At 59.8% G+C, this 115343-nt stretch carries 89 protein-coding genes (2 of these 89 cut by a window edge); 45 read left to right on the plus strand and 44 right to left on the minus strand.

Features of this window, described 5'->3' with window-relative positions; translation table 11 throughout:
- A protein-coding gene (gene recO, locus V6Z53_RS07550; RefSeq protein WP_338584915.1) for a DNA repair protein RecO crosses the window boundary here: on the plus strand, nt 1–205 show its end. Its footprint begins 479 nt before the window's first position; the window shows 205 of its 684 coding nt (coding positions 480–684); its start codon lies beyond the left edge, outside the window; the stop codon is at nt 203–205.
- Nucleotides 206–255: 50 nt separating this feature from the next.
- Nucleotides 256–1002 (plus strand): pyridoxine 5'-phosphate synthase, encoded by a 747-nt coding sequence (gene pdxJ / locus V6Z53_RS07555; RefSeq protein ID WP_338584916.1) that lies wholly within the window; start codon nt 256–258, stop codon nt 1000–1002.
- 126 nt (nt 1003–1128) lie between these two features.
- On the opposite strand, the gene mltF is transcribed toward pdxJ, so the two are convergent.
- Nucleotides 1129–2589 carry a membrane-bound lytic murein transglycosylase MltF gene (mltF, locus tag V6Z53_RS07560; RefSeq protein ID WP_338584917.1) on the minus strand — a complete coding sequence of 487 codons (1461 nt, stop codon included), beginning with the start codon at nt 2587–2589 and terminating at the stop codon, nt 1129–1131.
- Between the two features lie 285 nt (nt 2590–2874).
- Here mltF and purL point away from each other — a divergent pair, with 285 nt between their 5' ends.
- Complete coding sequence (purL, locus tag V6Z53_RS07565) at nt 2875–6771, plus strand: phosphoribosylformylglycinamidine synthase (protein WP_338584918.1); 3897 nt, start codon at nt 2875–2877, stop codon at nt 6769–6771.
- A gap of 5 nt (nt 6772–6776) precedes the next feature.
- On the plus strand, nt 6777–7088 hold the full coding sequence (locus tag V6Z53_RS07570; protein ID WP_102670205.1) for a YqfO family protein: 312 nt from the start codon (nt 6777–6779) through the stop codon (nt 7086–7088).
- Between the two features lie 201 nt (nt 7089–7289).
- Here the strand turns inward: V6Z53_RS07570 and nagE are convergent, their stop codons facing one another.
- The 7 genes from nagE to V6Z53_RS07605 form a co-directional block, all read right to left on the minus strand.
- Nucleotides 7290–9005, minus strand: a complete 1716-nt coding sequence (gene nagE, locus V6Z53_RS07575) for an N-acetylglucosamine-specific PTS transporter subunit IIBC (protein WP_338584919.1) — start codon at nt 9003–9005, stop codon at nt 7290–7292.
- Nucleotides 9006–9034: 29 nt separating this feature from the next.
- On the minus strand, nt 9035–11551 hold the full coding sequence (gene ptsP / locus V6Z53_RS07580) for a phosphoenolpyruvate--protein phosphotransferase (RefSeq protein WP_338584920.1): 2517 nt from the start codon (nt 11549–11551) through the stop codon (nt 9035–9037).
- A 154-nt stretch (nt 11552–11705) separates the two neighbouring features.
- Nucleotides 11706–12728 carry an SIS domain-containing protein gene (locus V6Z53_RS07585; RefSeq protein WP_338584921.1) on the minus strand — a complete coding sequence of 341 codons (1023 nt, stop codon included), beginning with the start codon at nt 12726–12728 and terminating at the stop codon, nt 11706–11708.
- On the minus strand, nt 12709–13815 hold the full coding sequence (nagA, locus tag V6Z53_RS07590) for an N-acetylglucosamine-6-phosphate deacetylase (RefSeq protein WP_338584922.1): 1107 nt from the start codon (nt 13813–13815) through the stop codon (nt 12709–12711). Before nagA ends, V6Z53_RS07585 begins: the two co-directional genes overlap by 20 nt.
- A gap of 21 nt (nt 13816–13836) precedes the next feature.
- Nucleotides 13837–14568, minus strand: a complete 732-nt coding sequence (locus V6Z53_RS07595) for a GntR family transcriptional regulator (RefSeq protein ID WP_338584923.1) — start codon at nt 14566–14568, stop codon at nt 13837–13839.
- A 291-nt stretch (nt 14569–14859) separates the two neighbouring features.
- Nucleotides 14860–15363 (minus strand): L,D-transpeptidase family protein, encoded by a 504-nt coding sequence (locus V6Z53_RS07600; RefSeq protein WP_338584924.1) that lies wholly within the window; start codon nt 15361–15363, stop codon nt 14860–14862.
- 52 nt (nt 15364–15415) lie between these two features.
- Complete coding sequence (locus tag V6Z53_RS07605; protein ID WP_338584925.1) at nt 15416–15964, minus strand: NUDIX hydrolase; 549 nt, start codon at nt 15962–15964, stop codon at nt 15416–15418.
- A gap of 147 nt (nt 15965–16111) precedes the next feature.
- Here V6Z53_RS07605 and V6Z53_RS07610 point away from each other — a divergent pair, with 147 nt between their 5' ends.
- The 8 genes from V6Z53_RS07610 to guaA all read left to right on the plus strand — a co-directional run bounded on the left by V6Z53_RS07610 (nt 16112) and on the right by guaA (nt 23489).
- Nucleotides 16112–16711, plus strand: a complete 600-nt coding sequence (locus V6Z53_RS07610; RefSeq protein WP_338584926.1) for a CoA pyrophosphatase — start codon at nt 16112–16114, stop codon at nt 16709–16711.
- A 55-nt stretch (nt 16712–16766) separates the two neighbouring features.
- The gene (locus V6Z53_RS07615; RefSeq protein ID WP_150701971.1) at nt 16767–17291 is read left to right on the plus strand and encodes a gamma carbonic anhydrase family protein; all 525 of its coding nucleotides are present in this window, start codon (nt 16767–16769) and stop codon (nt 17289–17291) included.
- Nucleotides 17288–17503, plus strand: a complete 216-nt coding sequence (locus V6Z53_RS07620) for a DUF1289 domain-containing protein (protein ID WP_338584927.1) — start codon at nt 17288–17290, stop codon at nt 17501–17503. The genes V6Z53_RS07615 and V6Z53_RS07620 overlap by 4 nt, the downstream gene beginning before the upstream one ends.
- A gap of 193 nt (nt 17504–17696) precedes the next feature.
- Nucleotides 17697–18164, plus strand: coding sequence for a preQ0 transporter (locus V6Z53_RS07625; protein WP_338584928.1), 468 nt, complete (start codon nt 17697–17699; stop codon nt 18162–18164).
- Nucleotides 18165–18241: 77 nt separating this feature from the next.
- The gene (purT, locus tag V6Z53_RS07630) at nt 18242–19423 is read left to right on the plus strand and encodes a formate-dependent phosphoribosylglycinamide formyltransferase (protein WP_338584929.1); all 1182 of its coding nucleotides are present in this window, start codon (nt 18242–18244) and stop codon (nt 19421–19423) included.
- Nucleotides 19424–19607: 184 nt separating this feature from the next.
- The gene (locus tag V6Z53_RS07635) at nt 19608–20156 is read left to right on the plus strand and encodes a sugar ABC transporter ATPase (protein ID WP_338584930.1); all 549 of its coding nucleotides are present in this window, start codon (nt 19608–19610) and stop codon (nt 20154–20156) included.
- 186 nt (nt 20157–20342) lie between these two features.
- Nucleotides 20343–21812: an IMP dehydrogenase gene (guaB, locus tag V6Z53_RS07640; RefSeq protein WP_056855201.1), complete on the plus strand. Its 1470-nt coding sequence runs from the start codon at nt 20343–20345 to the stop codon at nt 21810–21812.
- 99 nt (nt 21813–21911) lie between these two features.
- A complete protein-coding gene (guaA, locus tag V6Z53_RS07645; RefSeq protein WP_338584931.1) occupies nt 21912–23489 on the plus strand; it encodes a glutamine-hydrolyzing GMP synthase in 1578 nt (525 codons plus the stop codon).
- Nucleotides 23490–23573: 84 nt separating this feature from the next.
- Here the strand turns inward: guaA and V6Z53_RS07650 are convergent, their stop codons facing one another.
- Nucleotides 23574–28130 (minus strand): membrane-targeted effector domain-containing toxin, encoded by a 4557-nt coding sequence (locus tag V6Z53_RS07650; protein WP_338584932.1) that lies wholly within the window; start codon nt 28128–28130, stop codon nt 23574–23576.
- Nucleotides 28131–28352: 222 nt separating this feature from the next.
- Here V6Z53_RS07650 and V6Z53_RS07655 point away from each other — a divergent pair, with 222 nt between their 5' ends.
- Nucleotides 28353–29729, plus strand: a complete 1377-nt coding sequence (locus V6Z53_RS07655) for a multicopper oxidase family protein (protein ID WP_338584933.1) — start codon at nt 28353–28355, stop codon at nt 29727–29729.
- Nucleotides 29729–30226, plus strand: coding sequence for a tRNA adenosine(34) deaminase TadA (gene tadA / locus V6Z53_RS07660; RefSeq protein WP_338584934.1), 498 nt, complete (start codon nt 29729–29731; stop codon nt 30224–30226). Before V6Z53_RS07655 ends, tadA begins: the two co-directional genes overlap by 1 nt.
- A gap of 136 nt (nt 30227–30362) precedes the next feature.
- Here tadA and cmoB read toward each other — a convergent pair whose 3' ends face one another.
- From cmoB to V6Z53_RS07695, 7 genes are all read right to left on the minus strand, one after another.
- Complete coding sequence (cmoB, locus tag V6Z53_RS07665; RefSeq protein WP_338584935.1) at nt 30363–31319, minus strand: tRNA 5-methoxyuridine(34)/uridine 5-oxyacetic acid(34) synthase CmoB; 957 nt, start codon at nt 31317–31319, stop codon at nt 30363–30365.
- A complete protein-coding gene (gene cmoA, locus V6Z53_RS07670; protein ID WP_338584936.1) occupies nt 31316–32095 on the minus strand; it encodes a carboxy-S-adenosyl-L-methionine synthase CmoA in 780 nt (259 codons plus the stop codon). Before cmoA ends, cmoB begins: the two co-directional genes overlap by 4 nt.
- A 203-nt stretch (nt 32096–32298) precedes the next feature.
- The gene (locus V6Z53_RS07675; protein ID WP_338584937.1) at nt 32299–32934 is read right to left on the minus strand and encodes a lysoplasmalogenase; all 636 of its coding nucleotides are present in this window, start codon (nt 32932–32934) and stop codon (nt 32299–32301) included.
- A 2-nt stretch (nt 32935–32936) separates the two neighbouring features.
- A complete protein-coding gene (locus V6Z53_RS07680; protein WP_338584938.1) occupies nt 32937–33329 on the minus strand; it encodes a protease inhibitor I42 family protein in 393 nt (130 codons plus the stop codon).
- A gap of 207 nt (nt 33330–33536) precedes the next feature.
- Nucleotides 33537–35954 carry an endopeptidase La gene (gene lon, locus V6Z53_RS07685; protein ID WP_338584939.1) on the minus strand — a complete coding sequence of 806 codons (2418 nt, stop codon included), beginning with the start codon at nt 35952–35954 and terminating at the stop codon, nt 33537–33539.
- 280 nt (nt 35955–36234) lie between these two features.
- Nucleotides 36235–38643 (minus strand): glucose/quinate/shikimate family membrane-bound PQQ-dependent dehydrogenase, encoded by a 2409-nt coding sequence (locus tag V6Z53_RS07690; RefSeq protein WP_338584940.1) that lies wholly within the window; start codon nt 38641–38643, stop codon nt 36235–36237.
- Nucleotides 38644–38856: 213 nt separating this feature from the next.
- Nucleotides 38857–40239 carry a carbohydrate porin gene (locus V6Z53_RS07695; RefSeq protein WP_338584941.1) on the minus strand — a complete coding sequence of 461 codons (1383 nt, stop codon included), beginning with the start codon at nt 40237–40239 and terminating at the stop codon, nt 38857–38859.
- Between the two features lie 255 nt (nt 40240–40494).
- Here V6Z53_RS07695 and V6Z53_RS07700 point away from each other — a divergent pair, with 255 nt between their 5' ends.
- Together V6Z53_RS07700 and V6Z53_RS07705 are read left to right on the plus strand one after the other, a co-directional pair.
- Entirely contained in the window at nt 40495–40725 is a 231-nt protein-coding gene (locus V6Z53_RS07700) for a VF530 family protein (RefSeq protein ID WP_008016727.1), read from the plus strand.
- Entirely contained in the window at nt 40726–41367 is a 642-nt protein-coding gene (locus V6Z53_RS07705) for a Pr6Pr family membrane protein (RefSeq protein WP_338584942.1), read from the plus strand.
- A 178-nt stretch (nt 41368–41545) separates the two neighbouring features.
- Here the strand turns inward: V6Z53_RS07705 and V6Z53_RS07710 are convergent, their stop codons facing one another.
- Both V6Z53_RS07710 and V6Z53_RS07715 read right to left on the minus strand, forming a co-directional pair.
- Nucleotides 41546–42319: a siderophore-interacting protein gene (locus V6Z53_RS07710; protein ID WP_338584943.1), complete on the minus strand. Its 774-nt coding sequence runs from the start codon at nt 42317–42319 to the stop codon at nt 41546–41548.
- Nucleotides 42312–42890, minus strand: a complete 579-nt coding sequence (locus V6Z53_RS07715) for a PadR family transcriptional regulator (protein WP_338584944.1) — start codon at nt 42888–42890, stop codon at nt 42312–42314. The genes V6Z53_RS07710 and V6Z53_RS07715 overlap by 8 nt, the downstream gene beginning before the upstream one ends.
- A 517-nt stretch (nt 42891–43407) precedes the next feature.
- Between V6Z53_RS07715 and V6Z53_RS07720 the strand changes: the two genes are divergently transcribed.
- From V6Z53_RS07720 to V6Z53_RS07740, 5 genes are all read left to right on the plus strand, one after another.
- Nucleotides 43408–43896: a CS1 type fimbrial major subunit gene (locus V6Z53_RS07720; protein ID WP_338584945.1), complete on the plus strand. Its 489-nt coding sequence runs from the start codon at nt 43408–43410 to the stop codon at nt 43894–43896.
- 103 nt (nt 43897–43999) lie between these two features.
- Nucleotides 44000–46522: a CS1-pili formation C-terminal domain-containing protein gene (locus tag V6Z53_RS07725; protein WP_338584946.1), complete on the plus strand. Its 2523-nt coding sequence runs from the start codon at nt 44000–44002 to the stop codon at nt 46520–46522.
- On the plus strand, nt 46523–47773 hold the full coding sequence (locus tag V6Z53_RS07730; RefSeq protein ID WP_338584947.1) for a hypothetical protein: 1251 nt from the start codon (nt 46523–46525) through the stop codon (nt 47771–47773).
- A 46-nt stretch (nt 47774–47819) separates the two neighbouring features.
- On the plus strand, nt 47820–48563 hold the full coding sequence (locus V6Z53_RS07735; RefSeq protein WP_338586460.1) for a molecular chaperone: 744 nt from the start codon (nt 47820–47822) through the stop codon (nt 48561–48563).
- A 64-nt stretch (nt 48564–48627) separates the two neighbouring features.
- Nucleotides 48628–49122: a CS1 type fimbrial major subunit gene (locus V6Z53_RS07740; protein ID WP_338584948.1), complete on the plus strand. Its 495-nt coding sequence runs from the start codon at nt 48628–48630 to the stop codon at nt 49120–49122.
- A 63-nt stretch (nt 49123–49185) separates the two neighbouring features.
- On the opposite strand, the gene V6Z53_RS07745 is transcribed toward V6Z53_RS07740, so the two are convergent.
- The 3 genes from V6Z53_RS07745 to V6Z53_RS07755 all read right to left on the minus strand — a co-directional run bounded on the left by V6Z53_RS07745 (nt 49186) and on the right by V6Z53_RS07755 (nt 57767).
- Complete coding sequence (locus V6Z53_RS07745) at nt 49186–53859, minus strand: DUF6543 domain-containing protein (RefSeq protein WP_338584949.1); 4674 nt, start codon at nt 53857–53859, stop codon at nt 49186–49188.
- A gap of 170 nt (nt 53860–54029) precedes the next feature.
- Nucleotides 54030–57149: a transglycosylase domain-containing protein gene (locus V6Z53_RS07750; protein ID WP_338584950.1), complete on the minus strand. Its 3120-nt coding sequence runs from the start codon at nt 57147–57149 to the stop codon at nt 54030–54032.
- A gap of 159 nt (nt 57150–57308) precedes the next feature.
- Nucleotides 57309–57767, minus strand: a complete 459-nt coding sequence (locus V6Z53_RS07755) for a transposase (RefSeq protein WP_338584951.1) — start codon at nt 57765–57767, stop codon at nt 57309–57311.
- A 616-nt stretch (nt 57768–58383) separates the two neighbouring features.
- Between V6Z53_RS07755 and V6Z53_RS07760 the strand changes: the two genes are divergently transcribed.
- Nucleotides 58384–59805 (plus strand): amino acid permease, encoded by a 1422-nt coding sequence (locus V6Z53_RS07760; RefSeq protein ID WP_338584952.1) that lies wholly within the window; start codon nt 58384–58386, stop codon nt 59803–59805.
- 120 nt (nt 59806–59925) lie between these two features.
- Here the strand turns inward: V6Z53_RS07760 and V6Z53_RS07765 are convergent, their stop codons facing one another.
- Entirely contained in the window at nt 59926–61050 is a 1125-nt protein-coding gene (locus tag V6Z53_RS07765; protein WP_338584953.1) for an OpgC domain-containing protein, read from the minus strand.
- Between the two features lie 252 nt (nt 61051–61302).
- On the opposite strand from V6Z53_RS07765, the gene V6Z53_RS07770 reads away from it, so the two are divergent.
- From V6Z53_RS07770 to V6Z53_RS07780, 3 genes are read left to right on the plus strand one after another with little or no spacing between them, the layout of a single operon-like run.
- Nucleotides 61303–61677 (plus strand): GtrA family protein, encoded by a 375-nt coding sequence (locus tag V6Z53_RS07770; RefSeq protein ID WP_338584954.1) that lies wholly within the window; start codon nt 61303–61305, stop codon nt 61675–61677.
- Nucleotides 61674–62612: a glycosyltransferase family 2 protein gene (locus V6Z53_RS07775; RefSeq protein WP_338584955.1), complete on the plus strand. Its 939-nt coding sequence runs from the start codon at nt 61674–61676 to the stop codon at nt 62610–62612. Before V6Z53_RS07770 ends, V6Z53_RS07775 begins: the two co-directional genes overlap by 4 nt.
- Before the next feature lies 1 nt (nt 62613).
- Nucleotides 62614–64134 carry a glucosyltransferase domain-containing protein gene (locus V6Z53_RS07780; protein ID WP_338584956.1) on the plus strand — a complete coding sequence of 507 codons (1521 nt, stop codon included), beginning with the start codon at nt 62614–62616 and terminating at the stop codon, nt 64132–64134.
- 24 nt (nt 64135–64158) lie between these two features.
- Here the strand turns inward: V6Z53_RS07780 and V6Z53_RS07785 are convergent, their stop codons facing one another.
- Nucleotides 64159–65778 (minus strand): FMN-binding glutamate synthase family protein, encoded by a 1620-nt coding sequence (locus V6Z53_RS07785; RefSeq protein ID WP_338584957.1) that lies wholly within the window; start codon nt 65776–65778, stop codon nt 64159–64161.
- Nucleotides 65779–65930: 152 nt separating this feature from the next.
- Entirely contained in the window at nt 65931–66731 is an 801-nt protein-coding gene (locus tag V6Z53_RS07790; RefSeq protein ID WP_338584958.1) for a LuxR C-terminal-related transcriptional regulator, read from the minus strand.
- 126 nt (nt 66732–66857) lie between these two features.
- Between V6Z53_RS07790 and V6Z53_RS07795 the strand changes: the two genes are divergently transcribed.
- The 5 genes from V6Z53_RS07795 (at nt 66858) to V6Z53_RS07815 (ending at nt 70944) form a co-directional block, all read left to right on the plus strand.
- Complete coding sequence (locus tag V6Z53_RS07795) at nt 66858–67679, plus strand: carbon-nitrogen hydrolase family protein (RefSeq protein WP_338584959.1); 822 nt, start codon at nt 66858–66860, stop codon at nt 67677–67679.
- Between the two features lie 223 nt (nt 67680–67902).
- Nucleotides 67903–69228, plus strand: a complete 1326-nt coding sequence (locus V6Z53_RS07800; protein WP_338584960.1) for an APC family permease — start codon at nt 67903–67905, stop codon at nt 69226–69228.
- 141 nt (nt 69229–69369) lie between these two features.
- Nucleotides 69370–69783, plus strand: a complete 414-nt coding sequence (locus V6Z53_RS07805; RefSeq protein ID WP_338584961.1) for an NUDIX domain-containing protein — start codon at nt 69370–69372, stop codon at nt 69781–69783.
- A 22-nt stretch (nt 69784–69805) separates the two neighbouring features.
- Nucleotides 69806–70444 carry a LysE family translocator gene (locus tag V6Z53_RS07810; protein ID WP_338584962.1) on the plus strand — a complete coding sequence of 213 codons (639 nt, stop codon included), beginning with the start codon at nt 69806–69808 and terminating at the stop codon, nt 70442–70444.
- Nucleotides 70445–70446: 2 nt separating this feature from the next.
- Entirely contained in the window at nt 70447–70944 is a 498-nt protein-coding gene (locus V6Z53_RS07815; protein ID WP_338584963.1) for a GNAT family N-acetyltransferase, read from the plus strand.
- A 118-nt stretch (nt 70945–71062) separates the two neighbouring features.
- On the opposite strand, the gene metR is transcribed toward V6Z53_RS07815, so the two are convergent.
- Entirely contained in the window at nt 71063–71980 is a 918-nt protein-coding gene (gene metR, locus V6Z53_RS07820; protein ID WP_150702006.1) for a transcriptional regulator MetR, read from the minus strand.
- A gap of 110 nt (nt 71981–72090) precedes the next feature.
- Here metR and metE point away from each other — a divergent pair, with 110 nt between their 5' ends.
- Nucleotides 72091–74403: a 5-methyltetrahydropteroyltriglutamate--homocysteine S-methyltransferase gene (gene metE, locus V6Z53_RS07825; protein WP_338584964.1), complete on the plus strand. Its 2313-nt coding sequence runs from the start codon at nt 72091–72093 to the stop codon at nt 74401–74403.
- A 115-nt stretch (nt 74404–74518) separates the two neighbouring features.
- On the opposite strand, the gene V6Z53_RS07830 is transcribed toward metE, so the two are convergent.
- The gene (locus tag V6Z53_RS07830) at nt 74519–79705 is read right to left on the minus strand and encodes a DUF6543 domain-containing protein (protein ID WP_338584965.1); all 5187 of its coding nucleotides are present in this window, start codon (nt 79703–79705) and stop codon (nt 74519–74521) included.
- 203 nt (nt 79706–79908) lie between these two features.
- On the opposite strand from V6Z53_RS07830, the gene V6Z53_RS07835 reads away from it, so the two are divergent.
- The 4 genes from V6Z53_RS07835 (at nt 79909) to V6Z53_RS07850 (ending at nt 83384) form a co-directional block, all read left to right on the plus strand.
- A complete protein-coding gene (locus V6Z53_RS07835; RefSeq protein WP_338584966.1) occupies nt 79909–80940 on the plus strand; it encodes an alpha/beta hydrolase in 1032 nt (343 codons plus the stop codon).
- A gap of 82 nt (nt 80941–81022) precedes the next feature.
- Nucleotides 81023–81685, plus strand: a complete 663-nt coding sequence (locus V6Z53_RS07840; protein WP_338584967.1) for a DsbA family oxidoreductase — start codon at nt 81023–81025, stop codon at nt 81683–81685.
- A 98-nt stretch (nt 81686–81783) separates the two neighbouring features.
- Nucleotides 81784–82479 (plus strand): hypothetical protein, encoded by a 696-nt coding sequence (locus V6Z53_RS07845; RefSeq protein WP_338584968.1) that lies wholly within the window; start codon nt 81784–81786, stop codon nt 82477–82479.
- Nucleotides 82476–83384 (plus strand): hypothetical protein, encoded by a 909-nt coding sequence (locus tag V6Z53_RS07850; protein WP_338584969.1) that lies wholly within the window; start codon nt 82476–82478, stop codon nt 83382–83384. The genes V6Z53_RS07845 and V6Z53_RS07850 overlap by 4 nt, the downstream gene beginning before the upstream one ends.
- Nucleotides 83385–83511: 127 nt before the next feature.
- Here V6Z53_RS07850 and V6Z53_RS07855 read toward each other — a convergent pair whose 3' ends face one another.
- The 7 genes from V6Z53_RS07855 to V6Z53_RS07885 all read right to left on the minus strand — a co-directional run bounded on the left by V6Z53_RS07855 (nt 83512) and on the right by V6Z53_RS07885 (nt 92115).
- Nucleotides 83512–84792, minus strand: a complete 1281-nt coding sequence (locus V6Z53_RS07855) for a sigma-54 dependent transcriptional regulator (RefSeq protein ID WP_338586461.1) — start codon at nt 84790–84792, stop codon at nt 83512–83514.
- Between the two features lie 44 nt (nt 84793–84836).
- A complete protein-coding gene (locus V6Z53_RS07860) occupies nt 84837–86732 on the minus strand; it encodes a sensor histidine kinase (RefSeq protein WP_338584970.1) in 1896 nt (631 codons plus the stop codon).
- Nucleotides 86733–86955: 223 nt separating this feature from the next.
- Nucleotides 86956–87690 carry an amino acid ABC transporter ATP-binding protein gene (locus tag V6Z53_RS07865; protein ID WP_338584971.1) on the minus strand — a complete coding sequence of 245 codons (735 nt, stop codon included), beginning with the start codon at nt 87688–87690 and terminating at the stop codon, nt 86956–86958.
- A complete protein-coding gene (locus V6Z53_RS07870) occupies nt 87687–88358 on the minus strand; it encodes an ABC transporter permease subunit (RefSeq protein WP_338584972.1) in 672 nt (223 codons plus the stop codon). The genes V6Z53_RS07865 and V6Z53_RS07870 overlap by 4 nt, the downstream gene beginning before the upstream one ends.
- Nucleotides 88358–89104, minus strand: a complete 747-nt coding sequence (locus tag V6Z53_RS07875) for an amino acid ABC transporter permease (protein WP_338584973.1) — start codon at nt 89102–89104, stop codon at nt 88358–88360. Before V6Z53_RS07875 ends, V6Z53_RS07870 begins: the two co-directional genes overlap by 1 nt.
- Before the next feature lie 194 nt (nt 89105–89298).
- Nucleotides 89299–90213 (minus strand): glutamate/aspartate ABC transporter substrate-binding protein, encoded by a 915-nt coding sequence (locus tag V6Z53_RS07880; RefSeq protein ID WP_338584974.1) that lies wholly within the window; start codon nt 90211–90213, stop codon nt 89299–89301.
- Nucleotides 90214–90489: 276 nt separating this feature from the next.
- On the minus strand, nt 90490–92115 hold the full coding sequence (locus V6Z53_RS07885; protein WP_338584975.1) for a glucan biosynthesis protein D: 1626 nt from the start codon (nt 92113–92115) through the stop codon (nt 90490–90492).
- A 415-nt stretch (nt 92116–92530) separates the two neighbouring features.
- Here V6Z53_RS07885 and V6Z53_RS07890 point away from each other — a divergent pair, with 415 nt between their 5' ends.
- Nucleotides 92531–92716 (plus strand): hypothetical protein, encoded by a 186-nt coding sequence (locus V6Z53_RS07890; RefSeq protein WP_150702018.1) that lies wholly within the window; start codon nt 92531–92533, stop codon nt 92714–92716.
- A gap of 48 nt (nt 92717–92764) precedes the next feature.
- Here V6Z53_RS07890 and V6Z53_RS07895 read toward each other — a convergent pair whose 3' ends face one another.
- The 3 genes from V6Z53_RS07895 to V6Z53_RS07905 all read right to left on the minus strand — a co-directional run bounded on the left by V6Z53_RS07895 (nt 92765) and on the right by V6Z53_RS07905 (nt 94038).
- Nucleotides 92765–93055 (minus strand): type II toxin-antitoxin system RelE/ParE family toxin, encoded by a 291-nt coding sequence (locus V6Z53_RS07895; RefSeq protein WP_338584976.1) that lies wholly within the window; start codon nt 93053–93055, stop codon nt 92765–92767.
- Nucleotides 93033–93281: a ribbon-helix-helix protein, CopG family gene (locus V6Z53_RS07900; protein ID WP_150728218.1), complete on the minus strand. Its 249-nt coding sequence runs from the start codon at nt 93279–93281 to the stop codon at nt 93033–93035. The genes V6Z53_RS07895 and V6Z53_RS07900 overlap by 23 nt, the downstream gene beginning before the upstream one ends.
- 250 nt (nt 93282–93531) lie before the next feature.
- Nucleotides 93532–94038, minus strand: a complete 507-nt coding sequence (locus V6Z53_RS07905; RefSeq protein ID WP_338584977.1) for a Bro-N domain-containing protein — start codon at nt 94036–94038, stop codon at nt 93532–93534.
- A gap of 550 nt (nt 94039–94588) precedes the next feature.
- Here V6Z53_RS07905 and V6Z53_RS07910 point away from each other — a divergent pair.
- Nucleotides 94589–95626 (plus strand): hypothetical protein, encoded by a 1038-nt coding sequence (locus V6Z53_RS07910; RefSeq protein ID WP_338584978.1) that lies wholly within the window; start codon nt 94589–94591, stop codon nt 95624–95626.
- A gap of 226 nt (nt 95627–95852) precedes the next feature.
- Here V6Z53_RS07910 and V6Z53_RS07915 read toward each other — a convergent pair whose 3' ends face one another.
- From V6Z53_RS07915 to V6Z53_RS07950, 8 genes are all read right to left on the minus strand, one after another.
- The gene (locus tag V6Z53_RS07915; RefSeq protein WP_338584979.1) at nt 95853–97337 is read right to left on the minus strand and encodes an amino acid permease; all 1485 of its coding nucleotides are present in this window, start codon (nt 97335–97337) and stop codon (nt 95853–95855) included.
- A gap of 252 nt (nt 97338–97589) precedes the next feature.
- Nucleotides 97590–99014 carry a gamma-aminobutyraldehyde dehydrogenase gene (locus tag V6Z53_RS07920; RefSeq protein WP_338584980.1) on the minus strand — a complete coding sequence of 475 codons (1425 nt, stop codon included), beginning with the start codon at nt 99012–99014 and terminating at the stop codon, nt 97590–97592.
- A gap of 178 nt (nt 99015–99192) precedes the next feature.
- Nucleotides 99193–100002 (minus strand): ABC transporter permease, encoded by an 810-nt coding sequence (locus V6Z53_RS07925; protein ID WP_338584981.1) that lies wholly within the window; start codon nt 100000–100002, stop codon nt 99193–99195.
- Nucleotides 99992–100939: an ABC transporter permease gene (locus tag V6Z53_RS07930; RefSeq protein ID WP_338584982.1), complete on the minus strand. Its 948-nt coding sequence runs from the start codon at nt 100937–100939 to the stop codon at nt 99992–99994. The genes V6Z53_RS07925 and V6Z53_RS07930 overlap by 11 nt, the downstream gene beginning before the upstream one ends.
- 1 nt (nt 100940) lies before the next feature.
- Nucleotides 100941–101978 (minus strand): ABC transporter ATP-binding protein, encoded by a 1038-nt coding sequence (locus tag V6Z53_RS07935; RefSeq protein WP_338584983.1) that lies wholly within the window; start codon nt 101976–101978, stop codon nt 100941–100943.
- A 229-nt stretch (nt 101979–102207) separates the two neighbouring features.
- The gene (ydcS, locus tag V6Z53_RS07940) at nt 102208–103359 is read right to left on the minus strand and encodes a putative ABC transporter substrate-binding protein YdcS (RefSeq protein WP_338584984.1); all 1152 of its coding nucleotides are present in this window, start codon (nt 103357–103359) and stop codon (nt 102208–102210) included.
- Nucleotides 103360–103442: 83 nt separating this feature from the next.
- On the minus strand, nt 103443–104900 hold the full coding sequence (locus V6Z53_RS07945) for a gamma-aminobutyraldehyde dehydrogenase (protein ID WP_338586462.1): 1458 nt from the start codon (nt 104898–104900) through the stop codon (nt 103443–103445).
- Between the two features lie 133 nt (nt 104901–105033).
- Nucleotides 105034–105948, minus strand: a complete 915-nt coding sequence (locus tag V6Z53_RS07950) for a LysR family transcriptional regulator (RefSeq protein WP_338584985.1) — start codon at nt 105946–105948, stop codon at nt 105034–105036.
- A 176-nt stretch (nt 105949–106124) separates the two neighbouring features.
- On the opposite strand from V6Z53_RS07950, the gene V6Z53_RS07955 reads away from it, so the two are divergent.
- The 8 genes from V6Z53_RS07955 to V6Z53_RS07990 all read left to right on the plus strand — a co-directional run.
- Nucleotides 106125–106847, plus strand: coding sequence for a tellurite resistance TerB family protein (locus tag V6Z53_RS07955; RefSeq protein WP_338584986.1), 723 nt, complete (start codon nt 106125–106127; stop codon nt 106845–106847).
- A 301-nt stretch (nt 106848–107148) separates the two neighbouring features.
- A complete protein-coding gene (locus V6Z53_RS07960; protein WP_338584987.1) occupies nt 107149–108771 on the plus strand; it encodes a methyl-accepting chemotaxis protein in 1623 nt (540 codons plus the stop codon).
- Nucleotides 108771–109307, plus strand: a complete 537-nt coding sequence (locus V6Z53_RS07965) for a chemotaxis protein CheW (protein ID WP_338584988.1) — start codon at nt 108771–108773, stop codon at nt 109305–109307. Before V6Z53_RS07960 ends, V6Z53_RS07965 begins: the two co-directional genes overlap by 1 nt.
- A complete protein-coding gene (locus tag V6Z53_RS07970; protein WP_338584989.1) occupies nt 109304–110575 on the plus strand; it encodes a CheR family methyltransferase in 1272 nt (423 codons plus the stop codon). The genes V6Z53_RS07965 and V6Z53_RS07970 overlap by 4 nt, the downstream gene beginning before the upstream one ends.
- On the plus strand, nt 110572–111255 hold the full coding sequence (locus tag V6Z53_RS07975) for a chemotaxis protein CheW (protein ID WP_338584990.1): 684 nt from the start codon (nt 110572–110574) through the stop codon (nt 111253–111255). Before V6Z53_RS07970 ends, V6Z53_RS07975 begins: the two co-directional genes overlap by 4 nt.
- Nucleotides 111252–113537, plus strand: a complete 2286-nt coding sequence (locus V6Z53_RS07980; protein ID WP_338584991.1) for a hybrid sensor histidine kinase/response regulator — start codon at nt 111252–111254, stop codon at nt 113535–113537. The genes V6Z53_RS07975 and V6Z53_RS07980 overlap by 4 nt, the downstream gene beginning before the upstream one ends.
- Complete coding sequence (locus V6Z53_RS07985; RefSeq protein ID WP_338584992.1) at nt 113534–114544, plus strand: chemotaxis response regulator protein-glutamate methylesterase; 1011 nt, start codon at nt 113534–113536, stop codon at nt 114542–114544. Before V6Z53_RS07980 ends, V6Z53_RS07985 begins: the two co-directional genes overlap by 4 nt.
- Nucleotides 114545–114592: 48 nt before the next feature.
- Nucleotides 114593–115343, plus strand: partial view of a PleD family two-component system response regulator gene (locus V6Z53_RS07990; protein ID WP_338584993.1) — the 5' portion only. 251 nt of this gene lie beyond the right edge of the window; only the first 751 of its 1002 coding nucleotides appear in the window; its start codon is at nt 114593–114595; its stop codon lies off the right edge, out of view.

Raw genomic sequence — 115343 nt, forward strand, 5'->3', positions numbered from 1 at the left:
TCGCCTGCAAGTGGATGCAGGGCTGGAGCGGGTCTACTTGCTGCAACCGGGACTGTTCAACGGCACCGAGCTGCTGGCCATGGCTGAAGCCGACTGGTCCGCGCCGGGCGCGTTGTCTGCTGCCAAGCGCCTGATGCGTCAGGCGCTGGCCGTTCACTTGGGCGGTCGTCCCCTGGCCAGTCGCGAGTTGTTTCGCAAGCCGTAGTCTCCCCGTATGCTGTGCACCGAACTTTCTCTTCTTCTGGAGCGCTTTCCGTGACCACCAGCACCCGCATTCTTCTTGGCGTGAACATCGACCACGTTGCCACCCTGCGTCAGGCCCGGGGCACTCGTTACCCGGACCCGGTCAAGGCTGCACTGGATGCGGAAGAGGCGGGCGCCGATGGCATTACCGTGCACCTGCGCGAAGACCGTCGGCACATTCAGGAGCGTGATGTTCTGGTGCTCAAGGATGTGCTGCAAACCCGCATGAACTTCGAAATGGGCGTCACCGAAGAAATGATGCAGTTCGCTGAGCGCATCCGCCCGGCGCACATCTGCCTGGTGCCGGAAACCCGTCAGGAGCTGACCACCGAAGGCGGTCTGGACGTGGCGGGGCAGGAAGCGCGGATCAAGGCCGCAGTGGAACGCCTGTCGAAACTCGGCTCTGAAGTGTCGCTGTTCATCGATGCCGACGAGCGGCAGATTGAGGCCTCACGTCGTGTTGGCGCTCCGGCCATTGAACTGCACACCGGTCGTTACGCCGATGCAGAGACGCCGACTGAAGTCGCCGAAGAGCTCAAGCGCGTGGCGGATGGCGTGGCGTTTGGCTTGGCTCAGGGGCTGATCGTCAATGCCGGTCATGGCCTGCACTATCACAACGTTGAAGCCGTGGCGGCGATCAAGGGTATCAACGAACTGAACATCGGCCACGCGCTGGTGGCCCATGCGCTGTTCGTTGGCTTCAAGTCGGCGGTGTCGGAGATGAAGGCGCTGATTCTGGCGGCGGCTGTCAAGGCTTAAAGGTCAACCAAAAACCACTGTGGGAGCGGGCTTGCTCGCGAAGGCGGTTTATCATCCAACATCTCTGTTGGCTGACACTCCGCTTTCGCGAGCAAGCCCGCTCCCACATTTGATTGGTGGTGATTGTCAGAGCGGGGCTGGCTCTTGAGCCGGTTTGGACTTGTCGATCCCCGGAACCAGCAGTTTGCCCTCGGCCACTTGATCGCCTTCAAGCTGCGGCTGCGTGACCCAGGTCAGGATGTCGTAGTAGCGACGGATGTTCGCCACGAAATGCACCGGCTCGCCGCCACGGGCGTAGCCGTAACGGGTCTTGCTGTACCACTTCTTCTCGGACAGACGCGGCAGGATTTTCTTCACGTCCAGCCATTTGTCCGGGTTCAGCCCTTCCTTGGCCGCCAGTTTGCGCGCGTCATCCAGGTGACCACTGCCGACGTTGTAGGCGGCGAGTGCAAACCAGGTGCGATCCGGTTCCTGGATCGAATCGTCCAGTTGTTCCTTCATATAAGCCAGGTACTTCGCGCCGCCCATGATGCTCTGCTTGGGGTCGAGGCGGTTGGACACGCCCATCGCCTGCGCGGTGTTCTGGGTCAGCATCATCAGGCCGCGCACACCGGTCTTCGAGGTCACGGCCGGTTGCCACAGCGATTCCTGATAACCGACCGCGGCCAGCAGGCGCCAGTCGACTTTCTCTATCTTGGCGTAGGCCTTGAAGTGCTTCTCGTATTTGGGCAGGCGTTGCTGCAAATGCTGGGCGAAGGTAGTGGCGCCCATGTAGCCAAGGACGTCGACGTGGCCGTAGTAACGGTCCTTGAGGCGTTGCAGGGTGCCGTTCTTCTTGACCTTGTCGAGGTAGTCGTTGATTTCGTTGAGCAGGCTATTGTCGTCGCCTGCCGCCACTGCCCAGCTCTGGTTGTTGGCGTCACCGAGGTCGAAGGCGACCCGAATATTGGTGAAGTACACCTGGTTCATCGCCACTTCGTTGGAGTCGACCAGGGTCAGGTCGATCTGGCCTTCGTCGACCATGCGCAACAGGTCGACCACTTCAACCTGATCGGATTCTTCGTAGTCGATGCCAGGGAATTTCTTTTTCAGCTCCGCCAGTTGCTCGGCGTGGGTGCTGCCCTTGAGCACCATGATCTTCTTGCCGACCAGATCTTTCGCGTCGGTGGGGCGCGACTGGCCGTTGCGGTAGATGATCTGCGGGGTGACTTCCAGATAGGAGTGGGAGAAGCGCACCTGCTTCTTGCGGTCGTCACTGCTGACCAGGCCGGCAGCCGCCAGCACCGGGCCGTTCGGTTTACCAATCTGATTGAACAGGTCGTCGAGGTTATCGGCGGTCTCGATCTTCAGTTCGACCCCCAGATCGTCGGCGAAGCGCTTCACCAGCTCGTATTCGAAGCCGGTTTCACCGTTGCGATCCTGAAAGTAGGTGGCGGGGCTGTTTCGGGTGACCACCCGCAGCACACCATCCTCCTTTACGCGCTCCAGCGTGTTGGGTTTATCAACACAGCCACTGAGCATCAGGAAGAGTCCGGTTGCGATCAGCCATTTGGCGTACCGCGGACGCAAAGCCGTTGGGAAAAACATGTGCGCAGTATACGCAAAGGACCACGGGCGCCATATCTCGACAGTGAAGGGGTTGTCTGCTAGAGATCACAAAACCGAGCAAAACCCCGCAGGAATGGGCCTTGCCCGCATTTTGTTACAGTAAAAATAAGCTAAGGTCACACACCCAATTAACCTGACTTTCGAGGCAGAAACACAGAATGGCACCCGAGTGCAACCGTGCGTAGCGTTTCGGGTGATGTCGCTGGCTGTTTAGGCTAGAATGCACGGCCTCAAAGCACACCCCTTCCCGAGGCTGTCCCGAAGATGTTGATCCTGCGCGGCGCTCCTGCCCTTTCTGCCTTTCGCCACAGCAAGCTCCTTGAGCAACTGAGCCAGAAGGTCCCGGCTGTCAGTGGCCTGTATGCTGAATTCGCTCACTTCGCCGAAGTTACCGGCGTCCTGACCGGCGACGAACAGCAGGTGCTTGCGCGCCTTCTGAAGTACGGTCCAAGCGTTCCGGTCCAGGAGCCGACCGGTCGTCTGTTCCTGGTGTTGCCGCGTTTCGGCACCATCTCGCCATGGTCGAGCAAGGCCAGCGACATCGCTCGCAACTGCGGCCTGAGCAAGATCCAGCGACTGGAGCGCGGTATTGCGTTCTACGTGGCCGGCCAGTTCAGCGACGCTGAAGTGCAACTGATCGCCGACGTGCTGCACGACCGCATGACCCAGATCGTCCTGGGCAACCTCGAACAGGCCGCCGGCCTGTTCAGCCACGCCGAGCCAAAACCCCTGACCGCGATCGACGTGTTGGGTGGCGGCCGTGCCGCGCTGGAAAAAGCCAACACCGAGCTGGGCCTGGCCCTGGCCGAAGACGAGATCGATTACCTGGTCAACGCCTTCGTCGGCTTGAAGCGCAACCCGCACGACATCGAACTGATGATGTTCGCCCAGGCGAACTCCGAGCACTGCCGTCACAAGATCTTCAACGCCAGTTGGGACATCGACGGCGAGAGCCAGGAAAAAAGCCTGTTCGGCATGATCAAGAACACCTACGTGATGCACAGCGAAGGCGTTCTGTCGGCTTATAAGGACAACGCTTCGGTCATCGTCGGCTCCGTGGCCGGCCGTTTCTTCCCGGACCCTGAAACCCGCCAGTACGGCGCGGTGCAGGAGCCGGTGCACATCCTGATGAAAGTCGAGACCCACAACCACCCGACCGCGATTGCCCCGTTCCCGGGCGCATCCACCGGTTCCGGCGGCGAGATCCGCGACGAAGGCGCGACCGGCCGTGGCGCCAAGCCAAAGGCTGGCCTGACCGGTTTCACCGTATCCAACCTGCAAATCCCGGGCTTCGAACAGCCGTGGGAAGTGCCGTACGGCAAGCCTGAGCGCATCGTTACCGCGCTGGACATCATGATCGAAGGCCCGCTCGGCGGCGCTGCGTTCAACAACGAATTCGGTCGTCCGGCCCTGACTGGCTACTTCCGTACCTTCGAACAATCGATCACCACCCCGCACGGTGACGAAGTTCGCGGTTACCACAAGCCGATCATGCTGGCTGGCGGCATGGGTAACATCCGTGAAGAACACGTCAAGAAAGGCGAGATCCTGGTCGGCTCCAAGCTGATCGTACTCGGCGGCCCTGCGATGCTGATCGGTCTGGGCGGCGGCGCGGCTTCCTCCATGGCCACTGGCACCAGCTCGGCAGACCTGGACTTCGCTTCGGTACAACGCGAAAACCCTGAGATGGAGCGTCGCTGCCAGGAAGTCATCGACCGTTGCTGGCAACTGGGCGACAAGAACCCGATCAGCTTCATCCACGACGTGGGTGCCGGTGGTCTGTCCAACGCCTTCCCGGAACTGGTCAACGACGGCGAGCGTGGTGGCCGTTTCGAACTGCGCAACATTCCAAATGACGAGCCGGGCATGGCCCCGCACGAAATCTGGTCCAACGAATCCCAGGAACGTTACGTCCTGGCCGTCGGCCCGGCAGACTTCGAGCGCTTCAAGGCGATCTGCGAACGCGAGCGTTGCCCGTTTGCCGTCGTCGGCGAAGCCACTGCCGAGCCACAACTGACCGTGACCGACAGCCACTTCGGCAACAGCCCGGTGGACATGCCACTGGAAGTGTTGCTGGGCAAGGCTCCACGCATGCACCGTTCGGTGGTTCGTGAAAGCGAACTGGGCGACGACTTCGATCCGTCGACGCTCGACATCGGCAACTGCGTCGAGCGCGTCCTGCACCACCCGGCCGTGGCCAGCAAGAGCTTCCTGATCACCATCGGCGACCGCACCATCACCGGCCTCGTGGCCCGTGACCAGATGGTCGGCCCGTGGCAGGTTCCGGTGGCCGACGTTGCCGTCACCGCCACGAGCTTCGACGTCTACACCGGTGAAGCCATGGCCATGGGCGAGCGTACTCCGCTGGCATTGCTGGACGCTCCGGCGTCGGGCCGCATGGCCATCGGCGAAACCCTGACCAACATCGCCGCTTCGCGCATCGGCAAGATCTCCGACATCAAACTGTCGGCGAACTGGATGTCGGCGGCCGGTCACCCCGGTGAAGATGCACGCCTGTACGACACCGTGAAAGCGGTCGGCATGGAACTGTGCCCTGAGCTGGGCATCACCATTCCGGTGGGCAAGGACTCGATGTCAATGGCCACCCGTTGGAACGACGAAGGCGTGGACAAGTCCGTGACTTCGCCGATGTCCCTGATCGTGACCGGTTTCGCGCCAGTGACTGACATCCGTCAGACCCTGACCCCGCAACTGCGCATGGACAAGGGCACTACCGACCTGATCCTGATCGACCTCGGTCGTGGCCAGAACCGCATGGGCGCCTCGATCCTCGCGCAGGTTCACGGCAAGCTCGGCATGCACGCTCCGGACGTCGATGACGCCGAAGACCTGAAAGCCTTCTTCGCGGTGATCCAGGGCCTCAACGCCGACGGTCACCTGCTGGCTTACCACGACCGTTCCGACGGTGGTCTGCTGACCAGCGTTGTCGAGATGGCCTTCGCCGGTCACTGCGGCCTGAGCCTGAACCTCGACGGTCTGGCGGAAACTTCCGCGGACATCGCCGCCATCCTGTTCAACGAAGAACTGGGTGCCGTGATCCAGGTTCGCCAGGACGCCACGCCGGACATCCTTGCTCAGTTCAGCGCTGCCGGCCTGGGCGACTGCGTGTCGGTCATCGGTCAGCCGATCAACAATGGCGAGATCAACATCACCTTCAACGGTGACACCGTGTTCGAAGGCCAGCGTCGTCTGCTGCAACGCCAGTGGGCCGAGACCAGCTACCAGATCCAGCGTCTGCGTGACAACGCCGACTGCGCCGATCAGGAATTCGACGTACTGCTGGAAGAAGACAACCCGGGCCTGAGCGTCAAGCTCAGCTACGACGTCAACCAGGACGTGGCCGCGCCTTACATCAAGAAAGGCATTCGCCCACAGGTTGCCGTACTGCGTGAGCAGGGCGTCAACGGTCAGGTGGAAATGGCAGCGGCGTTCGACCGCGCCGGTTTCAACGCGATCGACGTGCACATGAGCGACATTCTGGCCGGCCGTGTCGACCTGAACGAGTTCAAGGGCATGGTCGCCTGCGGCGGTTTCTCCTACGGCGACGTATTGGGTGCCGGTGAAGGCTGGGCAAAATCGGCGCTGTTCAACAGCCGTGCCCGCGATGCGTTCCAGGGTTTCTTCGAGCGTAACGACAGCTTCACCCTCGGCGTGTGCAACGGTTGCCAGATGATGTCCAACCTGCACGAGCTGATCCCGGGCAGCGAGTTCTGGCCGCACTTCGTGCGTAACCGTTCCGAGCAGTTCGAAGCCCGCGTTGCGATGGTGCAGATCCAGGAGTCGAACTCGATCTTCCTGCAAGGCATGGCCGGTTCGCGCATGCCGATCGCCATTGCTCACGGCGAAGGTCATGCCGAGTTCTCCAGCGAAGAAGCACTGCTGGAAGCCGATCTGTCCGGTTGCGTGGCGATGCGTTTCGTCGACAACCATGGCAAGGTCACCGAAAACTACCCGGGCAACCCGAACGGTTCGCCGCGCGGGATCACCGGTTTGACCAGCCGCGACGGTCGCGTAACGATCATGATGCCGCACCCGGAGCGTGTGTTCCGCGCCGTGCAGAACTCGTGGCGTTCGGACGAGTGGAGCGAAGATGCACCGCTGATTCGCATGTTCCGTAACGCTCGCGTGTGGGTGAACTAAGCGCCGTGTACAAGCTGAGTTTTTTTGTTCCCGACAGTCATGTCGAAGTGGTCAAAAGTGCTGTGTTCGCCGCTGGTGGAGGGCGAATCGGTGACTATGACCACTGTGCGTGGCAGGTGCTTGGCACTGGCCAGTTTCGTCCACTGGACGGCAGTCAGCCGTTCATTGGCGAAGCGGGGCAGGTCGAGCAGGTCGAGGAATGGAAGGTTGAGCTTGTGGTGGCCGATGAGTTGATTCGCTCGGTGGTGGCGGCTCTGAAACAGAGCCATCCCTACGAGACACCGGCTTATGAAGTGTGGCGGCTGGAGGATTTCTGATTCTCTGGCTGCTGAAATGAAAAACCCGCTGAGAGTGATTTCAGCGGGTTTTTTGTTGCTCAAGATTTTGGTGGGAGTGAGGGCCCTATCGCGGGCAAGCCTTGCTCCTACAAAATCGGCGTTGTACCAGCAACTGTCGAACGCCTCCACTTTGTAGGAGCAAGGCTTGCCCGCGATGGGGCCCGCCCAGGCGCCATCAGTCTAAACCTTCGCACTCACCTCACTGCGATTGACCAACGCTTCCAGCGCATCACTCAAGCTCGGCGCCTTGTCGCCAACCAGCAGATGCCAGATACCACCCTCCAACTGACTCACACCCTGACACCCCAACGCCTTCAACTCACACTCCGACAACACCTTGCCATCCGCCAGTTGCAGACGAATCCGGGTCATCGCCACGCAGTCCAGTTGCAGCACATTGTCGCCACCGCCAAGCGCATTCAGCCATTGCTGGGCCTCAGGTGTCGCCACGGCGGCTGGGGGCGGTGCGTCGATTGCGACTGCGGGAGTGGAAATCAGCGCGCGACCCAGCGCCGGCATCGCCAGGCGAATCTCGTCGGCAATGCTGTCGGCCATCGGCCCGACCACCACCTGCAAACTCCCGCCCTTGCCGGGGCGGACCACGGCCATGGCGCCGAGTGCTTTCAAATCCGCGTCGGAGGCTTTGTTGCGATCCACCATGTCCAGGCGCAAGCGTGTGGTGCACGCGCCGACGGTGATCAGGTTTTCCGCGCCGCCCAAGGCCTTGATGTAAGCCCCGGCCCGCTCGTTGTCGGCCACAACGACTTGCTCGGCGGCTGCGACGCCTTCACGGCCCGGGGTTTTCAGGTCGAAGCGGCGGATACAGAAATCAAACACGACGTAGTAGATGACGGCGTACGCCAGGCCAACCGGGAACACCAGCCAGCCGTTGGTGGATTTGCCCCAGCCGAGAACCATGTCGATGAAGCCGCCGGAGAAGGTGAACCCCAAATGGATGTTCAGCGCATTGGTGACGGCCATCGCCAGACCGGTCAACAAGGCGTGCAGCAAAAACAGCAGCGGTGCGAGGAACATGAAGGCGAACTCGATCGGCTCGGTCACACCGGTCAAGAATGCAGTCAGGGCCATCGACAGGAAAATCCCGCCCATGATTTTTCGGCGTTCCGGCAGGGCGTTGCGGTACATCGCCAGGCACGCAGCGGGCAGGCCGAAGATCATCATCGGGAACATGCCGGTCATGAACTGGCCGCCTTTCGGGTCACCGGCAAAGTAGCGCGACAGATCGCCGGTCACCAGCGCGCCGGTGGTGGGGTCGGTAAAGTTGCCGAACACGAACCACGCCATGTTGTTGAGGATGTGGTGCAAGCCGGTGACGATCAGCAGGCGGTTGAACACGCCGAAGACGAACGCGCCGAAACTACCGCTTTCCATCATCAACGTGCCGAAGCTGTTGATGCCTTGCTGGATTGGCGGCCAGATGTAGCCGAAAACCACGCCCAGGCCGACCGCTGCGAACCCGGTGACAATCGGCACGAAGCGCCGTCCGCCGAAGAACGCCAGATACTCCGGTAACTTGATGTCCTTGAAGCGGTTGTACAGCGCGCCCGCCATCAAGCCGCTGACGATCCCGGCGAGCATGCCCATGTTGATGCTCGCATCCAGCACTTTGAGCGTGGAGATCATCACGAGATAGCCAATGACACCGGCAAGGCCCGCCGTGCCGTTATTGTCCTTGGCAAACCCGACCGCGATGCCGATGGCAAAAATCATCGCCAGGTTGGCGAAGATCACTTGGCCGGCATCGTGGATGATCGCGATGTTCAGCAAGTCGGTGTCGCCCAGGCGCAGCAACAGGCCGGCAATCGGCAGGATCGCGATCGGCAGCATCAGCGCGCGGCCGAGGCGCTGCAGGCCTTCAATGAAAAGTTGGTACATGGCGGTTCTCCCTGGATTCTTTTTGTTCTTTAGCTCAGAGGCCAATGCTGATGACAGGCGTGACGCACCGCGCTGGCGCTGCTCAGTTTGAGCAGGTCGTGGCTGATGCGCCGGCATTCGCTGGCGTCGAGGTGGCGCACGCGGTCCTTGATTTCACCGATCTGCACCGGGCTCACCGACAGTTCGCTCACGCCCAGTCCGATCAATACGGGCGTCGCCAGCGGATCAGACGCCAGTGCCCCGCAGACTCCGACCCAACGTTGATGCTGCGCAGCACCGGCGCAGGTTTGGGCGATCAATCGCAGCAGCGCCGGATGCAAGGCATCGACCCGCGAGGCGAGACCGGCGTGGTCACGGTCCATGGCCAGGGTGTATTGCGACAGGTCGTTGGTGCCGATGGACAGGAAGTCCGCGTGTTCGGCCAGTTGCTCGGCCAGCAGTGCTGCGGCCGGGACTTCGATCATGACGCCCAGCTCCGGGCGTTGCGTCAGGCCGAGTTCGGTACACAGGGCGTCGAGACGCTGGCGGATGTGCAGCAGCTCATCGACTTCGGTCACCATCGGCAACAGGATCCGGCAACGCGACAGCGGCGTAACGTGCAGCAGCGCGCGCAGTTGCTGGTCGAGGATTTCCGGGCGGGCCTGAGCCAGACGAATGCCGCGCAGGCCCAACACCGGGTTGGCTTCGGCGGGCAATGGTAGATAGTCGAGTTGCTTGTCGCCGCCGACGTCGATGGTGCGGATGATCACAGACTTGTCGCCCATGGCATCGAGCACTGCTTGATAGGCGTGACGCTGTTCCAGTTCGTCCGGCGCGGTGTGGCGGTCTACAAAGAGGAACTCGGTTCGCAGCAGACCGACGCCATCGGCGCCGTTGGCCAAGGCGTCGGCCGCTTCAGTGCTGGATGCCACGTTGGCCGCGACTTCAATTCGCACGCCATCAAGGGTTTGCGCCGGGGTGTGCGCCTGCGCCTGTTGCTCGGTGCGGCGCTGTTGTTGAGCACGTTGCGCGTCACGCACTTCGGCCAGACGTTCGGCAGTCGGGATCAGTTCGAGGCGACCGCCGTCGGCATCCAGCACCACCGCTTGGCCCTGCTCCTGATCCAGCAGCGACGAACCCAGGGCAACCATGCACGGCAAGCCTTTGCCCCGCGCAAGAATCGCCACGTGAGAGGTCGCGCCACCCTCGGCCATGCAAAACCCGGCGACGCCTTGCTGACTCAGTTGCAGCAAATCCGATGGGGTCAACTCATGGGCGGCGACGATGGCACCCGGTGGCACATCGTAATGCCAGGCTTCGCCGAGCAGGGCGCGCAGCACCCGTTGCTTGAGGTCGCGCAGGTCGTTGGCGCGTTCGGCCAGCAGCGAACTGCCCAATTGCTGGAGCACGTCGCACTGCGCGTCGATCGATTGGCTCCAGGCATGAGTTGCGGCCGTGCCGAGTTCTATGGAGTGATCGGCGGCATCGAGCAATGCCGGGTCTTCCAGCAGCGCGATGTGCGCGGCGAAGATGGCCTCTTCGTCAGAGCTTTTGTGTTTTCTGGCCTGGGCCAGGGTGCCGGCGATTTCACTGCGCACCTGGGTTAGCGCGGTGTCGAGGGCTTGTCGTTGTTGCGCCGGATCATTGTGCCCGGCATCCGTCGGCAGGCTGATCGAGTTCAGGCGAAACAGCGGTCCGCCGACCAACCCCGGTGCCGCACAGACACCGTGCAACACACCCGCTTCAGCCGCACGATTGTGTTGGGACATTGGAGGTGGCGCGACGGCGTGATGTTCTTCGGCCAACGCTGTGGACAAGGCGATCAACAAGGCTTGCAACGCGGCTTCGGCATCCGGACCCTGGCAGCTGACTTGCACTTCGTCCTGTTCGCCGATGGCCAATCCCATGAGCCCGATCAGGCTGTCACAGGTTGCCGATTTGCCGGCGAAATGCAGCTGCGATTTGCTCTTGAAGCCTTGTGCAGTTTGCCGGATCAGTGCGGCGGGCCGCGCGTGCAAACCGCCGCGATGGGCGATGCGGATGTGGCCGATCTGCTCTTCGCCGACAAACTCCACTTCAGAATGAGCGCCAACGCCGTTGCGGCGAATGATGTGCAACAACGGCTCGCCGACCTTCACCGATTTGAGCGTGATGGGCCGAGCCTGAAAGTCCTGGCTGTTGGTGAGGATCAGCAGGCTGACCAGGCTTTTGCACTGTTGCGCGACCTTGTCCTGGTCATAGCGCAGCAGCGGCTGGCCGTTGGCGACCCGCGCACCTTCCTGCACCAGCATGGTAAAGCCCTGGCCTTGCAGTTCGACCGTGTCGAGGCCCAAGTGCAACAGCAATTCGGCGCCGTTGTCGGCACGCAGGGTCACGGCGTGGCCGGTGCGCGCGACGTGTACCACGACACCGGCGCAGGGCGCGTGCAGGGTATCGTTCAACGGGTCGATGGCGATCCCGTCACCCATGGCGCCGCTGGCGAACACCGCATCCGGGACTTTGGCGAGCGTGAGCACCGGGCCGCTGAGCGGGGCGCTGAGGGTCAGCTCTTTATTGTTTTTGTGCATGGCTCGGTCTCATTGAAAACATAATTCGGATCGACACGCCCCCTGTAGGAGCCGAGCTTGCTCGCGATGACGTCGGTACATCCGAAAGTTCATCTGCGGCTGTAATGCCGTCATCGCGAGCAAGCTCAGCTCCTACAGGGGTGTGGGGTTGCCTTTAGTGCGTACGCGTGACTTTGCTCAGGTGCCGTGGCTGATCTGGGTCCATGCCGCGCGCAACTGCCAGGCCGGCGGCCATTACGTAGAAGCTCTGGATCGCCAGGATCGGATCGAGGGCCGGGTGTTCGGCGCGGGTCAGGGTCAGGTCGCGTTCGAGCACGTCATCCGGCGCCGCCAGCAATACCCGGGCGCCGCGTTGGCGCATGTCGGCGGCCAGACTCAGCAAACCGGCCTGCTCGGCACCCCGTGGGGCGAAAACCAGCAGCGGATAGTTATCGCCGATCAACGCCATCGGGCCATGGCGCACTTCAGCGCTGCTGAAGGCTTCGGCCTGGATCGCCGAGGTTTCCTTGAACTTGAGCGCCGCTTCCTGAGCGATGGCGAATCCGGCGCCACGGCCGATCACCATCAAGCGCTGGCAATCGCGCAAGGCGTCGATGGCCGGGCGCCAGTCCTGTTGCGCTGCCTCGCGCAGGCCTTCGGGCAAGGCGCGACCGGCTTCGAGCAATTCGGCATCTTCTTTCCAGTGGCCGATCAACCGGGCGCTGGCGCTGAGGGTGGCGATAAAACTCTTGGTCGCGGCGACGCTGCTTTCGGTACCGGCCAACAGCGGCAGGCTGAATTCGCAGGCGGCTTCCAGCGGCGAATCTGCGGCGTTGACCAGCGAAACGCTCAAGGCACCGCGTTTACGCAACAGGCGCAGGCTGTTGACCAGGTCAGGACTTTGCCCCGATTGCGAGAAGGCGAACGCCACCTGGCCGCTGACCTTCAGCGGAGCCTGCTGCATGGTCACCACCGACATCGGCAACGAGGCCACCGGATAGCCCAGCAGTTGCATGCTCAGGTAGGCGAAGTAACTGGCCGCGTGGTCGGAGCTGCCGCGCGCGACGGTCATCACCACTTGCGGCGGTTGACGGCGCAGGCGCCCGGCAATCTCGATCATCTGCGGGTCGAGTTGCTGCAATTGGGCTTGCACGGCCTCGAACGAGGACAGCGCCTCTTCAAGCATTTTTGAAGTCAATGTCTTCTCCTTCGACCATGACGGCGGTCAGTTTCAGTGAGCGATCCAGCCGCACGCAGTCGGCCCAGGCACCCGGTTGCAGGCGCCCGCGTTCGGTGATGCCGAGGTAATCGGCGGGGAATTGCGACAGACGCCGCGAGGCCTCGGCGATCGGCAAACCGATCTTCACCAGGTTGCGCAGGGCCTGATCCATGGTCAGCGTGCTACCCGCCAGCGTGCCGTCCGGCAGACGCACGCCGCCCAGGCATTTGGTCACGGTGTGGCTGCCGAGCTTGTATTCACCGTCGGGCATGCCGGCGGCGGCGGTCGAGTCAGTGACGCAATACAGGCACGGGATCGAACGCAGGGCCACGCGGATCGCGCCGGGGTGCACGTGCAGCAAGTCGGGAATCAGCTCGGCGAATTTGGCGTGGGCCAGTGCCGCGCCGACGATGCCCGGCTCGCGGTGATGTAACGGGCTCATGGCGTTATAGAGGTGGGTGAAACTGGTCGCGCCGGCTTCCAGCGCGGCGACGCCTTCCTCGTAGCTGCCGAGTGTATGGCCGATCTGCATGCGCACACCTCGGCTGCTGAGGGCGCGAATCAGGGCATCGTGACCGGCGATTTCCGGGGCGATGGTGATGACGCGAATCGGTGCCAGCGCCAGATACTCTTCGACTTCGGCCATCAGCGCGGTGTGGGCGAAATTCGGTTGGGCACCGAGTTTGCCGGGGTTGATATACGGGCCTTCGAGGTGCACGCCGAGGACTCGGGCGCTGCCTTTTGGGCGCTGCTCACAGAACTCGCCGACGGCTTTGAGCACGCTGGAGATTTCCTCGCTCGGCGCAGTCATGGTGGTGGCCAGCAGCGATGTGGTGCCGAAGCGTACGTGGGTTTTGGTGATGGTTTCGAAGGCGGGTGCGCCTTCCATGATGTCTTTGCCGCCACCGCCGTGAACGTGCAGGTCGATGAAACCCGGGAGCAGGTAAGGCAGGTCGTTGTCTGCCGGATCGCAGGGCAGGCCTTCGATTGACACGACTTTGCCGTGTTCGTGAACCAGTCGGCCGCGAACCCAGCCGTGGGCGGTGAGGATGTTGTCTTCGGACATGATCTGTTCTCGATGTTCGGCTTAGCGACGCAGCTCAGCCACAAAGTCGTAGTAGTCGTTGCGGCAATAGGTGTCGGTGACTTCTATGGGCGTGTTGTCTTCGAGGTAGCCGACACGGGTCATCAGCAGCATGGCGGTGCCGGGGGCAATGCCGACCAGTGCGGCGAACTCGTCCGAGGCATTGATCGCCTGAATGTGCTGCAACGCGCGGACGATTGGTTTGCCGATGCCGTCGAGGTATTCGTAAAGGGAGTCGCCGACTGCTTGCGGCTTGGGAATGATCGAGGCAGGCAGGGTGCTCATCTCGATGGCCATCACGGTGTCGTCGGCCTTGCGCAGGCGTTTGAGGCGCGCAACTTTGTCGTTGGGCGACAGGCCGAGGCGGATCAGTTCTTCGTGGGTGGGCAGGGTGATTTCTCGCTCCAGCCATTGCGAGCCAGGCACGAAGCCCTTGAGGCGGAGCATTTCGCTGAAACCGGAAAGACGCGACAGCGGTTGTTCCAGGCGCGGCGTGATGAACGTGCCGGAGCCTTGGTTGCGGCGGATCAGGCCTTGTTCGAACAGCACTTCCAACGCCTTGCGAGCGGTGACACGGGAGATGCCGAGCATTTCGCTCAGATTGCGTTCCGACGGCATTGCCTGCTCGGCTTTCCACTGGCCGGCATGAATCGCCGCTTCCAGATTGCGCGCCAGTTGCAGGTAAAGCGGCGTGGGTTGGGTGTCGTCGGGGCGCAAGGCCTTGAGGTCGTTCATGGTTGGCTGTCCGAAACGTATGTAGGAATTGTCGCTCGGTGTGCCGGAAAATTAATACCACTTGAATACCATGTCAACGCAGTGCTTGACCGTAGACGCGTGAAAACGCCCTGAATCTGGACGGCTGGAAGCAGGTTGGTTTGAAGTGGTATTAGCGCTGGAATTTAGAACGACAAAGATCGCAGCCTGCGGCAGCTCCTACAGAGGGAAATGGTATTCACCCTGTAGGAGCTGTCGCAGGCTGCGATCTCTTGAATTTATTTTTCGAGGGCGACCAATGGTCGTGGGGAATTACGGGCGGATTTCGATCATCGTGCCATCCGGCACCAGGTTCCAGACTTCGCGCATGTCCATGTTGCGCATGGCGATGCAGCCGTCGGTCCAGTCCAGGGTGTGGAACAGTTGCTCGGGATTGTCTTCGGTGTCCGGCGTGCCATGGATCATGATCATGCCGCCGGGATCGACGCCTTCACGCCGTGAACGGGCGGAGTCGCTGATGTTCGGGTAGGAAATGTGCATCGCCAGGTTGAATTTTTCACTGGTCTTGCGCCAGTCGAGCCAATAGAAGCCTTCTGGCGTGCGTTTATCGCCTTCCATCAGCTTCTGTCCCTTGGGGCGTTTGCCGAGGGAAATGCGATAGGTCTTGATCGGCTTGCCGTCATTGATCAATTGCAATTGATGGGAAGACTTGAGAACCAGGACTTTCTCGATGACCTTGCCGTCGAGCGATCCCACGGCCGAAGCCTGGGACACCGCTACGAACGACAAACAGAACAGGGCAAGCAACCAGCGCATTGAAACGATTCCCCAGGAGGTGTCGCGACTATATATATTTATAGGTGTTTTTTTAGTTGGCAGGCTGAGCAAGCGGCGGGATCGATTCGGACCGCACGGGGTAGACCTCGGTCCGCCGGTCAGCGAAGAAGCATTCTAAGGTACGGCCCACTGTGCGGAAAGCCAGCTCGTCCCACGGAATGTCCACTTCGTCGAATAGTTGCACTTCCAGGCTCTCGGGACCGGCGGCAAAGTCCAGGTCCGCCAGTTCGGCGCGGAAGAACACATGCACCTGGCTGATGTGCGGCACATCGATCAGCGTATAGATGCTCAGGTTGCGCACCCGGGCGCAGGCTTCCTCGGCGGTTTCGCGAATGGCCGCCTGCTCGATGGTCTCACCGTTCTCCATGAAACCGGCGGGCAGGGTCCAGTAACCCAGGCGCGGCTCTATCGCGCGGCGGCAGAGCAAGACCTTGGTGCCCCAGGTCGCGACGCAGCCAGCGACGATATTGGGGTTCTGGTAATGAATGGTGTGACAGCTGTCGCAGACAAAACGCAGGCGTGAATCGCCTTCGGGAATGCGCTGGGTCACCGGGTTGCCGCACTGACTGCAAAATTTCATGCTTGGGTTCCTGAATGCTGCGCCTATCTTGGCGTGCGGCGGTGTCTGTCGGCAAGTTGCCGTTTCGCGACATGGGGCTGTTGCGGGGGTTGGGCGGCCGCAGCGATTGGTGCATGATGCCGGGTAAGGCACAGATCGAGAACACTCATGCTGGACGAGCTACTGCATCGGGTAAGCAACCACACACCGCGCACGCTGGAGACCGACCGCCGTTTCCCCGAGGCCGCCGTACTGGTGCCCATCACCCGCAGTGACGAACCGGAACTGGTGTTGACCCTGCGTGCCAGCGGGCTCTCGACCCATGGCGGCGAAGTCGCTTTCCCCGGCGGACGCCGTGACCCCGAAGACCCGGACCTGATTTTCACCGCCCTGCGCGAAGCCGAAGAAGAGATCGGCCTGCCGCCGGGTCTGGTCGAGGTGATCGGCCCGCTCAGCCCGCTGATCTCCCTGCATGGCATCAAGGTCACGCCTTATGTCGGCGTGATTCCGGATTTCGTCGAATACCGGGCCAATGATGCCGAGATCGCCGCGGTGTTCAGCGTTCCGCTGGAGTTCTTCCGCAAAGACCCGCGTGAGCACACCCACCGCATCGATTACCAGGGCCGCAGCTGGTACGTGCCGAGCTACCGCTACGGCGAGTACAAGATCTGGGGGCTGACGGCGATCATGGTCGTCGAGTTGATCAATCTGCTCTATGACGCGAAAATCAGTCTGCACCAGCCACCCAAAAGCTTTATCAATACCTGAGCCATCGTTCGAATGGCCTGAAAACGCGGCTGCCTGAGCCCTGAGGAAAATCACGATGAAATACCGTCTGGGCGACGCCCGCGTCGAAACCCACCCACAGAGCTGGGTCGCACCCAATGCCGTGCTGGTGGGCAAGGTCAAGCTGGAAGAGGGCGCCAACGTCTGGTTCAACGCCGTACTGCGCGGCGACAATGAGCTGATCCTGATCGGCAAGAACAGCAACGTCCAGGACGGCACCGTGATGCACACCGACATGGGCTACCCGCTGACCATCGGTACCGGCGTGACCATTGGCCACAACGCGATGCTCCATGGCTGCACCGTGGGCGACTACAGCCTGATCGGGATCAACGCGGTGATCCTCAACGGCGCGAAGATCGGCAAGAATTGCATCATCGGCGCCAATTCGCTGATCGGCGAAGGCAAAGAGATTCCGGACGGCTCGCTGGTCATGGGCTCGCCGGGCAAGGTTGTGCGCGAGCTGACCGAGCAGCAGAAGAAAATGCTGGAAGCCAGTGCCGCTCACTATGTGCATAACTCGCAGCGCTACGCCCGCGATCTGGCCGAGCAGGAAGAATGAATACGCCCGAACGCCCGGTGGCATCGCCCTGCGTGAGCATTTGTGCGCTGGATGAGGATGACATCTGCACCGGTTGCCAGCGCACGGTGGAAGAAATCACCCGTTGGAGCCGTATGGACAATGCCGAACGCCGCAAGGTGCTGGGGTTGTGTCATGAACGGGCGAAGGCCAGTGGGTTGGTGTGGATGTTGCCGACCAAGTCCAATAACTGAATGGTGTGGGGGCTTTTGTGGCGAGGGAGCTTGCTCCCGCTGGGCTGCGAAGCAGCTCCCAATCCATCTGACACCGCCCGTTCATTTTAGGGCCGCTTCGCGCCCCGACGGGAGCAAGCTCCCTCGCCACAGATTATTTGTGTCCGAAGATGAAGTATTCTGCGCACAAAACTGCCAGGTATCCCCACGTCCCATGTTCTTCCTGATCGCCTACATCAGCAGCGTCGTGCTGATCAACTTCGCCTTTTCCACCGCTCCGCACCTGGACATCATCTGGTCAGCCTGGGGCGGGCTGGTGTTCATCCTGCGCGACATGGTGCAAACCCGTTTTGGCCACGGTGCGATTGCGGCGATGCTGGCGGCGCTGGTGCTGTCTTATGTTACGTCCGATCCGTCCATCGCCCTGGCCAGCGCCACGGCGTTCGCGGTGTCCGAGTGCATCGACTGGCTGGTGTTCAGCATTACCAAGCGCCCACTTCACGACCGGCTGTGGATAAGTTCGGCGCTGAGCATTCCCCTCGATACCTTTATCTTTTTCGGCATGATCGATGCGCTGACCCCGGGCGTGATCCTCACTGCGCTCGGCTCGAAGTTCGCCGGTGTGACCGCCGTATGGCTGATCATGGCCTGGCGCCTGCGCAAACAGGCTGTCGTCAGCTGAAGTTCATGTAAAATGCCGCGCTTTCTCCCCATGGGAAGCGTGCTTCCCTCGATGATCCGCTCCTTGAGGACCTTCAGATGACCCGTATCGGAACCCCATTGTCGCCGACCGCGACCCGCGTATTGATGTGTGGCTGTGGCGAGTTGGGCAAGGAAGTGGTGATCGAGCTGCAACGCCTGGGCGTTGAAGTGATTGCCGTGGACCGCTACGCCAACGCGCCGGCCATGCAGGTGGCGCACCGCAGCCACGTGATCAACATGCTCGACGGCGCGGCCCTGCGTGCCGTGATCGAAGCCGAGAAGCCGCACTTCATCGTGCCGGAAATCGAAGCCATCGCCACCGCGACTCTCGTGGAACTGGAAGCCGAAGGCTTCACCGTGATCCCGACTGCCCGCGCTACGCAGTTGACCATGAACCGCGAAGGCATTCGTCGCCTGGCCGCCGAAGAGCTGGACCTGCCGACCTCGCCGTACCACTTCGCCGACACCTTCGAGGATTACAGCAAAGCCGTCGAAGACCTCGGCTTCCCATGCGTGGTCAAGCCAGTCATGAGTTCGTCGGGCAAGGGCCAGAGCCTGCTGCGCAGCTTTGAAGACGTGAAAACAGCCTGGGATTACGCACAAGAAGGTGGTCGCGCCGGCAAAGGTCGCGTGATCATCGAAGGCTTCATCGATTTCGACTACGAAATCACCCTGCTGACCGTGCGCCACATCGGCGGCACCACGTTCTGCGCGCCGGTCGGTCACCGTCAGGAGAAGGGCGACTACCAGGAATCCTGGCAGCCGCAAGCCATGAGCCCGGTTGCCCTGGCCGAGTCCGAGCGTGTCGCCAAAGCCGTGACCGAGGCCTTGGGTGGCCGTGGTCTGTTTGGCGTCGAGTTGTTCATCAAGGGTGATCAGGTGTGGTTCAGCGAAGTCTCGCCGCGCCCGCATGACACCGGTCTGGTGACGTTGATTTCCCAGGACCTGTCGCAGTTCGCTTTGCACGCCCGCGCGATTCTGGGCCTGCCGATCCCGCTGATCCGTCAGTTCGGGCCATCGGCCTCGGCGGTGATCCTGGTGGAAGGGCAGTCGACCCAGACCGCTTTCGCAAATCTGGGCGCCGCGTTGAGCGAGCCGGATACCGCGCTGCGTCTGTTCGGCAAGCCTGAAGTCAACGGACAGCGCCGCATGGGCGTGGCCCTGGCGCGCGACGAATCGATCGAAGCCGCCCGCGCCAAGGCGACCCGTGCTTCGCAGGCGGTAGTCGTCGAGCTGTAAAAACTGCTTGGGCGGGCCTATACCTTCTATAGGCTCGCCGCAAATCACTGTAGGAGCGAGCCTGCTCGCGATAGCTATTTCACACTCAACATAGATGTTGATGCTGACGTCGCTATCGCGAGCAGGCTCGCTCCTACAGGGGTTGTTGATCAACCCTTTCATCAAAGCTTCAGGCCTGTACCCCATGAATTCGCAAAGCATCATCGTCCCGAAAATCTCCACGCTGCCGGTGCATGAGCCCCGGGCCAGGGCGATCGTGCGTTGGCTGGTGCGCAAGAACATCATCCAGGAAGAGCTGACCACCTGCGGTCGCACCGGCAATCGCATGGCCCACGCCATTGGCGACGGTGCCCGCGCGGTGGTCCTGCATCCGGAGGCCCTGCCGTTTGGCGAGTCGGTCAACGGCCTGGAAATCGTCACCAAGCGCTGCATCTATACGCCGGCCAAGGGCTTCCTTGAGGAAGCGGGTTGCGCCGAGTGCCGCAAGGAAATTGGCGAAGCCCTGTTCGAAAGCCTGGAAGACTGGATGCCGGGGCGCACCGATAACTTCACTTGCCCGGAATGCGGGCATGAAGACGACATCAACGGCTTCCTGTTTTTGCAGGAATGCGGCTTCTCCAACCTCGGTTTCATCTTCAACAACTGGGCCGAGGCCGGGTTCAAACAGAGCTTTCTCGACGAATTCGCCGACTGGCTGGATCAGCCGGTCAGTTGGGTAAAAGTGGAACTGTAGGAGCACAGCTTGCTGGCGATGGCGATCTCACGGACGCTATCGCCAGCAAGCTGTGCTCCTACGGATCTGTGGTGGTAAAAGTCCCGTTGATCACTGCTTCGATAATAGACAGAGTTTTACATTGAACCCGAGGGGGTGTCTGACTATAATGGCGCGCTTCCATTTTCCCGCTCGGGAGCCCCCGCGATGCTGCGTATCAGCCAAGAAGCTCTGACATTCGACGACATTCTCCTAGTGCCCGGTTATTCCGAGGTGCTTCCTAACGAAGTCAGTCTCAAGACCCGCCTTACCCGTGGCATCGAACTGAATATTCCATTGGTTTCCGCCGCCATGGACACCGTCACTGAAGCCCGTCTGGCAATCGCCATGGCTCAGGAAGGTGGTATCGGCATTATCCACAAGAACATGACCATCGAGCAGCAAGCTGCCGAAGTGCGCAAGGTCAAGCGTTACGAAGCCGGTGTGGTCAAGGATCCGATCACCATCGACGCCGACGCTACCGTGCGCGAACTGTTCGAACTCACCCGCATGCACAACATCTCCGGCGTTCCGGTGCTGCACAATGGCGACCTGGTCGGCATTGTCACCTCCCGTGACGTGCGTTTCGAGAACCGTCTGGAAGCCACTGTCCGTGAAGTGATGACGCCTAAAGAGCGTCTGGTCACGGTCAAGGAAGGCGCCGACAAGAACGATGTGCGTGAACTGCTGCACAAGCACCGCATCGAGCGCGTGCTGATCGTCGACGACAAATTCACCCTCAAGGGCATGATGACCGTCAACGACATCGAAAAAGCCAAGGCTTACCCGCTGGCCAGCAAGGACGATCAAGGTCGTCTGCGCGTGGGCGCTGCCGTCGGCACCGGTAAAGACACCGGCGACCGCGTTGCTGCCCTGGTCAACGCCGGCGTTGACGTGGTGGTGGTCGACACCGCTCACGGTCACTCCAAAGGCGTGATCGACCGCGTGCGCTGGGTCAAACAGAATTTCCCTGAAGTGCAGGTGATCGGCGGCAACATCGCCACCGGCGCAGCTGCCAAGGCCCTGGCCGAAGCGGGCGCTGACGCCGTCAAGGTCGGTATCGGCCCTGGCTCGATCTGCACCACCCGTATCGTCGCCGGTGTCGGCGTCCCGCAAATCAGTGCCATCGCCAACGTTGCCGCTGCCCTTGAAGGCACTGGCGTACCGTTGATCGCCGACGGCGGCATCCGTTTCTCCGGTGACCTGTCCAAGGCCATCGTGGCCGGTGCTTCCTGCGTAATGATGGGCTCGATGTTCGCCGGTACTGAAGAAGCGCCGGGCGAGATCGAACTGTTCCAGGGTCGTTCGTACAAGGCTTACCGCGGCATGGGTTCGCTGGGCGCCATGTCCCAGGCTCAAGGTTCCTCCGACCGTTACTTCCAGGATTCCTCGGCAGGCGCCGAGAAGCTGGTTCCGGAAGGCATCGAAGGGCGTGTTCCGTACAAGGGCACCCTGAGCGCGATCATCCACCAACTGATGGGCGGCCTGCGTTCCTCGATGGGCTACACCGGCAGCGCCGACATCGAAGAAATGCGCACCAAGCCTGAGTTCGTGCGGATCACCGGCGCTGGCATGGCCGAGTCCCACGTTCACGACGTGCAGATCACCAAAGAAGCGCCAAACTACCGCGTAGGTTGAGCCTTCAAGCAACAAGCTAAGCAACCGGGGCTGTTTTATTCAGCCCCGAGTTGTTTCTGAATCACGACTGTTTCCGAATTTTTTAGACGAGACTGAATCATGGCCCTCGACATTCACGCCCACCGCATCCTGATCCTCGACTTCGGTTCCCAGTACACCCAGCTGATCGCCCGCCGCGTGCGTGAAATCGGCGTGTATTGCGAACTGCATCCGTTCGACATGGACGAAGATGCGATCCGCGAATTCGCTCCTAAAGGCGTCATCCTCGCCGGCGGCCCCGAGTCGGTTCACGAAGCCGACAGCCCTCGCTGCCCGCAAGCAGTCTTTGACCTGGGCGTACCGGTCTTCGGTATCTGCTACGGCATGCAGACCATGGCCGAACAACTGGGTGGCAAGGTTGAAGGTTCTGAGCTGCGTGAGTTCGGTTATGCCCGCGTAGACGTGGTCGGCAAGAGCCGCCTGCTCGACGGCATCGAAGACCACATCGACGCCGATGGCCTGTTCGGCCTCGACGTGTGGATGAGCCACGGTGACAAAGTCACCAAGATGCCGGAAGACTTCCACATCCTGGCCAGCACCCCGAGCTGCCCGATCGCCGGCATGTTCAGCGATGAGCGTCGCTACTACGGCGTGCAGTTCCACCCGGAAGTGACCCACACCAAGCAGGGCGGTCGCATCCTGTCGCGCTTCATCCTCGACATCTGCGAGTGTGAAGCCCTGTGGACCCCGTCGAAAATCGCTGAAGACGCCATCGCCCAGGTTCGCGCCCAAGTCGGTACCGACAACGTCCTGCTCGGCCTGTCCGGCGGTGTTGACTCGTCCGTGGTTGCTGCGCTGCTGCACAAAGCCATCGGCGACCAGCTGACTTGCGTGTTCGTCGACAACGGCCTGCTGCGTCTGCACGAAGGCGAGCAAGTGATGGCCATGTTCGCCGAGAACATGGGCGTCAAGGTAATCCGCGCCAACGCCGAAGAGCAGTTCCTCAACAACCTGGCCGGCGAAGCCGACCCGGAGAAGAAGCGCAAGATCATCGGCCGCACCTTCATCGACGTGTTCGATGCCCAGTCCAACAAACTGGACAACATCAAGTACCTCGCCCAAGGCACCATCTACCCGGACGTGATCGAGTCGGCTGGCGCGAAAAGCGGCAAGGCCCACGTGATCAAGTCGCACCACAACGTGGGCGGCCTGCCGGAAGAGATGAACCTGAAACTGGTCGAGCCACTGCGCGAACTGTTCAAGGACGAAGTCCGTCGTCTGGGCCTGGAACTGGGCCTGCCGTACGACATGGTCTACCGCCACCCGTTCCCGGGCCCGGGCCTGGGCGTGCGGATCCTCGGTGAAGTGAAGAAGGAATACGCCGACCTGCTGCGTCGCGCCGACCACATCTTCATCGAAGAACTGCGCAAAGCCGACTGGTACCACAAAGTCAGCCAGGCATTCGTGGTGTTCCAGCCAGTGAAATCGGTTGGCGTTGTTGGCGATGGCCGTCGTTACGCCTGGGTCGTGGCCCTGCGTGCCGTAGAAACCATCGACTTCATGACCGCGCGTTGGGCACACCTGCCTTACGAACTGCTGGAAACCGTTTCCGGCCGCATCATCAATGAAATCGAAGGCATCTCCCGCGTCACCTACGACGTGTCGAGCAAGCCGCCAGCGACCATTGAGTGGGAATGATCCCGCGCCAGTCTTGAGCGTTTGAAGGCTGGAACGACAAAAGCCGTGTGAAATCCGATTTCACACGGCTTTTTTGTGCGCGGGTTACAGCGGTTTCGACCAGCCGGCCAGCGTCAGGCCCATGTCGTCCAGCGCCTGTAGCAGCGCTTTCATGCTGCCATAGCGTTTTCCGCTTACCGAAGGCCAGCTCGGGCGTTCGATGTAGTAGCGGCCGTTCGCGCTTTCGATGATCGTGCGCACGAGCGCATTGCTGCGGCTGCGATGAACCAGAAAGGTCATGTTGGGTTGCAGTTTCAAGGTGTACATCCCTTGCCGAGACAAGAGTGCTTCGATCTCCGGCATGGTCTGTGCCGTCCATGGTGTTTCGATGCGCAGGCGTAAATCACCTCTGGCCAGCGCGCTGCGGTCAAAAGCGCTGCCACCCAAGGGCAGGATTTTGCCGGGATCAGGTTCGATGCCTGGGGAAATCCCTTCGGCAACGTCTTCAACGCGAATGCCGATGGCTTCCTCCAGTTCACTGACCCCCGCCACGCCCTCGAAGGTGTTGGAGTGGGAATTGCCCATCAGTGCCACCCATTTATGCGCGCCCCGCATCGCCTGGTCGCTGCGAATGATCGAGCGGGCGAAGTAGTTCATCATTTTTTGCCGTGCTGTTTCCTCGATGGCAGGCTCCAGCGACCCGATTTGTTCCATTCCGTTGAGCCGGTAGCTGGCCATGCAATCAATCGCCTGCACGCGGATCTTGAAATTGCGGGCCTGCTTGACCAGTTGCAGAAAGGTATCGCGACCCAGCGGGTCGGTCATGTTGCCGACATCGAGTGCATCGAGATAATTCTCCAGGTCTTTATCCATCGCGCCTGTTTCGAAAAACGCGTCCAGGGCCGTCTGATGGAAGTCAGTCAGCAGATGTTCCATGTACAGCGTCTTCACGTTTCTATTGGCCAACAGCTCCATGTTTTCGATCAGCCACTGTTTGCTGCCAATGGCGTCATGGCTTTCACCGATGATCAGGCCTCGGGCATGCTCGAAAATTTTCTCGATGATCTCTTCGGCACTGGCGTCAGGATTGAAGGCCGGAATCGGCGGGCGCCCGGGTAATTGCAGTTCGGCGTAAAAGCGTAAAGCGTCGCGATACAGGCGTTTCCTGATCTTCTTGAAATCCCGGTAAGCGTCGTGCTCGTTGAGGCTGTCATAGACGTCTCGCAACGAATCGTCGTCCTGGCCGATTGCGCCTTCCTTCAACTCGGCCTTCAAGTTCTCGGGTATGTCGTACTCCGAGGCGGGCAGGTGCAACGGCGGCGTCTTGCCACCGCCGGCGAGTCCGCCGCGCGCCAGCGTTTCCCATTCACCTTCAGCGTTGAGACGCACGGGAATCGAGTCGGAGAAGCCGTGGGGATTTTCCGGGTCGATTATCGCCCAATGCCCGCCGCCGTCGATGTCGGTCTCCCAGCGAACGTAGTACGCAGTATGGTCCAGCAGGATGGCGGTTGAAGGGTTCGAGTTCAGTCGATAGATGCCCCGGAATTTTCCGGGTTCGTCGCCAAGTGTTTCGCCTTCAAGCAACTCATTGGCTTGCCAGTTGGCCGGGATGGTCGGTCGCTGGCTTGCCTGCGCCAGGTCTGGAAGTGCCGGCCAGCCCATCGGCCGCATGCCTTTGGCGATCAGGGCCTGTTTCAGTTCTTCGAAGTTATCCACCGTCATGGAATCGTAGGCTGGCCCGAGCGGGGTATCCAGATTTAGCCGTCCACCGGGCGTCGAGCGGATGACACTGTCGGCCATTCGCAGATCGGCGTTGCGATACACCACCAGCACACTGCTCCGGTAGCGCTGAAAGGTGAACATGCCCGGCTCAGGCAACAGCGCTCGCAGATCCTGCGGGGTTCTGTAGGCCCACGGGGTTTCCATTTGCACACGCCAATCGCCTTTGATCAGCGCCTGGATGCTGTCGGGGTCGGTCATACCTGTCGCTTCATAAACAGGGGAGTCCGGATAGTCTGCAAACTCCACCGTTAAACCGGGATCGGAGCTGATAGGAAGTGCCCGTCCTGGGGTTACGTCATCCATGCGTACACTCAGGGCATTGGTCTGTTCGCTGATGCCCCGGTAACCTCTGAATGCCGTCATGTTTTCTTGATTGACCAAGGCAACCCATTTGGCCGATCCCTTCAATTCCTCGTTGAAGTTGATCACCTCACTGGCAAAAAAACTTCTCGCCATCTGGTTATGCGGTTCCGGGTCGAACGGGTCATCATTGACGTTGTAGGTTGTAGACATGTCGATGGCCTGTACCCTTACGCGCTGGGCATTGGCCGCTTTCACCAGCTCCATGAAGTTGAATTTACCGTCGGGATCGTTGCCGGCCCTCAAATCAAGTTTCTTCAGGTAGTTTCCCAGTTCTTCGGACATTTCTCCGGTGCGTGCAAAGCTGTCCAGGGCGAGCTGATTGACGTTTGCGAGCAGCTCTTGCACGTATAGCGTCTTCACTCCGCGCCGAGCCAGTTCGGGCATGTTTTTGATCAGGAATTGTTTACTTCCGACACAGCCGCGGCTCTCGCCGAAGATCAGCCCCGGCTTGTTTGTGAATGCAGTTTCGAACAGTTCTGCCGGGGCTTCGATCAGTTCGGCAGAAGGTCTGGGGAGAGGAGGCACCGGTGGATGAAGTTCGTAATACGCGCTCGCATCGCCAATCAGAATTCTGCGAGGTTCATCCTGAGCCAGGTCGAACTCGCTTACAGACGCTGTTCCCCCTGATTCGGTCGTAAACAGGGTGCGCACCTCGGGGCCTCCGAGCGCCCAAGCCCTCATTTCGGGGTCATCGAGCCCAGGGACATGAATGCCTTGCGCTCGTGCCCACTCCTCGACGACGGGAGTGCTCGTTGCACTTGCATCTGGCGCCACGTCCATACCGCCTCGCAACCCCAGACGAGGAATGACTTCCCACTTGCCTTCGGCGCTCAATCGCACGGGAATCGAACCCGTAAAGTCGTTGGGGTTGGCGGGGTCGATGATTGCCCAGTGTCCACGGCCGTTGAGGTCGCTTTCATATCGCACGTAATACGCGCTGTCGTTGAGCGTGATCGCGGTCGATGGGTTTGAGGCGAGTTGATGAATACCTTGGAATTTACCGGGCTCACGGACCAGTGAGTCGTCACTCAGCAATTGATCGATTTTGAAGTTGTCCGGCACAGACGGGGTGCTGTCTTTGGGCAGACCGGATGCGATCTGTGTGTCCTCAACAGGTACTTCGGTTGCTGCTCCAGTGCCTTCGCCCGGTTGCGTCGACTCAATCAGATCGGCCATCTCCTTGGCTTCGGCCGCTTCAATCTGCGGGCCAATTTCTTCCAGCGAACCCGGGCCTTTGAGGACGAGTACGTTGAACAGCAGATCAATGCCGCTAAGAACGGCACCCAGAATTCCGGCTTTGCGTTCTGCGGCGGTTTTGGCGTTCACCGCCTGATCAATGTTCAAACCGATACTGGCGATGCTGGCGCCGATCACGGGTAGTGCGACCGGCCAACCGACCACCGCCATTGGGCCGAAGACTTTCACACCGGCGCTGAGGTAGCCGAGCCAGAGTTTTTTGCGCAGATCGCCATTGGAAGTCAGCGAGAGCTCGGCCTCGGCGAACATCGCATCCTTGGTTGAGTCGCGCAGCCAGCTGAAGGCGTCACCGGTGATGATCTGGTTTTTCTGGTTGATCAGGTGATGGTCGTACTTGCTCCAGGTGCTGACCAGGCGATTCAGGAGGTCGGCGATGTTCTCGTCGATTTCCTGCCGGTCGGCCTGGGAGAAATGCGTCATGAACGGTCGACGCCGTTCTTTCTTGTTCATCTGCAACAACATCCAGAAGTGCATGTCCGTCGCGGTTTCCAGCACTTTGAAGGCTTCGGTTTCGCCGGGCAGGTAGACAATCTGCCGGCCTTTGGGAGCGACAAAGCGAAGCGCGCTGATGGCGACGTAACCCGCGACATCGAGGGTGCGAACGCTACCGGTGCAGGGGTGTTGCGCTTGCAGCATTTGCAGGCTGACAGGCCAGGTGAGCGAGCCGATCGCGGCTTGGATAAGGAACTGGAAATCCTCATCACTCAACTGCCGCTTGTCCCGCGCCTGCACGGCCTTGATGAGGAAGTTGCATTTGGCCAACGTGCGGAAATCGCTGCCGGAATTGTCCCAGAAGTGCGTCAGCCGCTCGTTGTACAGCGAACTGAAATCGACACTCCAGAAGTACTTCAGCACCTCGTTGCCATGCAGGCGCACTTCGTTGGTTTCGTTGTAGATATCGGCGTGGGGGCCAACGGTATAGAAACCGCCATACACGTCGAGCAAATCGGCGTTGTCCTGGTCGGCGACACGAAAGCGGTGGATCACCAACTGCGTCAGGGTCATGGTGGAGGTTGGCGTGGCATGGACATGTTCCCAGCCGGTAAAGGCTTTCGAACTGCTTTGAGACGCGTCGAAGCGATGGAAGTAAACCTTGTCAGGATCGAGCCCGGTGATGGCGTACTTCTTGAGCAAATCTGCGGCGACCTCGTGAGCGGTGTCTTGCAGGCTGGGGCAGGTCTGAATGATGGTGGTGGCGATGGCCTTGAGTGCGGCCTTGTCGGCCGCGTTGGGTAGCGGGCGGGTATCTGTCGAGCTCATTGCACTTTCTTTCCTTGAGAATTCGAATGCCGAGCATGCTTCGCTCGTTAAATCGAAGTGCACTACATAGTTATGCCTTTTTCTCGGTCGAAATCGTGTAGGGCCCAAGGCCAACTGCGTCCATCCGCCGCGCTGCCCTTACTGTTTCGCAGTTGCAGGTGTATCGTATTCGCCTTTTTCAGGCCTTCGTGCCTGTCGCTGATTCGTGAGGTAGTTGAGTTCATGTCCTTTACCCGTCGCCAAATTCTCGGTGGCCTGGCCGGTCTTGTTGTCGTGGGTGTCGGTGCGGGTGGCGCGTCGCGATACTGGCTGGGCAAGCGCGCCGACGCCGAAGCGGGCCACGACTATGAGCTGATCGCGGCGCCGCTGGACGTCGAGCTGGTGGTGGGGCACAAGACCCCGGCCTGGGCGTTCGGCCCATCGGCGCCGGGCACCGAGTTGCGGGTGCGCCAGGGCGAATGGCTGCGGGTGCGTTTCATCAACCACCTGCCGGTCGCCACGACCATTCACTGGCACGGCATTCGTTTGCCGCTGGAAATGGATGGCGTGCCTTACGTGTCGCAACTTCCGGTGCTGCCGGGGGAATATTTCGACTACAAATTCCGTGTGCCGGACGCCGGCAGCTACTGGTATCACCCACATGTGAACAGCAGCGAGGAACTAGGTCGTGGCCTCGTCGGACCGTTGATTGTCGAAGAACGCGAACCAACCGGTTTCAAATACGAAAAGACCCTGAGCCTGAAAAACTGGCACATCGATGAACAGGGTAGCTTCGTCGAGTTCAGCATTCCCCGTGAAGCGGCCCGTGGTGGCACGGCGGGGCGCCTGTCGACCATCAACGGAGTGCCGCTGCCGGTCATCGACCTGCCTGCCGGGCAGATCACTCGGGTACGGCTGCTGAACCTCGACAACACCCTGACCTATCGTCTGAACATTCCCGGTGTCGAGGCGCAGATCTATGCGCTGGACGGCAACCCGGTAGAACCGCGCCCGATGGGCAAGGAATACTGGCTCGGCCCCGGCATGCGCATTTGCCTGGCGATCAAGGCCCCGGCGGCCGGTGAAGAGTTGTCCTTGCGCAACGGTCCGGTACGCCTGGGGACGTTCCGTTCGGTGGCCAATACCGATGCGCCAAACGAATGGCCACCCGCGCTGCCCGCCAACCCGGTGGCCGAACCGGACCTGGCCAACGCCGAGAAACTCAACTTCAATTTCGAATGGGTCGGCTCGGTGTCGGTCAATGTCGAAAACGGCAAGCCGCCCAGCCTGTGGCAGATCAACGGCAAGGCCTGGGACATCACCGACAAGACCTGCGCCGATCGGCCGATTGCCAAGCTCGAAAAGGGCAAGAGCTACATTTTCGAATTGAAGAACATGACTCAGTATCAACACCCGATTCACCTGCACGGCATGAGCTTCAAGGTCATTGCCTCGAATCGGCACAAAGTCATTCCGTATTTCACCGACACCTATCTGCTGGGCAAGAACGAGCGCGCGCAAGTGGCGCTGGTGGCAGATAATCCCGGCGTGTGGATGTTCCACTGCCACGTGATCGATCACATGGAAACCGGCCTGATGGCCGCTATCGAGGTGGCGTGATGCGTCAGATTCGTCCCGCCGCGATCATCGACCGCAGCCGTGACCAAGACTTCATGCGTGAAGCGCTGGCACTGGCGGCCCAAGGTGCCGCCCTCGGCGAAGTGCCGGTGGGCGCGGTGCTGGTGCAGGACGGTGAAATCATCGGTCGTGGCTTCAATTGCCCGATCAGCGGCAACGACCCGAGCGCCCATGCCGAGATGGTCGCCATCCGCGCCGCCGCCCAGGCCGTCAGCAACTATCGTCTGACGGGCAGTACGCTGTACGTCACGCTGGAGCCGTGCAGCATGTGCGCCGGGCTGATCGTGCATTCGCGGATCGCGCGCGTGGTGTATGGCGCGCTGGAGCCGAAAGCGGGGATTGTGCAGAGCCAGGGACAGTTTTTTACCCAGGGCTTTTTGAATCACCGGGTGTTGTATGAGGGTGGGGTGTTGGCGGAGGAGTGTGGGGCTGTTCTGAGCGAGTTCTTCAAGGCCCGGCGCGCCAAAGCATCAGACTAAAAAAACAACACCAAACCCTGTGGAAGCTGGCTTGCCAGCGATGGCATCGGCACATCAAACATTGATGCCGACTGAACCACCGCTATCGCTGGCAAGCCAGCTCCCACAGGTTTTTGCTGTGTTCGGAAAAGATGGGTTACTTCTTCGCCACAATCACCGCCCGCATCGGCGCCGGCAGCCCTTCAATCGTCTTGCTGTGATCTTCGGGATCAAGGAAGTCGCTCAGCGACTGATACTTCATCCACTCCGTCCCGCGCTGCTCTTCAACGGTGGTGGTGCTCACATCCACACACTTCACGTCCGTGAAACCGGCACGCCGCAACCACAATTCCAGTGCCGGCACGGACGGCAGGAACCACACGTTACGCATCTGCGCGTAGCGGTCTTCCGGCACCAGCACCTGATGCTTGTCGCCTTCGACCACCAACGTTTCCAGCACCAGTTCACCGCCCTTGACCAGGCAATCCTTCAGCGCCAGCAAATGCTCGATCGGCGAGCGACGGTGGTAGAACACGCCCATGGAGAACACCGTGTCGAAACCTTCGAGTTCCGGCGGCAGGTCTTCGAAGGGGAAGGGCAAGTGCCAGGCATTCGGCTCGGACAGGTAACGCTGCACCGCCTGGAACTGGCAGAAGAACAGCCAGTTCGGGTCGACACCGATCACGCTGTCGGCACCGGCGCCGAGCATGCGCCACATGTAGTAGCCGTTGCCGCAGCCGACATCGAGGATGCGTTTGCCTTTGAGGTCCAGATGCGGTGAGACCCGCGACCATTTCCAGTCCGAGCGCCATTCGGTGTCGACGTGCACACCAAACAGATCGAACGGCCCTTTGCGCCATGGCGACAGGCCCATCAACGCGGTGCGCATTTGTGCGCGGGTTTCGTCGCTGCAATCGGTATCGAGCTTCAAGCCGTTGAGCAAATCGACTTCGCTCGGCTGGATCTTCGGCAAGGCATCCAGCGCGCTTTGCCAGCGCTCAAGGTCGCCGTGACCCTTTTCCATTTTCTTGTCGAGTTGACGCTGCAGGGTGTTGGCCCAATTGGCCAGCGGCGTGCCGGCCAGACGGCGGGCGAGGGGAGACAGATCAATCATGGCAAGGCAATCAACGAGGCAAAGTTAAGACACTGGAACCACGGCACGACTTTCGAGAACCCGGCCGCCAACAGGCGCTCGCGGTGTTCTTCGAGGCTGTCGGGCTTCATGACGTTTTCGATGGCGCTGCGCTTCTGGGCAATTTCCAGTTCGCTGTAGCCGTTGGCGCGTTTGAAGGCGATGTGCAGGTCGGTGAGCAGCGCGTGCTCCTGCTCGTCTTCAAAACGCAGTTTTTCCGAGAGGATCAGCGCACCACCCGGCAACAGCGACTGACGGATGCGCGACAGCAATGCGGTGCGCTGGTCCGGGGCGATGAATTGCAGGGTGAAGTTCAGCGCGACCACCGAGGCAGGTTTGAATTCGAGGGCGAGGATGTCGCCCTCGATCACTTCGACCGGCAGCAGCTCCTGGAACATCGAATCCTGACCGTTGAGGTACTCGCGGCAGCGTTCGACCATCGCCGCCGAGTTATCCACAGCGATAACGCGGCAACCGTCGGTGCGCACGTGGCGGCGCAGGGCTTGGGTCACGGCGCCCAGCGACGAGCCCAGGTCGTACAGCACGCTGTTGGGCTGGGCGAACTGCGCGGCGAGCACGCCGAGGTTTTCCACGATGGTCGGGTAACCCGGTACCGAGCGCTTGATCATGTCCGGGAACACCCGCACCACGTCCTCGTTAAAGGCGAAGTCAGGCACCTGGGCCAAAGGCTGGGCGAAAAGGCGATCGGATTCTTTGCTCACGGCGGTTCCAGCGGTGTAGGTGGAAAAGGCCGGCATTTTAGCCAAGTTGGCGCGGGGATGCGCGGGTTGTCTGATAAAGCGGGGGGCTCACCATGATTTATGGAGGGTAACCCCATTGTGGCGAGGGAGCTTGCTCCCGCTCGGCTGCGCAGCAGTCGTCAATCGGCTTGCGCGTTTTGTCAGTAGGAATGAGGGGCTGCTTCGCAACCCAGCGGGAGCAAGCTCCCTCGCCACAGGGTTCAGCGTTTGTTTTGGGTGAACGCCGAGGCTGTGATACCCCACTGCCCCAACCAATAACTGAGGATGATCACATAAGGCGCCGCATCAAACGGCATCACAAAGCGGCTGATGCCAATCACGCTATCCGAGAACACAAACGCCACCGCACCACCCGCCGCCAACAGCGCCGAACGCTTGGGTACATCAGTGCCGAGCCGGGCCAGTGCGCGCCAGAGCATGGCGCTGATGGCCAGGCCGTAGACGATCACCGGAACCAGCAATGGCCCCAGACCATGGGAAATCAGAATTCCCAACAGCACTGCACCGACGCCGAGGGCAATAATCAGCGGCAGCAGGGCCAGACGCCGGCAGTCGCTTAGATAAGCTTTCAGATAGGCCAGATGAGCGACCAGAAACGCGCCCAGGCCAAACACAAACAAATCCCCCGGCCACGCCAGCAACACATCGCCGAGCAGGGATAAGATCAAACCGAGGCTGATCCAGCGCCGGTATTCGCTGGGCGGTGCGTCATGCAGCCAGCCGAGCAGGGCCAGTACGGGCAGCGGTTTGACCAGCAGGCAGAGCAGCGAGGCATGCACGCTCAGGCCATAGAGAAACGTCACCGCGCCCATCAGCGCCAGAATCAGCCAGCCCACGGTCAGTTCACCGAGATTGCGCAGTCGAACGAATCAACCGGCAGCACTTCCGGCGCCCATGGCTGTTGCGAGGTCAGGCGCAAGCGCCCGGTGCCGGGGGCGAAGGCCTGGAAGCGCCAGGTCGAGACACCGGCTGCGCCGACGATACCGGCATCTTCCGGGTTTCGATAAACCTCTGGCCCCAACGCGTGCAACACGCCACCGGCCGAATCCTGGATTGACCAGCGGTAACCCGTGGTCGGGTTGCTCGGCAGGGTCAGAATCAGGTTTTGTCCGCTGGTGAGTTTCACCGGGCATTCGCTTTGTTTTTCCACGGTCACGTTGTGTTTCGGTTGCGTGGCGCATCCGGCCAGCAAGGCGAGGGTGAGGGGGACAAACAGGCGAGTGGGGGACATAAGGTCAGTGGCTCCGGCGTTCACGACGAACGGCGAGCATAACCGAGATGAGACAAATTGTGACAGGGCTGGGATTTGGTGCTGTCAGTGCTGACGCCTTCGCGAGCAAGCCCGCTCCCACATTGGATCGCGTAGTTAGCTAGTAACTCGGCCTAATGTGGGAGCGGGCTTGCTCGCGAAGACTTTGGTGCAGGCGCTACAGAACTATCAGAACAACACCTTCGCCACATCCGCAAACCGCTTGGCAAAGTGCGCGGTAATCCCTTCCTTCAGATACTCCGGCAGTTCCTCGAAATTCCCCCGGTTGGCTTCCGGCAAGATCAGCTCGAAAATCTTCTGCCGCCGCGCCGCAATCACCTTTTCACGCACCCCGCCAATCGGCAGTACATGCCCGGTCAACGTCAGTTCGCCGGTCATGGCCACACCTTTTTTCGGCGCCTGATTGCGCGCTAGCGAGAGCAGGGCACTGGCCATGGTTACGCCAGCGCTTGGGCCGTCCTTCGGTGTCGCACCTTCCGGGACGTGAAGGTGCACGAAGGCTTCATCGAAGAATTTCGGATCTCCACCAAACGACTTCAGGTTGGAACTGACGTAGCTGTAGGCGATTTCCGCGGATTCTTTCATCACATCACCCAGTTGCCCGGTGAGTTTGAAACCACGGTTCAGGGTATGGATGCGCGTCGCTTCAATCGGCAATGTCGCGCCGCCCATGCTCGTCCAGGCCAGCCCGGTGATCACGCCGGTGCCCGACAGCACTTGCTCGTTGCGGAACACCGGTTTACCCAGCGAGGTTTCCAGGTCTTTCGGGCCGAGCTTGATCACTGCTTTCGGTTCGTCGAGCAGTTTCATCACCGCTTTGCGTACCAGTTTTCCGAGGTTTTTCTCCAACTGACGCACGCCGGCTTCACGGGCGTAGCCGTCGATCAGCGCCTTGAGCGCGTTGTCGCTGATGCTCAGGCTGCCTTTCGATACACCTGCTTTTTCAAGTTGCTTGGGCCACAGGTGACGCTTGGCGATGGCGACTTTTTCTTCGGTGATGTAGCCCGACAGGCGAATCACTTCCATCCGGTCCAGCAGCGGGCCGGGAATCGAATCCAGGGTGTTGGCGGTGCAGATGAACAGCACTTTCGACAGGTCCATCCGCAAGTCGAGATAGTGGTCGAGGAATTCGACGTTCTGCTCCGGATCGAGGGTTTCCAGCAGCGCCGAGGCCGGGTCGCCCTGGTAGCTTTGGCCCATCTTGTCGATTTCGTCGAGCATGATCACCGGGTTCATCACTTCGACGTCTTTCAACGCCTGCACCAGTTTGCCCGGCTGCGCGCCGATGTAGGTGCGGCGATGGCCCTTGATCTCGGCTTCGTCGCGCATGCCACCGAGGCTGAAGCGGTAGAACGGCCGGCCAAGGGATTCGGCGATGGATTTGCCGACGCTGGTCTTGCCCACACCCGGCGGGCCGACCAGCAGCACGATAGAGCCGCTGATCTCGCCTTTATAGGCGCCGACGGCGAGGAATTCGAGGATTCGGTCCTTGATGTCGTCGAGGCCAGCGTGGTGTTTATCCAGCACCTTGCGCGCGTGCTTGAGGTCGAGTTTGTCGTCGCCGTACACGCCCCACGGCACCGAGGTCGCCCAGTCGATGTAATTGCGGGTGACCGCATACTCCGGCGAACCGGTTTCGAGGATCGACAGCTTGTTCATTTCTTCTTCGAGGCGTTTCTGCACCTGCGCCGGCAGGACTTTGCCCACCAGCCGCTGTTCGAACTGTTCGAGGTCGGCGCTGCGGTCGTCCTTGGTCAGCCCCAGTTCTTGCTGGATGACCTTGAGCTGTTCCTTGAGGAAGAACTCGCGCTGGTGCTCACCGATCTTGCGGTTTACTTCCGCGGAAATCTCTTTTTGCAGGCGCGCGACTTCGACTTCCTTGCGCAGCATCGGCAGGACTTTTTCCATGCGCTTGAGCATCGGCACGCAGTCGAGCACTTCCTGCAATTCATTGCCGGTGGCCGAGGTGAGGGCGGCGGCGAAGTCGGTCAGCGGCGACGGATCGTTGGGGCTGAAGCGGTTGAGGTAATTCTTCAGCTCTTCGCTGTACAGCGGGTTGAGCGGCAGCAGTTCCTTGATCGCATTGATCAGCGCCATGCCGTAGGCCTTGACCTCATCGGTCGGCTCGGTGGGCTGGTGCGGGTATTCGACTTCCACCAGATACGGCGGGCGATGGTGCTTGAGCCAGGTACGGATGCGAACGCGGGTCAGGCCCTGGGCGACGAATTGCAGTTTGCCGTTTTCGCGGCTGGCGTGGTGCACCTTGACCAGCGTGCCGTACAGCGGCAACGCGGAAGTGTCGAAGTGGCGCGGATCTTCCTGGGGCGTGTCCATGTAGAACAGGGCCAGGGAGTGGTGATCGGATTTGGCGACCAGGTCGAGGGTCTCGGCCCAAGGCTCTTCATTGACGATGACCGGCAGCACCTGGGCCGGGAAGAACGGTCGGTTGTGGATCGGGATGATGTAGACCTTGTCCGGCAGGTTCTGGCCGGGCAGGGCCAGGCCTTTGCCGGGGTTATGGTGCGGGGCGTTTTCCGGATCGGCGTATTCGCTCGGGTCTTCAGGGAATTCTTGCTGGTCGCTCATGGGGGCACCTGCGCAATGGGTATGGGTCTTAGATGGGGCAGGTTGGTGGTGGTTTCAATGATGCTTTGGGGTTAATGGGGAATTCGAAGGTGTGTTCAGCAGGGATTCAGGTTAGCTGGATTGTGGCGCGATGCATTTGTAGGAGCTGCCGAAGGCTGCGATCTTTTGATCCTGGAACATCAAAAGATCGCAGCCTTCGGCAGCTCCTACGGGGACGGTGGCGGCAATAAAAAAGGCGACGCCTGTGAGGGCGTCGCCTTTGTTTTACTGCCGTTACAACTTACTCGGAGAGTTTGTACGCAATCACATAGTCACCCTGCTTGGTGCCCAGCGAGCCGTGGCCGCCGGCAACGACCAGCACGTATTGCTTGCCGTCCTTGCCGGTGTAGGTCATCGGCGTGGTTTGCGCGCCGGCCGGCAGGCGGCCTTCCCACAGTTGCTTGCCGTTTTTCATGTCGTAGGCGCGCAGGTACTGGTCGAGGGTGCCGCTGAGGAAACCGACGCCACCAGCGGTGGTGAAGGTGCCGCCCAGGCTTGGCACGCCCATGCTCAACGGGATCGGAACCGGCGAGCTGTCACGCACGGTGCCGTTCTTGTGCATCCAGATTTTCTGATGGGTCGTCAGGTCGATGGCAGCGACATAACCCCACGCTGGCGCTTGGCACGGCAGGCCCATCGGCGACAGCAGCGCTTCAAGGACTACGCCGTACGGCGCGCCTTTGTTCGGCTGCACGCCTTCGGTTTCGCTTTTGCGCGGGCCCTGGGCAGCGATTTCGGCGGCCGGGATCATTTTCGATTTGAACGCCATGTAGCTCGGGTTCACGAAAGCGATCTGGCGCACCGGGTCAACCGAGATACCGCCCCAGTCGAACACGCCGAAGTTGCCCGGATACACGATCGAACCCTGCAGCGATGGCGGGGTGAACGGACCGTCGTAGCGCATGGATTTGAAGTCGATCCGGCAGATCAGTTGGTCGAACGGGGTAACGCCCCACATGTCCCGCTCTTGCAGCGGCGGCGGCATCAGGTTCAGGTCGGATTTCGGTTGGGTCGGCGAGGTGTGGTCGCCTTCCACCGCGCCTTGCGGCACCGGCACTTCATTGATTGGCACGATGGCCTGGCCGGTGCTGCGGTCCAGCACGTAGATGCTGCCTTGCTTGGTGGAGGCCAATACCGCTTGCTTGACGCCGTCAGCGGTTTTCAGGTCCATCAGGGTTGGCTGGCCACCGACGTCCATGTCCCACAGGTCATGGTGGGTGAACTGGAAGTGCCAGCGCACTTTACCGGTGGCGATGTCGAGGGCGGTCAGGCCGGCGGCGTGCAGTTCCGATTCCGGCGTGCGTGCTCCACCAAACTGGTCCGGGGTCTGGTTGCCCATCGGCAGGTAGAGCATGCCGAGTTTTTCATCGACGGCGAACATGGACCACATGTTCGGCGAGTTGCGGGTGTAGACCTTGCCTTCGGCAATCGGCGTGGTGTCGTCCGGGTTGCCGCTGTCCCAGTTCCACACCAGTTTGCCGGTGTGCACGTCGAACGCGCGGATCACGCCGCTCGGCTCGTCGGTGGAAACGTTGTCGGTGACGTGACCGCCAATCACCACCAGGTCCTTGGTGACCGCTGGAGGCGAAGTGGAGTAGTAGCCACCGGCGGTGAAGCCACCGATGTTGGCGCGCAGGTCGACCTGACCTTTGTCGCCGAAGTCTTCACACATCTTGCCGGTGTCGGCGTTCAGCGCGATCAGACGAGTGTCGGCAGTCGGCAGGAAGATCCGGCGCGGGCAGACGCTGGCCACGGGAGCGCTGGCGCTGCCGGTCGGGCTCTGCTCGGAGGCGTACACCGCGTCATCGTGATAGGTCACGCCACGGCAGGTCATGTGCGCCCAACCCTTGAAGTTCGCCGCGTTCTGCGTAGAGAGCTTCGGATCGAAACGCCAGATTTCCTTGCCGGTGTCCGGGTCCAGGGCAATCACCTGGCTGTGCGGCGTGCACACGTAGAGCATGCCGTTGACTTTCAGCGGGGTGTTTTCGGCAGTGGTTTCGCCCGGATCGTTCGGCCCTGGCAGGTCGCCGGTGCGGTAGCTCCAGGCTTCAACCAGTTTGTGCGCGTTCTGCGGAGTGATCTGTGCCAGCGGCGAATAACGGTCACCGTGAGCGCTGCGGCCGTAGGAATTCCAGTCACCGTCCGGCATGGCCGGGGCGGTGTTGGTCATGCCATCGACACTGTCGCGGTCCAGCTGACCTTTGATTTCACCTGGGTTGGTGAACTGGCTGGCCAGTGCCGTAACGCCCGCGAGCACCACGGCCACGCCCAGCGCGCCAGTGCCCATCGGTGCGGCGCCATCAAGCAGCAGCGGACGACGGAACCACGGCAGCAGCATGACGATGCCCAACGCAAACAGCATCGCCAGACGCGGCACCAGTTGCCACCAGTCGAGGCCGACTTCCCACAGCGCCCACACGGTGCTGGCGAACAGCACCACTGCGTACAGGCCCAGCGCGGCGCGGCGGGCCATCAACAGCAGGATGCCAGTCAGCGCCAGGCCGATGCCGGCCAGCAGATAATACAGCGAGCCGCCGAGCATGCTCAGCTTGATCCCCCCGGCCAGCATGGCCAGGCCCATTAGCAGAAGCAGAATGCCGAGCAGGCTCGGCAGCAGACGGCTTCGACTCAAGGCACCATCAGTGCTCATAGTGTGATTCTCCGTGACATTTCAAGTAGTCCCTCGCACGTTCACTGTAGATGACGATATTGCGGGGGCATGGTTCAGATGAAAGCTGTTGGGCTGATGCAATTTCTGTAGGAGCCGAGCTTGCTCGCGATAGCGGTGGGTCAGGCAACATGGATGTTGGCTGTGACGGCCTCATCACGAGCAAGCTCGGCTCCTACAGTTTTGTGGTGTTTTTTAGAACGAGGACTGGATCTTGATGCCTCCGATCAAGGCGTCATCGACCTCGTTCACGCCACCGGGATGACGGATGTATTGCAGGTTCGGGCGCACGGTCAGCCAGTTAGTGACGTGCACGCCGTAATAGAGTTCGGCGCTGTATTCGGTGTCTTGGGGCGGCAGGAACGATGGATCGTCGTAGTCGAAAATCGCATGGGCTTGGTTGGTCGCCTCGGCATTCTTGCGATAAGCCGGGTTGACGTGCACACGGGCCATGGCGAAGCCGATGTCATCCTTGGCGCGGGCATCGAACAGGCCTTTGTAGACGACGCCGGCCTGGACATAGTTGTCGATGGCGTTGGTTTTCTTGTCGTGCATCGTGCCGTTGGCGAACACGCTCAGACCGCGCGAATGGTCGCTGGCGATGCTGGTGATTTGCTGCTGGATGCCGAGCCACACGCCGTGTTTGCTTGATGCGCTGCGGTAGGCCTCGCCACTCAGGGCGGCGGGCTGGCCGTTGCCGTCCTTGTAGGCATCGGTGGCGTTGGCGTTGCTGTAGTAGTAACCGGCGCGGTATTCGCCCGGCAGACCGTTGAGCTTGGGCGTCCACACCAGTTCAACCGGCAGAATCGCGCCCTGGGTGCCGCTGCCGCTGAGCTTGAAGCCGTTGTCGCGATCAAGGTTCGACGGGTTCTGCTCGTACACGCCGACCTGCGCGTACAGCTCCGGCGTCAGGTGATACTTGACCCGCATCGCCCATTGGCTGACTGGCCAGTTGTACCAGATGCCGCCGACCCAGTTACCGACCTGAGAGCCGCAGAACGCCAGGTTCTGGAAGTCGCAGGGGAAACTGTTGAAGTCTTCGCCTTCGCCGAAGCGGCCGACCTTGATGTCGAGCTTCTGGTCGATGAATTTTTGCTGATACCACATCTGCGTCAAGCGCCAGGTCTGACCACGGCCCCAGACTTCCTGGGCTGACGTGAAGCCACCGACACGCGGGTCGTTGATGCGGTCGTTGCTGATGTTGTTGCCGCTGCGTTCGGTGATGGTCAGCTGAAATTCGGCATCGCTCCAGCCGAGAATTTTCTGCAAATCCAAATGAGTGCCAAGGGCAAACTGATCGCTGTAGCGCGCGGTGCGGTCGTGGTCATAACCGCCGTGCAGATTGCTGCCCATTTCGCCGGTGTAATCGACTTTGAAGTCGTAGCCTTTTTCCGCAAGTTCTGTGCGAGTGCCGTTCCAGTCGCCGAGCATCCAGGGGAAGTCGCTATCGAAGGCCGGGGCGGCCTGTGTGCAGTTGGCCAAGCCCAACACCGTGAAACCACCGATGAAGCTCAGTGTTTTCCGGCAGGCAACAGGTATTGAGACAGCGCTGTCTTTTAAGATTGGAAAATCAGGCATAGAAAGGAAATTCTTGATCTTTTTCTGGGGATGAACGGGAACAGCAGAAGTGATTCGGGTGTGCAGAAGCGATTCAGCTATAACGGCCGCAAGGATAATGTTCTGTTACAAATAGAGAAAGAGCTTTTACTGACATGCATCTTTTCAGATTTGGTAACAGTCCACGAAGTGTCGCAGCCTGCGATCTTTTCCGTTTCACCTACATTTAACGTAAGGTGCGCGGCTTCCTCATTCCAACATCGCGAAAGGCCCGGCATGACCGAACAGAACCACGACCCGCTACACGGCGTAACACTGGAGCAAATCCTCAATGCCCTGGTTGAACACTATGAATGGTCGGGGCTGGCCGAGCGCATCGATATTCGCTGCTTCAAGAGTGACCCGAGCATCAAGTCGAGCCTGACGTTTTTGCGCAAAACCCCTTGGGCGCGGGAGAAGGTCGAACGCTTGTACGTGAAGTTGATGCGCACCAAGCGACCGCTCTGAATGGTGATTGCTGCTGATGTGCGACGGCGTCTGATCTGCATGGCAGCGGTGCTCGGTTGGACCGCCTTGAGCATCCAGATGTACCTGACACTTTATTATCGCTGGAGTAGCGGCGGCAGCCTGTTGGGCGGGCTGATGAGTTACTTCAGTTACTTCACCGTGCTGACCAATATGCTCGTCGCCGTGGTACTGACCTGCGCTGCGACCCGCCGTGAATCAGCCGCGCGGCGCTGGTTCCTGCAGCCGTGGGTGAGCAGCGGTGTTGCCGTGAGCATTGTGTTGGTCAGCGTTGCGTACAACCTGTTACTGCGTCATCTGTTTCGTCCTGAAGGCTTGCAGTTCGTTGCCGATGAACTCTTGCACGACGTGATGCCGCTGCTGTTTCTGGGGTATTGGTGGTTCTGTGTACCCAAAGGCACGCTGCGCCTCAAACATGTGCCGTTGTGGTTGATCTATCCGTGTGTCTACTTCGCCTACGCGATGCTGCGCGGGCATCTGTTGAGCGCTTATCCTTATTGGTTCCTGAGTGTGAACATGTGGGGTTATGCGCAAGTGTTCATCAATGCGGCGGGGGTGTTGGTGGGGTTTGTGGTGATTGGACTGCTAATGATTGGATTGGATCGGTGGCGCGCTCGAATCTGAACGCTGGAGGCAAATTCGAGCACTTTTGTGGGGAGGGAGCTTGCTCCCGCTGCGCTGCGCAGCAGTGCTAAAGCCTGCAGCCCAGGTACATCTTGATTACTGCGGTTGCTGATTTTACGACTGCTTCGCAGCCGAACGGGAGCAAGCTCCCTCGCCACAGGGCAGTGTCAGCTCTCAGTTACTCATCCAGTTTCCAATAGCCAACGGCTTTGACGAACTGATCGTCCAGCCCATGCTCATCCAGCAACACCCGACGAATCTGCCGCGAGACTTTGCTCTCGGTCGCGATCCAGGCATACAAACTGCCAGTGGGCACCTGGATCTGCCGTACGGTACTGAGCAAATGATCCTTGCCACCTTCACGTAGCACCCAGATCACATTGACCTCCGCGGCGCTGTGCAGCTCTTGCTGCTCCTTGCCGTTTTCCACTTCGACGATCACCAACGCACGGCGATTGGCCGCCAAGCCTTCCAGGCGTCGGGCAATCGCGGGCAGGGCGGTTTCGTCGCCGATCAGCAGATAGCTGTCGAAGATGTCCGGCACGATCATCGAACCCCTTGGCCCGCCGATGTGCAGGAATTGCCCGGGCTTGGCCTGCTCGGCCCAGGTCGAGGCAGGGCCGTCGCCGTGCAGCACAAAGTCGATGTCCAGCTCCAGGGTTTCCAGATCGTAGCGGCGCGGGGTGTAGTCGCGCATGGCCGGCATCGGCCCGTTGTCCTTGCCCGCGCCGAGCACCAGTGTCTCCAGCGCCGCCTGTTCCGCCGCGTTTTGCGGGAACAGCAGTTTGACGTGATCGTCCGTGCCGAGGCTGACAAAACCGGCCAACTCCGGGCCGCCCAGGGTAATGCGGCGCATGCGCGGGGTCAGGTCGACCACGCGAAGCACCTCCAGACGACGGCGCTTGATCTCGTGCATGACACGGTGGATGGTTTGCGTGATCACTTCAGTCATGCGCTTTCTCCTGGACAGGTTGAACGGTCGGGCCGTCGACAATGGCTTTGGCGGCGTTGTTGAGCAAGTCGCGCACCCGCAGGATTTCTTCCGGGCTCCAACGGCCATGGTGCAGTTGCAGGGCATGACGCAAGTTATGCACCGCTTCGTGGATTTCCGCCGGGCGATCATGACCGCGCAGTGAGCGCTTGCTGACATCGATGCGCACTCGCACGCCTTCAAGGGCGACGGCCTGCTCGGTCAGGGACTGGCGCCCGGCGTCGGTCACGCTGTAGCGTTTTTTGCCGCCTTCGGCATCGCCCAGGATCATTTCGCTCTCTTCCAGAAACGTCAGGGTCGGGTAGATCACGCCGGGGCTGGGACTGTAGGCGCCATCGAACATTCCTTCGATCTGGCGGATCAAGTCGTAGCCATGGCAGGGCTGTTCGGCGATCAACCCCAGCAGCAGTAATTTCAGATCTCCAGGGGCAAATACCCGTGGTCCGCGGCCACCGCGTTCGCGGCCGGGGCGTTTTTCGAAGCCGTCGCGGCCATCGCCGTGCTCGCGGTGGGGGGAATGATGGTCTCTCATTTTTGTGTTCTCTCGTCGTGTTTAGATACAACTTAAGATATATCTTATTACCTCTGCAAGATCCCCCGACCAACGGCTGGTCGCCACGCCAGGCGAAACCGCCATTGGAAATGGCGCATTCGCGGCTCCGAAACCGGCCTTTAAAACGGGCGAATAAGTTGAAATTAGTGTTAACTCTCTAATTGTAAGATTTCCGCCTTAATTCATTGGCTTTGTAATATCTCTCCTACAGAAATTGCAGTGTCGTTGTCGGCCTTTATTGCCAGTGTAATGGCTTAATGTAGTCTTGATCTGACAGTCGAACGGGGACTTTATCAGTATTCCAGTATTTTTCGTTCTGCTGTCGTAGCACTTTGGCTACGTCATTAAAGGAACTTGCCTGCTTACTTTCCAGACTATTTGGTCGATCATCTTTCGGCGTTGAAAGTTGCTCTGGAACATCACTGCTCGTGACTGTTTTGCTTCAGCGGAATTTTCAATGCTTAGATCCTTTTATTTAAAAGACAGGTACTGAAAGATGTTCAAGAAAATCGCATTCGCTGCTCCCCTGGCTGTTCTGGCTCTGAGTTCTTCGGTCGTATTTGCCGCGGGTGAGGCTCGTCACTCGATCAGCCTGATCGCTGAAGTGCCAACCAACGGTTTCTATGTAGTCCCGACCGATCCGGATCTGGTCAACAAGGACCAGGACATGAGCTATCAGCCTACTACCGGCAAAATGGGAGAGGACAATGGCTTCTTTGACATGATCAACAACAATGGGTCTGTACACGCCAGCCTGGATAACGTGCCGCAGTTGTACTCCGGCTCCAACGCCATCAATCTGCAAGTGGCAATCAATGGTGTAGTCCTTTCCACAACTCCGCAAATGGTGGTCGGCGAAACCGAGTCGAACGTTAATTTCCGTGCTCCACTGAATATCAAGGCCGTGAGTCCCAACATTGCACCTGGTTCATACACCGGTTCCGTAAACATGACGTTTGACGCTGTTCTTCCTGTCGCAATTTGAGCTTGAACGATAGTTATAAGCGCTTACTTGCTTAAGTAACGTGACCGGCCGGCAAAAAAATGTCGGCCGGGATTCAACTTTTTCGTAATTAGAGTATTCGTTCATGTTCCCGATGACGCCCATCGCGGCAGCGCTTGCGCTGCTGTTATGTAGCAGTGCATTTGCGGCGCCCACGTCCATTGATAACACGCCGCGAAGTTTGCTGGCGCAGGCCAAGGGTTTACCGGCCGAATTCGAAGAGCACTTTTTCGATGTTCCGCTGGCGGTCAGGCTCGAACTCGATCAACAACCCCTCGGCGAAGCGATGATCGTGCTGTCACGCGATGACCGTGTGACGCTGCTCGAATTTACCGATACCAGCGAAAGCCGCTTCGGCGCCAGTGAGCGCGAAACCTGGGCTGATATTCTGAAACCCGGCGTGATGCTGGGCACCTGCACAAGTCAATGCCCCGAGCAAATGCTGGCGGTGCATTACAACCTTGAAAATTCATTGCTGTCGATCGTCACCGAAAATGCCGAGCGCGACAGCGAAGTCAAGCGTTACTTCGACCAACCCGAGGGCGGCAGCAGCGGCCTGATGGTGCGCAACCAGCTCAATCTGAACGGTGGCCAGGACCAGGATCTGGGCGGGCGCTTTGGCCTGGAAGCCAGCGGCAGCTTGGGTAACTGGAGCCAGACCTTCAACATGCAACTGGCGCGTCTGGGTGGGCCGGATGACAAGACCTACCACGCGGTGCATGAGCTTTTTACCCAGCGTGAGCTGGAGGGTAGTTTTTTCCGCCTGGGTTACTTCACTCCCAACGCCGAAGGCCTGACACGCCAGCCGCGCTCGTTCGGCACCAGCCCCGACACTGCCGTGGGTGTGATGTATGGCAGCTCCGACAGTCTGGCAATCGACAGTCCGAAACCCAGCGTCTACCCGATTTACGTGACGGCCAATCGACAGGGGTCCGTTGAAATCTACCGCGACGGTCTGTTGATCAACACACAATCGGTCCCGGCGGGTTTGCAGACCCTCGACACACGCCCCTTGCCCGGCGGCATCTACGAAGTGGAAGTGCGCCTGATCGAAGACGGCCAGACCACCTCGACCACCCAGGAACTGATCTACAAGCCGAACAATTGGCGCAACCTTGATGAGCGCTGGCGTTACAACCTGTTCGCCGGACAGGAAAGCAAACTGTTGAGCAATTGGGACCAACAGGACAGCGGCGATGCCACGGCGGGCGCGGCGATCAACTATCTGCTGCACCCACGGGTGATTCTCGGCCTGTCGGCACGGCAGGTTCGCAACACGTTGCAGTACGGCAGCTCCATCGACTGGAGCCTGGCCAACAGCATCAGCCTGTATGCCAACCTTTATCAGACCGAAGACCACGGCACCGGCGCCGATCTGCAAGCGCTGTACAACTATGGCTCCGGCAGTCTGGTGGTGAGCCACAACCGCAGCTGGCTCGACACCACCAACACCTATGACACGCTGCCGGACGGCACCCGCGTGCGCCAACGCAACGTGTTCACAGGTGAGACCAGCAATTCGTCGCTGTCGCTGAACCATCGGATCAGCCGCAGAAGTTCGCTCAATGCGCGGGTCTCACACAGCGAAGGCAACGTCGAAGGTGTCGGCGTGGATCTGGGCTGGACGCAACGCACCGTATTGTTCGGCAGCGATGCCAACTGGCGGTTATCGCTGTTTGATCGTCCGGGCAGCTTCAGCAGCGGCGATGCGCGCAATCGAGGGGTCGACCTGAGTGTCAACATGGCGTTGGGTCGTCCGGGCCAGCAGATTTCCGGCAGCATCGGCAGTCGCACCGCAAGTGACGGCAGTCGTGACAACAACGCGTCCGTCGGTTTCCGCCAGGACCTGCAGGACCACGTACTGCAAAGCGTCTCGGTGACTGCGCTTACCGATACCTATGGTGTCGGTCTGTCGAGCCTGGCGAACTTCCGGACCGATGAGATCAACGGCGACGGTTTCATCCAAAGGTCGTCGTTCAACGACAACTTTACCGGTGGCCTGAACCTCGACAGCACGCTGGTGGTCGGCGCCCGGCAACTGGCCCTGACCAGTCAGCATCAGGGACGCGGAGCGGGGATGATCGTCGACGTCGAATCCGATATCGACGGCGTCGCCTTGCGTGCCGACGACCTCAGCGGTGGCAGTGCAGCGTTGCGCCCGGGTCGCAATTTCATTCCTCTGACGGCTTACAGGAACAGCTCGGTCAGTTTCGACTTCGAGGGCAATCACGTACCGGCGGCCAGTATCGAGCCGGCGCGCTCGCGTTATCACTTGAACAAGGGCGGCGTGGAGTACCGCAAGGTGCGCGTTATGAAAACCCTGACCGTGCTGGGACGCCTGCTCGACCCGCAAGGTCGCCCGCTCAAGGGCCACCATGTGATCAATCACGCCAGCCGTGGCGTGAGTGAAGTTGATGGTTTCTTCTCGATGGAAATGCATGCCGGCTCGCCCACCCTGCAAGTGCGCTATGCCGACCAGTTGCTCTGCCAGTTCCGGCTCGATACCGACAAGCACCGCAGTGAAAACAATGTGTTGATGATTGGTGATTTACGCTGCTCGCCGGACACGTTGGCGGATGCCTCATTCACTCGACAGGAGGCCAGTTGAATGGTGAATCTCAAGACTTTTCTGCCGCAATGGTTGTGCGTGCTGGCGCTGTTTGTGGCGCCTTCGGCCGAGGCGGTGAATAAGGAAATCAGGGCGTTGTTTACCCCCGACTCCGCCAACCCGCAGAGCAACAAGTTCATCAATCAGACACCGTCCACGGGCTACTGTGAGTACTACCCGGATATCTGCCGCAACAGCGATACATTCAGTATCCGTCTGATGACACGACTCGAATCGAACAAGGCGATTCAAGCCAATGCGGGTCCACGCGACAGTGCGATGTTCAAGGTGCCGGGGGGTTGGCGGTCATTGACCGTTACCAATGTGGATACCAATGAATCCAAAACCGTCGAAGTGCGTATCTCCGGCGTCGGGTCCAATCATGTCTTGAGTGATACCGCCGTCAAACTGACCGGCGCGCCCAATGCGGGTGAAGGGCACAGTCGCTTATGGAACGGTGGAAGCTGGGTGAATCCAGCGCCTCCGTGCACAACCACTGGAATGGGGTTTTACAGCGACAATAGTTACGCTTTTTTCTGGAAAGCCCCGGATGAGCGCACCTGCGTCAAAATCGCCAGGTTCCCAATCCCTGCCATGACGTACACCTATCTGGATTTTGCCTACGAACTGCGTACGCCAAATCCGTTGGAAATGTCGTCGGGGCATTACACCGGGAGCTTGAGTTATCGCCTTGGCCCTGGCGGCGATTTCGACTTCGGCGACGTCATGATTCCGAACGACTCTGACCTGATCCTGGATTTTAACCTGGAGGTTCAGCACACCCTGAAAGTCGAAATCCCTCCCGGCGGTGAAAAAATCCAGCTGGTCCCGGCGGGCGGTTGGCAAGGCTGGTTGCAGTCCGGACGTCGGCCCGTAAACCTGTTCCGCGACCAGACTTTCAATATCTCGGCCTCGTCGCGTTTCAAGATGCTGATGGGCTGCGGACCTGGAGTAAATGGCGAGTGCGCACTGGAGGACATAGAGACGAGGCGTCGAGTCGAGCTGTTCGTCAGTGTCAGCATGCCCAATGGCATCACCGATCTTTCCGGCCAACCTGTCAGGCGTTTACGACTGAAAACGGGTGCGGGGAATGAGCTGTATTTCAAACCTGGCTTCTATGTGGATCGAGCACCGGGAACACTGCATTTCGAAGTCCCGCCCCATTCGATGGCGAACATGCTGCGCCCCGGTGAAGGGATAGGCGGAAAGTATTCCGGCGTTGTCGTTGTGATCTGGGATTCGGAAGTCTGATGGGCCGAGCGCTTGCGTTGTGTTCAATATGAAGAGGTTTATGGGTATGAAGCGTGTGTTGCTATTGATGGGTTTGAGCGGTTTTTCCCTGGCCATTTCGGCCGGGCCGCAGATTAACGTCGGCACGGTGTATGACTATCTGGACGGCGAAAAGAGCACCTACCTCAAACGCGTGTTCAACAGCGGTGACAGCACGGCGTTCGTCAAGGTCAACATCCTCGAAATCGTTTACGACGCCGATGGTGGGCACCAGGAAATACCGGTCAGGACGCAAGCGGACGGCAGTGGCCGGGATGGTTTGATGGCCAGCCCCGCACGGCTGATCGTGCCGGCCAAAGGCATGCAGGGCACGCGTCTGTTGCACTTGGGGGACCGCGACACCGAGCGATATTTTCGCGTGCGCTTCGTGCCGGTGGTGCCGGAGAAAGAAGACGAGTTCGCCGTGTCGAGTGAAGAACGGGAGGCCTACAAAGAGAACCTGTCGGCGGGCGTCAACGTCATGACCGGTTTCGGTACGGTGTTCTTCGTGCGTCCGAAAAACAGCCGCTTCGACAGCGTGATCGATGACAGTGCCGGCGTTTACCGCGTGCGTAACAACGGCAACACCGTGGTGCTGATCGATGAGTTTCGCAACTGCTCGCTGAAGAACGAAACCGAGTGTGAGCCGGTCACCAAGCATCACATCCTGGCGGGAAAAACCTTCGAGTTCGAAAAGAAACCCGGTCGTGAGTACCGTTTCAATCTGGTCGAGGGCGCCTCGAAAAAAGCGCTGCGCATTGCCAGCCAGTAACAGCGCAGGGGCGGGTGGCATGTGCTTGCTCGCGATTTTGTTTTTGACGTGACAGGTAGCAGACATGATCAAGCAATCAGCCATCGGCATGTGCGCTGGCGTGATGGCGCTGGTGAGTACCCTGGCGTTCGCGGCTCGGGAAGAACACAGGTTCGAGGTCTCGGTGGACATACCGACGCTGGGGTTTTACGTGATTCCGGCGGAAGTGGACTGGATACATCGCGAACAGGTATTGCCTTGGAACATCCACAGCAAATCGCTGGAGGGCCTGCGCAAGAATTTCGACGTCAGGCACGACACCAGTGCGATCGAGGCACGGCTGGAAGCCGAGCCTTACCTGTCCAATGGGCGCGACGACCAGAACATCTACTTGCGCGTCAGCTTCAATGGTCGGGAGTTGAGCCATGACCCGCGACCTCGGGAAGTGGTGTCGGCAGATCAGGCCATGGCGGGTGGACGCTTTGCGCTGGAAATCCAGCCGAAAGTGCCGGCCGGCGGTTACAAACCGGGGCAGTACTTCGGTAATGTCCAGCTGATCTTTACTGCCGCTGCGCCTTGAAATGAGGCAGCCTGACGCTTGGGCCAATCGTCAGGCTGCTGGCGGGTCATGTCGTGAAGGTTGTCATTGACCCACTTTGCGCAGGGCTGCTCGGGTCAAGCGCCTGGCCAGTTCTTTTTCTTGGTCACCGAGATCCACCAGCAGTCCGTCGTATCTGGCTTCACTGATGGGCTCATCGGCAAACACCACGGTGTCCGCTGCGGGCAAACCATTCATGAGTGATTGGAGCTGTTCTCGCAGCTCGGCTTTCCGCGCACCCGAAGTCGACTCTACCCATTCGTGTTGGGTGATTCGCAGGGTTTCCAGTTGGTCCGACAGGTCTTGATAGCGCCGTTTATTGCTTTCCATGCGGGTCGGGTATCGCTCGTGCAAATGGGTTTCCCAAAAGTCCTGTTCAAGCATTCGGTTGACCAGCCCATCGCCTTCGCCCAAGGCCAATACCGTGTCATACGCTTGATCAATCATCGCGTCAGTGACGCCGGATACGCGACGGTAAAGCATGCCCTCTGATTGCCAGGGCAAGCCGAGGCGTTGCGCCAAGCCGGTTTGATAAGCCAGATAGACTTCCACTTCATCAGGGTTGCCGCCGCGACTGGCGACATCGGCCCGGGCAATGTCATTCACTTGCTCCAGCCGCGCCGCGCCTTTGGCCAGCGTCACCAGTTTTTGCTCCAGCTGCGCCGGATCGGTAGAGTACGCGTGAGCTTCGTAGGCGAGTACCTGGATGCCCATGTGATTGAACAGTTGCGAACCGGCGTCGGCACACTCCACGGGCGCGATGGCCATGGTGAACAGTTTTTCCCGCAGGTCGCTGTCGACGTATATCGCATCAAGCATGCGCCAGACGCGCTGTAGCAACTGCTCTCGCGCCTGGCCGCCGGCCCGATAGTCGGCCGAGTCCTGGGATTCCAGTAACACAGTCATGAAGCGCACGGCCCGGGGCTCATCCCCCAGCTCCGACCAGATATTGGCGCGGTCGACGCCCCAGCCGGGCACATCGTTCCAGAGGTCCGCGCTGTAGTTGGAATTGACGACCCACTGGCCCTGACTGTTGGAGGGCACGATGGGTTCCGGAGGCAATGCCATCGAGCGTCGGATTTCCTGGTAGCGCATCTGATTCGATTCCGACAGGTTGCCGACGTCCAGTCGGGTGCGTGCCACCACCCAGGCCTGTGGCGAACCGGGCACCACCTCGGGAATCAGGCTGATCGGATTGTCTCGAAGGTCCAGCAGAAATCCTCGTGGCCTGGTTTTACTCAACGTGCCTTTGGGCCAGGTCGTTATCACCGTGTCCCTCAGTCCCACGACCTTCAGCCTCGGCATACGGGAGATATCCACAACCCTGCCCAGAGGGTTTTCATCCAGACGCAGGATTTCCAGATAGGTCAGGTGCTTCAGTTGCTCGACGGCGGGGGCGTCCAGCACGATCTCGTTGTCACTCAGGCGCAGGCGCTCCAGCCGATGCATGGCGCCAATATTTTCCGGCAGGCGTGTCAGCTCGCAACCTTTCGCGCTCAGTTCGCGAAGGTTGGGGAAGGCACTCAATAAACCGTTCGCCTTGCCGGAAAAGCGCGTGTTGTCGAGTTTCAGTACCGTGACTTTGTGTAAGAACTTTTCCAGATCGGGGCGTCTGGACCACCAGGTTTCCAGGTCCAGTGGCAGCGTCTTTGGGGATAGATCAAGGGAATAACTCATCGGATCGGTACGATTGCCGAGATCCGTATTGTTTCGTTCGAAACAATCGATCAAAGCCTCACAGATACGCCGTCCGCCACCGTCTCGAAATCCGTCGCTTCGGTGTATCAGCTCATCCGGCTGCCGGTATTCCCAGGTATTGAGGATCTCCCGCAGTTCCTGAAGGTCCTGTGCTTGCTGCTCAATGACACTCAATGGCTGACCTTGCTCTATCAGGGCATTGGCGAACGTATCGACTTCACGCTCACTGAAATTCTGATGGAGATCCTGAATACGTTCATGCAGGGTTCTTGCTTCTCTGCTTACGCCACCACCACGAACCAACAGCATCGTTTCATGCTCGGCGACCGGTCGTACGGGCGGCATGGCCAGTACCGTACGGCGCTCGCTTGGCGGTGCGGTCTTGGCGATGATCCATTCCCTGAAAAACTCACCATCACCCGGCCGGTAGCCCAAGGCACTTTGCCCTTCCTGGCCCATGGCATGGAGCAGGGCGGGCAGGAACCCGTCAGCATCGTGGATTGGCAGGCCTGCGGCATCGCGCACCTGATATTTCCCTGAGGGTTCGTGAATCATGACCCGCACCTGCCTGGCGTTCTCAGGCCCGGCGCTGCAACGCAGTTCGCCATCGAACGTGCCCTGGCGGATCTCGATGCGCAGGCTACCGAAGGTGTCGGTGTTGATGCGCAAGGAGCCCAGCACCAGGCGCTCGGTGTCGACGTTGATCAGTGCATCGTTATACAAACCCTGGGCGGCGCGGACCGCTTGCGTCTCGAACAGCAGCTCGCGCGCCTGGGTTTTCATGCGCAGCGGCAGGCGCTGGTTTTGTGCGATCTGCTGGCGCTCGGACGCTGTGGCGCCGTAGTAGATTTTTTCCGCGACGGCTTCAGGCAACCCGGGGAATTCGCTGAACAGCGAGGCGATATTGGCGGACTGAGCAATGCGAGCCACCGGTGCACCGAGGTTCTGCAAGGTATCGATCAGCAATGGTGGCGGGGGCGCGTTCTCCATATGCATCCTGCGCAGCGCGGTTTCTTTAGTGGCGCTGATCAAGCGAATTCGCTCCAGTTGCTCGTCACTGAAAGCATCGGTGGTGTGACCGATTCGGCGCATCAGCGGCGTGCCTTCCCAGTTGCGCGGGTTCTCCGTCTCGCTGACCCAGGCACCCTGACTGTTGTGCCGCAGGGTCGGGGCGTAGGCATTGGATCGCTGCGGATGTTTGATTCGGTATTGCCCGGTTACCGGGTCTGCTTTCAATTCGAACAGCTGGCCGTTCAGCCGCAGAATCTGTTGGCCTTGATGCTGGTAAATACCCGCACCATCGGGTTTGAGTTGCGTTGGCAAGCCCACGTCTGGTTGTTGATAGGGGGTGAGGTCGGGGTTCCACAACCGTGTCCGACCGTCGGGCGTTTGCACGGGTTTGAGCCCTTCGAAAAACGGCGAGAGTTTTGTCCGTGCAACGTTGCCCAGTGTCGCCCCAGCGGCGAACGCGCCCAACTGCACAACACTCTCCAGCACACCGATAGCTTGCTCGCCAGCCTCGGCCAAGCGACCTTCGGCCAGATCAACGATGCCCTCGACCACCTCGTCGGTCAGTTGATACGCGGTGTAGGCCAGCATCAGGGTGCCCAGGCCTGGTACGAACGGTATTGCCACCAGCAGCGCGGCGTTGAGCATGTCCGAAAGCATCTTCTCCAGATTGTCCCACCAGGCCCAGCGGGCCATGCGGTCGGCGTATTCGGTGGAGATCGCGATTTCCTTGGCATCGTTGAGGATCTTGTTGAGTTTCTGCCGGTAGAAATAGGCCCACAGATCACCGTTGAACCTGGTCTGGCGATCGTCCTGAACCTTCGACAGACCGAATTGCAGATTGGGATTGTCCACAGGCGTTTCACGCCAGCTCGGCAGGTTGGTGCCGGGCGCGGCGGGGTGCCATTTGACTTTGCTCAGGCGCTCATTCAACCCCGCAAAAAAATGCCCGCGTTGTTGCTGGTCGACAAACTGGCTGAAGAACTGCTGGTAGCTTTCGGGCGACGAGCCATCGCGCAATTGCCGCGTCAGTTGCGCCATGAATTCGAGCGGCGACGCGTATTGTTTGAGCGGGTGCTGCGGATCATGGGGGATGTACGCGATCACCGGGACAGGGGCAATGGCAGTGGAGACATCGGGTGCGATCAGGACAACGCCGGTCAGGGATGCATCCATCATGCACAGGTTGTAATAGCCAACGGGTTGCCCCTGCCATTGCAGGTTTCTGCGGTCATCGAGCATGCCCTGCACGACCTCGTAGGCGTCCTGGTCAATGTCCTGTTTCATCAGCGCCATGCGTGCCGCTGCATTGAGCGTGCTCTTCTGACTGAGGATGACTTTATGGCGCAACACGTTGTTGGCCACGCTGTTGCTGGAAAGCAAATACTCGTTCAGATGCTTTTCGTAGCGGGCGCCGAGGTCCAGTTCCCGGCACAGGGATTTGAACTGCTCAATGCTGATTTTGTGCTTGAGGCTTTTTACCGCGAAGTGTCCGGCGGCATTGGGACGGGTAATGAATTCGGAGTCGGTGCTGAAGGTCTCGCCGTCGGAAAAATTATGCAGCGCCGCGTCAAGCAAGGAGAGGGTGCGGCTGCGAGTGCCTGATCCGAAGTCATGCACCCACCACGGTGATTTCACCGGCGCATACAGTCGCAGCCAGGTGTCCTCGACATCGTCCTCAACGCTATAGCGCTCCTTCAATGCCTGTTGCAACAGCGGCTTGGCAAAGGCCTTCACATCCTGCAAACCACGCAACGCCTTATCGACATCGTTTTGCGCGGTCCAGCCGAGCTTGACCGCATTCTTCAAGCTGCGGTGATCGGCTGGCGAAGCGTTTTTGTGCCATTCAGGAAGGCTGAGCCTGACGGTTTTCAGGGCGCTGGCGCGGGCCATGGAGGTGCTGCGCAGCCACGCGGGAATGGCCTTGCTGACCGTTTCGAAGTGAACGCTGGTATCGGATGGGGCAATTGAAGGCTGGGCAGATCCCTGGATCGCCTGGGGAAGATTGGGCATTGCATGATCGTCCGTTGATCAGTATGGAACGACCAGACTAGGCAAATGGCATGCGCGAAAAAAGCTCAAAAAATGGTTGGTAAAAGTGTGGGAGGCGCTATGACGCTCACAAAATCAGGGAGTGAAAAATATATATTTACCGCCATTGCGCCCCAAATGTTGAACCTTGCTCAACGAACAGCCGTCCTCGTGTTTGGCTCGCACATCGTGTGCGTACCCGGTTGCAGATACGGCGTCAGAATCGGTGCCATCCCCTTGAGCACCTGCACCGGTAACGCCGAGGTGAAGGTGAAGTTTTCCGCCGAGCGTCCCGGTACGAACGCGGTCAGCGTGCCGAAGTGGGTATCGCCGATGTAGAACACGAATGTAGCTGTGCGGTTGAGGGATTTCGAACTGAGAATTCGCCCGCCCGAGCCGATGGCTTCGATACGGTTGTCGCCGGTACCGGTCTTGCCGCCCATGGCCAGCGGTGTGCCGTCGGGTAATTTGAAACTGCCCGAAACCCGTCTTGCGGTGCCGGCGTCGACGACTTGCGAGAGGGCTTCGCGCATGGCGGTGGCGACTTCGGATGGCATCACCCGTTTGCCGGCATCCGGGTCGTTGATCAATTGGGTTTCATATGGCGTGTTCGCGGCGAAATGCAGGCTGTCGATGCGCAGCGTCGGCATGCGCACACCGTCGTTGAGGATGGTGCCGATCAGCTCGGCCAGGGCTGCCGGACGGTCGCCAGAGCTACCGATGGCGGTGGCCAGCGACGGCACCAGATGGTCGAACGGGTAACCGACTTTTTGCCAGCGCTGGTGAATGTCGAGGAACGCCTCGATCTCCAGCATGGTGCGGATGCGGTTGTCGCGGGCGCCTTTGTGTCGGCTCTTGAACAGCCAGCTGTAGACCTCCTGGCGTTCGAATTGACTGGCTTTGACGATGTCCTTGAAGGTGGCGTCGGGGTGGGTCAGCAAGTAGCCCATCATCCACAGGTCCAGCGGGTGCACTTTGGCGATGAAGCCCTGATCAGGCAGGTCGTAAGTGCCGGGGCCATAGGCATCGTAGAGCCGCACAAGGCGATCGTCGGTGAGCTTCTCGGTGAGCTTGGCGCCTGTCAGATGCGAGCGCACGAAGGTATTGAAGCTTTCCTGGCTGGCCCGCGGTAGCAAGTAACGGTGCACGGCGGCCAGGCGGATCGGCGTCGGGCGCATGCTGTCGAGGAACGTTTCGAGCCGCGCCTGGGTGTCCTTGTTGCGGTATTTTTTCCAGAACTTGAGCAGGAACGAGGTGCCTTCGCGGTCGGCAAACGAAGCCAGGTATTCCTGACGTCGCGGGTCGCGGTCGTCCTTGAGCAGTTCGGCACTGTTGCCTGGGCCGGAATAAGTGGTGTAGCGCACCAGGTCGCGCATCAGGCGTATGAAAGGCAGGTTAATCGATTCACGCAGGGCGTCGCGCAGGGTCGGAAGGCGACCGTTGTCTTCCTTGCGGAAGTTATGGAACGTGTGCAAACCGCCACCGGTAAAAAACGCCTCGCCGGGGCTGGCGGAATATTTACGGTCCAGCGCGGCACTGAGCAAGGTCGGCAGGCTGCGGTCTTTGTTCTGGATCAGGTAGTCGACGACCCAACGGCTGAGGCGGTCCTGCTCCGGCACTTCGACTTTCTTCAGATCCGGGACGCTCATGTCGCCATATTTATCGTGCAACTCGGCGATGATTTGCAGGTAAGTGGTCATTACCCGCATTTTTGCGGTGGAGCCCAGTTCCAGTTTGCTGCCTTCGTTGATGTCGAACGGCTGGTCGGTGCTGTCGGTCTGTACCCGCACCCGCGAACCGTCCGGGGTCAGCTCGAACAAGGTGAAGCTGTAACGCACTTGGGTGGTGCTGGTGGGGGTCAGCAAGCGTTCGCCCATCAGGCCGATTTCGGTGGCATAGGCCGGGTCGGCGAGTTTTTTCAGGTAGGCAGTGGCCTGGGTTTGCAGTTCACCTTGCAGGGTGCTGGTAGCCGAGAGGTCGAGGCGGTCGAGGTCGTACAACGGACGGTTGAGCAAGCCTGCCAATCGACTGCGCGCAACGCTGATGCCTTTGTTGGTTTCGATCGGTTGCATGGTCGGCTGGGTCGCCCAGTCGCGGTAGGTGACTTTGCTGGCCAGTGCCGCAGCGGCGAACGGCGCATCGATCACGTTGTTCTGGGCCAGCAAGCGGATGTGGCTGTCGGTGAGTTCGGCCAGTTCATCGCGGCCCTTGGTCAGGTAATGGGAAGGACGGCGCTGGGCGATCATCAACGAGAGCATTTCGCGCAGGGCCAGACCTTTATCGGCCAGGCTTTTTGGATCCGTCGCCTCGCTGGCCAGGCGTTCGTTGGCCTGGTTGAAATCGGCGCCGTACCACACGCGCAACCCCTCGGCCATGCCGTGCACTTCACCGTGGCCTGGCACCGCTGATAGCGGCACGCTGTTGAGGTAGTCGCGCACGACATTCTGCCGGGCCTTCAGGGTGTCTGGGCCGTCCTGATAGGCGCGCACGCTGGCGGAAATCATCTGGCGGATCTTCTCGCCGCCAGACGCAGTCAAGCCATCGGGCGAATGCCGGTACTTCTCCAGTTGCGTCGCCAGTGTGCTGCCACCCGCCGATTGACCGGGCAGGTGCAGCATCTTGGCGATCTGGGTATACGCCGCCATGCCGAACCGTGGCCAATCCACCGCCGGGTTAGCCAAGGGTTGACGCGGGTCGAGCAGGAAGCGGTTTTCGATGAACAGCAGGCTGTTGACGACTACCGGCGGGATCGTGTCGAAGCTGGAATAAAGCTGTTGCGGATAATTGTATTGATACAGCGGTGCCGCCTTGCAATCGGTGATCGACAGACCGGCCTGGATCTTCTCCGAATAGGGTACGAAAAGGCCCTTGTCGGTGTAGTTCATCAACGCCGGGGAAAAACGCGTCTGGGCGGTGATCACGTAATCGCGCTTGAGCAATCTCGGCAGGAATTCGCCCAGCGAGCTGTAGCCCAGGCGCAGATCGAACGGGCCGGCACCGGGGTAGTGAATCGCGTCGCTGGGGCCGGGTTTGAGCTCATAACTCAGGGTTTTGGCAAACTTGCTGACTTCCCGGGACTGAAACCGCGACGTACGCATTTCCTTGGCGGCAGCCAGGCCTACGACAATCGCAATAATCAGCAGCAACAGCCAAAACGCCTTCCAGCCGTGCTTGACGCGGCTGCGAGGAGGTTTTTCAGGTAATGGCGCTTCATCCACACGTTCAGTCGGAACCACGGTTTTACTCGAATCGGTTTGCCATAAAGCGCCCATAGTCGACTGATCCATTCACGCAGATTGATCGGACTTGTCTGAAGCTTAGTCGGTGGTTGGCGTTGGTGAAAAAATTGTGAGGATCCAACTATCGGCCAACTTCTGGACCTGTGGCGCGGGAGCAAGCTCCCTCGCCACAAAGTCAGCAGAAGATTGTTGTCAGAGCCAGCAGGCATCCCAGAGCGGATAATCACCGATTTGTTCCACCAGTCCTGCACGTAGTGGATTAGCAACGATGTAGCGGGCGAAAGGCCGTAAGTCTTCTCCATCGCGTATTGCCCGGTCGTGGTAGCCGGTTTGCCAGAATGCACCATTCCGATTCAATACCCGGTTGATCGTCAATGTGCTACGGGACTTGGTGGTTTGCATGAGTTGCGCCAAGGTGCATTGTTCGATTTGGACGAGCCAATGGAAGTGGTCAGGCATGATCACCCAGGCAATCGAGTTCACTTTTTCCTGATCGTGAGCGCGTCTGAGTTCGGCTACTAACAAACGCCCCAGATTCCAATTGCTGAATATGGGGCGTCTCTGATGAACAACGGCAGTGATGAGATAGGCCCGGCCTGATTCGGAAAAACGTCCTTGGCGCAGTAAGTGTGAGTTTGGGTGGGGAAGCATTCCTTGCGTCCTTTTGCTGAGGCTTCTTCTGAATCTAGTTGCTCACCGGACTACATGCAGTTGCAACGTTTGTGGGAGAAGTCCGAAATCTCTACAGGAAAGCAAGCTCCTGTGGCGAGGGAGCTTGCTCCCGCTGGGCTGCGTAGCGGCCCCAAATTCTGCAATTGGAATTTGTCTGAATAAACCGGTTGTCTGGATTTGCGACTGCTGCGCAGCCGAGCGGGAGCAAGCTCCCTCGCCACAGGGATTGATGCAAGCTGGAAGTGCTGATTTAGACGTTTCCAGTGGGTAAATATGGTCCACGTGGGGACATGACGCTGCACCAATACCGTGCAATACTCGCCACCGCCTCCAATAGCGAAAAATCCTACAAACCCCAGACAATCCTTCTCCGTAAATCCCGATTTAATCGCGAGTTACACCTGATTTTTGTGGTTTATAGAGTGAAAACCGCTTGCGGCAGCTTTTTATACTGCACACCCGCTGATCTCGCAGGTTTCCATCCTGCGAGACGGTTCTGCCCACGAGGCAGGCCCGGTTACGGCAAGCCATGGCTTATCGGTCAACGCTTCGCCACTCGGTGGTCATATCCAATAACAAGACGAGGTTGTACCCCATGTCCGTAGGCAATCCTCTGCCCCACGGCGACACCGCTCAGGGCGGTCCGCTCAAACGCGAACTCGGCGAACGGCATATTCGCCTGATGGCGCTCGGTGCCTGTATCGGCGTCGGTCTGTTTCTTGGTTCGGCCAAGGCCATTGAAATGGCCGGCCCGGCGATCATGCTGTCTTACATCATCGGTGGTCTGGCGATCCTGGTGATCATGCGTGCGCTCGGTGAAATGGCCGTGCACAACCCGGTTGCCGGTTCGTTCAGCCGTTACGCCCAAGACTATCTCGGCCCGCTGGCCGGCTTCCTCACGGGTTGGAACTATTGGTTCCTGTGGCTGGTGACGTGTGTCGCGGAGATCACCGCCGTGGCGGTGTACATGGGTGTCTGGTTCCCCGAGGTGCCGCGCTGGATCTGGGCGCTGGCGGCGTTGGTCAGCATGGGCTCGATCAACCTGATCGCGGTCAAGGCCTTCGGTGAATTCGAGTTCTGGTTCGCCCTGATCAAGATCGTCACCATCATTGCGATGGTGTTCGGCGGTATCGGCGTCATCGCTTTCGGCTTCGGCAATGACGGCGTGGCGCTGGGGATTTCCAACCTGTGGGCGCACGGCGGCTTCATGCCTAACGGCGTGCAAGGCGTGTTGATGTCGCTGCAGATGGTCATGTTCGCCTATCTGGGCGTTGAGATGATCGGCCTGACTGCCGGTGAAGCGAAGAACCCGCAGAAGACCATTCCCGACGCAATCGGCTCGGTGTTCTGGCGGATTCTGCTGTTCTACGTCGGTGCGCTGTTCGTGATCCTGTCGATCTACCCGTGGAACGAAATCGGTACCCAAGGCAGTCCGTTCGTGATGACCTTCGAGCGTCTGGGCATCAAGACCGCTGCCGGCATCATCAACTTCGTGGTGATCACCGCAGCATTGTCGTCGTGCAACGGCGGCATCTTCAGCACCGGGCGCATGCTCTACAGCCTGGCGCAGAATGGTCAGGCTCCGGCCGGTTTCGCCAAGACCTCGAACAACGGCGTGCCGCGTCGCGCGTTGCTGCTGTCGATTGGTGCGTTGCTGCTGGGCGTGCTGCTCAACTACCTGGTGCCGGAGAAAGTCTTCATCTGGGTGACGGCGATTGCCACCTTCGGCGCGATCTGGACCTGGGTAATGATCCTGCTGGCCCAGCTGAAATTCCGCAAAGGCCTGAGTGCCAGTGAACGTGCCGGCCTGAAATACCGCATGTGGCTGTACCCGGTCAGCTCGTATCTGGCGCTGGCGTTCCTGGTGCTGGTGGTTGGCTTGATGGCGTACTTCCCGGACACCCGCGTGGCGCTGTATGTGGGCCCTGCGTTCCTGGTGTTGCTGACGGTGTTGTTCTACATGTTCAAGCTGCAACCGACCAATGTTTCGCAAGGTGCGGTGCGTTCGGCTCAATAAGCCTTTTTACATGACACCTTGTGGCGAGCGAGCTTGCTCGCGCTGGACTGCGCAGCAGTCCCATTTTTTGGGGCCGCTGCGCGACCCAGCGGGAGCAAGCTCCCTCGCCACAAAAAACACTTAGGCAACGGCCACCGTCGAAGGTCGGTTCAAACGCTTGTTGAACTCCAGCCATGCCCCCAGCAACGCCATCAACCCCGCACCCACCAGCGCCGTGAAGATTTGCATGGCGAAGGCGTCGTTGGTCAAGGCGTTGAGCATGTCCGCCAAAGGTGCGAGCAACACGCCCAGGCAGAAAATCTCCAGCGAGAAACGCCCCATGCGACAGCTTTGCTGTGCCAGCCAATTCTGCGTCCAGCCCGTATCGGGAAGCAATTTGGCGGTGACATAAGCCAGCGCCAGAAAGTGCAGCAGACGCGCAGGCGAGAGGTTGGTCTTGCTGATCGGGTAGATCAGGTTGCTCAGGCCGGACGGCACCAGAGCGTCGTGAATCTGCGGCCAGCGCCACAACACAGTCAACACGCCGGTGACCACAACGTACACCGCTGCCGTCATGAACAACGGCTGACGGATTAACGGTCGGCTCTCGGGCAAGCGCGGTCGTTGTGAGTGAATCGCGGCGGCGCCGCCGAGGACAAACAGCAATTGCCAGGCAACCGGGTTGAAGTACCACACGCCGTCCTTGATCGCGGCCAGATTCCAGTCGGCCAACGGCACCATCAGGTACAACGCCACCGACATCGCCACCACCACCCAGGTCTTGCGCACCAGTATCGGCAGCGCCAGCGGCAACCCTGCCAGCAGCACGATGTACAGCGGCAGCGGGTCCATCAGGTTGGGTTTGAAGCGCAGCAGCAGTTCATCGATCAAGGCCTGTTGCGGGTCGCTGATGAAGTGGTGCATGCCCATTTCTTCGACCAGATCGCGGGTTTCCACATGGCTGTTGGCGAAGAACACGATGCCCATCAGCATCGCCAGCAGAAAAATGTGCACCACATACAGCACCCAGGCACGGCGCAGGATTTTCACGCAGGCGATGAGAAATCCTTCCCGCGCCAGGACTTTGCCGTAGGCCAGCACCGCCGCATACCCGGCCAGGAACACGAAGACTTCGGCCGCATCGCTGAAGCCAAAGTTACGCAAGGTGATTTGACCCAAAGGGTTGTGGGGCACGTGATCCCAGAAGATGAAGATCAGTGCCAGACCGCGAAAAAAGTCGATCCGGTGATCGCGCGCTAACGTCATGACGGCAGGCTCGTAAACGGGGTGTTGAACAAAGGAGTAGTCGAAGACGACAAAGATTACATGCCGCTCATCGGCGGCGCGCAGGGTGGACTGATTCGCTCGCAATTGCAAAGCCGGGGTATTTCGGAATGTCTCCTGCCTGTGCCTCAGGCCCTTACCACTGGTCTGAAAGGCACACGAACCTGCGATTTCTGACAGTAGACAAGCTCCAATACGTATGGGATTACAAGGTTCCAATAAAGGACTGTCAGCATGAGACGTTTATGGAAAGGGTTGTCCAGCTACACGGTGATCGGGGTCGCCAACACCCTTATTCACTGGCAGATTTTTTTCCTGCTCAGCGTCGCAGCGGGGTTGCGTCAGGCTGTGAGCAATCTGGCGGCGTTCTGCGTAGCGGCTTCGTTTTCCTTCTACATGAATGCGCTCTACACCTTTGATAGCAAAATGTCGGTCGGCGGTTATCTGCTGTTCATGGCGGCGATGGGGGCGTTGAGTTTTGGCGTCGGCTATGCCGGTGACCTGTGGCGGTTACATGGTTTGCTCACCGTGGCGATGTTTTCTGCGATGAGTCTGGTGTTCGGTTTCCTGTTTTCCAAGTACGTGGTGTTTCGCGAGCGTGACGCATGAAAATCTCGCTCATTGTTCCGGTGTTCAACGAAGAGCAGGCGATCGATATTTTCTACCAGGCTGTGCGGCGTGAGTTGAAGCTCGATGCCGAGGTGGAGATTTTGTTCATCAACGACGGCAGTTCCGACCGCACGGCCGAACAGGCCACCGCCCTGGCGCAAGCAGACGATCAGGTCATGCTGATCAATTTTTCCCGCAACTTCGGCAAGGAGCCCGCGCTGTTCGCCGGCCTGGAACATGCTACCGGCGACGCGGTCATCCCGATGGACGTCGACCTGCAGGACCCGATCAGCGTCATCCCGTTGCTGATCGAGCAATGGCAAAAAGGCGCTGACGTGGTGCTGGCGAAACGTCGGGACCGTCATTCCGACAGTTATCTGAAACGCCACAGCGCATCGTTGTTCTATCACCTGTTGAATCGAATTTCGTACACCCGTATCGAAGAAAACGTCGGCGATTTTCGTCTCATGGATCGCAAGGTGGTCGATGTGATTCGTGCACTGCCCGAGCATCAGCTGTTCATGAAAGGCGTGTTGTCCTGGGCCGGGTTCAACACCGTCGTGGTCGAATACGAGCGCGCCCCGCGCGTGGCGGGTAATAGCAAATTCAACGTCTGGAAACTGTGGAACCTGGCACTGGAAGGCGTGACCTCGTTCAGCACCGTGCCTTTGCGGCTATGGACTTACGTCGGTGGGGCTGTGTCGATCTTCGCCGTGCTGTACGCGGTGTACATGGTGCTGGACAAGATTCTCAACGGCAACAGCGTGCCCGGTTACCCGTCGCTGATGACGGCCATTCTGTTTCTCGGCGGCGTGCAATTGATCGGCATCGGCATTCTCGGGGAGTACATCGGCCGGATCTACATCGAAGCCAAGCATCGGCCGCGCTATGTGGTCAAAGACATCGTTGGCGGCAAAGACCGGCGCGAGCGCTGACATGGGGCGCTTCAGCGATTTTTTCATCAAGGAACTCGGGCGCCGGCAGGTCTGGGTGTTTTTTCTGTTTGCAACCTTTTTGTATATTCTGCCGTTGGTGCTTGCGGACTTTCCCTATCTTGATGACAACTGGCGCTTATTAACAAATGGTATAGCGACCGGTATGGAATGGCCCGAGCAAGGGCGTTTATTTGCTGCGCTCTACTACAATATCCTGACCTTCAGTAATGCCTCACCGAACATTTTTCCCTTGCCGTTGTTGGTCGCCACGGTGGTTATGGCGTCTGCTCTGACAAGCCTCACATTTCACTACTTCCGCCGCCCAACCATCTCCGACAGTCTGGTGCTGCTGCCACTCTGGTACAACCCGTTCTTCTTGCAGAATTTGTCCTATCAGTACGATGGTCCGGCCATGGCACTAAGTGTTTCGGCCGCGATTTACGCAATCACCTTTCATCACCCTTCACGAACTCTGCAATGGCTGGTGCCAGCATTCCTTATTGCGTTGGCGTTGGGGCTTTATCAAATCAGCTTGAACGTGTTTCTGGGCTTGTGTTGTATGGAAGTACTCAGGTGCGCCAATGACAAAGTGGCATGGTCGCGGTGGTGTAGTTTATTGGGCTGGAAGCTCGCTCAACTGGTTTTGGGCTGGTTGATTTACAGTGTCAGCGCTTATCCGTTCATGGATCAGAATCGCACGAAATTACTGGATTGGTCGGCGCGGCCTTTGGTGCAAACATTCATCAACCTCGGTCGGGTGGTTGATAACGTAATGTTGTTGCTCCATGGCGGCTTTGGCTGGGTATTCGCCGGATTGGTGCTGTGCGCGATTGCCGGCAGTATTCGCCTTGGATTGACCATTAACGAGCTGAAAGAAAGTGGCCTGAAAAAATTTCTGGTCGGCTTGGTGTGTGTGCTGACAATTCCAGTTCTCATGATCCTGGTATCAGGGGTCGCTTTGTTTTTCCGCGACTTCAACGTGGGTCTGAGAACCTTTATGGGATTTGCGGTACTTCTGGTGTTTTTGTTCTATTTGAGCCATCTGGTGCTGATATCGATCCATCAGCGTCTGCCTCTGTTATTGCTCATCCCATTGTTGGCGATGTTATCGCTGTCTTTTGCGTATGGGCGCGTATTGACGGTGCAGAAAACTTTCGTCACCAGCGCTCTATTCGGTCTTGGGTACGACATAGCGTCACACCAGAAATTGCGTGAGGCCAAACTCATTTACATGTCCGATACCTACTCCGATTACTGGCTAGTGGGTGCAGCCGCAACGTTCAAACAGATACCCGTATTGAAAACATTACTGAGCAACGATTTTTATATGTTGGCCGAGAATCTGCCGAAAGTTGGCATCACTAACGTCGTTATGGAAAGAGAGCGGCGCAATGCGACGCGGGTGGGGTATCAGCATCTCCCGCCGCTGGTTGAGAGCCAGTACTACCGGATTTACCTGATTGGCGATTACGGTTTCATCGTGTTCAAAGAGCCGGCCCCGATCAAATCGCTTCGGTGGTGAAGCGCAATGCCGGGGCCGTCGGGTTCAGGCAGCGGCCACTTCGTTGGGCTCAAAACTGTCTGCCCGCGCCATCTGCCACATCCGCGAATAGAACTCGCCATTCACTTCACCGGTCAGCAATTCGCCCGGTTTGAGGAACACATGCAGCTGGGAAAACAGCTTGATCTCGGTCGCCGACATGCGTCGCACCAAGTGCTTGGCCGACAGCTGCGACGGGTGTTCGAGGCCGGCGGCGGCGAGCATTTCGGCCAGGCCCTTGAGGGTGTTGCGGTGGAAGTTGTAGACGCGTTGGGCCTTGTCCGGCACCACCAATGCGCGCTGGCGCAAGGTGTCCTGAGTGGCGACACCGGTCGGGCATTTGTTGGTGTGGCAGCTTTGCGACTGGATGCAGCCGATGGCGAACATGAAGCCGCGCGCCGAGTTGGCCCAGTCGGCGCCGATGGCCAGCACGCTGGCGATGTCGAAGGCGCTGACGATCTTGCCGCTGGCGCCGAGCTTGATCTTGTCCCGCAGGTTCAGGCCCACCAGGGTGTTGTGCACGAACAACAGACCTTCACGCATCGGCACGCCGATGTGATCGGTGAATTCCACGGGCGCGGCGCCGGTGCCGCCTTCCTTGCCGTCGACGACGATAAAGTCCGGGAGGATCCCGGTTTCCAGCATGGCTTTGGCGATGCCCATGAATTCCCAAGGATGACCGAGGCAGAACTTGAAGCCCACCGGTTTGCCGCCGGACAGCTCACGCAATTGCTGGATGAAATGCATCATTTCGATTGGCGTGGAAAACGCGCTGTGGCGTGACGGCGAGACGCAGTCTTCGCCCATCATAATGCCGCGGGTTGCAGCGATTTCCTTGGTGACTTTGTGCTTGGGCAGGATGCCGCCGTGGCCGGGTTTGGCGCCTTGGCTCATCTTGATTTCGATCATCCGCACTTGCGGCGTTTGCGCCTGCGCGGCGAAGCGTTCAGGGTCGAAACGGCCATCGCTGGTGCGGCAGCCGAAGTAGCCGCTGCCGAGCTCCCAGGTCAGGTCGCCGCCGTGTTCGCGGTGATAGGGGCTGATGCTGCCTTCACCGGTGTCGTGGGCGAAGTTGCCGAGCTTGGCGCCCTGGTTCAGCGCGCGAATGGCGTTGGCGCTGAGCGAGCCGAAACTCATGGCCGAGATGTTGAACACCGACGCGGAGTACGGCTGGGTGCACTGCGGGCCGCCGACGGTCACGCGAAAACCGCTCGGGTCACTCAACGGCGCCGGACGCATGGAGTGGCCGATGAATTCGAAGCCCGACTGGTAAACGTCGATCAGGGTGCCGAACGGTTTGTCGGCGCTTTCATTCTTGGCCCGGGAATAGACCAGCGAACGCTGGGACCGGGAAAAGGGCAGGGCGTCGCTGTCGGATTCGAGCAGGTACTGGCGGATTTCCGGGCGAATGCCTTCGACCAGATAGCGGATATTGCCGAGGATCGGATAGTTGCGGCGCACCGCGTGAGGGCTTTGCATCAGATCGAACAGGCCGATCAGGCTGAGCACGCCGGTGATGGCGGTGATTGGCCAGAGCCAGTCGTGTTCGAGGAAGGGCAGGCTGGCGAGGGTGAAGATCACACAGACGGCAAAGAAGGCGTAGCGGCTCAGGAGTGACAGGCTCATACGGTTTCCTTGGGTTCGGACTCAATGATTATGGCTACACACAAAACTTGTAGGAGCCGAGCTTGCTCGCGATGGCGTTGGGTCAGTCAACATTGATGCTGAATATGAAACCGCAATCGCGAGCAAGCTTTGCTCCTACGGGATGTGCGACTTCAGGCATTTTGTGCCTGGAGAAAAATCGAAAACAGCTCGGACTGGGACTTGATCCCCAGCTTGCTGTACATGTGTTTCTTATGGACTTTCACGGTTTCGATGGAGATTTCCAGTTTGCGGGCGATTTCCTTGCTGGAGCAGCCGCTGAGCATCAAACGCCCGACATCCAGCTCCCGGGCGGTCAATTGCGCGCCTTTGAGTTGCTGCACTGAAGCTTCCAGTTGCACCCGCCAGTCGCCTTGTACCGGCGCTGGGGCGAGGGCCACCACTTCGTTGATCTCATAGGGAAGACGCTGGCGCAACAGTCCGAGCACCCACGGCTGGATCAACGACAGCAAGGCTATCTGCTGCGCGCTGAACCGCTGCTTGCTGCCCAGTGACAGGCACAGCGTACGGTCGCCTTCGAGCTGGCAATTAAACTGTATTTCGTCGGCCACGACATTCACACGAAAGTATCGTTGATAGTACTCGGTGAGTTCGAAATGCTCCGGCGCCACTTCCGACAGGCGATACAAACCGGTGCGCGATTGCTCGCGGCAGGCGATGTAGAACGGATCGAGCAGGTACAGGCCGCGCAGGTAATCCTGGAACAACGGATCGGGGCCGCCGTCTTCGCCGGGGCATTCGGCGAACACTTGCGGGTGCTGGTCGGCGCTGAACAGCAGCGCCACCCAACTGTCGCAGGGCACGTACTGATCCAGCAAACGCAACAGCTGCGTCCAGAAATTGGGCTTGTCCAGGGCGTCGATCAATTGCCCCACCGAACGGTGCCAGGCGATGTCGTCCAACGAGAGTGTCATGCATCTACCCCTATCGTGTTACCCCAGCGGCGTGATTTCCCGGCCGCTTGCTTGCTGCGCATACTGGCGCACAGACAGCGACCGGGCAATCTTTCTCCCAGCCCGGCCTTAGAACAAGGAATACCCATGAAGGTCGAACTCGCCCAATTGGCGGGCCGTGACAACGACACGGCTTACAACCTCGAACGTGCTCTGGAGGCGATCAACGCCTGCGCCGCCGACACGCAACTGATCATGTTTCCGGAAAGCCACTTGATGGGCTTCCCGAGCGCCGAGTCCGTGGCCGATGTCGCCGAGCCGCTGGACGGCCCGACCGTCAGCGCGATTGTCGCTGCGGTCCGTGAGCGCAAGATCGCCGTGGTCGTCGGCACCGCCGAGAACGACGACGGTCGCTTCTACAACACCACGCTGTTGATCACCCCCGAAGGCATCGCGCTGAAATACCGCAAGACGCACCTGTGGGCGTCGGATCGCGGTGTGTTCGAGGCCGGCGACCGCTACGCCACGTGCCTGTGGAACGGTGTGCGCGTCGGCTTGCTGATCTGCTACGACATCGAATTCCCCGAAACCGCCCGCGCCCTGGCGCAACTCGGTGCCGAGTTGCTGCTGGTGACCAACGGCAACATGGACCCGTACGGCCCGACCCACCGCACCGCGATCATGGCCCGCGCCCAGGAAAACCAGGCGTTCGCGCTGATGGTCAACCGGGTGGAAGAGGGCGATGGCGGGTTGTTGTTCGCCGGTGGCAGTGCGCTGGTCGATCCGCTGGGCACGCTGCTGTTCGAGGCCGGTCGTGAAGAGGGACAGTTTGCGGTGGAGCTGGACCTGAACCAGTTGACGGCGGCGCGCCAGGATTATCGCTATCTGGATGATCAGCGGCTGAAGTTGCCGGGGGAGATGGTTGAGCATGCCAGCGGACTTCGGGAGTTGCTGATTCCTGCTCGTTGATCCGGATTCAATGCTGACCGGGCGGGAGCCTTCGCGAGCAAGCCCGCTCCCACATTTGATCTCGGGCGTTCACAAAACCAATGTGGGAGCGGGCTTGCTCGCGAAGAGGGCCTCATAGGCACCACACCTGCTGGACCATCACCCAAAAAACAACAATGCAACACCCGAAATTTGCGCCGAACTCGGCTCTGCCATAAATCTAATAATTCCGGAGTAGTCGCTCATGGCTCGTTTGCAACGCACCCTGTCACTGGGGTCGGTGGTGCTGTTTGGCATCGCCTACATGACGCCGATCATTGTGCTCGGCACCTTTGGCATCCTCGCTCAATCCACCGCCGGCATGGTGCCCGCCGCGTATCTGGCGGCACTCGTGGCGATGTTTTTCACCGCCATGAGCTACGGGCGCATGGCCTCGGCGTTCCCGGTGGCCGGTTCCGCCTACAGCTATGTGCGCAAAGCCATCAGCCCGAAACTCGGGTTCATCGCCGGTTGGGCGGTGCTGCTCGATTACCTGTTCCTGCCGATGGCGATCTGGCTGATCGGCGCGGCGTACCTCAACTCGGCGTTCCCGGCCGTGCCGCAGTGGATCTGGGTACTGGCGTTCATCGGCATCACCAGCGCGATCAACATCGTCGGCCTGAAACTGGCCAACGGCATCAACGCCTTGCTGATGCTGGTGCAGTTCCTGGTGCTGATCACCTTCGTCGCGTTGTGCGTGCATTACGTCGGCGGCGATGCGAGCACGCCGCTGTGGTCGATCAAACCGTTCTTCAACGGCGACATGCAGATGCCGTTGATCATGAGCGGTGCGGCCATCGCCTGTTACTCGTTTCTCGGTTTCGACGCGGTCAGCACCCTCACCGAAGAAACCCGCGACCCACGCCGCACCATTCCACGGGCGATCATGCTGATCACCCTGATTGGCGGCATGATTTTCGTCGGTGTGTCGTACTTCGTGCAGATCGCCCACCCGTCGTTCCAGTTCGACAGCGTCGACTCGGCGGCCTATGAAATTGCGCGCAACATCGGCGGCGACCTGTTCGTCTCGATCTTCCTGATCGGCCTGATTGTGGGCCAGTTCGCCTCGGGTCTGTCGGCCCAGGCCAGCGGTTCGCGCCTGCTCTACGCCATGGGCCGCGACGGCGTACTGCCGAAATCGTTTTTCGGCACCTTGCATGAGCGTTTCGGCACGCCGATCAACAGCATCCTGCTGTGTGCTGTGGTGGCATTGCTTGCGCTGAAACTCGACGTCACCACTTCAACCTCGTTCATCAACTTCGGCGCGTTCCTGGCGTTCAGCCTGGTGAACCTGTCGGTGATCTTCCATTACTGGATCGGCGGCGAGAAAAAAGGCCTGCGCGAATTCGTGCTGTTCCTGCTCTTCCCGTTCATCGGTCTCGCGGCGGATTTGTGGCTGATGGTCAGCCTCGATCACCTCGCCATCTATCTCGGCCTGAGTTGGTTGGCGATTGGCGTGGTTTACCTCGCGGTGTTGACGGGTGGTTTCCGTCGCCAGCCGCCGGAGATGGATTTCCAAGAGACTGCATGACGCCTTTGTAGGAGCTGCCGAAGGCTGCGATCTTTTGATCTTGAAAAAACAAAGTCAAAAGATCGCAGCCTGCGGCAGCTCCTACACAATCCGTGGAAGACATGTGATCCTTGCCGTTTTTGAGTCAAAGGTCTTTTTGTCATGTCGACAACTATCCACATCGCCGCCGCCCTGCTGATCGGCCCCGACGGACGAACCCTGCTGGTGCGCAAGCGCGGCACTCAGGCGTTCATGCAACCGGGCGGCAAGATCGAGCCCCATGAATTGCCTGTCCACGCTTTGGCTCGTGAGCTGGAAGAAGAGCTGGGTCTGGACATCGACCCGGTGCAGGCCGTTTATCTCGGGCATTTCTCGGCACCGGCCGCCAACGAGCCGGGCTTTGTCGTGCACGCCGAGATTTTTCAGCTGCACATCGATGTCGACGTGACCCCCGCGGCAGAGATCGAAGAAGTGCTCTGGATCGATCCGGCCACCGATGGCGATGTCACTCTGGCGCCATTGACACGGGACCTGATCCTGCCGTTTTATCGAGCTTCGCTGACCGCCATCGCCTGATCATTCACGCAAGGGAACCGCCATGATCCCGCTCCAGGACTTGCTGATTTTCGCTGCTGCTGCATTGCTGATGGTACTGACGCCTGGGCCGAACATGATCTACCTGATCTCCCGTTCGATCTGCCAGGGGCGCAAGGCCGGGGTGACGTCGTTGCTCGGTGTAGTCGCGGGTTTCTTCGTGCATCTGTTCGCCGCTGCGGCCGGTTTGACCGCGGTGTTCCTCGCGGTGCCGATGGCTTATGAAGTGTTGAAGTGGGCGGGGGCGCTGTATCTGTTGTGGCTAGCCTGGCAGGCGGTCAAGCCCGGTGCGCGTTCGCCATTCGAAGCACAACAGCTGCCGCCGGATTCGTCACGAAAACTGATCACCATGGGCTTTTTGACCAGTGCCCTGAACCCGAAGATCGCGGTGTTCTATCTCTCGGTATTTCCGCAGTTCATCACCCCCGAACACGGTTCGGTGTTCACCCAAAGCATCGTGCTGGGGCTGACCCAGATCAGCGTCAGTTTCAGCGTCAACCTGATGATTGCCCTGTTTGCGGCGGGCATCGCTTCGTGGTTCGTCAACAACCCGACCTGGCTGGCGATGCAGCGTTATTTCATGGGTTTTGTATTGTCGGCGCTGGCGTTGCGCTTGATGCTCGAGCAGAAACGGATGGCCTGAACATGTGGATCGAGCGACTGGATGCCAGTCATGCGCTGGATTATCGGGCGATGATGCTCGAAGCCTATGACCTGCATCCGCAGGCCTTCACGTCGAGTGTGCGCGAGCGTGCGACGATGCCGCTGAGCTGGTGGGAGTCGCGCCTGACGGGCAAGCTCGACGTGGTGTTCGGCGCGTTCGAGGAGGGCAGGTTGGCCGGCATTGTCGGGCTGGCGTTCGAACCTCGGGAAAAGGCCCGGCACAAGGCGACGCTGTTTGGCATGTACGTATCCGCCAACGTGCGCCAGCGTGGGCTCGGTTTTCAACTGGTGGAGGCGGTTCTGGCCGAGGCGCGGTCCCATCAGGATTTGCGACTGATCAAATTGACCGTCACCGCCGGCAATGATGCTGCGTTCAATTTGTACCAGCGCTGCGGGTTCGTTCAGTTTGGCCTTGAGCCGATGGCGGTGCGGGTCGGCGAAGACTACTTCGACAAGATCCACATGTGGCGTGAAGTCTGAAGGTCACAGCGATCCTGTAGGAGCAAGGCTTGCCCGCGATGAACGATGACGGGGTCTGCCTGAATGACCCCGTCGTTTCCATCGCGGGCAAGCCTTGCTCCTACAGGCAAGTGGTGTTCTAGCGAACTGCACTCACCCCATCCAACGTCGAAAACGACGTGTCCTTCGCCGTCAGCAGAAAATCGCGCATGTACGGCGCATCCAGCATGTCAGCGCGAATTCCCGCGTACAGCGTCGCAAACAGACCTTTCTCACCCAAGCGCTTGGCCTTCACATAACCCCGCGAGCTGTATTCATGCAGCGCCCAATGCGGCATGCCGCACACGCCGCGTCCGCTGGCCACCAGTTGCATCATCATCACCGTCAGTTCCGAGGTGCGGACCTGGGCCGGCTCGACATCGGCCGGTTCCAGGAAGCGCGTGAAGATGTCCAGACGATCCCTTTCCACCGGATAGGTGATCAAGGTTTCCGTGAGCAGGTCTTCCGGCACGATGTAGGCCTTGCTCGCCAGTTTGTGCTGGTTGGCCACGGCGAGCATTGCTTCGTAGGTGAACAGCGGCACATACGTAATGCCGACCAGGTCCACCGGATCGGACGTCACCACCAAGTCCAGATCGCCACGGGCCAGCGCCGGCAGCGGGGCGAAGGAGAAGCCCGACGCCAGGTCCAGCTCGACTTCCGGCCAGGCATCGCGGAACTGGTCAATGGTCGGCATCAGCCACTGGAAACAACTGTGGCATTCGATGGCCATGTGCAGGCGCCCGGCAGTGCCGCCGGCCAGTCGACTGATGTCACGTTCGGCAGCGCGCAGCAATGGCAGGGTGGCATCAGCCAGTTGCAGCAGGCGCAAACCGGCGCTGGTGAAACGCACCGGTTTGGTCTTGCGCACGAACAGCGGCATGCCCATGCGCTCTTCCAGTTCCTTGAACTGGTGGGACAGCGCCGATTGGGTCAGGTGCAGGCGGTCGGCCGCGTCCACCAGGCTATCGGCTTCGCGCAAGGCGTGGAGGGTCTTGAGGTGACGGATTTCAAGCACCGGAGGGCTCCATGAGGAAAACTTGTGATCAACACGAAAAGGTTGAGTTTGTCTCATGTTGGGTTGGCTGTCGACAATAGCGCCATCTTTTATACAGGAGCACATTCGACATGGCCGTGGCCCACACTTTAGGTTTCCCGCGCATCGGCGCCGACCGCGAACTGAAAAAAGCCCTCGAAGCCTACTGGAAGGGCGACATCGATCAGGACGCGCTGAAAAGCGTCGGCCGCCAACTGCGCGCCACCCACTGGCAATTGCAGAAAGACGCCGGCATCGACTTGCTGCCGGTCGGCGACTTCGCCTGGTACGACCAGGTGCTGACCCATTCCCTGGCCTTCGGTGTCGTCCCGGAGCGTTTTGACAGCACCAAGGACGAGCGCGGCCTGCCGACCCTCGACACCCTGTTCGCCATGGCCCGTGGCGCCACTGCCACCTGCTGCGGCGGCGAGCATGGCAAAGCGCAATACGCCCAGGAACTGACCAAGTGGTTCGACACCAACTACCACTATCTGGTCCCGGAATTCACCGCTGACCAGCGGTTCAAACTGAGCTGGGAACAACTGTTCGACGAAGTCGAAGAAGCCAAGGCTTTGGGTCACACCATCAAACCGGTGATCATCGGTCCGCTGACTTACCTCTGGCTGGGTAAGGCCAAAGGCAACGACTTCGACAAGCTCGATCTGCTGGAACGCTTGCTGCCAATCTACGGCGAAATCCTCGGCCGCCTCGCTGCCCAAGGCGTGGAGTGGGTGCAGATCGACGAACCGATCCTGACCCTCGACCTGCCGCAGGAATGGAAGAACGCCTTCGAACGCGCTTACCACATCCTTCAATATTCGCCGTTGAAAAAACTGCTGGCGACCTACTTCAGCGGCCTGCAAGACAACCTCGGTCTGGCCGTCGGCCTGCCGGTGCAAGGTCTGCACATCGACGCGGTGCGTGCGCCGGATCAATTGCTGCACGTGCTCGATCGCCTGCCGATCTACAAGATTCTTTCGGTGGGCCTGGTCAACGGTCGCAACGTCTGGCGCTGCGAACTGGAGCCGGTGCTGGCACAACTGCAATTTGCTCAGGAACGCTTTGGCGACAACCTGTGGGTCAGCAGTTCCTGCTCGTTGCTGCACAGCCCGGTGGACCTGGAGCGCGAAGACAAACTCGACCCGGAACTGAAAAGCTGGCTGGCGTTTGCCGTGCAAAAGTGTGGCGAAATCGCCGTGCTGCGCGATGCGCTGAACGACCCGCAAGCGCCAAAAGTGCAATCAGCCTTGGCGCAAAGCCGCGCCATTGCCGCCAGCCGTGCCGAGTCGCCGCGTATTCACAAGGCTGAGGTTCAAGCCCGGATCAATGCCATCCGCGCGGCGGACAGCCAGCGTCAGTCACCGTTTGCCAAACGCATCGAGCAGCAGCGCGCACGCCTCAAATTGCCGGCATTCCCGACTACCACCATCGGCTCGTTCCCGCAGACCGGTTCGATCCGTCTGGCGCGTCAGTCGTACAAGCAAGGCAAGCTGTCGGCCAACGACTACACCGATGCCATGCACCATGAAATTCGTCACGCCGTGCAGGTCCAGGAACGCCTGGGCCTCGACGTGTTGGTGCACGGTGAAGCCGAACGCAACGACATGGTCGAGTACTTTGCCGAGCAACTGGACGGCTATCTGTTCACCCGTTTCGGCTGGGTACAGAGCTACGGTTCCCGCTGCGTGAAACCAGCGGTCATCTACGGCGACCTGAGCCGCCCGAAAGCCATGACCGTCGACTGGATCACTTATGCCCAGAACCAGACCGACAAGGTCATGAAAGGCATGCTCACCGGTCCCGTGACCATCCTGATGTGGTCGTTCCCGCGTGAAGACGTGTCGCGCAAAGTCCAGGCGCAGCAACTGGCCCTGGCCCTGCGCGACGAAGTGGTGGACCTGGAAGCCGCTGGCATCAAGATCGTGCAGATCGACGAAGCGGCGTTCCGCGAAGGCTTGCCGCTGCGCCGGGCGCAATGGCAGGAATATCTGGATTGGGCGGTGGAAGCGTTCCGCTTGAGCGCCAGCGGTGTGCGTGATGAAACCCAGATCCACACCCACATGTGCTACAGCGAATTCAACGACGTGATCGAGGCCATCGCGGCGATGGATGCCGACGTGATCACCATCGAAACCTCGCGTTCGGACATGGAATTGCTGGAGGCCTTCAAAGCGTTCGACTATCCGAACGACATCGGCCCGGGCGTCTACGACATCCACTCGCCACGGGTGCCCGACACGGCCGAGATGGTCAAGTTGATGGCTAAAGCGGTACAGCGCATCCCGGCTGAACGCCTGTGGGTCAACCCCGACTGCGGCTTGAAAACCCGCGCCTGGCCGGAGACTGAAGCGGCGCTGGTGAACATGGTGGCGGCGGCGCGGCAGCTGCGTAGTCAGTTGGCCTGATCACGGCCCCTTGTAGGAGCGAGCCTGCTCGCGATAGCGGTGTGTCAGTCAATGCAGATGTTGAATGTCAGACCGCCATCGCGAGCAGGCTCGCTCCTACAGGGTTTTTCGTTTTTCAGAGATCTGAGAAGTGTTTGGTCCCCAACGGCTTGCCGATGTCGCCGCGCCATATCGCTTCAACCGGCGCTCCGCTCGCGGCAACAGCCTGTTGCCATTGCAGGCCGAGGTTGCGTTGTTCCGGCAACTTCAAATGACCCTTGGCGAACTCGTTGAACGCAGGCTTCGCCGAGGTGTAGTGAAAGTGCGCGTACCACAAGGTTTGCGCCGTTTCACCGCGTAGATCGCGTACCTCGTACTCCTGCAAAAAATCCCTGCGCCCGTCCGGGCGTTTGCCCAGATCCCGTAGACTGCCTTCCTTGCGGATATCCACAACCTGTTGTTCCAGCAGATAGTCCAGATAGCCCTCGGTCGGGGTTTTGCTGTTCATGGACTGATCGATTCGCAGCGTGCGGCCAGTGCGAGCCAACTCATCCGCGCGATTGCGCAATTGCATGGCGACCGTCTCGGTGGGCGACAGCCGTTCAATAGCCTGGGCACGCATGTTCAGTTCCGCCGCCTCGTTGCTCATCATGTGTTCAAGGTCGACCGGCAGCATGTTGCGCCGCGCATAGCCTTGAACCTGGACTCTGTAGACATCTGTCGCGCCGAGCCTTTTGCGCGCTTCGATCAACAGGGGGCCGACATCCATCGGCAACTGAGGTTGAGCGCTGACCACGGGTTCACTCAGGTGATATTTGCCACTGGTACGAGGTAGCCAGGTTTCCGTATGGCCGTCGACACCTTCAAGGGTGAAACGCTTTTGTTGGGTGACGGCGTCAGTGCTGGCGACCCCGATCAGCAACTGATTGTCCTCGGTTTCAAAGAGCTGCTTGCCGCTGCGCCCCTCGTTCGGTGTATGGGACGGTCGATGCTTGATTGCATGGCGGGCGAATTCTTCGACCTTCTCCAGGTTGTCCAGAAACACCGCAACCTCGGGCAGATCCAGATGCTGCGGATAGCCGAGCGCCCACGCGCTGAGCTGGCGGCGGAACTCGGCATAAGTGGCCAGGCAGTCTTCGAGCACTTTGTTGCGTTGGCTGAAGCTGGCACGTACTTCCGGGAGTTGATGCTGGGTGAGCAGGGCGCGTCCGACCTTGTTGCGCGTCTCTTTGAGTTGCACATGAAAGTAGACCCAGGACAGATCGGTGACGGCCTCATAGTGAGTGATGATTTCCAGCACATGCGCCGATTTCAGGTAGTAGTGATTGGCGTCGCTGAATTTGTCGCTTAGGGTCTCGATGTCTTCTTTGATCATCGACTTTTGCGTGCGGTTAGTGATTCGGCGGTTCCAGCGGTGGGCGTCCTCGACGTGGTCGTGAAGGTGGTCAAACTCCTTGAGGAAGTCTTTGCGTACCTCCTTGCGTTGCGCCATCAGCTGGATGTGTGTGGCGGTATCGGTGAGCGGCGTCATGTCGGAACGTGCAATAAGCTGATCGATGCGGTTCAAGTGCTCGACCAAACGCTCCTTGGCCAAGACCACTCTGCGAATCGAGCGGTCGACGATGATCCAGGCGCAGCGACTTTGAATGTCTTCGATCATGGCGCGTTTTCGGCCATGGCTGTACTGCATAAGTTCTTCCAGGTTCAGGTATTGGTTTTGTGCGAGCTCGATATCGTTCGCGCTGGCGAGGTCGACCTGGGTTCGCGCCGGTCGCTGCGCATCAGGCGGGGCATCGAAGTAGTCGTTCAGCAAGGTGTTGGTGGCGCGGGTCTGGGTATCGAGCCGCCGGGTGTAGGCGTCGGCGGTATTGGTCAGGGTCAGTTGGCGGCGCAAGGCGCGATCGGTCCACCAACGCGGCAACCAGCGGCGAATGGCGGCCGGCCACAATGGGTCCAGCCCGTCGGCCATGTGGCCGAGCACCGCACCGCCACCGGCACCACCGCCCTCGATTACGGTGCCGTACACCGCGTAATGGGTATTCCAGTTTCCCGCCTCATCGAGGGCGATGGGCTGTTTGTAGGGGCGGGCCCACGTGCCGTGCAAGCGCCACTGCTGTGGATTGTTGCTCAGTTCGATGCGGTAGATGCGCCCGTGGCTGATCATGAAGTCGCCGTCAGCGTGTCGATAGACATTGCGATAGACACCGTGGCCTCCCGGTTGCAGGCCGGCCAGAGAAATCTGGTGTTCGTACTCGTAGCCCCTGAAGCGCTCCAGGGTTTGTCGGGCCTGTCGTTGCGTGGCCTTGTGCAAGGCGCCTGCGCTTCTCGTCACGCTGCGCAATTGCCGGCTTCGCGTGGCGATGCGGGCGGCACTCGGCGTTGCGGCAGCGCCGGGCAGTATGTCCATAGCTGCATCAATCAACGACAGAAGCACCGCCTCAACCTCGGCCAAGCCGTGGCCGACTTGACCGCGCAACAACGCCGCCACCGCCAGGTTGGCGCTACTCCAGGCGTCATACAGCGCCACGGCTGTGCCCACGAACGGCACCATGCCCACGGCCATTTTCAGATAGTTGAACATCGCTCCGGACTGCAACGCGACACGCTCCAGCAACAAGGCGTCGTTGGAGCGTGATGTCGCGCGATGGGCTTCCAGCAATCGGCCCATGTGCACATTGAGCAAGTGCTCCGCCAGCGAGGTGGTCGCCGGCCACGGTGTACCGATGCCAATCAGGGCATCGAAATTCTTCAGCAGCGCCTGATTGATCCGGCTGACGTGCCGGGCGGTTTCGCCGGTCAAGGCGCGGTCGGCCAGGTAACTGACCATTCGTGTGTGCAGGCACAGGTTGAACAAGGCTTTGCGCGCTTCTTCGAGGCTGGCGTACTCGCGCAAAAAGTGATCATCGGGACTGTCGGGCAGGTAGAGCAGGGTCAGGCCAGTGATCTGCTCCTCGATGAAGGTCACGCCGGACAAGGTGCTTGGCCCGCGTTTCTGCGTATCTTCGCCGCCCACGGTCAGGTGCGCCGGCAGCAACACGATGCGCTTGCCGCCGACCGCGTAACCCTCGTGGCTATTGGCGTCGATGGCGATCTGCAGCACTCGCAGGCCAACGGCGCTGATCTGCCGTTGCAGCATGGCGACCTCGCCTTGCAGCTTGAGCATCAGGCGCCAGGGTTCGCTCAGGCATTCGCGCCGGTGTTCATTGCTGAAGGTCGGCGCGCTCGACGTTCCCAGGAACGTGTCGCGGATCAGCGTTTCATATTCCCCGGCCAGGTCCAGCTCGGTGATCATTTTGCGCAGCCAGGCCTGGGTGATTCCGCTTTTGAGTTTCTCGCGTACCGACTGGTCATTGGCAGTGATCTCGACCTTCATGAACGACATTCGCCACCACAACGCTTGATCGATGTTGCCTTGCGCCAGTTCGGCAAGCGACACCTGGCTTCGTTGCGGGCTGGCGATCAGTACGTTTTGCTGCGGCGTTCCCGGGGCGGCACCGTCGCTCAGGATTTTTTGCCAATGGGTGGCGTCGGGCAGGTCCAGCGTCACCTCGACGTTTTGCATCAAGCCGAAGTCCTGGCGCAGGCGTGCGTCGATGGCTTTTTTGCTGAAGGCCTCCCTCGGTGGCAGCTCGCGTTCAAGCAGTTCATGGGCACGTTTCATCGCCGTGAGGCAGGACGTGAACAGCCCCTTGAACTGCGCACGTTGAGCATCGGTGAGTGTGCCGAACCATTGCGGCAAGCTATTGGCCAAGCCACTGCTGTTGGTCTGTTCCAGCCATTGCGCGAAGGCCAGTTCCCGGGCAGCAGGAATCGCCACGGTCAGGCGAGCGAGCGTCTGCTCGCGCAGGTTATCCATCTTCACGGTGCGTTGGTTGGTGTGGGACGGAACGGGGTTCTCGGCGATCAATCGCGCGGCCTGCTGTTCACAGCGGTAGAGCTGGCTCAGCAAGGCGTATTCAAACGGGTTGGCGCTCAACGGTGAGAGCAACAGCGACTGGTCATGGGTCGTCAGTTTGAACAGCGTTTGCTCAAGCGCTTGCCGGGAATCAAAGCGTTGCAGACCACCGAAGCGACCGGGCCAGTACAGCAACAGACTTTGCGCCGAGTCGGGCTGCAACGCGGACGGGTGGGTAAACAACAGGACGCCGTCCAGCTCTTGAGTCTGAGTCGGCGAACGGGTGCTATCGGGCTCGATCAGCTGGAGGGTCAGGCGTGCGACCACCACCTCTGAATGGCCATCCAGATGATCCGGCGTGTCCAGCGCTGTTATCAGCCACTGATGTTCTTCGCTACTGATCTGATTCAGGGTCAGCTGCACATCGGCTTCGGCGCGCAACCCAGCGAGGCGTGCCTGGTACAGCGCCGCATAATCGGCATTCGGCTGGTTGCGCAGCTCCAGCATCCGCAACGGGTTTGCGCTGGCGAGCAGGGCGGTCGCGGCGCGAGCACTGGCTTGCTCTGCGGTGCTCAGGGCCTCGAGTTGCCGTTGCAACTGTTGCAGGCGCGGATCATCGGCTTTGCCGTGGAAGTCAGTGCCCAACAGATTTTCCAGCGCTGACTGTTGCCGCGCCAGAGCCTTGCGTCGCAAACCCAGGGGAATGTCCGGACTCAACAGGCCGAACAAGGCTGCGTTGTCGCTGGAGGGGTCCTCGCTGATTGGCAGGTCAGGCGCCGGTGCAAATGCGCTGTCACGTAGATCCGCTTCAGCGCTGGACAGTTGGCTCAGCAGAGACTCGGCGCTGACGTCCAGCGGGTTGCTAGCCAGTGCGGTGTAGGCAACGGTCACGGTATCGGCATCGATTCGCGATGGGCCGAGCAGTTGTTGTTGGTGGTCAATCAGCCAGCGTTCGAGATCGTTGCGGCTGGCAAAAGAGCGCCATGGCGCTTGGTGGGCGGGCAGGTAGAGCATTTGAGCAACCGGGTGTGCGGAGCCCTGGGAGATGACGAGGGCGCCCGGCAGTTCGGCGCTGCTCAGTGTGAGCTGTTCGACAGAGTTAATGGCCGAATCGGGCGCCGCCGCCAGCGTCTTCATCTGCTCAGCCTGCAAGCTGCCAAGAGCAAAAGCCACCTGGCTCGAAGCCTCGAAATGCTGCCGATACAGCCGGGTTGCGTGGGCTCTGCGGGAAACGTCAGTGCCGCGCGCGCGTGCGTTCCACCAAGCGCTGTCGAGCCGCGGTTGGGGGCTTTGCGCCATAAGGTCGAGCCACTGATTGCGGCATTCTTTCCAGCGGGCCAATGCGCTCAGCAACAGTGACTGATCCACACTGGCGACAAGGGGGATGAGGCCGAAGTCGGCCGGTGGGGGCGTGGGTTCGTCGAGCATGACGACAGATCTCCAATGGGCCGGGCCATGCCGGCGATGGGGCCATTAGAGGTCCGTGGTGAACAGCGTTGGTGGTACATAGTTATCGCAAGGCAATGACCGCCCGGCACTCTTCATCAAACTGTCATGGAAGTGTGGCAGCGCGCTTGAACAAACTTCATCAGACTCGCGCTCTACTGGGGTTCTGCGTTTTGGTGTTTTTCATGCGTGTTTTTTTATCAAGAATTGTATTTTTGGCCGCATTTTTGTTCGGCCTGCCGTCCCTGGCGGCGTCTCGTTGTGACGTCAATGTTCCGACCGATCGGGTGGATCTGGCCCAGGTAAGCCTGGCGTATCAGAGCATCGGCCGTGCCTCGGACCCGGCATTGCTGCTGGTGATGGGCTTGGGCGGGCAGTTGATTCACTGGCCCGATGAGGTGGTGGTCGCGCTGTGTCAGCAAGGGTTTCGGGTAATTCGTTATGACAACCGCGATGTCGGCCTGTCGACCTGGCGGCAAGCGCCGCTTGAAGCCAACCTGACGTTCGAAGTGCTGCGCTACAAGCTCGGTTTGCCAGTTTCGGCACCGTACTCTCTGACCGACATGGCGGACGATGGCCTGGGCCTGATGGATGCCTTGCACATCGAGCAATTTCACGTGCTGGGCGCGAGCATGGGCGGCATGATTGCCCAGCACATGGCGGCCATGGCGCCGCAACGGGTGGAAAGCCTGACCCTGATCATGACCACTTCCGGCGCCGAAGGCCTGCCGGCGCCAAGTGCGGCGCTGGTGCAATTGCTATCGCGTCGCGGCGCACCGAATCGTGAAGTGGCCCTGGAGCAACAGGCCGATTTGCTGGCGGCACTGGGCAGCCCGACGGTCGTTGATGATCGCCAGGCGTTGTTGCACCAGGCGGCACTGTCGTATGACCGGGCGTTCAATCCCGAGGGTGTGAAACGGCAGATCATGGCAATCCTGGCCGAGCCAAGCCGGGTGGCGTTGCTCAATCAATTGCGCGTCCCGGCGCTGGTGGTGCATGGCACCGCCGACCCGTTGTTGCCGGTGATGCATGGCGTGCATCTGGCGGCACATCTGCGCGGCAGCCAGTTGAAGTTGATTCCGGGGTTGGCGCATCGATTCCAGGAGACGTTCAAGGCGCCGTTGCTGGCGGCGGTGCTGCCGTATTTGCGCGAGCATCGCGAGGATACTTCGCACTGGGCGCAGATCGAGCCGGTAGCTGAACACAACCTGCTCTAACACCCGGATCCCCTTTACAAAATCATTCAATGCAGGTGTATCGTTCAAACTTTCCGGCGTGTTCCAGCCAGCGAGGTGAATGATGAGTGCCCCACTGAAAATCGATTTCGTCAGCGACGTGTCCTGCCCTTGGTGCGTCGTCGGTTTGTATGGTCTGACCAAAGCCCTGCACATCTTGCGTGACGAGGTGCGTGCCGAGATCCGTTTCCAGCCCTTCGAACTGAACCCGAAAATGGGACCGGAAGGGCAGAACATTACCGAGCACATCACCGAGAAGTACGGCTCGACACCGGAGCAATCGCAAAAGAATCGCGAAATGATCCGCGCACGCGGCGCCGAGGTAGGGTTTGCGTTTCGCACCGACGGCAACAGCCGTATCTACAACACCTTCGATGCTCACCGTCTATTGCACTGGGCGGGGCTGGAAGGGCTGCAACAGCAACTGAAAGAAGCGTTGTTCAAGGCGTATTTCAGCGACGGTGGCAATCCTTCCGATCACGCTCAACTGGTAACCATCGCGCAAAGCGTCGGACTGGACAGGCAGCGGGGCGAGGCGATTCTGGCGTCGGAAGAGTTCGCCACAGAGGTTCGTGAGGAACAGTTGTGGCTATCGCGCGGAGTGAGTTCGGTGCCGACGGTAGTTTTCAACGGCCAGTACGCCGTCACGGGCGGGCAACCGGTGGAAACTTTTGTCGGGGCAATCCGGCAAATCATCAGTGAGGCGAAGGGCGGAACAGTCAGCTGACGGAATGCTGTCGTCAAATAAGTGTCAATATGCCACTATGGTTTTGGCCGTTGCTGCCGATATACGCAGTAACGTTTTCAATCATAGGGATTTGATCCATGACATTCCACGCTCTACGCACATTCGCAGCACTGACTTTGCTCGCCTGCCTGACCCTCACCGGCTGTGCCAACGTTCAACCTCCTGTACCGCTCGACCAACAATTCTGGGATGCCAAGGAGCCGACCATCGGCGTGGCGATCAGCGAATTGCCGCCGCCAGTACTGGCGTTGACCGGTAACCAGGGGATTCTCGATTACGCCATCAACTCCGGCGTCAACAGCAAGCTCAGTGACAACGTCAAAACCTGGCAAGTACGCGATTTCGACACTCTACCGGATACCATCGTCGCCAAATTGCAAGCCAAGGGCTACAAAGCCAAACGCATCGACGAGAAGGTAGACCTGAAGGCCTACAAGGAAACCAAGTTTCGCGAAGGCTACACGATCAAAGACCTGACGCCGATGAAAGCCAAATATGGCATCGATCGCCTGCTGCTGGTGTATGTCACTGCCACCGGTGCGACCCGCAGCTACTACAGCATCGTGCCGACCAGTGTGCCGATGGCGCAGGTCGGCGGGCAGGGCATGGTGGTTGATCTGGCCGACAACAAGCTGCTGTGGTTCCAGCCATTTGTCGCGGTACAAGCCGCACAGGGCGAGTGGGACGAACCGACCTATACCAACCTGTCCAACGCGTTCTACCAGGCTGTGGATAACAGCCGCCAGCAAATGATCACCCCGTTCGCCAAATGAGGCGTTCAATCGTAGCGGCCAGCGTGCTGGCCCTGCTGATGGCGGGCGGCTGTGCGCAGAAACCCGCTCCCGAGGCTGGTTTCAAGGATCAGGCGGCTTTGCCTTATGTCCAGGCGCACGGGCTCGAAGTCGATGTGCAGGTGCCGCAAGATTTTGTCGGTGCCAGCACTGTGATCGACAGCAAGGACGCTTTGAAGGCTGCGTCGTCCAGCCAGGCCCTGCTGCTGAACTCGGGCACCGGTGCCGGGCTGGCCGGGGTGTTGGTGGCCAGTCTGGTCAACACCCAGATGGGCAGCGGCACCTTGCAGCGCGATGCTGAAAAATCGGCCCTGAAGGACTCGCGGCCGATGGCGGATTTGCTCGCCGGCGTACCCTTGCAGGCACGATTGCAGCAGCGCTATCAGCAGGCTTCAAAAGTGGCTGGGCTCAAGCAGGGTGAAGGGCAGGTTACGGCTCGCCTGTTGATCGAACCAAAACTGATGCTGACGCCGGATCGTGGCAGCTTTGTCCTGGTCAATCAGGTTCAGGTCCAGGATATCGCGGGTTCGCCGTTGTACCGCATGCGCATTGAGGTGACCAGCCAGCCGATCCGTCGCTGTGGCAGCCAATGCATCGATGACGGCAACCTTGAATTGACGAAGGTCACCGCGGTGCTCGACGAGTGCATCGACGAGTCCATGCGGGTACTGGCTACGGACCTGATGCAACCGACGCCACCGCCGGCGGCTCAGGAAACGTTGCGTTATGTGCTTGATGGTCAGCGCGTGGTCGAGCGCGGTTATCAACTGGCGAACAACGGAAATTACTGGCGTTACCGCAACCTCTATGGCGCGGTGAAATCAGTGCCGGTGCCGTTTGAAGATGCGCTGACCCAGGCGCAGCTCGAAAAGGTTTACGGACAGTAACGCTTTACCCGTAGGAGCCGAGCTTGCTCGCGATAGCGGCGCATCAGTCGACATCATCATTGACTGACACACTGCTATCGTCGGAACACCGGTGCGGAGCAGGGGATTAGCGCTTCTCAAGTGTGAATCAGTGGCTCAACCCGTACTTCTTCACTTTGTCGAACAAGGTGGTTTTGGCCATGCCCAGTTCCTGGCTGGCCTGGGTCAGGTTGCCGCCGCTGCGTTGCAAGGCATCGCTCAACAGGTTGCGTTCGAAGGCTTCCACCGCCTCGGCGAAGGCCAGGCCCGGAGTGCTGCCGCCCGTGCCAGGTTTCTTGAACGCTGGCAGGCCGAGGGCAAAACGCTCGGCGACGTTACGCAGTTCACGCACGTTACCCGGCCAGTCATGGCTCATCAGGTTCGAGACGGTCTGGTTATCCAGTTCCGGCGCGATCCGGTCGAAGCGCAGGGATGACTGCTGCAAGAAGTATTCGAACAGTTGCAGGATGTCTTCGCGGCGTTCGCGCAGCGGCGGCAGTTCCAGGGTCACCACGTTGAGGCGGTAATACAGGTCGCTGCGGAATTCTCCGGCTTTGCTCGACTCGACGAGATCGGATTTTGTTGCAGCGATCACCCGGCAATCCACCGCTACGCTCTGGTTTGAACCGAGGCGCTCAAGGGTGCGTTCCTGCAATACCCGCAGCAGTTTGATCTGCAAGGGCAGGGGCATGCTTTCCACTTCGTCGAGGAACAGCGTGCCGCCGTCGGCGTGTTCGATCTTGCCGATCCGCCGTTTGCCGGCGCCGGTGAAGGCGTTGGCTTCGTGGCCGAAAATCTCGCTTTCGAACAGGTTCTCGGGCAGGCCACCGCAGTTCAGTGCGACGAACTGTTTAGTGTGGCGCCGACTGAAATCATGCAGGCAGCGGGCGACCAGTTCCTTGCCGGTGCCGGTTTCACCCTCGATCAGCACGTTGGCCGAGGTATCGGCGACGTTGGCGATCAGTTCGCGCAGGTTCTGCATGGCCGGCGAGCGACCGATGATCCGGCCTTCGAGGGAATCACGCTCGGCCAGTTGCCGACGCAACGACGACACCTCCCGCGCAAGGCTGCGTTGCTCCAGCGCGCGGCGGGCCACATCCACAAGCCGTTCCGGAGAAAACGGTTTCTCCATGAAGTCGTAGGCGCCTTTCTGCATTGCGCCGACGGCCATGGAAATGTCGCCGTGGCCGGTAATCAGCACCACCGGCAAGCTGCGATCACGTTCCTTGAGCCGACCGAGCAATTCAAGTCCATCAATGCCCGGCAGGCGAATGTCGCTGATGACGATGCCGGCAAAGTTGTCGCCGACCCGCTCCAGAGCTTCTTCGGCGCTGCCAACGCCAATGCAGGGAATGTCTTCCAGGGTCAGCGCCTGTTGGCAGCCGAGCAGCACGTGGGGGTCGTCTTCGACGATCAATACACTAAGGTCGTTGTTCATATTGGCTCGGCGGGAGTGAGGCTTACCAACGGTAAACTGAGGACGAATGCGGTGCCACCGCTGGCCGGGTGCTCGACACCCAGATGACCGCCGGTGGCGGCGGCGAGGCTGGCGGACAGCGTCAGGCCAAGGCCCAGGCCTTGTTCGCCGGGCTTGGTGGTGAAGAATGGTTCGAACAGGTGCTTGCGCGCTTCGGCGTCGATGCCGTGGCCGTTGTCCCGCACGCGCAAGCGGTATTTGCCATCGACCGATTCGCCTTCGAGCCACAACTCGGGTTGCGGCTGCGCCTGCATGGCATCAAGGGCGTTCCCGATCAAATTGACCAGAATCTGCTCCAGACGGGTCTGATCGATCTGCACCTGCACCTCTTCGAAATAGCGGTGCAACTGCGTGTTTTTCATTCGTCCATCGAGCAACTGCAATGCCGCCTCGACACCTTTGCCGAGGCACGCCTGACCCTTGTCGTCACCGCGCCGGGCGAAGGAGCGCAGGCTGGCGGTGATACGGCCCATGCGGTCGATCAATTCGTTGATGGTCTTGAGGTTGGTGCTGGCAATGTCCAGTTGACCACGCTCGAGAAAACGTACGGTGTTGCCGGACAGGGTGCGCAGCGCCGCCAGCGGCTGGTTCAGTTCGTGGGCGATGCTGGTGGACATCTGGCCGATGGCTGCGAGTTTTCCGGCCTGCACCAATTCATCCTGGGCGCGGCGCAAAGTCTCTTCGGCATGACGCCGTTCGCGGATCTGGCCCTTGAGCCGCTCGTTGCTCGCGCGCAGGTCGACGGTGCGTTCGGTAATCCGACGCTCCAGTTGATTGTTGGCTTCCTGCAAGGCTTCCCGGGCCGCGAGACGTGTGGCAATCACCTTGCGCCGCTCGTTCCAGGCAATCAGCAGGAAGGCGACAAGGGCAAACGCCACCGCCACCAGAATCCCCTGATTGATCGCTTCGCGGCGCAGATCCTGCAGCGGCGTCAGCAGGGTGAAGTTCCACGGTGTATCGCTCAAGGGACGGGTTTGCGACAGGTAGCTGATGTTTTCATCGTCGGACACCAGTTCGCTGTTGGCCGGGAAGGTGAGTTTTTCCACGCCTTCGGACAGGGTTTCCCGAGCCAGCGGTTGCAGTTCGTTGAGCGGGAACCAGTAGTACTGCAGGCTACGGGCCAGTTTCTCTTTGGTTTCGTCGCTCAGTGGCACTACCGACTTCAGGCGTCGCGCCGGATCGCTGGATAGAATGATGATGCCGTTTTCGTCGCTGACGAAGGCTTCCAGGCGCGCTCGCTGCCAGCGCTCTTCCATGGCTTCGAGCCGCACCTTGACCACCGCGACGCCGATGATCTTGCCGTGTTCTTCCAGGCCATGGGCCAGGTAGTAGCCGGGTTCGCCGTTGGTGCTGCCGATGCCGTAGAAGCGCCCCGGTTGCCCGCGCACGGCGTTCTGGAAATAGGCGCGAAAGGACAGGTCTTCACCCAGGTAACTGTCGACATCGCGCCAGTTGCTGGTGGCCATGACGCGACCGGTGGTGTCCATCACATAAATGGCCCGACTGCGGCTGCGCCGGTTCAGGCCTTCAAGGTAATCATTGACCGTTTGCCGGTGTTCCGGGCTCGGGTCGGCCAACAGCTTCGAAACACTGGTTTCGAGTTCCAGCAGGCTGGGCAGGTAGGTGTATTTGCTGATCTCGCTTTCGACGGCGCGGGCGTGCAGTTCCAGCTGACGCTGACCGTTTTCGCTGAGGCTGCGGATGCCATAGTGTTCACTGACCCAGAAGCCGATGTAACCCAGTCCGATCATCAGGGCGATGATCAGCGGCGGCAGGAACAGATGGCGAATCAGACGGGGTTTCACGGCGAGTGATGGCGACGTGGCGCGGTAGAGATCGGGGTCGCATTTCATCACAGATGCCTTGGGTCAACCAGCATGGCAACGGGCTTGCTCTGGTTTCCTGCCGAACGCGGAACCTGTGGCGAGGGAGCTTGCTCCCGCTCGGCTGCGAAGCAGTCGTAAAACCGATAAATGCGGTGTGTCAGACACAATGCATTTTCAGGTTTTGGGGCCGCTGCGCGACCCAGCGGGAGCAAGCTCCCTCGCCACAAGGGTAATCCAGTTACCGTTTTTCTTAGTGCTGCAGAATCTTGTTGAGGAAGTGCTGTGTACGCTCGGCACGGTGGCTGATGTCGCCGAAGAACTCTTCTTTCTTGCAGTCTTCGATGATCTTGCCCTGGTCCATGAAGATCACGCGGTCGGCCACTTTACGGGCGAAGCCCATTTCGTGGGTCACGCACATCATGGTCATGCCTTCGTGGGCCAGTTGCACCATCACGTCCAGTACTTCGTTGACCATTTCCGGGTCCAGTGCCGAGGTCGGTTCGTCGAACAGCATGACGATCGGGTCCATCGCCAGCGCACGGGCAATCGCCACTCGCTGTTGCTGGCCACCGGACAGTTGGCCGGGGTGCTTGTGGGCGTGGGCTGAAAGACCAACGCGTTCGAGCAGTTGCAGGCCCTTCTTGGTCGCTTCTGCCTTGCTGCGGCCCAACACCTTGATCTGCGCGATGGTCAGGTTTTCGGTGATGGTCAGGTGCGGGAACAGTTCGAAATGCTGGAACACCATGCCCACGCGGGAACGCAGTTTCGGCAGATTGGTCTTCGGGTCGGCGATGGAGGTGCCGTCGACCACGATGTCGCCTTTCTGGAACGGCTCCAGGGCGTTGACGCATTTGATCAGGGTCGACTTGCCGGAACCGGACGGCCCGCACACCACGATCACTTCACCTTTTTTGACCTCGGTGCTGCAATCAGTCAGTACCTGGAAGTCCCCATACCACTTGTTGATGCTTTTGATAGAGATCATACGGCGAACCTTTTTTGCAGACGCTTGACCAGCAGCGAGGCGGAAAAGCTGATGATGAAGTACACGAGACCCGCGAAAATCAGGAACTCATTGGAGCGGCCAATGATGTCGCCACTGGCACGCGAAGCATTGAGGAAGTCCACCAGGCCGACGGCGTAGACCAGCGAGGTGTCCTGAAACAGGATGATGCTCTGCTGCAACAGCAGCGGCGTCATCTTGCGGAACGCCTGCGGCAGGATGATCAGGCGCATCATCTGGCCGTAAGTCATGCCCAGTGCCTGGGCAGCGCCCATCTGACCCTTGGGAATCGACTGCACACCGGCACGGACGATTTCGCAGAAGTACGCCGCTTCGAACATCATGAACGCCACGATGCAGGACGCGAACGCGCCGATCGGCGTGTCTTCACCGGTGATCCAGCGCAGCACGAACGGTACCGCCAGGTAGAACCAGGTGATCACCAGCAGCAACGGGATCGAACGGAAATAGTTGACGTAGGCGCCGGCCAGGTTGGACAGCAGTTTGTTGTGGGACAGACGGCACAGCGCCAGGAGGGTGCCGAGGATGATGCCGCCGATCACGCCCATTGCCATCAGCTTGAGGGTCATGACCATGCCGTTCCACAGGCCCGGCAGGGACGGGATGATGCCCGAGAAGTCGAATTCCATCATTTACCCCCTACGGAGATCAGGCCCGGTACGGCGACTTTCTTCTCGACCATGCGCATCAGCAACATCAGGCTCATGTTCAGGGTGAAGTAGATCAGCGTGGCCAGGGTGAAGGCTTCGAACAGGTTGGCGGAGAACTCGGCGGTCTGTTTGGTCTGCGCGAGCAACTCCATCAAACCGATCAGCGAGGCCACGGAGGTGTTCTTGAACACGTTCAAGAATTCCGAGGTGAGCGGCGGAATGATGATCCGGTAGGCTTGGGGCAGCAGCACGTTCCAGTAGATCTGCGGCAGCTTGAAACCCATGGCGCGGGCCGCGGATTCCTGGCCTTTTGGCAGGGCCTGGATACCGGTGCGTACCTGTTCGCAAACGCGGGCGGTGGTGAACAGACCCAGGCACACGACGACGCTGAGGAAAGCCGAGGTGGTCGGGTTCAGGTCCTGCTTGTACCACTCCTGCAGGTCGGCAGGTAGCAGATCGGGTACCAGGAAGTACCAGATGAACAGCTGAACCAGCAGCGGCACGTTACGGAAGAGTTCAACGTAGCAGGTGGCGATGCCCGATACGATGCGGTTCGGCACGGTACGCATGACGCCCAGGATCGAGCCCAGTGTCAGGGCGATGATCCAGGCCGCGATGGCGATGCCGATGGTCCACGCCAGACCGGACACGTACCAGTCGAGATAGGTCTCGCTGCCCACGCCGGTGGACTTGAAGAACACGCCCCAGTCCCAGTTGTAATTCATTAGGGTCTCCCCTCGGATTCGATCGATGTACAAGTTCCCGCTTGGGGGAAGCTCCGTTCCCGCCCGATCTTGACGATCAGGCACACACGATCGGCTCGACAGCCACCGGTCCGAGTGTTTCCAAAATTGCCAGCAGGGAGTGACAACCTCCTGAAAGGGCAGTGGCCCTCTCAGGAGATAAGGTTAGTCAGAAATCAGGACTTCTTGTCGTCAGCCGCTTTATCGGTCGGATTGGCGATCAGGGCCTTGAGCTCGTCGCTCATCGGGAAGTTCAGGTTCAGGCCTTTAGGCGGGATTGGCTGCATGAACCATTTTTCGTAGATCTTGTTGATCTCGCCCGATGCGTAGGTGGCCTTGATGGCGTCATCCACAGCCTTTTTGAACGGCTCGTCGCCTTTGCGCACCATGCAGCCGTAGATTTCGTACGACTGTGGAGTGCCGGTCACGGCCCAGTCACTGGCCTTCTTGGCCTTGGCGGCTTCACCGGCCAGCAGGGCGTCATCCATCATGAACGCTACGGCGCGGCCGGTTTCCAGCATCTGGAAGGACTCGCCGTGGTCTTTGGCGGAGATGACGTTCATGTTCATCTGCTTGTCGGCGTTCATCGACTTGAGGATGCGCTCGGACGTGGTGCCGGCGGTGGTCACGACGTTCTTGCCAGCCAGATCAGGGAAATCCTTGTACTTGGAGTCTGCCTTGGACAGCAGGCGGGTACCGATTTCGAAGATGCCGACGGAGAAGTCAACTTGCTGCTGACGCTCGACGTTGTTGGTGGTGGAACCGCATTCCAGGTCAACGGTGCCGTTCTGCACCAGCGGGATACGGGTTTGCGAAGTCACCAGGTTGTACTTGACCTGGAGGTTCGGCATGTCCAGGTCTTTCTTGATGGCTTCAACGACTTTCAGCTGGATGTCGTGGGAGTAGCCGACCGGTTTGCCGGAAGCGTCTGCAATGTAGGAAAACGGAATGGAAGCGTCGCGATGGCCCAGGGTGATGACACCGGACTCTTTGATCTTCTTCAGGGTGCCGGTGAGTTCGGCGGCGAAAACTGGCGTGCTGATCAGAGCGGCAGCAATGGCTGCGCCCAGGATATGGGGAACGATGCGCATCAAATTTTCCTCGACATTGTTTTTTTTATGGAGCCAGTTGTTCGGCCCTTTTGTGCTGCAAATGCCAGAGCGCTACTGAGAGTGCGCGCAAAGGACATCCGTCGAAGAAGTGTAGAGCATGACTCGTGCCAGACCAGTGCCAATTGATCAAACTATTGATTTATAAGGAAATTAAATATTTGTGGCGCTTATTTTCAGGTTGAAAAATCCGGTTATCCGAACCGACCCGCAGGTCGCGTTCGGAAAACCGAATGGTGGCAGGGTGCTACCCGCGGATCACGGGTATTTGCGCTTGTCCGGCGCTGGCGGGAAGTACTGGTACAACCAGGTTTCACTCAGCGTGCGGTCGTTGGTGCGAATGAACAGGCGAAGTTCGACAGGCTCGACGCTGTCATTGGTCGGGTACCAGTCGAACAGGATGCGGTAGCCCTTGATGTCATCGAGCTTGAGCACGCTGAAATCCTTCACCTCGCCGTTCGAGCACGTGACCACCGGCTCGATGCCCGAGCCTTCCGGCAAGCGGTCCAGGCCACCGCCGGTGAAGTCCACGGCAAAGCGCCGTGCCCAGACCGGTGGGTAATGCTCGCCCGGCGCCCAGCCTTCAGTGAAACCGCCCATGCCGGAACGGGTCGCATGAACCCGCGCCAGCGGCGTGCCAACCGGCGGCAGCGCGCTCCAGTAGAGTTTGTAGCCGTAGTTCAGCGAGTCGCCGGCCGCCACCGGTTTCTTCGGCGTCCAGAACGCGACGATGTTGTCCATGGTCTCGCCGGTGGTAGGGATTTCCAGCAGATCGATCGAGCCTTCGCCCCACGAGGTGGTCGGTTCGACCCACAGGCTCGGACGACGGCTGTACCAGTCGACGGTGTCCTGATAGCTGGCGAACTCGTGATCGGTCTGCACCAGGCCAAAACCTTTCGGGTCGGTGTCGGCGAAGGCGTTGAATTGCAGTTTGGCCGGGTTGTTCAGCGGGCGGCAGATCCATTCGCCGTTGCCGCGCCACATCGCCAGGCGATCGGAGTCGTGGATCTGCGGGTGAATGGTGTCGCACATACGGCGTTCGTGGGTTCCGCAGCTGAACATGCTGGTCATCGGCGCGATGCCCAGTTGATCGATGGCGGTACGCGCGTTGACGTGGGCATCGACTTCCATCACCACGCGCTCGGCCTGGCAATCGATATCAAATCGGTAAGCACCGGTGGCACTCGGCGAGTCGAGCAGGGCGTAGACCACGAAGCGGGTGCTGTCCTTGTCCGGCGTCTCGAACCAGAACTTGGTGAAATCGGGGAATTCTTCACGCTTCTTGGCGTAGGTATCGATGGCCAGACCGCGGGCCGACAAGCCGTACTGGCCGGTAGCGTCCACCGCGCGGAAGTAACTGGCGCCGAGGAAGGACACCACGTCGTGCTTGTCCAGTTCCGGCGCCTTGAACAGCTTGAAGCCGGAGAAGCCCAGGTCGCCGGTGAGTTGCTTGGTGTCGACGGTGGTGTTTTCGTAATTGAACAGCGACGGACGGAAATGTACTTCGCGCGCCATTCGGGTTTTCGGATCGACGCTGTACATGCGCACCGGCTGCTTGAAGCCCATGCCGACGTGGAAAAACTGCACGTCCAGCTGACCCTTGTTGTCTTTCCACAACGAATGATCACCGTCGTAGCGGATCGCGTTGAAGTTCTGCGGGGTCATGGTTGCCAGGGTCGGCGGCAGCACCTGCTTGGTGTTCTGATAGCGATTGCTGGCCAGTTGCTTGGCCTGCACTTTCAGCGCCTCGAAATCGAAGGCCTTGGCTTCACCATCGGCAGTGCCGGTAGCGGCCCAGGCGCGGGCGGCGAGCAAACCGCTGGCAGATAAACCGGTGTAGGCAGCGATGGCCATGGAGGCTTTGAGCAAATTCCTGCGGTGCATAAATACAACCTGTCGTGAACAATCCCGCGCCGTTCCTGGCACGTGCTGGATCAGAAAATTCGGTTCGGACCATGCCTTCGGCCAAACGCAACGGACTTTAAACAGATGCCGGATAGCTTAAACCGTTCGATTGCAGAGCAAAATTGATTGATGGCACCACGCTAGTTCGGCAATGAAACAAGACATGTCGGGAAACATTTCCGACAGGACCTTCTGATTTCCAGGGCATTTCTGCTTTTTTCGACTAATTACTCTAAAAACCGCTTTTCAGCGCCGTGATTGTTTCTATTCTGTGCTCATGACCGGTTTATGCCCTTCGGGCCGGTGCGGTTCAGTTGGCACGAGGCGCTGCTGAAAAAGGGATAGGGCGATGCGGTTTCTGAAGTTTTCTTTGACGTAGAGAAGGACATCGTCCATGTCGAAAGTACAAGGCATCACCGAAATGTTGGGACTCTTTCCATGCCTGGCCAGCGGCCGGCGAAGACGCCGTCTTAACAGTGAGGAAATGAAGTTGGTGGAGCGCTATCGGGAATTGTCGGAGAGCGACCGGATTGCGATGAGGTATCTGGTGGATGCGATGAGGAGTGTTTCGCGGTTTTGAAGAAGGCGGGTATTCAGTCGCGGCAAGGTAGTCGCGGCTGAGTGCTTTCTACCAATCTTGCGAGCGCTCCATTCGCTGATGGAGCACTCGTAAAACTTGAATTGTTCCTTGAGAAAATCGGTAAGGAGCAATGAACGGATAACGATCAAGAACCAGTTCTCGTACATCCGGCATGACGGAAGGTCTGCCTGAGCCAGGAAACACTTCCAGCTGTTTGAAGGACTTCAAAATCGTCGAGATGATTTTAATGGCGGCGTCTGCGCCTGCAGTCTCTCGGTAGTGTTCGTGGATATTGTCGAGGTCGCTTTCCGCTTTTTCAGTCAGTACTACGTTCGGCACGTTTTTCCCACTTAGCCTTCACGGCATCCAGATCGGTGAGTTTTCCAGCATCCGCATCAGCTATACCCTCGCTGATGGCTTGCAGATGCCAGGACTCGGCTTCCACATATCGAACCAGTGCACGCTTGAGATGATATTGACGGTCGCGATCGGTCGCGGCCGCCAGTTGGTCCAATTGTTGAGCCAGAAGCTCTTCGACGCGAAAAGATAAAACGGGCGAGGCCATAACGGCTTTCCTCAAGGTGTATACGCTGTAAACCACGTAAACACCGTAGGTTGTACCGTCTTGTTCGTCAACCCTCAATTCGTGCCGGGTAAAAGACACTCTAGTCAGTGATGCCGCAGTGGACGGAGGGGAAATGTTGCGAGTGATTGCTTTGTAAGGAAATTTTCCGCTGACGGTGGGGCGAACGCTGCCATGTTCATACGACAAACAGGGCAGACGGTAGAGTCCGCCCCGTTTTCATCCTCAACATTCAGCGGCAGATGCCTGCAACCGGATAGGGGCGCTGCACCAGCATCAACTCAGGCATATCACGCCACTTGATCCAGGCGTGATGTTGGTAATGCAGCAAGGGCACTGAAACTCCAGCCCAATTCAAAGAACTCAGGCTCGGCTGGTTTTCCACAGGCTCTGCTTTCAAATCACGCAGCGAGGGTATGACTTCATTGCTCAGCCACTGGCGCAGGTTGCGGTTTTCCGGGACGAAGTGGTGAACCAGCAAGGCGTACATGCCTGATTCGCTGACCATCAGGGTTTCGACTGTTCTGCCGTCCTTGAGCAGCCAGACGCTGCGGCGTTGGTCTGGGTCGAGTTTCAGGGTGAGGCGTTCGTTCAAGGGTTTGCCCATCAAGCGGCCTAGGTCCTGAACGCAGAGCCAGGCTTGGTTGTCTTGCATGAAGGCATGGAGGAAGCGGTTGTGGCGGGTGAAGACGGTGGGATCGAAATAGGGAAGAGGCGAGCTTTGAGGATGCATTGGCATGGCGTGTTTTCCGTTTTGGCTTGGAAAGTCGCCACCAACCCTTCGACAGGTTGGGTGGCGGACCGAGTGGCGTTCGAAGTCGGGACACTTCCAGGTCAAAACGGAAGCCGAAAGGCCCGCGCCACACGGCCCGCCATAAAACAGAACTGAAGGCAAAAAACAGCCACAGTTCTATGGGGGCACGCAAGCACCGTTTTGACATGTTCCGGCTTCGACTCCGGGTCGCTGATTTGGCAGCGACGGAGTGAAGCCTATCGGTCAGGCGCTCGCGGCGCCAAGTCTACTCTGGCGACGCGTGTTGTAGGAATCGAGGGTTTTTCAGGAAGGCTGTATCTGTAGGAATTTCCTGTTTTTGCATCTACCGAGGTGACATAGCGTTGCGCCCCTGATTTTTCCTATAACTTTTCCGGGTTCAAGAATGGACTGCAGATTTTTCTGCATTGATCGAGTTTCCAGCCAGTGCTTCTTCTATAAAACGCTTGTGGGAGGCGCGAGTTTTTTCAGAAGAGTCCAGCGAAAAAAACGTTCTTTCTACAAGTCAGGGAAGCAAATGCAGACGATCGTTGTCCGTTATCTCGAAACGGTGATCAATAAAATTACCGGCGGATCCAGCCAAGTCGTTCTGGGAACGGAAACTTACGAAGATATCCGTGAAACACTGATTGCAGGGATGCCGCGCTCCAAGCCGGGGACAGCCCCACACCCCGTTTTCCTGACCAAATGCTTCATCAATGACAGCAATCACCTTTGGCGACTCGAATCGATAAAGTCGACCGCCGCCACGGCTACGCGGCCCGCTGTTTTTTCGGTGCTGATTCAAAGACAGGATGTTTCTAAAGAGATTTTTCTGAATCAGACGCTGAAAAAAGACAAAAGCTTGAAGCTACAGAAACTTCTGGGGCGCCAAGGGAAACTGGTCGAAGTGGACTATGGGTTCGTGCAGCGAAGCGCACGCACAGATGCGTCGAGCAAGTCCAACAAGCGCTACATGGACACGCTGCTTGAGGCCGAGATGCATAAGCGCAGGCTTGCTGTCGTTGTGAAGGTGATATCAAAAAATCTTGTTCAGGTTGCCCCTGTGACATCAAGAGCTATTGCCGTCGAAGACAGGTCAGCCTTCGAGCTGGAACAGGCTACCTTGGACAAAATGCCTCGCTACCAAAACAGCGGAAAAGAAAGCTATGTGCTTTGCAGCATGCTTGAGTGCGTTTCGACCCAACGAATTTTGCCTCCAATCAGCTATTTCGGCGACGGGAGGGATACAGGGAGGAGCGTTAAGTACCCTGTTGCGCTGAGTGTCACCGAGAGCAAGTTGCTGAGGTCTGCGCTGATTCACGCCGTGGGAGCCTCCGGTTATGTTCCGTACAACGATTTACTTCAGGCTCAGCTTAAAGCTCAAAAGCTGCAGGAGGTCGTCGACCAACTCAATACAGAGTTGGACATTCGCAATATCGCATTGAGGCAGCTTGTTGCTGTCCAGAAGCTAGCTAAAAGGTGGGCGACGGATATGGGACTTGAGTATGAGGATGAGCTCGAATTTCAACGAAATCTGGATGCCGAAAATGACGTCGCGGTCACTGTTTTTTGACAAGCAAAACGAATTGACACCGCCTTCATCGGTTAATACCATGTAGCCCACATGGTCTGGCAAAGAGAGCAGAACTCTACCCAGGCGACAGGGTTAATACCCTCTTCTGTGAAAGTAAAACCGCCTTCAGGGGCGGTTTTTTTATGTCTGATCAAAAGCTCAATAAGTTTTAGCAACCTCAACCCTGCCCGCATCGCTGCGGGCAGCTCGTCCGATCAACGAACTATTACCGACTAACCTTCCAAGCATCCCCCGCAGGCGCCGTCCCGTGGTCATACGGTTTGGCAATCCACATGTAAAGCAAGCCCAAACCAATCACGATGGCCGTGCTCAGCACCATTGCATAGTTCATGTACCACGCCGCATCCGGTGTACGCGGCCAGGCCATGTTGATGATGGCGCCGACGCCGTAGACCAGCGCGCCGATGTTCACCGGCCAGCCCCAGGCGCCAAGGGTGAATTTGCCGTTGGGTTTCCAGCCTTTTAGGCGTGCATAGAGTGCGGCGAGGACGATCATCTGGAACGCCAGATAGATGCCGATGGCGGCGAAACTGACGATGGTGGCGACTGCGTCTTGCAGGAAGAAGCCGAGGATGATGATCAGTGCCGGCAGGACACCGGACACGAACAGGGCGGCAACTGGAACCTGGGTCGTAGGAGAAATCTTCTTCAGCAGTCGGCTGCCGACGACCATTTCGTCGCGAGCGTAGGAATACAGCAGACGGCTCGCCGCCGCTTGCAGGCTGATGACGCAGGAGATGAAGGAAATCATCACCACGCCCATCACCATTTTCGAGCCGAGTGGGCCGAAGGCGTTGTTGAGGATGGTGCCGACCGGGTCCTTGTCGGTGCCGTTGATCACTGCTTGCATGTCGGGTACAGCGAGGATCAACGCAAGGCAGGCGAACATTGCCGCGATGCCGCCGATGTAGATGGTCATGCGCATGGCAATCGGGATTTGTTTGCTTGGGTTCGGGGTTTCTTCGGCCACGTCGCCGCAGGCCTCGAAACCGTAGTACAGGAACATCCCCGCCAGCGATGCGGTGAGGAACGCAGGCAAGTATGAGCCGTTGATGCTGATGTCGAAGGTGTTGAACAGCACGCTGATCGGTTGATGACGCTCGAAGACCAGCAGGTAAACGCCAACGATCACCGCGCCCACCAGTTCACAGAGAAAGCCGAACATGGCGATGCGCGCCAGCACTTTGGTGCCGCTGAGGTTGACCAGGGTGGCGAACAGCGTCAGCACCAGTGCGATGACGATGTTGGTGTTGTTGCTTGGTTCAAACCCCAGCATGGCAGCGAGGTACGGGCCGGCGCCAACCGCAACAGCGGCGATGGTCACGCACAGGGCGATGGAGTAGATCCAGCCGACCATCCACGCCCAGCGTTTGCCCACCAAGCGGCGAGCCCATGGGTACACGCCACCGGAAATCGGGAACTGCGAAACCACTTCACCGAAGATCAGGCACACCAGCAACTGACCGCAACCGACCAGCAAATAAGCCCAGAACATCGGTGGCCCGCCAGCGGCGAGGCACAGGCCGAACAGGGTATAAACCCCTACGACCGGAGAGAGATAAGTGAAACCCAGGGCGAAGTTTTCCCACAGGCTCATGCTGCGATTGAAGTTGGAGGTGTAACCCAGTTTGCGTAGTTGCTCGGCGTCGCTGTCGGCAACGGCGGCAGAGAGATCGGGTGATGCACTCATGTGTGTTTGCTCCGGAAAATCGGCAGATTTCGGATGTCCGAAACCGTGGCGGGGCTTTGAGGGCGCCGCCAGGATCGGTGGTTATTGTTATGACTTCTTTGGTGTGGGGCCTGGTGGTGCTTACTGCCGGTTTCTGCCTTGAAACCGAGGTGACCCCATCGCGGGCAAGCCTTGCTCCTACAGGGGCGATGGTGTTCGCAAACAATGCGTACGCCGCAAAATCTGTAGGAGCAAAGCTTGCTCGCGATGCTTTTAGTGCTTGAACATCACATGCCTTACGACGGTGTAATCCTCCAGTCCATACATGGACATGTCCTTCCCGTACCCGGACAGTTTCTGACCACCGTGCGGCATTTCGCTGACGAGCATGAAGTGCGTGTTCACCCAGGTGCAGCCGTATTGCAAGCGCGCCGACAGGCGATGGGCGCGGCCGACGTCGGCGGTCCACACCGAGGACGCCAGGCCGTAGTCCGAATCGTTGGCCCAGCCCAGCACCTGCGCTTCGTCGCTGAACTTGGTCACCGACACCACCGGCCCAAACACCTCGCGACGGACGATTTCGTCATCCTGCTGCGCGTCGGCCAGCACCGTTGGTTCGAAGAAGAAACCATTGCCTTCAACCGCCTTGCCGCCCGTGATCAAACGAATGTGCGGCTGCGCCACGGCGCGCTCGACGAAACCGGCCACGCGGTCGCGATGCTGCGCAGTGATCAACGGGCCGAGTTCGGTGGCCGGATCATCCTGCAAACCGTACTTGATGCTGCTGACCGCCGCGCCAAGCTTCTCGACGAACTTGTCGTAGATGCCTTCCTGGGCATAGATACGGCAGGCGGCGGTGCAGTCCTGGCCGGCGTTGTAGAAACCGAAGGTGCGAATGCCTTCGACGGCGGCATCAATGTCGGCGTCGTCGAAGATGATCACCGGGGCCTTGCCACCGAGTTCCATGTGCATGCGTTTGACGGTGTCGGCGGTGCTGGAAATGATGTTCGAACCGGTGGCGATCGAGCCGGTCAGCGACACCATGCGTACTTTCGGGTGAGTGACCAGCGGACTACCCACGGATGGACCACGACCGAACACCAGGTTGAGCACGCCGGCCGGGAAAATTTCCGACGCCAATTGCGCCAGACGCAAGGCGGTCAGCGGGGTTTGTTCCGATGGCTTGAGCACGACCGTGTTGCCGGCGGCGAGGGCCGGGGCGATTTTCCAGGCGACCATCATCAGCGGGTAGTTCCACGGCGCGATGGAAGCGATCACGCCTACTGGATCGCGGCGGATCATCGAGGTGTGGCCCGGCAGGTATTCGCCACCGGCCGACCCGCTCATGCAACGGCTGGCACCGGCAAAGAAGCGGAACACGTCGGCAATCGCCGGGATCTCGTCGTTCAATGCGGCGCTGTAAGGCTTGCCGCAGTTGTCCGATTCCAGTTTGGCCAGCTCTTCGCCGTGGGCTTCAATGGCATCGGCGAGTTTGAGCAGCAGCAGCGAACGTTCTTTCGGCGGGGTTTGCGACCAGCCGTCGAACGCGGCATCGGCGGCGCGTACGGCGGCATCGACCTGGGCTTCGCTGGCTTCGTTGATTTCCACCAGCACACGGCCCAGCGCCGGGTTGAATACGGGTTGGGCGGGGCCTTCGCCGTCGAGCAGTTGGCCGTTGATCAGGAGCTTGGTTTGCATGGCTTTGTCCTCTTCGAAGCTATTGTTGTTCTTCTGTAGAAACCGCGACCCTTGTGGGAGCGGGCTTGCTCGCGAAGAGGCCATCACATTCAAAGCTGATGGCGACGGAAACACCGCTTTCGCGAGCAAGCCCGCTCCCACATGGATCCGGTTTCCACATTGGGAATTGAGTTTTCAGTTATTTCCCGCCACTACCCGCAACGCTCTCACCACCCCGCGTCAGGTAATAGGCACCCAGAATCGGCAGCATGGTCACCATCATCACCAGCATCGCCACGACGTTGGTCACCGGCACATCACGAGGCCGGCTGAGCTGGTTGAGCAGCCACAGCGGCAGGGTGCGTTCATGGCCGGCGGTGAAGGTGGTGACGATGATCTCGTCGAACGACAGCGCGAACGCCAACATGCCACCGGCCAGCAACGCCGAACCGAGATTCGGCAGGATGATGTAGCGGAACGTCTGCCAGCCGTCGGCGCCGAGGTCCATCGAGGCCTCGATCAAACTGTGCGAGGTACGACGCAAACGGGCGATGACGTTGTTGTAGACGATCACCACACAGAAGGTCGCGTGGCCGACGATGATGGTGAACATCCCAGGTTCAATGCCCAGTGTCTTGAAGGTCGCCAGCAGCGCGATCCCGGTGATGATCCCCGGCAGCGCGATGGGCAGGATCAGCATCAGCGAGATGCCTTGCTTGCCGAAGAAATCCCGGCGGTACAACGCTGCCGACGCCAGCGTGCCGAGGACCATGGCGATCAGCGTGGCAATCGAGGCAATCTGCAACGATAGCTTGATCGCTTCCAGTACGTCCGGCCGCGAGAACGCCACGCCGATCCACTTCAAGGTGAAGCCCTTGGGCGGAAAGCTGAACGCCGCGTCTTCGGTGTTGAAGGCGTAGAGGAAGATGATCAGGATCGGGAAGTGCAGGAAAACCAATCCGCCCCAGGCTGCGATTTTCAGGCCTATTGAGGCTTTCTCAGAGTGCATCGAAGGCCCCCAGTCGTTTGACGATGGACAGGTAGATGGCGATCAGCACGATCGGCACCAGCGTGAACGCGGCGGCCATTGGCATGTTGCCGATTGCTCCTTGCTGGGCATACACCATGCTGCCGACGAAGTAGCCCGGTGGGCCGACGAGTTGCGGCACGATGAAGTCGCCCAGGGTCAGCGAAAAGGTGAAGATGGAACCTGCGGCAATCCCCGGAATCGACAGCGGCAGAATCACTTGCATGAAGGTCTGGCGCGGCTTGGCACCGAGGTCGGCGGAGGCATGCAGCAGCGACGGCGGCAGGCGTTCCAGTGAGGCCTGGATCGGCAGGATCATGAACGGCAGCCAGATGTAGACGAACACCATGAAACGCCCCAGGTGCGAGGTCGACAAGGTGCTACCACCGACGCCCGGAATGCCCAGCACGAACTGCAAAACCGGCTCCAGCCCCAAGTGCTGGACGAACCACTGCGCCACGCCGCCCTTGGCCAACAGCAACGTCCAGGCATAGGCCTTGACGATGTAACTGGCCCACATCGGCATCATCACCGCGATGTAGAAAAACGCCTTGGTCTTGCCGGTGGTGTAGCGCGCCATGTAGTAGGCAATCGGGAACGCGACGATGGCGCTGGCGATCGACACGACGATGGCCATGCTCAGGGTGCGCAGGATGATGTCGAAGTTCGACGGCTGGAACAGCGCGGCGAAGTTCGCCAGGGTCAGGTCTGGCGTGACCGCCATGGTGAAGTCGTCGAAGGTGTAGAAACCTTGCCACAACAAGGTCAGCAGCGAGCCCAGGTAAATCGCGCCAAACCACAGCAGCGGCGGCACCAGCAGCATCGACAGGTACAGGTTCGGTCGGCGATACAACAGGTTGGAAAACCTGCGCAACGGCGAGCCGCCCGATGAGGTTGGAGAAATGGCCAAGGTGCTCATTTCACACCCCGCCGGCAACGGTGTCGTGCAACTGGACCATCGCTTCCCGCGCCCAGCGCGCGCTGAGGAGCTGCCCGGTCTGGTGTTGCGCGCTGCTGTCGATCCACTGATTGTTGGCCTGGCTGATGTTCAGGGTCTGGCCGTTTTCCAGCTTCAGTTCGTAGCGGGTGGCGCTGCCTTGATACTGGATGTCGTGCAGCAAGCCGCTGACTTCGATCTCGTGACTGGCCAGCGGCCCTTCGGCGAAACGCACGTGTTCCGGGCGAATCGAAAACGGCTGTGGATTGCCGCTCAACTGCTTGGCCAAATCACCGCGAATCACGTTGGACGTGCCGACGAATTCAGCGACGAAGGTGGTTGCGGGTTTCATGTACAGGTTGCGCGGGGTGTCGACCTGTTCGATGCGGCCCTTGTTGAACACGGCGACACGATCGGACATCGACAGCGCTTCGGTCTGGTCGTGGGTGACGAAAATGAAGGTGATGCCGAGTTGGCGTTGCAGCTTTTTCAGCTCGCCTTGCATTTGCTCGCGCAGTTTCAAGTCCAGCGCCCCAAGCGGTTCGTCGAGCAACAGCACGCGCGGGCGATTGACCAACGCACGGGCCAGGGCCACACGCTGGCGCTGACCGCCGGAAAGCTGCACCGGTTTTCGCTCGCCGTAGCCGCCGAGGGCGACCATGTCGAGGGCTTCTGCGGCGCGCTTGAGGCGTTCGGCCTTGCCGACGCCTTTGACCTTCAAACCATAGGCGACGTTGTCGCGAACGTTCATGTGCGGGAACAGCGCGTAATCCTGGAACACGGTGTTCACGTCACGCTGATACGGCGGAAGGCCGGCGGCCTCTTCGCCATGAATGCGGATGGAGCCTGCGCTCGGTTGTTCAAAACCGGCGATCAGGCGCAAACAGGTGGTTTTGCCCGAACCCGAAGGCCCCAGCATGGAGAAAAACTCGCCGTCCTGGATGTCGATGGAAACCCGGTCAACGGCTTTCACTTCGCCGAATTGACGGGAAACGTTGGTGAACTGGACTGCAAGCGTCATGGTGCGGTGCTCCAAAAAGGCGAGGGCCGTCGCAGCGGCCCTGCCTGGACTTCTGAAAAAGCAAAAACTTTTATCTGCTAGCCGAGTGCGGTAGCGGCGAGGACGGTGATCAAGTGTGGGAGCGGGCTTGCTCGCGAAAGCGGAGTGTCAGTCACCATCAGTATTTGCTGACAGGGCCCCTTCGCGAGCAAGCCCGCTCCCACATTGGTTCTGTGTCGCCCGCCAGGGCTTACCTACCGCCCATGATCGCGATGTAATCCTGGGTCCAGCGGCTGTACGGCACGAATTTGCCGCCTTCAGCCTGCGGGGTTTTCCAGAAGGCGATCTTGTCGAACTGGTCGAAACCGTTGGTCTTGCAGCCCTCGGCGCCAAGCAGTTCGCTCTCCTTGCACGCCGCTGGCACGGCTGGCAACGAACCAAACCACGCCGCTACGTCACCCTGGACTTTCGGTTGCAGCGACCAGTCCATCCACTTGTAGGCGCAGTTCGGGTGCTTGGCTTCGGCGTGCAACATGGTGGTGTCGGCCCACCCGGTGGCGCCTTCTTTCGGGATGGTCGAAGCGATCGGCTGCTTCTCGTTGATCAGGCCGTTGACCTGATACGGCCAAGCGCCGGACGCGACCACGCCTTCGTTCTTGAAGTCACTCATTTGCACGGTGGTGTCGTGCCAGTAACGGTGGATCAACGGCTGCTGCGCGCGCAGCAGATCAAGCACAGCCTTGTACTGCGCTTCGGTCAGTTCGTAGGGGTTCTGGATGCCCAGTTCCGGCTTGGCGGTTTTCAGGTACAGCGCCGCGTCGGCGATGTAGATCGGGCCGTCATAGGCCTGCACGCGCCCCTTGTTCGGCTTGCCGTCCGGCAGGCTCTCGGCATTGAACAACACGCCCCAACTGTCGGGAGCGGTCTTGAACACATTGGTGTTGTACATCAGCACGTTCGGGCCCCACTGATACGGGGTGCCGTAGGTCTGCTTGTTGACCACGTACCACGGCGCATCTTTCAGCCGCGGGTCGAGGTTTTTCCAGTTCGGGATCAGCGCCGTGTTGATCGGCTGCACACGCTTGCCGACGATCAGTCGCAGCGAAGCATCACCGGACGCGGTCACCAGGTCGTAACCGCCCTTGGCCATCAGGCTGACCATCTCATCGGAGGTGGCAGCGGTTTTCACGTTGACCTTGCAGCCGGTTTCTTTCTCGAAACCGGTCACCCAGTCATAAGCCTTGTCGCTTTCGCCACGTTCGATATAGCCGGGCCACGCCACGATATCCAGCTGACCTTCGCCGGCACCGACAGCCTTCAGCGGCTCGGCGGCCTGGATACTGGCACTGGCCAGCAGCGCGGTGGTGATTGCACTGAGCAGTGCGGTCTTGTGCACGAACATGGGAATTCCCTCTTCTTTAAATTATGGTCGGGGCAGTTGTGAACGTGGTGAAGCATGCCGTTAGCGGCTTGTTATTAGCGTAGTCAGAGATGTTGTCCGTGGCGCGCCATGATGTGCCGCACCACGCTGTAGTCCTGGAGCGAATCGCTGGAGAGGTCTTTGCCGTAACCCGAGCGCTTGAGGCCGCCGTGGGGCATTTCGCTGACCAGCATGAAATGGCTGTTGATCCAGGTGCAGCCGTACTGCAAGCGCGCCGCGACCTGCATCGCCTTGTCCAGGTTCTGGGTCCAGACCGACGACGCCAGGCCGTATTCCGAATCGTTGGCCCAGTCCACCGCTTGTTCCAGTTGATCGAAGCGGGTCACGGTGACCACTGGCCCGAACACTTCGCGCTGGACGATTTCATCGCTTTGTTTGCAACCGGCCAGCAACGTCGGCTGGTAATAGAAGCCGGCGCCGGAATGCACCGCGGCACCGGTCACCCGCTCAATGTGCGGCTGGCCGAGGGCGCGTTCGACGAAACTGGCCACGCGGTCGCGCTGGCGAGTGCTGATCAACGGGCCGATCTCGTTGTCGGCATCGCGCTTGCCGGCGAAGCGCAGGCTGCTGACGGCGGCGCCGAGCTCGGCCACCAAGCGGTCGTGAATTCCGGCTTGTGCATAAACCCGGCACGCGGCGGTGCAATCCTGCCCGGCGTTGTAATAGCCATAAGTGCGCACACCTTCGACGACTGCCTGGATGTCGGCATCGTTGCAGACGATCAGCGGGGCTTTGCCGCCGAGTTCGAGGTGGGTGCGCTTGAGGGTTTTGGCCGCGGCCTGAAGGATTTTCTGGCCAGTGACGATATCGCCGGTCAGCGACACCATGCGCACTTTAGGATGACTGACCAAATGGCTGCCGACGCCTTCACCGCCACCGCAGACAATGTTGATGACGCCGTGTGGCAGGATTTCGGCTAGCGCCGGGGCCAGAGCCAGGATCGACAGCGGCGTGTGTTCCGAAGGCTTGAACACCAGCGTATTGCCAGCGGCCAGGGCCGGGGCGATTTTCCACGCGGCCATCATGATCGGGTAGTTCCACGGCGCGATAGACGCTACGACACCGATAGGATCGCGCCGCACCATGCTGGTGTAGCCCGGCAGGTATTCACCGCTGAGCTGGCCGGTCTGGCAGCGCACGGCCCCGGCGAAGAAACGGAACACGTCTACCGTGGCGCTCAGGTCGTCTTGACGGGCCAGGTGCAGCGGCTTACCGCAGTTCAAGGATTCGAGGCGGGCGAGCAGGTCGGCGTTTTTTTCGATGGCGTTGGCGATGTCCAGCAACAGGTTCGAGCGCTGCTGCGGCGTGGTCCGCGACCAACCGGCGAAGGCGCGGTGGGCGGCGAGGATGGCGGCTTCGACTTGTTCGGTGCTGGCTTCGGCGATCTGCGTCAGGACTTCGCCGGTGGCCGGGTTGAGAATCGGCTCGACACAGCCTTGCCCTGCGACTAATTCACCATCGATCAACAACGCGGTGAACAACGGGGTCTGCGCACCAGCCATTTTTCGGGTTCTCTTTTCTTGTGTGGCCATGCTGCTCCCTCTGTCTCGGGCGCCGGCCGTCTTATATAGATGCAGCAAGACTAGTGCGCGGACCCGAGGTCGACAAATTCTAAATACTGAAGGTGGCGTTCGATTAAATAGATGGCTTGCGTCCGCCGTGGGGTTGTTCCCGCGCGACGGTGAGAAACGGGTCGACCAATGCCGGGCGCGCCGTGCCACGACGCCAGGCCAGGCCGACGTCGAGGGTCTGGCTGAGGTCGGCAATCGGCCGCGCTTCGATGATGTCGCCCTCGAGCGACCATGGGCGATAGGTCATGTCAGGCTGGATCGACACGCCCAATCCGGCAGCAACCAGGCTTCGCACCGCTTCGGTCGAGGCGGTGCGCAAGGTGATGCGCGGTTGCAGCGAGGCCGCCGTCCACATGCGCTGGGCGTTGCGGTCCATTTCATCGACGTTCAGCTGAATCAACGGCTCGCGGGCCACGTCGGCGAGGTTGATGCTGTCGTGTTCCAGCAACGGATGCTGGGCCGGCAGCCAGAGCCGGTGGGGCGAGTGAGTCAGCACTTCGGTTTGCAAGGCGTGACGGTCTTCGAGGTTGGAAAGGATCAGCACACCGACATCGATCTCGCCGCTGACCAGCAAATGCTCGATGTACGGGCGCTCGTCTTCCATCACGCGGATTTCGACGTTGGGATAAGCGCGCTGAAAGCGGGTGAGCAAATCCGCCAGGTAATAACCGGCCACCAGGCTGGTCACCCCGATGATCAACTGCCCGGCGACCTGATCGGTGCTTTGTTGCAGGCTGCGTTTGGCGTTGTCCACGGTGGCCAGAATCAAGTGGGCCTGGCGCAGAAACTGGTGACCCTGGTGGGTCAGGGTCATGCCCTTGGCGTGGCGGTTGAACAGGCTGACGCCGATCTCTTCTTCCAGTTGCTGGATCGCCAGGGTCAGGGTTGATTGGGAAATGAACGCGGTTTGCGCGGCGGCGGAGATTGAGCCGGTCTCGGCCACGGCGATGAAATGACGGATCTGACGCAAGGTCATCATGGAGGAATACCCAGTGGGCGGTTTTTATAGATGGGTTCGAGTGTATATCCATTTTTACGAAAGGTACGTTGCCTTGGAGCAACATCTGGAAGCACTCTCGCTGGCCGGGTTACGGCACTTTCGATCTAGGCTGGTGGCCTCAAGGTTCGGTTAAACCTTTTAAGTGGAGGCGAAAAATGAACACCCGTGGATTGCTCGATCAACTCCTCAAGTCGGGCCAGGACATGTTGCAGAACAAGGCCGGCGGGACGCAGAACAAGGCGTCCGGGGGAGCTCTGGGCGGGTTGCTCGGCGGTAACGGCGGCTCGGGCGGCATCGGCAGCCTGCTTTCCGGCGCAGGCGGTGGTGCCTTGGCGGCCGGTGCGATGGGCCTGCTGCTGGGCAGCAAGAAGGCACGCAAGGTTGGCGGCAAGGTCGCGGTCTATGGCGGCCTGGCCGCTTTGGGCGTGATTGCCTATAAAGCCTATGGCAACTGGCAGGCGCAGCAGGGCAGCGCGCCGAAGACCGAACCACAAACCCTCGACCGCTTGCCGGCGGCGCAAGTCGAGCAGCACAGCCAGGCGATTCTCAAGGCGCTGGTGGCGGCAGCCAAGGCTGACGGGCACATCGACGAGCGCGAGCGCGAACTGATCGAGGGCGAATTCACCAAGCTCGACAACGATCAGGAGCTGCAACACTGGCTGCACGCCGAACTCAACAAACCGCTGGACCCCAGCGACGTCGCCCGCGCCGCCAGCACCCCGGAAATGGCTGCCGAGATGTACATCGCCAGTGTGATGCTGGTCGATGAGGAGAGCTTCATGGAGAAGTCCTACCTCGATGAACTGGCACGCCAGCTCAAGCTGGAGCCGGGTTTAAAGGCGGAATTGGAGAAGCAGGTGCGACAGGCCTCTCTGTAAACCCTGAAAAGATCGCAGCCTGCGGCAGCTCCTACATTGGATCGTTTTCCACTTGTAGGAGCTGCCGCAGGCTGCGGTCTTTTTGTCTTTCAAGCAGTACTCAATTTCTCAATGACCATTCCACGGCCCCTTTCTACCGAATCACCCCTAACACTCATCCCCCCAATTAACGGAAAGTCCCAACCCAGAGCCCATCCCGGCTTTTTTCGGCGGGATGAGAAGTGGTGCGCAACCGTCTTATAAATGAAACAGCGCCCTCGGCTATACTCCCCGCATTTCGAAGTGCCCCCGAGGACTGACTGTGAAGAACTGGACGTTGCGCCAACGCATTTTGGCGAGCTTTGCGGTAATTATCGCCATCATGTTGTTGATGGTGGTCGTCTCGTATTCCCGGCTGTTGAAGATCGAAAGCAGCGAAGCCAGTGTGCGTGACGACGCGCTGCCAGGGTTGTATTACAGCTCGATGATTCGTGGCGCGTGGTCCGACAGCTATCTGCGCATTCAGGCCATGCTCGGTCTGGAGGAAGGGCAGGGCTTCAAAGCCGAGGACGCCGAAAATTTCAGGGCATACGCCGCGCGGCTGAAAGAACAGATGGACCTCTACCGTGGGACGATTGCGGACGAAGAGGACAAGGTCGAGTACGCCGCATTCGAAAAAATCCACGAGGACTACCACCGAATTCTGGCCGCAGTGATCGAGTTGCATAAACGCAATCAGAACGCTGAAGCCATCAGCCTGTTCAACGGTGAACTGACACCGGCCTGGACAGCGGGCCGAATGAAGATCAATGACATCCTGCGTCACAACAAATCGGTGGCAGACAACGATATTGCAGCCATCGACGATGCAGTCGTCACGGCGAAAGTCATCATGGGCATTTCCCTGCTGGTGGCAGTGCTGGCCGCCGCTCTCTGTGGCTTGCTGCTGATGCGCGCCATCATGGCGCCGATGAACCGCATCGTGAGAATCCTCGAAATCATGCGCACGGGCGACCTCAGCAGTCGTTTGAATCTGGAGCGCAAGGACGAATTCGGCGCAGTGGAAACCGGCTTCAACGACATGATGACCGAGCTGACCTCGCTGGTGTCCCAGGCGCAGCGCTCTTCGGTGCAGGTCACCACGTCGGTCACCGAAATCGCCGCCACCTCCAAGCAGCAGCAGGCCACCGCCACCGAAACCGCCGCCACCACCACTGAAATCGGCGCGACTTCCCGTGAAATCGCTGCGACGTCCCGTGATCTGGTGCGCACCATGACCGAAGTGTCCACCGCTGCCGATCAGGCCTCGGTGGCCGCCGGTTCCGGCCAGCAAGGCCTGGCACGCATGGAAGAAACCATGCACTCGGTGATGGGCGCGGCTGATCTGGTCAACGCCAAACTGGCGATCCTCAACGAGAAGGCCGGCAACATTAACCAAGTGGTGGTGACCATCGTCAAGGTCGCCGACCAGACCAACCTGTTGTCGCTCAACGCCGCCATCGAGGCCGAGAAGGCCGGTGAATACGGCCGCGGTTTCGCTGTGGTTGCCACCGAAGTACGGCGTCTGGCGGATCAGACGGCTGTCGCGACCTACGACATCGAGCAGATGGTGCGCGAGATTCAATCGGCGGTGTCGGCCGGTGTGATGGGCATGGACAAGTTCTCCGAAGAAGTGCGTCGCGGCATGTCCGAAGTGCAGCAGGTGGGTGAGCAACTGTCGCAAATCATCCATCAGGTGCAGGCGCTGGCGCCGCGGGTGTTGATGGTCAACGAAGGCATGCAGGCCCAGGCCACCGGTGCCGAACAGATCAACCACGCGCTAGTGCAATTGGGCGATGCCAGCAGCCAGACCGTCGAATCCCTGCGCCAGGCCAGTTTTGCCATCGACGAACTGAGCCAGGTGGCCGTCGGGCTGCGCAGCGGCGTTTCGCGATTCAAAGTCTGATGAGCGAACTCACGGCCAAACGCTCTGCCGTGAAGCAGGCGTCGCACGCATTGTTCCTGGTGTTTCGCGTCGGCAGCGAGCGCTATGCCTTGCAGGCCATCGAAGTGGTGGAAGTGTTGCCGCGTCTGCCATTGAAACCCATTGCCCACGCGCCGCACTGGGTTGCCGGAGTGTTCGCCTATCGCGGCGCGGTGGTGCCGGTGATCGACCTCAGCGCGTTGACCTTTGGGACGCCAGCGCAAGCGCGCACCAGCACGCGGCTGGTGTTGGTGAATTACCGACCGGATGAAAGCGCACAGGCGCAACTGCTCGGGCTGATTCTGGAACAGGCCACGGACACGTTGCGTTGCAATTCAGCGGATTTTCAGCCGTATGGACTGGATAATCGCCAGGCACCGTACCTGGGACCTGTGCGCGAAGATGCGCACGGACTGCTGCAATGGGTGAGAGTCGCCGATCTGTTGGATGAGCCAGTGCGTGCGCTGTTGTTTCCGACGCCACCGCTGGACCTGACGCTGCTTGAGGAACGGCCATGAGCAGCGATCAGCGGTTTTTCGACTTCCTCAAGGAACGCATCGGCCTCGACGTCACCTCTGTCGGCCCGGCGATCATCGAGCGTGCGGTGCGTCAACGCAGCGCGGCGTCCCAGGCGCAGTCGGCTGACGAATACTGGCGCACCTTGCAGAGTTCAAGCGACGAACAGCAGGCGCTGATCGAAGCGGTGATCGTCCCCGAGACCTGGTTTTTCCGTTACCCGGAATCTTTCGCCACCTTGGCGAAACTGGCGAGCAAACGGTTGGCCGAGATCAACAACATGCGCGCCCTGCGGATCCTCAGCCTGCCGTGCTCCACCGGCGAAGAGCCGTACTCGATCGCCATGGCGCTGCTGGATGCCGGGTTCAAACCGCACCAGTTCAAGGTCGAAGGCATGGACGTCAGCCCGTTGTCGGTGGAAAAAGCCCGACGCGCGTTGTACGGCAAGAACTCCTTTCGCGGGCAGGACATCGCGTATCGCGACCGTTACTTCACGTCTGAGCATGATGGTTACCACCTCAGCGCACAGGTGCTGGATCAAGTGCGTCTGCAAGTCGGCAATCTGCTCGATCCGGCCTTGCTCGCCAACGAACCACCCTATGATTTCGTGTTCTGCCGCAATCTGTTGATCTACTTCGACCTGCCGACGCAAAAACAGGTGTTCGAAGTGCTCAAGCGCCTGACCCATGTCGATGGCGTGCTGTTTATCGGTCCTGCCGAGGGCAGCTTGCTGGGGCGATTGGGCATGCGCTCGATCGGCATCCCGCAGTCCTTTGCCTTCAGCCGCCAAAGCGCTGCGGAACCGGAGCCGTTTCCGATATTCGTTCCTGCACCCTTGCCGGTGCCGCAACCGGTGCGCAGCGTCGTGGCGCCGCCGGCCATCAGGCGCCCGTTCGCCAGCGTTGCCCGGTCCGCGCAACCTGCGAAACCGGGCAACGCCGATGCCGCCACGCTGCTGGCGAACATCGCCGCGCTGGCCAATGAAGGCAAAAGTGCCGAGGCTCGCGCTGCGTGCGACAGTTATCTGCGCAGCCACGAGCCGGTGGCCCAGGTGTTTTACTGGCTCGGTTTGCTGAGTGATGTCGCCGGCAGTGTCCTGGAGGCGCAGGGTTTTTACCGCAAGGCGTTGTACCTCGAACCGCAACATCCCGACGCTTTGATGCACCTGGCGGCCTTGCTGCAATCCCAGGGCGATACCGTCGGAGCCAGACGATTGCAGGACCGCGCCGCCCGCAGTGAGCGCGCCGCTGACAGTGAGCGTAAACGATGATCGCCTCCGACACCTTTAGCGTCACCCGTGAAGATGCCCAAGCCATCGACGATTGCTGGAACCGCATCGGTATCCACGGCGACAAGTCCTGTCCGCTACTGATCGAGCATATTCATTGCCGCAATTGCGCGGTGTACTCGGCTGCCGCGACGCGCCTGCTGGACCGTTATGCGTTGCAAACGGAAGATCGCGAGCAAGTTTCCGGCACGCTGCAAAGCGAGGTCAAAACCCGCTCGCTGCTGATGTTTCGCCTTGGCGAAGAATGGCTCGGCCTGGCCACCCGCAGTCTGGTGGAAGTGGCGCCGCTGCAAGCCATTCATTCGTTGCCGCACCAGCGTTCCCGGGCCTTGCTCGGCGTGGCGAATGTGCGCGGAGCTTTGGTGGCGTGTCTGTCGCTGGTGGAATTGCTGGGGCTTGATGCTGCAGGCAACGTGGTATCGGGCGCGCGGGTCATGCCGCGCATGCTGATCATCGCCGCCCACGGCGGCCCAGTGGTGGTGCCGGTGGACGAAGTGGACGGGATTCATGCCATCGACGAACGCATCCTCGATGCGGCGTCGCAATCAGGCACTCAGGCCAGTGCCAAGTACACCCGTGGCGTGTTGCAATTCAAGGGTCGCAGCCTGCGTTGGCTGGATGAAGAACAGCTGTTGTCCGCCGTGACCCGGAGCCTTACATGACCCCCGAGCAAATGCGCGACGCCTCTTTGCTGGAATTGTTCAGCCTGGAAGCCGAAGCCCAGACCCAGGTGCTGAGCGCAGGTCTGTTGGCGCTGGAGCGCGACCCGACCCAGGCCGATCAACTTGAATCGTGCATGCGCGCGGCGCACTCGCTTAAAGGCGCGGCGCGGATCGTCGGTGTCGACGCCGGGGTCAGCGTGGCGCATGTCATGGAGGATTGCCTGGTCAGTGCTCAGGAAGGGCGGCTGTATCTGCGCGCCGAGCATATTGATGCATTGCTGCAAGGCACTGATCTGCTGATGCGCATTGCCACACCGAACAACGCGCCGGTGCCAGTGGATATCGAGGCCTATGTCGCCTTGATGGCGCGGTTGCTCGACCCGGCGGCCGCTGCGATTCCCGTCATGGTTTCTGCTGCGCCCGTGATGGCGGAGCTCCAACTCGAAGCACCGGCGGCGAAGGTTGAAGCCCCTGAACCGATCATCGAAGCCGCGCCTGCCGCGTCTCAAAAAACCAAGCGCACCACCGAAAACGGCGAGCGCGTGCTGCGAGTCACGGCCGAGCGACTGAACAGCCTGCTCGACCTGTCGAGCAAATCCCTGGTGGAAACCCTGCGGCTCAAACCGCACCTGGCCACGATGCAGCGCCTCAAGCGCATGCAGAACAACGGCCTGCGAGCGTTGGAAAACCTCAATGTCCATCTCAAGGACCATGCCCTGAGCCTTGAAGCCCAGGAAGCCCTGGAAGATGCCCGTCGACTGCTGGCCGAATCCCAGCAGTTGCTGATAGAAAAAAATGCTGAGCTGGATGAGTTCGCCTGGCAGGCCAGCCAGCGTGCACAGGTGTTGTACGACACGGCACTGGCCTGTCGCATGCGCCCATTCGCCGATGTGTTGACCGGTCAGGTGCGCATGGTTCGCGATTTGGGTCGCAGTCTCGGCAAGCAGGTGCGGCTGGAGTTCGAAGGCGAGAAAACCCAGGTCGACCGCGATGTGCTGGAGAAGCTCGAAGCGCCACTGACGCACCTGCTGCGCAATGCCGTGGATCACGGGATCGAAACCCCGGAGCAACGGTTGTTGGCGGGTAAACCGGAGGAAGGCTTGATCCGCCTGCGCGCCTCCCATCAGGCCGGGTTGCTGGTGCTGGAACTCAGTGATGACGGCAATGGCGTCGATCTGGAGAAGGTCCGGCGAAGCATCATCGAACGCCAGTTGTCCCCGGCCGAAACCGCCGCCCAGTTGAGCGAAGAGGAACTGCTGACGTTCCTGTTCCTGCCGGGTTTCAGTCTGCGCGACACCGTCACCGAAGTGTCCGGACGCGGCGTCGGCCTGGACGCGGTGCAGCACATGGTCCGCCAGTTGCGCGGCGCGGTGGTGCTGGAGCAGACGGCGGGCGAGGGCAGCCGCTTCCATCTTGAAGTGCCGTTGACCCTGTCGGTGGTGCGCAGTCTGGTGGTGGAAGTCGGCGACGAAGCCTATGCCTTCCCGCTGGCGCACATCGAACGCATGTGCGATCTGGAACCGGCGGACATCGTGCAGGTCGAGGGTCGGCAGCACTTCTGGCATGAAGGCCGGCACGTTGGGCTGGTGGCGGCGAGTCAATTGCTGCAACGCCCGGCGAGCCAGGGCAGTCAGCAAACCCTCAAAGTTGTGGTCATCCGCGAGCGCGATACGATTTATGGCGTGGCGGTCGAGCGTTTCATCGGCGAGCGCACGCTGGTCGTGTTGCCGCTGGATGAGCGTCTGGGCAAGGTCCAGGACATCTCCGCCGGGGCCTTGCTCGACGACGGTTCGGTGGTGTTGATCGTCGACGTCGAAGACATGCTGCGATCGGTGGACAAACTGCTCAATACCGGGCGTCTGGAGCGTATCGCACGCCACAGCAACCAGGCGGCCGAAGCAGCGCGCAAAAGGATTCTGGTGGTCGACGATTCCCTGACCGTGCGCGAACTGCAACGCAAGCTGCTGCTCAATCGTGGCTACGACGTGGCCGTGGCGGTCGACGGCATGGACGGCTGGAACGCCCTGCGTTCGGAGGATTTCGATCTGCTGATTACCGACATTGATATGCCGCGCATGGACGGCATCGAACTGGTGTCTTTGTTGCGCCGGGACAACCGCCTGCAATCGCTGCCGGTGATGGTGGTGTCCTACAAGGATCGTGAAGAGGACCGTCGTCGTGGACTGGACGCCGGAGCCGACTATTATCTAGCCAAAGCCAGTTTTCATGACGATGCCCTGCTCGATGCAGTGGTTGAGCTCATAGGAGGAGCGCGGGCATGAAAATCGCCATCGTCAACGACATGCCCATGGCCGTGGAAGCCTTGCGCCGGGCCTTGGCTTTCGAGCCGGCGCATCAGGTGATCTGGGTCGCGGGCAATGGCAAGGAAGCGGTGCAGAAGTGTGCCGAGCAGACACCTGACCTGATCCTGATGGACCTGATCATGCCGGTCATGGACGGTGTGGAAGCCACTCGACGGATCATGGCCGAAACGCCGTGCGCCATCGTCATTGTCACGGTCGATCGCCAGCAAAACGTGCACCGGGTATTCGAAGCCATGGGCCACGGCGCCCTCGACGTGGTCGATACCCCGGCCCTCGGCGCCGGCAACGCCCAGGAAGCGGCGGCGCCGTTGCTGCGCAAAATCATGAACATCGGCTGGCTGATCGGCGACAAGGGCAATCGCGAACGATTGGCTCCGAGTCCGGCGCGCAGTTCCGGTTCACGCCAGAGCCTGATCGCCATCGGCTCATCCGCAGGCGGGCCGGCGGCGCTGGAAGTCCTGCTCAAAGGGCTGCCTCGCAACTTTTCCCCGGCCATCGTGCTGGTGCAGCACGTTGACCAGGTGTTTGCCGCCGGCATGGCCGAATGGCTCGGCAGCGCCAGCGGACTCAATGTGCGCCTGGCTCAGGAAGGCGAACCACCGCAAAGCGGCACCGTCCTGCTGGCCGGCACCAATCACCATATTCGCTTGTTGAAAAACGGCACGCTGGCTTACACCGCCGAACCGGTCAACGAAATCTATCGGCCCTCGATCGATGTTTTTTTCGAAAGCGTGGCCAATTACTGGAATGGCGACGCGGTCGGTGTATTGCTCACCGGCATGGGGCGTGATGGTGCGCAGGGGCTTAAACTCATGCGTCGGCAGGGCTACCTGACCATCGCACAAGACCAAAACAGCAGTGCGGTGTATGGCATGCCGAAGGCGGCCGCGGCCATCGATGCCGCCGTGGAAATACGCCCGCTGGACAAGATAGCGCCACGATTGCTGGAGATTTTTCCAAAATGACTACTTTTAGCGGCAATCCTGGCCCAGGCAGTATTCAGGTGAAAGCACATGAATGAATTACAGCTCGACGACTTCAAGACTGACGAAAATGCCGCCATGGTGTTGTTGGTCGACGATCAGGCGATGATCGGCGAGGCGGTGCGACGCGGGTTGTCGAACGAAGAAAACATCGACTTCCATTTCTGCGCCGACCCGCACCAGGCCATTGCCCATGCGGTGCGCATCAAGCCAACGGTGATCTTGCAGGATCTGGTCATGCCCGGCCTTGACGGCCTGAGCCTGGTGCGCGAATACCGCAATCACCCGGCGACCAAGGACATTCCGATTATCGTCCTGTCGACCAAGGAAGACCCGCTGATCAAGAGCGCGGCGTTCGCGGCCGGGGCCAACGATTATCTGGTCAAACTGCCGGACAATATCGAACTGGTTGCGCGCATTCGCTATCACTCGCGCTCCTACATGACGCTATTGCAGCGAGATGCGGCGTACCGCGCGCTGCGTGTCAGCCAGCAACAGTTGCTCGACACCAACCTGGTGCTGCAACGGCTGATGAACTCCGACGGCTTGACCGGGCTGTCGAACCGCCGGCATTTCGACGAGTACATGGAACTTGAGTGGCGCCGCGCGCTGCGTGAGCAAAGTCAGTTGTCGTTACTGATGATCGACGTGGACTACTTCAAGACCTACAACGACTCCTTCGGTCACCTCGAAGGCGACGAAGCCCTGCGCAAGGTCGCTGCGGCAATCCGCGAAGCCAGTGCCCGGCCTTCCGACCTGCCCGCCCGTTACGGCGGCGAAG

It is taken from the genome of Pseudomonas sp. MAG733B (assembly GCF_036884845.1).
Classification (GTDB): Bacteria; Pseudomonadota; Gammaproteobacteria; order Pseudomonadales; family Pseudomonadaceae; genus Aquipseudomonas.

Coding starts and splice junctions, on each gene's coding strand:
- mltF (WP_338584917.1), bottom strand. CDS start 2,589: ATGTTTTTCCCAACGGCTTTGCGTCCGCGGTACGCCAAATGGCTGATC.
- purL (WP_338584918.1), top strand. CDS start 2,875: ATGTTGATCCTGCGCGGCGCTCCTGCCCTTTCTGCCTTTCGCCACAGC.
- nagE (WP_338584919.1), bottom strand. CDS start 9,005: ATGTACCAACTTTTCATTGAAGGCCTGCAGCGCCTCGGCCGCGCGCTG.
- ptsP (WP_338584920.1), bottom strand. CDS start 11,551: ATGCACAAAAACAATAAAGAGCTGACCCTCAGCGCCCCGCTCAGCGGC.
- nagA (WP_338584922.1), bottom strand. CDS start 13,815: ATGTCCGAAGACAACATCCTCACCGCCCACGGCTGGGTTCGCGGCCGA.
- V6Z53_RS07595 (WP_338584923.1), bottom strand. CDS start 14,568: ATGAACGACCTCAAGGCCTTGCGCCCCGACGACACCCAACCCACGCCG.
- V6Z53_RS07600 (WP_338584924.1), bottom strand. CDS start 15,363: ATGCGCTGGTTGCTTGCCCTGTTCTGTTTGTCGTTCGTAGCGGTGTCC.
- V6Z53_RS07605 (WP_338584925.1), bottom strand. CDS start 15,964: ATGAAATTTTGCAGTCAGTGCGGCAACCCGGTGACCCAGCGCATTCCC.
- V6Z53_RS07610 (WP_338584926.1), top strand. CDS start 16,112: ATGCTGGACGAGCTACTGCATCGGGTAAGCAACCACACACCGCGCACG.
- V6Z53_RS07615 (WP_150701971.1), top strand. CDS start 16,767: ATGAAATACCGTCTGGGCGACGCCCGCGTCGAAACCCACCCACAGAGC.
- V6Z53_RS07620 (WP_338584927.1), top strand. CDS start 17,288: ATGAATACGCCCGAACGCCCGGTGGCATCGCCCTGCGTGAGCATTTGT.
- V6Z53_RS07625 (WP_338584928.1), top strand. CDS start 17,697: ATGTTCTTCCTGATCGCCTACATCAGCAGCGTCGTGCTGATCAACTTC.
- purT (WP_338584929.1), top strand. CDS start 18,242: ATGACCCGTATCGGAACCCCATTGTCGCCGACCGCGACCCGCGTATTG.
- V6Z53_RS07635 (WP_338584930.1), top strand. CDS start 19,608: ATGAATTCGCAAAGCATCATCGTCCCGAAAATCTCCACGCTGCCGGTG.
- guaB (WP_056855201.1), top strand. CDS start 20,343: ATGCTGCGTATCAGCCAAGAAGCTCTGACATTCGACGACATTCTCCTA.
- guaA (WP_338584931.1), top strand. CDS start 21,912: ATGGCCCTCGACATTCACGCCCACCGCATCCTGATCCTCGACTTCGGT.
- V6Z53_RS07650 (WP_338584932.1), bottom strand. CDS start 28,130: ATGAGCTCGACAGATACCCGCCCGCTACCCAACGCGGCCGACAAGGCC.
- V6Z53_RS07655 (WP_338584933.1), top strand. CDS start 28,353: ATGTCCTTTACCCGTCGCCAAATTCTCGGTGGCCTGGCCGGTCTTGTT.
- tadA (WP_338584934.1), top strand. CDS start 29,729: ATGCGTCAGATTCGTCCCGCCGCGATCATCGACCGCAGCCGTGACCAA.
- cmoB (WP_338584935.1), bottom strand. CDS start 31,319: ATGATTGATCTGTCTCCCCTCGCCCGCCGTCTGGCCGGCACGCCGCTG.
- cmoA (WP_338584936.1), bottom strand. CDS start 32,095: ATGCCGGCCTTTTCCACCTACACCGCTGGAACCGCCGTGAGCAAAGAA.
- V6Z53_RS07680 (WP_338584938.1), bottom strand. CDS start 33,329: ATGTCCCCCACTCGCCTGTTTGTCCCCCTCACCCTCGCCTTGCTGGCC.
- lon (WP_338584939.1), bottom strand. CDS start 35,954: ATGAGCGACCAGCAAGAATTCCCTGAAGACCCGAGCGAATACGCCGAT.
- V6Z53_RS07690 (WP_338584940.1), bottom strand. CDS start 38,643: ATGAGCACTGATGGTGCCTTGAGTCGAAGCCGTCTGCTGCCGAGCCTG.
- V6Z53_RS07695 (WP_338584941.1), bottom strand. CDS start 40,239: ATGCCTGATTTTCCAATCTTAAAAGACAGCGCTGTCTCAATACCTGTT.
- V6Z53_RS07700 (WP_008016727.1), top strand. CDS start 40,495: ATGACCGAACAGAACCACGACCCGCTACACGGCGTAACACTGGAGCAA.
- V6Z53_RS07705 (WP_338584942.1), top strand. CDS start 40,726: ATGGTGATTGCTGCTGATGTGCGACGGCGTCTGATCTGCATGGCAGCG.
- V6Z53_RS07710 (WP_338584943.1), bottom strand. CDS start 42,319: ATGACTGAAGTGATCACGCAAACCATCCACCGTGTCATGCACGAGATC.
- V6Z53_RS07715 (WP_338584944.1), bottom strand. CDS start 42,890: ATGAGAGACCATCATTCCCCCCACCGCGAGCACGGCGATGGCCGCGAC.
- V6Z53_RS07720 (WP_338584945.1), top strand. CDS start 43,408: ATGTTCAAGAAAATCGCATTCGCTGCTCCCCTGGCTGTTCTGGCTCTG.
- V6Z53_RS07725 (WP_338584946.1), top strand. CDS start 44,000: ATGTTCCCGATGACGCCCATCGCGGCAGCGCTTGCGCTGCTGTTATGT.
- V6Z53_RS07730 (WP_338584947.1), top strand. CDS start 46,523: ATGGTGAATCTCAAGACTTTTCTGCCGCAATGGTTGTGCGTGCTGGCG.
- V6Z53_RS07735 (WP_338586460.1), top strand. CDS start 47,820: ATGAAGCGTGTGTTGCTATTGATGGGTTTGAGCGGTTTTTCCCTGGCC.
- V6Z53_RS07740 (WP_338584948.1), top strand. CDS start 48,628: ATGATCAAGCAATCAGCCATCGGCATGTGCGCTGGCGTGATGGCGCTG.
- V6Z53_RS07745 (WP_338584949.1), bottom strand. CDS start 53,859: ATGCCCAATCTTCCCCAGGCGATCCAGGGATCTGCCCAGCCTTCAATT.
- V6Z53_RS07750 (WP_338584950.1), bottom strand. CDS start 57,149: ATGGGCGCTTTATGGCAAACCGATTCGAGTAAAACCGTGGTTCCGACT.
- V6Z53_RS07755 (WP_338584951.1), bottom strand. CDS start 57,767: ATGCTTCCCCACCCAAACTCACACTTACTGCGCCAAGGACGTTTTTCC.
- V6Z53_RS07760 (WP_338584952.1), top strand. CDS start 58,384: ATGTCCGTAGGCAATCCTCTGCCCCACGGCGACACCGCTCAGGGCGGT.
- V6Z53_RS07765 (WP_338584953.1), bottom strand. CDS start 61,050: ATGACGTTAGCGCGCGATCACCGGATCGACTTTTTTCGCGGTCTGGCA.
- V6Z53_RS07770 (WP_338584954.1), top strand. CDS start 61,303: ATGAGACGTTTATGGAAAGGGTTGTCCAGCTACACGGTGATCGGGGTC.
- V6Z53_RS07775 (WP_338584955.1), top strand. CDS start 61,674: ATGAAAATCTCGCTCATTGTTCCGGTGTTCAACGAAGAGCAGGCGATC.
- V6Z53_RS07780 (WP_338584956.1), top strand. CDS start 62,614: ATGGGGCGCTTCAGCGATTTTTTCATCAAGGAACTCGGGCGCCGGCAG.
- V6Z53_RS07785 (WP_338584957.1), bottom strand. CDS start 65,778: ATGAGCCTGTCACTCCTGAGCCGCTACGCCTTCTTTGCCGTCTGTGTG.
- V6Z53_RS07790 (WP_338584958.1), bottom strand. CDS start 66,731: ATGACACTCTCGTTGGACGACATCGCCTGGCACCGTTCGGTGGGGCAA.
- V6Z53_RS07795 (WP_338584959.1), top strand. CDS start 66,858: ATGAAGGTCGAACTCGCCCAATTGGCGGGCCGTGACAACGACACGGCT.
- V6Z53_RS07800 (WP_338584960.1), top strand. CDS start 67,903: ATGGCTCGTTTGCAACGCACCCTGTCACTGGGGTCGGTGGTGCTGTTT.
- V6Z53_RS07805 (WP_338584961.1), top strand. CDS start 69,370: ATGTCGACAACTATCCACATCGCCGCCGCCCTGCTGATCGGCCCCGAC.
- V6Z53_RS07810 (WP_338584962.1), top strand. CDS start 69,806: ATGATCCCGCTCCAGGACTTGCTGATTTTCGCTGCTGCTGCATTGCTG.
- V6Z53_RS07815 (WP_338584963.1), top strand. CDS start 70,447: ATGTGGATCGAGCGACTGGATGCCAGTCATGCGCTGGATTATCGGGCG.
- metE (WP_338584964.1), top strand. CDS start 72,091: ATGGCCGTGGCCCACACTTTAGGTTTCCCGCGCATCGGCGCCGACCGC.
- V6Z53_RS07830 (WP_338584965.1), bottom strand. CDS start 79,705: ATGCTCGACGAACCCACGCCCCCACCGGCCGACTTCGGCCTCATCCCC.
- V6Z53_RS07835 (WP_338584966.1), top strand. CDS start 79,909: ATGCGTGTTTTTTTATCAAGAATTGTATTTTTGGCCGCATTTTTGTTC.
- V6Z53_RS07840 (WP_338584967.1), top strand. CDS start 81,023: ATGAGTGCCCCACTGAAAATCGATTTCGTCAGCGACGTGTCCTGCCCT.
- V6Z53_RS07845 (WP_338584968.1), top strand. CDS start 81,784: ATGACATTCCACGCTCTACGCACATTCGCAGCACTGACTTTGCTCGCC.
- V6Z53_RS07850 (WP_338584969.1), top strand. CDS start 82,476: ATGAGGCGTTCAATCGTAGCGGCCAGCGTGCTGGCCCTGCTGATGGCG.
- V6Z53_RS07860 (WP_338584970.1), bottom strand. CDS start 86,732: ATGAAATGCGACCCCGATCTCTACCGCGCCACGTCGCCATCACTCGCC.
- V6Z53_RS07865 (WP_338584971.1), bottom strand. CDS start 87,690: ATGATCTCTATCAAAAGCATCAACAAGTGGTATGGGGACTTCCAGGTA.
- V6Z53_RS07870 (WP_338584972.1), bottom strand. CDS start 88,358: ATGGAATTCGACTTCTCGGGCATCATCCCGTCCCTGCCGGGCCTGTGG.
- V6Z53_RS07875 (WP_338584973.1), bottom strand. CDS start 89,104: ATGAATTACAACTGGGACTGGGGCGTGTTCTTCAAGTCCACCGGCGTG.
- V6Z53_RS07880 (WP_338584974.1), bottom strand. CDS start 90,213: ATGCGCATCGTTCCCCATATCCTGGGCGCAGCCATTGCTGCCGCTCTG.
- V6Z53_RS07885 (WP_338584975.1), bottom strand. CDS start 92,115: ATGCACCGCAGGAATTTGCTCAAAGCCTCCATGGCCATCGCTGCCTAC.
- V6Z53_RS07890 (WP_150702018.1), top strand. CDS start 92,531: ATGTCGAAAGTACAAGGCATCACCGAAATGTTGGGACTCTTTCCATGC.
- V6Z53_RS07900 (WP_150728218.1), bottom strand. CDS start 93,281: ATGGCCTCGCCCGTTTTATCTTTTCGCGTCGAAGAGCTTCTGGCTCAA.
- V6Z53_RS07905 (WP_338584977.1), bottom strand. CDS start 94,038: ATGCCAATGCATCCTCAAAGCTCGCCTCTTCCCTATTTCGATCCCACC.
- V6Z53_RS07910 (WP_338584978.1), top strand. CDS start 94,589: ATGCAGACGATCGTTGTCCGTTATCTCGAAACGGTGATCAATAAAATT.
- V6Z53_RS07915 (WP_338584979.1), bottom strand. CDS start 97,337: ATGAGTGCATCACCCGATCTCTCTGCCGCCGTTGCCGACAGCGACGCC.
- V6Z53_RS07920 (WP_338584980.1), bottom strand. CDS start 99,014: ATGCAAACCAAGCTCCTGATCAACGGCCAACTGCTCGACGGCGAAGGC.
- V6Z53_RS07925 (WP_338584981.1), bottom strand. CDS start 100,002: ATGCACTCTGAGAAAGCCTCAATAGGCCTGAAAATCGCAGCCTGGGGC.
- V6Z53_RS07930 (WP_338584982.1), bottom strand. CDS start 100,939: ATGAGCACCTTGGCCATTTCTCCAACCTCATCGGGCGGCTCGCCGTTG.
- V6Z53_RS07935 (WP_338584983.1), bottom strand. CDS start 101,978: ATGACGCTTGCAGTCCAGTTCACCAACGTTTCCCGTCAATTCGGCGAA.
- ydcS (WP_338584984.1), bottom strand. CDS start 103,359: ATGTTCGTGCACAAGACCGCACTGCTCAGTGCAATCACCACCGCGCTG.
- V6Z53_RS07945 (WP_338586462.1), bottom strand. CDS start 104,900: ATGGCTGGTGCGCAGACCCCGTTGTTCACCGCGTTGTTGATCGATGGT.
- V6Z53_RS07950 (WP_338584985.1), bottom strand. CDS start 105,948: ATGATGACCTTGCGTCAGATCCGTCATTTCATCGCCGTGGCCGAGACC.
- V6Z53_RS07955 (WP_338584986.1), top strand. CDS start 106,125: ATGAACACCCGTGGATTGCTCGATCAACTCCTCAAGTCGGGCCAGGAC.
- V6Z53_RS07965 (WP_338584988.1), top strand. CDS start 108,771: ATGAGCGAACTCACGGCCAAACGCTCTGCCGTGAAGCAGGCGTCGCAC.
- V6Z53_RS07970 (WP_338584989.1), top strand. CDS start 109,304: ATGAGCAGCGATCAGCGGTTTTTCGACTTCCTCAAGGAACGCATCGGC.
- V6Z53_RS07975 (WP_338584990.1), top strand. CDS start 110,572: ATGATCGCCTCCGACACCTTTAGCGTCACCCGTGAAGATGCCCAAGCC.
- V6Z53_RS07980 (WP_338584991.1), top strand. CDS start 111,252: ATGACCCCCGAGCAAATGCGCGACGCCTCTTTGCTGGAATTGTTCAGC.
- V6Z53_RS07985 (WP_338584992.1), top strand. CDS start 113,534: ATGAAAATCGCCATCGTCAACGACATGCCCATGGCCGTGGAAGCCTTG.